The sequence below is a fragment of the Rahnella sp. 1L-D-7-B-C2 genome (assembly GCF_057290995.1).
The window spans coordinates 230,507-345,849 of the sequence record NZ_JBXAVQ010000004.1; the positions used below are offsets into that span (position 1 = coordinate 230,507).

The 115,343-nt window shown below is 53.4% G+C and carries 99 protein-coding genes and 1 pseudogene (1 of these 100 cut by a window edge); 55 read left to right on the top strand and 45 right to left on the bottom strand.

The genetic code is table 11. The annotated features are described in order from the left end of the window. Positions 1-1,417: the 3' portion of a peptide MFS transporter gene (locus AC0Z7K_RS09520; RefSeq protein WP_413530088.1), read on the top strand. The gene continues 137 nt to the left of window position 1, outside the view; the window shows 1,417 of its 1,554 coding nt (coding positions 138-1,554); the start codon falls outside the window, past its left edge; its stop codon occupies positions 1,415-1,417. 91 nt (positions 1,418-1,508) lie between these two features. Here the strand turns inward: AC0Z7K_RS09520 and AC0Z7K_RS09525 are convergent, their stop codons facing one another. Both AC0Z7K_RS09525 and AC0Z7K_RS09530 read right to left on the bottom strand, forming a co-directional pair. Further along, positions 1,509-1,817 (bottom strand): hypothetical protein, encoded by a 309-nt coding sequence (locus AC0Z7K_RS09525; protein ID WP_413530089.1) that lies wholly within the window; start codon positions 1,815-1,817, stop codon positions 1,509-1,511. Positions 1,818-1,853: 36 nt separating this feature from the next. Beyond that, positions 1,854-3,500 (bottom strand): methyl-accepting chemotaxis protein, encoded by a 1,647-nt coding sequence (locus AC0Z7K_RS09530; protein ID WP_485614115.1) that lies wholly within the window; start codon positions 3,498-3,500, stop codon positions 1,854-1,856. A 284-nt stretch (positions 3,501-3,784) separates the two neighbouring features. Between AC0Z7K_RS09530 and AC0Z7K_RS09535 the strand changes: the two are divergent. The 3 genes and pseudogenes from AC0Z7K_RS09535 to AC0Z7K_RS09545 all read left to right on the top strand — a co-directional run. Beyond that, a pseudogene (locus tag AC0Z7K_RS09535) lies at positions 3,785-3,940 on the top strand (cytochrome b/b6 domain-containing protein); the annotation flags it as partial. Positions 3,941-4,122: 182 nt separating this feature from the next. After that, positions 4,123-5,328, top strand: coding sequence for a serine hydrolase domain-containing protein (locus AC0Z7K_RS09540; RefSeq protein ID WP_485614116.1), 1,206 nt, complete (start codon positions 4,123-4,125; stop codon positions 5,326-5,328). Between the two features lie 276 nt (positions 5,329-5,604). Continuing rightward, positions 5,605-6,651, top strand: a complete 1,047-nt coding sequence (locus AC0Z7K_RS09545) for an FKBP-type peptidyl-prolyl cis-trans isomerase N-terminal domain-containing protein (RefSeq protein ID WP_485614118.1) — start codon at positions 5,605-5,607, stop codon at positions 6,649-6,651. A 98-nt stretch (positions 6,652-6,749) separates the two neighbouring features. Here the strand turns inward: AC0Z7K_RS09545 and olsF are convergent, their stop codons facing one another. Continuing rightward, positions 6,750-8,450, bottom strand: a complete 1,701-nt coding sequence (olsF, locus tag AC0Z7K_RS09550) for a bifunctional ornithine lipid synthase OlsF (RefSeq protein WP_485614120.1) — start codon at positions 8,448-8,450, stop codon at positions 6,750-6,752. Positions 8,451-8,600: 150 nt separating this feature from the next. On the opposite strand from olsF, the gene AC0Z7K_RS09555 reads away from it, so the two are divergent. After that, the gene (locus tag AC0Z7K_RS09555) at positions 8,601-9,293 is read left to right on the top strand and encodes a helix-turn-helix domain-containing protein (protein WP_485614122.1); all 693 of its coding nucleotides are present in this window, start codon (positions 8,601-8,603) and stop codon (positions 9,291-9,293) included. A 20-nt stretch (positions 9,294-9,313) separates the two neighbouring features. Here AC0Z7K_RS09555 and AC0Z7K_RS09560 read toward each other — a convergent pair whose 3' ends face one another. The 3 genes from AC0Z7K_RS09560 to AC0Z7K_RS09570 form a co-directional block, all read right to left on the bottom strand. Next, positions 9,314-10,411 (bottom strand): Ig-like domain-containing protein, encoded by a 1,098-nt coding sequence (locus AC0Z7K_RS09560; protein ID WP_485614123.1) that lies wholly within the window; start codon positions 10,409-10,411, stop codon positions 9,314-9,316. A gap of 102 nt (positions 10,412-10,513) precedes the next feature. Then, positions 10,514-11,386 (bottom strand): SinI family autotransporter-associated protein, encoded by an 873-nt coding sequence (locus tag AC0Z7K_RS09565; RefSeq protein ID WP_485614124.1) that lies wholly within the window; start codon positions 11,384-11,386, stop codon positions 10,514-10,516. 57 nt (positions 11,387-11,443) lie between these two features. Then, a complete protein-coding gene (locus tag AC0Z7K_RS09570) occupies positions 11,444-13,690 on the bottom strand; it encodes an inverse autotransporter beta domain-containing protein (protein ID WP_485614125.1) in 2,247 nt (748 codons plus the stop codon). Between the two features lie 251 nt (positions 13,691-13,941). On the opposite strand from AC0Z7K_RS09570, the gene AC0Z7K_RS09575 reads away from it, so the two are divergent. Further along, positions 13,942-14,148, top strand: a complete 207-nt coding sequence (locus tag AC0Z7K_RS09575; RefSeq protein WP_485614126.1) for a hypothetical protein — start codon at positions 13,942-13,944, stop codon at positions 14,146-14,148. A 28-nt stretch (positions 14,149-14,176) separates the two neighbouring features. Here AC0Z7K_RS09575 and AC0Z7K_RS09580 read toward each other — a convergent pair whose 3' ends face one another. Continuing rightward, a complete protein-coding gene (locus AC0Z7K_RS09580; RefSeq protein ID WP_485614127.1) occupies positions 14,177-14,674 on the bottom strand; it encodes a GNAT family N-acetyltransferase in 498 nt (165 codons plus the stop codon). Between the two features lie 451 nt (positions 14,675-15,125). Here AC0Z7K_RS09580 and AC0Z7K_RS09585 point away from each other — a divergent pair, with 451 nt between their 5' ends. Beyond that, positions 15,126-15,821, top strand: coding sequence for a pirin family protein (locus tag AC0Z7K_RS09585; protein WP_413530100.1), 696 nt, complete (start codon positions 15,126-15,128; stop codon positions 15,819-15,821). 48 nt (positions 15,822-15,869) lie between these two features. Here AC0Z7K_RS09585 and AC0Z7K_RS09590 read toward each other — a convergent pair whose 3' ends face one another. Both AC0Z7K_RS09590 and AC0Z7K_RS09595 read right to left on the bottom strand, forming a co-directional pair. Continuing rightward, entirely contained in the window at positions 15,870-16,904 is a 1,035-nt protein-coding gene (locus tag AC0Z7K_RS09590; RefSeq protein WP_485614129.1) for an autotransporter outer membrane beta-barrel domain-containing protein, read from the bottom strand. 97 nt (positions 16,905-17,001) lie between these two features. Further along, on the bottom strand, positions 17,002-17,166 hold the full coding sequence (locus tag AC0Z7K_RS09595; RefSeq protein WP_485614131.1) for a hypothetical protein: 165 nt from the start codon (positions 17,164-17,166) through the stop codon (positions 17,002-17,004). Between the two features lie 141 nt (positions 17,167-17,307). Here AC0Z7K_RS09595 and AC0Z7K_RS09600 point away from each other — a divergent pair, with 141 nt between their 5' ends. From AC0Z7K_RS09600 to gntR, 5 genes are all read left to right on the top strand, one after another. Then, the gene (locus tag AC0Z7K_RS09600; protein WP_112167510.1) at positions 17,308-17,631 is read left to right on the top strand and encodes a PTS sugar transporter subunit IIB; all 324 of its coding nucleotides are present in this window, start codon (positions 17,308-17,310) and stop codon (positions 17,629-17,631) included. Further along, positions 17,628-18,956 carry a PTS sugar transporter subunit IIC gene (locus AC0Z7K_RS09605; RefSeq protein WP_213051777.1) on the top strand — a complete coding sequence of 443 codons (1,329 nt, stop codon included), beginning with the start codon at positions 17,628-17,630 and terminating at the stop codon, positions 18,954-18,956. The genes AC0Z7K_RS09600 and AC0Z7K_RS09605 overlap by 4 nt, the downstream gene beginning before the upstream one ends. A gap of 25 nt (positions 18,957-18,981) precedes the next feature. Beyond that, positions 18,982-20,364: a glycoside hydrolase family 1 protein gene (locus AC0Z7K_RS09610; protein ID WP_485614133.1), complete on the top strand. Its 1,383-nt coding sequence runs from the start codon at positions 18,982-18,984 to the stop codon at positions 20,362-20,364. A gap of 28 nt (positions 20,365-20,392) precedes the next feature. Then, positions 20,393-21,310, top strand: coding sequence for a LacI family DNA-binding transcriptional regulator (locus AC0Z7K_RS09615; RefSeq protein WP_485614135.1), 918 nt, complete (start codon positions 20,393-20,395; stop codon positions 21,308-21,310). Positions 21,311-21,415: 105 nt separating this feature from the next. Next, on the top strand, positions 21,416-22,411 hold the full coding sequence (gene gntR / locus AC0Z7K_RS09620) for a gluconate operon transcriptional repressor GntR (RefSeq protein ID WP_112167513.1): 996 nt from the start codon (positions 21,416-21,418) through the stop codon (positions 22,409-22,411). A gap of 68 nt (positions 22,412-22,479) precedes the next feature. Here gntR and glpD read toward each other — a convergent pair whose 3' ends face one another. The 7 genes from glpD to ulaG form a co-directional block, all read right to left on the bottom strand. Continuing rightward, a complete protein-coding gene (gene glpD / locus AC0Z7K_RS09625; protein ID WP_485614136.1) occupies positions 22,480-23,991 on the bottom strand; it encodes a glycerol-3-phosphate dehydrogenase in 1,512 nt (503 codons plus the stop codon). Positions 23,992-24,267: 276 nt separating this feature from the next. Further along, positions 24,268-25,026 carry a DeoR/GlpR family transcriptional regulator gene (locus tag AC0Z7K_RS09630; RefSeq protein WP_112167515.1) on the bottom strand — a complete coding sequence of 253 codons (759 nt, stop codon included), beginning with the start codon at positions 25,024-25,026 and terminating at the stop codon, positions 24,268-24,270. 9 nt (positions 25,027-25,035) lie between these two features. After that, positions 25,036-25,866, bottom strand: coding sequence for a rhomboid family intramembrane serine protease GlpG (glpG, locus tag AC0Z7K_RS09635; protein ID WP_485614138.1), 831 nt, complete (start codon positions 25,864-25,866; stop codon positions 25,036-25,038). 218 nt (positions 25,867-26,084) lie between these two features. Then, positions 26,085-27,275, bottom strand: coding sequence for a trans-sulfuration enzyme family protein (locus AC0Z7K_RS09640; protein WP_485614140.1), 1,191 nt, complete (start codon positions 27,273-27,275; stop codon positions 26,085-26,087). A 141-nt stretch (positions 27,276-27,416) separates the two neighbouring features. Further along, on the bottom strand, positions 27,417-27,737 hold the full coding sequence (gene glpE, locus AC0Z7K_RS09645; RefSeq protein WP_413530107.1) for a thiosulfate sulfurtransferase GlpE: 321 nt from the start codon (positions 27,735-27,737) through the stop codon (positions 27,417-27,419). A gap of 83 nt (positions 27,738-27,820) precedes the next feature. Then, entirely contained in the window at positions 27,821-28,576 is a 756-nt protein-coding gene (ulaR, locus tag AC0Z7K_RS09650) for an HTH-type transcriptional regulator UlaR (RefSeq protein WP_413530108.1), read from the bottom strand. 144 nt (positions 28,577-28,720) lie between these two features. Beyond that, on the bottom strand, positions 28,721-29,785 hold the full coding sequence (ulaG, locus tag AC0Z7K_RS09655; protein WP_112167520.1) for an L-ascorbate 6-phosphate lactonase: 1,065 nt from the start codon (positions 29,783-29,785) through the stop codon (positions 28,721-28,723). Between the two features lie 403 nt (positions 29,786-30,188). Here ulaG and ulaA point away from each other — a divergent pair, with 403 nt between their 5' ends. The 8 genes from ulaA (at position 30,189) to malQ (ending at position 39,505) form a co-directional block, all read left to right on the top strand. Further along, entirely contained in the window at positions 30,189-31,592 is a 1,404-nt protein-coding gene (gene ulaA / locus AC0Z7K_RS09660; protein ID WP_485614141.1) for a PTS ascorbate transporter subunit IIC, read from the top strand. A 14-nt stretch (positions 31,593-31,606) separates the two neighbouring features. Next, on the top strand, positions 31,607-31,915 hold the full coding sequence (gene ulaB / locus AC0Z7K_RS09665; protein ID WP_195814787.1) for a PTS ascorbate transporter subunit IIB: 309 nt from the start codon (positions 31,607-31,609) through the stop codon (positions 31,913-31,915). Positions 31,916-31,925: 10 nt separating this feature from the next. Continuing rightward, positions 31,926-32,396: a PTS ascorbate transporter subunit IIA gene (gene ulaC, locus AC0Z7K_RS09670; protein WP_485614143.1), complete on the top strand. Its 471-nt coding sequence runs from the start codon at positions 31,926-31,928 to the stop codon at positions 32,394-32,396. A 33-nt stretch (positions 32,397-32,429) separates the two neighbouring features. Further along, a complete protein-coding gene (locus AC0Z7K_RS09675; protein WP_485614145.1) occupies positions 32,430-33,086 on the top strand; it encodes a 3-keto-L-gulonate-6-phosphate decarboxylase UlaD in 657 nt (218 codons plus the stop codon). A gap of 10 nt (positions 33,087-33,096) precedes the next feature. Then, a complete protein-coding gene (locus tag AC0Z7K_RS09680) occupies positions 33,097-33,957 on the top strand; it encodes an L-ribulose-5-phosphate 3-epimerase (RefSeq protein WP_485614147.1) in 861 nt (286 codons plus the stop codon). Next, positions 33,954-34,643 carry an L-ribulose-5-phosphate 4-epimerase gene (locus AC0Z7K_RS09685; protein ID WP_413530113.1) on the top strand — a complete coding sequence of 230 codons (690 nt, stop codon included), beginning with the start codon at positions 33,954-33,956 and terminating at the stop codon, positions 34,641-34,643. Before AC0Z7K_RS09680 ends, AC0Z7K_RS09685 begins: the two co-directional genes overlap by 4 nt. A gap of 306 nt (positions 34,644-34,949) precedes the next feature. Further along, entirely contained in the window at positions 34,950-37,364 is a 2,415-nt protein-coding gene (gene malP / locus AC0Z7K_RS09690) for a maltodextrin phosphorylase (protein WP_413530114.1), read from the top strand. A gap of 8 nt (positions 37,365-37,372) precedes the next feature. Beyond that, entirely contained in the window at positions 37,373-39,505 is a 2,133-nt protein-coding gene (malQ, locus tag AC0Z7K_RS09695) for a 4-alpha-glucanotransferase (protein ID WP_485614149.1), read from the top strand. 137 nt (positions 39,506-39,642) lie between these two features. Here the strand turns inward: malQ and nfuA are convergent, their stop codons facing one another. Both nfuA and gntX read right to left on the bottom strand, forming a co-directional pair. Continuing rightward, positions 39,643-40,218 carry a Fe-S biogenesis protein NfuA gene (gene nfuA, locus AC0Z7K_RS09700; RefSeq protein WP_112167529.1) on the bottom strand — a complete coding sequence of 192 codons (576 nt, stop codon included), beginning with the start codon at positions 40,216-40,218 and terminating at the stop codon, positions 39,643-39,645. A gap of 103 nt (positions 40,219-40,321) precedes the next feature. Next, positions 40,322-41,017 (bottom strand): DNA utilization protein GntX, encoded by a 696-nt coding sequence (gene gntX, locus AC0Z7K_RS09705; RefSeq protein WP_485614150.1) that lies wholly within the window; start codon positions 41,015-41,017, stop codon positions 40,322-40,324. 46 nt (positions 41,018-41,063) lie between these two features. Here gntX and bioH point away from each other — a divergent pair, with 46 nt between their 5' ends. The 11 genes from bioH to AC0Z7K_RS09760 all read left to right on the top strand — a co-directional run bounded on the left by bioH (position 41,064) and on the right by AC0Z7K_RS09760 (position 50,741). Beyond that, positions 41,064-41,834, top strand: coding sequence for a pimeloyl-ACP methyl ester esterase BioH (bioH, locus tag AC0Z7K_RS09710; protein WP_485614151.1), 771 nt, complete (start codon positions 41,064-41,066; stop codon positions 41,832-41,834). 229 nt (positions 41,835-42,063) lie between these two features. Then, on the top strand, positions 42,064-42,333 hold the full coding sequence (locus tag AC0Z7K_RS09715) for a YdgH/BhsA/McbA-like domain containing protein (RefSeq protein WP_413530118.1): 270 nt from the start codon (positions 42,064-42,066) through the stop codon (positions 42,331-42,333). Between the two features lie 308 nt (positions 42,334-42,641). Next, the gene (mdcA, locus tag AC0Z7K_RS09720) at positions 42,642-44,303 is read left to right on the top strand and encodes a malonate decarboxylase subunit alpha (RefSeq protein WP_413530119.1); all 1,662 of its coding nucleotides are present in this window, start codon (positions 42,642-42,644) and stop codon (positions 44,301-44,303) included. A gap of 5 nt (positions 44,304-44,308) precedes the next feature. Continuing rightward, the gene (locus AC0Z7K_RS09725) at positions 44,309-45,184 is read left to right on the top strand and encodes a triphosphoribosyl-dephospho-CoA synthase (RefSeq protein ID WP_485614154.1); all 876 of its coding nucleotides are present in this window, start codon (positions 44,309-44,311) and stop codon (positions 45,182-45,184) included. 20 nt (positions 45,185-45,204) lie between these two features. After that, positions 45,205-45,507, top strand: coding sequence for a malonate decarboxylase subunit delta (locus AC0Z7K_RS09730; protein WP_485614156.1), 303 nt, complete (start codon positions 45,205-45,207; stop codon positions 45,505-45,507). Continuing rightward, complete coding sequence (locus tag AC0Z7K_RS09735; protein WP_485614158.1) at positions 45,497-46,339, top strand: biotin-independent malonate decarboxylase subunit beta; 843 nt, start codon at positions 45,497-45,499, stop codon at positions 46,337-46,339. The genes AC0Z7K_RS09730 and AC0Z7K_RS09735 overlap by 11 nt, the downstream gene beginning before the upstream one ends. Further along, positions 46,336-47,151 (top strand): biotin-independent malonate decarboxylase subunit gamma, encoded by an 816-nt coding sequence (mdcE, locus tag AC0Z7K_RS09740; RefSeq protein WP_485614159.1) that lies wholly within the window; start codon positions 46,336-46,338, stop codon positions 47,149-47,151. The genes AC0Z7K_RS09735 and mdcE overlap by 4 nt, the downstream gene beginning before the upstream one ends. Before the next feature lie 188 nt (positions 47,152-47,339). Further along, positions 47,340-48,302: an AEC family transporter gene (locus tag AC0Z7K_RS09745; RefSeq protein WP_485614161.1), complete on the top strand. Its 963-nt coding sequence runs from the start codon at positions 47,340-47,342 to the stop codon at positions 48,300-48,302. Between the two features lie 19 nt (positions 48,303-48,321). Continuing rightward, positions 48,322-48,948 carry a malonate decarboxylase holo-ACP synthase gene (locus tag AC0Z7K_RS09750; RefSeq protein WP_485614162.1) on the top strand — a complete coding sequence of 209 codons (627 nt, stop codon included), beginning with the start codon at positions 48,322-48,324 and terminating at the stop codon, positions 48,946-48,948. Between the two features lie 24 nt (positions 48,949-48,972). Next, the gene (gene mdcH, locus AC0Z7K_RS09755) at positions 48,973-49,908 is read left to right on the top strand and encodes a malonate decarboxylase subunit epsilon (RefSeq protein WP_485614164.1); all 936 of its coding nucleotides are present in this window, start codon (positions 48,973-48,975) and stop codon (positions 49,906-49,908) included. Between the two features lie 188 nt (positions 49,909-50,096). Continuing rightward, positions 50,097-50,741: a hypothetical protein gene (locus tag AC0Z7K_RS09760; RefSeq protein WP_485614165.1), complete on the top strand. Its 645-nt coding sequence runs from the start codon at positions 50,097-50,099 to the stop codon at positions 50,739-50,741. Here the strand turns inward: AC0Z7K_RS09760 and AC0Z7K_RS09765 are convergent. From AC0Z7K_RS09765 to greB, 6 genes are all read right to left on the bottom strand, one after another. Next, entirely contained in the window at positions 50,721-51,641 is a 921-nt protein-coding gene (locus AC0Z7K_RS09765) for a LysR family transcriptional regulator (protein ID WP_413530128.1), read from the bottom strand. The two genes, AC0Z7K_RS09760 and AC0Z7K_RS09765, sit on opposite strands and share 21 nt — an antisense overlap. Before the next feature lie 70 nt (positions 51,642-51,711). Further along, positions 51,712-51,951, bottom strand: a complete 240-nt coding sequence (locus AC0Z7K_RS09770) for a FeoC-like transcriptional regulator (RefSeq protein ID WP_413530147.1) — start codon at positions 51,949-51,951, stop codon at positions 51,712-51,714. Positions 51,952-51,959: 8 nt separating this feature from the next. Continuing rightward, the gene (feoB, locus tag AC0Z7K_RS09775) at positions 51,960-54,278 is read right to left on the bottom strand and encodes a Fe(2+) transporter permease subunit FeoB (protein WP_413530129.1); all 2,319 of its coding nucleotides are present in this window, start codon (positions 54,276-54,278) and stop codon (positions 51,960-51,962) included. Positions 54,279-54,343: 65 nt separating this feature from the next. Then, positions 54,344-54,568, bottom strand: coding sequence for a ferrous iron transporter A (feoA, locus tag AC0Z7K_RS09780; protein WP_413530130.1), 225 nt, complete (start codon positions 54,566-54,568; stop codon positions 54,344-54,346). A 412-nt stretch (positions 54,569-54,980) separates the two neighbouring features. Then, entirely contained in the window at positions 54,981-57,314 is a 2,334-nt protein-coding gene (locus AC0Z7K_RS09785) for a Tex family protein (protein ID WP_413530131.1), read from the bottom strand. A 122-nt stretch (positions 57,315-57,436) separates the two neighbouring features. Further along, positions 57,437-57,910, bottom strand: coding sequence for a transcription elongation factor GreB (gene greB / locus AC0Z7K_RS09790; protein WP_413530132.1), 474 nt, complete (start codon positions 57,908-57,910; stop codon positions 57,437-57,439). A gap of 275 nt (positions 57,911-58,185) precedes the next feature. On the opposite strand from greB, the gene AC0Z7K_RS09795 reads away from it, so the two are divergent. Beyond that, entirely contained in the window at positions 58,186-64,191 is a 6,006-nt protein-coding gene (locus AC0Z7K_RS09795; RefSeq protein WP_485614166.1) for an alpha-2-macroglobulin family protein, read from the top strand. Positions 64,192-64,266: 75 nt separating this feature from the next. Next, positions 64,267-66,636 carry a penicillin-binding protein 1C gene (gene pbpC / locus AC0Z7K_RS09800; protein ID WP_485614167.1) on the top strand — a complete coding sequence of 790 codons (2,370 nt, stop codon included), beginning with the start codon at positions 64,267-64,269 and terminating at the stop codon, positions 66,634-66,636. A 45-nt stretch (positions 66,637-66,681) separates the two neighbouring features. Here pbpC and AC0Z7K_RS09805 read toward each other — a convergent pair whose 3' ends face one another. The 4 genes from AC0Z7K_RS09805 to AC0Z7K_RS09820 form a co-directional block, all read right to left on the bottom strand. Next, positions 66,682-67,779, bottom strand: a complete 1,098-nt coding sequence (locus tag AC0Z7K_RS09805) for a fimbrial protein (protein WP_485614169.1) — start codon at positions 67,777-67,779, stop codon at positions 66,682-66,684. 8 nt (positions 67,780-67,787) lie between these two features. Beyond that, on the bottom strand, positions 67,788-70,355 hold the full coding sequence (locus tag AC0Z7K_RS09810) for a fimbria/pilus outer membrane usher protein (protein WP_485614171.1): 2,568 nt from the start codon (positions 70,353-70,355) through the stop codon (positions 67,788-67,790). A 33-nt stretch (positions 70,356-70,388) separates the two neighbouring features. Then, positions 70,389-71,075, bottom strand: a complete 687-nt coding sequence (locus tag AC0Z7K_RS09815; RefSeq protein ID WP_485614172.1) for a fimbrial biogenesis chaperone — start codon at positions 71,073-71,075, stop codon at positions 70,389-70,391. Positions 71,076-71,152: 77 nt separating this feature from the next. Further along, the gene (locus tag AC0Z7K_RS09820; RefSeq protein WP_485614173.1) at positions 71,153-71,710 is read right to left on the bottom strand and encodes a fimbrial protein; all 558 of its coding nucleotides are present in this window, start codon (positions 71,708-71,710) and stop codon (positions 71,153-71,155) included. A gap of 657 nt (positions 71,711-72,367) precedes the next feature. On the opposite strand from AC0Z7K_RS09820, the gene ompR reads away from it, so the two are divergent. Continuing rightward, positions 72,368-73,087, top strand: a complete 720-nt coding sequence (gene ompR, locus AC0Z7K_RS09825; RefSeq protein WP_009635740.1) for an osmolarity response regulator transcription factor OmpR — start codon at positions 72,368-72,370, stop codon at positions 73,085-73,087. Then, positions 73,084-74,448 carry a two-component system sensor histidine kinase EnvZ gene (gene envZ / locus AC0Z7K_RS09830; protein ID WP_485614176.1) on the top strand — a complete coding sequence of 455 codons (1,365 nt, stop codon included), beginning with the start codon at positions 73,084-73,086 and terminating at the stop codon, positions 74,446-74,448. Before ompR ends, envZ begins: the two co-directional genes overlap by 4 nt. Positions 74,449-74,668: 220 nt before the next feature. Here envZ and AC0Z7K_RS09835 read toward each other — a convergent pair whose 3' ends face one another. The 7 genes from AC0Z7K_RS09835 to AC0Z7K_RS09865 all read right to left on the bottom strand — a co-directional run bounded on the left by AC0Z7K_RS09835 (position 74,669) and on the right by AC0Z7K_RS09865 (position 81,608). Further along, positions 74,669-75,148: a PIN domain-containing protein gene (locus AC0Z7K_RS09835; RefSeq protein ID WP_485614178.1), complete on the bottom strand. Its 480-nt coding sequence runs from the start codon at positions 75,146-75,148 to the stop codon at positions 74,669-74,671. Further along, complete coding sequence (locus tag AC0Z7K_RS09840) at positions 75,145-75,357, bottom strand: FitA-like ribbon-helix-helix domain-containing protein (RefSeq protein ID WP_485614179.1); 213 nt, start codon at positions 75,355-75,357, stop codon at positions 75,145-75,147. Before AC0Z7K_RS09840 ends, AC0Z7K_RS09835 begins: the two co-directional genes overlap by 4 nt. Before the next feature lie 107 nt (positions 75,358-75,464). Next, the gene (gene pckA, locus AC0Z7K_RS09845; RefSeq protein WP_485614180.1) at positions 75,465-77,087 is read right to left on the bottom strand and encodes a phosphoenolpyruvate carboxykinase (ATP); all 1,623 of its coding nucleotides are present in this window, start codon (positions 77,085-77,087) and stop codon (positions 75,465-75,467) included. A gap of 238 nt (positions 77,088-77,325) precedes the next feature. Beyond that, entirely contained in the window at positions 77,326-78,210 is an 885-nt protein-coding gene (gene hslO, locus AC0Z7K_RS09850; protein WP_413530153.1) for an Hsp33 family molecular chaperone HslO, read from the bottom strand. Between the two features lie 24 nt (positions 78,211-78,234). Further along, positions 78,235-78,639, bottom strand: coding sequence for a ribosome-associated heat shock protein Hsp15 (gene hslR, locus AC0Z7K_RS09855; protein WP_413530154.1), 405 nt, complete (start codon positions 78,637-78,639; stop codon positions 78,235-78,237). A 24-nt stretch (positions 78,640-78,663) separates the two neighbouring features. Further along, positions 78,664-79,353, bottom strand: a complete 690-nt coding sequence (yrfG, locus tag AC0Z7K_RS09860; RefSeq protein ID WP_485614182.1) for a GMP/IMP nucleotidase — start codon at positions 79,351-79,353, stop codon at positions 78,664-78,666. Between the two features lie 110 nt (positions 79,354-79,463). Continuing rightward, complete coding sequence (locus tag AC0Z7K_RS09865) at positions 79,464-81,608, bottom strand: intracellular growth attenuator family protein (protein ID WP_485614183.1); 2,145 nt, start codon at positions 81,606-81,608, stop codon at positions 79,464-79,466. 491 nt (positions 81,609-82,099) lie between these two features. On the opposite strand from AC0Z7K_RS09865, the gene nudE reads away from it, so the two are divergent. Continuing rightward, the gene (gene nudE, locus AC0Z7K_RS09870) at positions 82,100-82,657 is read left to right on the top strand and encodes an ADP compounds hydrolase NudE (RefSeq protein ID WP_413530157.1); all 558 of its coding nucleotides are present in this window, start codon (positions 82,100-82,102) and stop codon (positions 82,655-82,657) included. A 112-nt stretch (positions 82,658-82,769) separates the two neighbouring features. Here the strand turns inward: nudE and mrcA are convergent, their stop codons facing one another. After that, the gene (gene mrcA, locus AC0Z7K_RS09875; RefSeq protein WP_485614184.1) at positions 82,770-85,325 is read right to left on the bottom strand and encodes a peptidoglycan glycosyltransferase/peptidoglycan DD-transpeptidase MrcA; all 2,556 of its coding nucleotides are present in this window, start codon (positions 85,323-85,325) and stop codon (positions 82,770-82,772) included. 121 nt (positions 85,326-85,446) lie between these two features. Here mrcA and pilM point away from each other — a divergent pair, with 121 nt between their 5' ends. From pilM to trpS, 11 genes are all read left to right on the top strand, one after another. Then, positions 85,447-86,286 carry a pilus assembly protein PilM gene (pilM, locus tag AC0Z7K_RS09880; RefSeq protein ID WP_485614185.1) on the top strand — a complete coding sequence of 280 codons (840 nt, stop codon included), beginning with the start codon at positions 85,447-85,449 and terminating at the stop codon, positions 86,284-86,286. Beyond that, the gene (locus AC0Z7K_RS09885) at positions 86,286-86,840 is read left to right on the top strand and encodes a PilN domain-containing protein (protein WP_485614186.1); all 555 of its coding nucleotides are present in this window, start codon (positions 86,286-86,288) and stop codon (positions 86,838-86,840) included. The genes pilM and AC0Z7K_RS09885 overlap by 1 nt, the downstream gene beginning before the upstream one ends. Beyond that, positions 86,837-87,676 (top strand): pilus assembly protein PilO, encoded by an 840-nt coding sequence (locus AC0Z7K_RS09890; protein WP_485614187.1) that lies wholly within the window; start codon positions 86,837-86,839, stop codon positions 87,674-87,676. The genes AC0Z7K_RS09885 and AC0Z7K_RS09890 overlap by 4 nt, the downstream gene beginning before the upstream one ends. Further along, positions 87,673-88,935 (top strand): DNA uptake porin HofQ, encoded by a 1,263-nt coding sequence (gene hofQ / locus AC0Z7K_RS09895; protein WP_485614188.1) that lies wholly within the window; start codon positions 87,673-87,675, stop codon positions 88,933-88,935. Before AC0Z7K_RS09890 ends, hofQ begins: the two co-directional genes overlap by 4 nt. Before the next feature lie 346 nt (positions 88,936-89,281). Further along, positions 89,282-89,803 carry a shikimate kinase AroK gene (aroK, locus tag AC0Z7K_RS09900; protein ID WP_014333540.1) on the top strand — a complete coding sequence of 174 codons (522 nt, stop codon included), beginning with the start codon at positions 89,282-89,284 and terminating at the stop codon, positions 89,801-89,803. Positions 89,804-89,860: 57 nt separating this feature from the next. Beyond that, entirely contained in the window at positions 89,861-90,943 is a 1,083-nt protein-coding gene (gene aroB / locus AC0Z7K_RS09905) for a 3-dehydroquinate synthase (RefSeq protein WP_485614190.1), read from the top strand. Positions 90,944-91,073: 130 nt separating this feature from the next. After that, entirely contained in the window at positions 91,074-92,117 is a 1,044-nt protein-coding gene (locus AC0Z7K_RS09910) for an SPOR domain-containing protein (protein ID WP_485614191.1), read from the top strand. A gap of 80 nt (positions 92,118-92,197) precedes the next feature. Beyond that, positions 92,198-93,010, top strand: coding sequence for an adenine-specific DNA-methyltransferase (dam, locus tag AC0Z7K_RS09915; RefSeq protein WP_112167567.1), 813 nt, complete (start codon positions 92,198-92,200; stop codon positions 93,008-93,010). 51 nt (positions 93,011-93,061) lie between these two features. Then, complete coding sequence (rpe, locus tag AC0Z7K_RS09920; protein WP_112167568.1) at positions 93,062-93,739, top strand: ribulose-phosphate 3-epimerase; 678 nt, start codon at positions 93,062-93,064, stop codon at positions 93,737-93,739. Continuing rightward, positions 93,732-94,430, top strand: a complete 699-nt coding sequence (locus tag AC0Z7K_RS09925; protein ID WP_485614192.1) for a phosphoglycolate phosphatase — start codon at positions 93,732-93,734, stop codon at positions 94,428-94,430. The genes rpe and AC0Z7K_RS09925 overlap by 8 nt, the downstream gene beginning before the upstream one ends. A gap of 1 nt (position 94,431) precedes the next feature. After that, complete coding sequence (gene trpS / locus AC0Z7K_RS09930) at positions 94,432-95,448, top strand: tryptophan--tRNA ligase (RefSeq protein WP_413530167.1); 1,017 nt, start codon at positions 94,432-94,434, stop codon at positions 95,446-95,448. Positions 95,449-95,523: 75 nt separating this feature from the next. On the opposite strand, the gene AC0Z7K_RS09935 is transcribed toward trpS, so the two are convergent. The 5 genes from AC0Z7K_RS09935 to nirB form a co-directional block, all read right to left on the bottom strand. Then, positions 95,524-97,236 (bottom strand): ShlB/FhaC/HecB family hemolysin secretion/activation protein, encoded by a 1,713-nt coding sequence (locus AC0Z7K_RS09935; RefSeq protein ID WP_485614194.1) that lies wholly within the window; start codon positions 97,234-97,236, stop codon positions 95,524-95,526. Between the two features lie 106 nt (positions 97,237-97,342). Further along, positions 97,343-98,515: a collagen-like triple helix repeat-containing protein gene (locus AC0Z7K_RS09940; RefSeq protein ID WP_485614195.1), complete on the bottom strand. Its 1,173-nt coding sequence runs from the start codon at positions 98,513-98,515 to the stop codon at positions 97,343-97,345. Positions 98,516-98,755: 240 nt separating this feature from the next. Continuing rightward, a complete protein-coding gene (gene cysG / locus AC0Z7K_RS09945) occupies positions 98,756-100,138 on the bottom strand; it encodes a siroheme synthase CysG (protein ID WP_485614197.1) in 1,383 nt (460 codons plus the stop codon). 61 nt (positions 100,139-100,199) lie between these two features. Continuing rightward, positions 100,200-100,550: a nitrite reductase small subunit NirD gene (nirD, locus tag AC0Z7K_RS09950; RefSeq protein WP_413530169.1), complete on the bottom strand. Its 351-nt coding sequence runs from the start codon at positions 100,548-100,550 to the stop codon at positions 100,200-100,202. Further along, complete coding sequence (gene nirB, locus AC0Z7K_RS09955; RefSeq protein ID WP_485614198.1) at positions 100,547-103,099, bottom strand: nitrite reductase large subunit NirB; 2,553 nt, start codon at positions 103,097-103,099, stop codon at positions 100,547-100,549. The genes nirD and nirB overlap by 4 nt, the downstream gene beginning before the upstream one ends. Positions 103,100-103,299: 200 nt before the next feature. On the opposite strand from nirB, the gene AC0Z7K_RS09960 reads away from it, so the two are divergent. Both AC0Z7K_RS09960 and ppiA read left to right on the top strand, forming a co-directional pair. Beyond that, positions 103,300-104,595, top strand: coding sequence for a cytosine deaminase (locus tag AC0Z7K_RS09960; RefSeq protein ID WP_485614199.1), 1,296 nt, complete (start codon positions 103,300-103,302; stop codon positions 104,593-104,595). Positions 104,596-104,740: 145 nt separating this feature from the next. Continuing rightward, positions 104,741-105,307 (top strand): peptidylprolyl isomerase A, encoded by a 567-nt coding sequence (gene ppiA, locus AC0Z7K_RS09965; protein ID WP_413530174.1) that lies wholly within the window; start codon positions 104,741-104,743, stop codon positions 105,305-105,307. Between the two features lie 95 nt (positions 105,308-105,402). On the opposite strand, the gene AC0Z7K_RS09970 is transcribed toward ppiA, so the two are convergent. Both AC0Z7K_RS09970 and AC0Z7K_RS09975 read right to left on the bottom strand, forming a co-directional pair. Beyond that, positions 105,403-105,966, bottom strand: coding sequence for a hypothetical protein (locus tag AC0Z7K_RS09970; RefSeq protein WP_485614201.1), 564 nt, complete (start codon positions 105,964-105,966; stop codon positions 105,403-105,405). Between the two features lie 19 nt (positions 105,967-105,985). Further along, positions 105,986-106,156, bottom strand: a complete 171-nt coding sequence (locus tag AC0Z7K_RS09975; protein ID WP_485614202.1) for a hypothetical protein — start codon at positions 106,154-106,156, stop codon at positions 105,986-105,988. 281 nt (positions 106,157-106,437) lie between these two features. Between AC0Z7K_RS09975 and AC0Z7K_RS09980 the strand changes: the two genes are divergently transcribed. Next, complete coding sequence (locus AC0Z7K_RS09980) at positions 106,438-107,451, top strand: LacI family DNA-binding transcriptional regulator (RefSeq protein ID WP_485614204.1); 1,014 nt, start codon at positions 106,438-106,440, stop codon at positions 107,449-107,451. Positions 107,452-107,529: 78 nt separating this feature from the next. Here the strand turns inward: AC0Z7K_RS09980 and AC0Z7K_RS09985 are convergent, their stop codons facing one another. Further along, complete coding sequence (locus AC0Z7K_RS09985; protein WP_485614206.1) at positions 107,530-108,885, bottom strand: NosD domain-containing protein; 1,356 nt, start codon at positions 108,883-108,885, stop codon at positions 107,530-107,532. 45 nt (positions 108,886-108,930) lie between these two features. Then, positions 108,931-110,352 carry a glycoside-pentoside-hexuronide (GPH):cation symporter gene (locus tag AC0Z7K_RS09990; RefSeq protein WP_485614208.1) on the bottom strand — a complete coding sequence of 474 codons (1,422 nt, stop codon included), beginning with the start codon at positions 110,350-110,352 and terminating at the stop codon, positions 108,931-108,933. 362 nt (positions 110,353-110,714) lie between these two features. On the opposite strand from AC0Z7K_RS09990, the gene AC0Z7K_RS09995 reads away from it, so the two are divergent. The 5 genes from AC0Z7K_RS09995 (at position 110,715) to AC0Z7K_RS10015 (ending at position 115,192) form a co-directional block, all read left to right on the top strand. Further along, positions 110,715-112,256, top strand: a complete 1,542-nt coding sequence (locus tag AC0Z7K_RS09995; protein WP_485614209.1) for a helicase HerA-like domain-containing protein — start codon at positions 110,715-110,717, stop codon at positions 112,254-112,256. Between the two features lie 242 nt (positions 112,257-112,498). After that, complete coding sequence (locus AC0Z7K_RS10000) at positions 112,499-113,704, top strand: aldose 1-epimerase family protein (protein ID WP_413530180.1); 1,206 nt, start codon at positions 112,499-112,501, stop codon at positions 113,702-113,704. Between the two features lie 96 nt (positions 113,705-113,800). Further along, positions 113,801-113,971, top strand: a complete 171-nt coding sequence (locus AC0Z7K_RS10005; protein WP_112167580.1) for a YhfG family protein — start codon at positions 113,801-113,803, stop codon at positions 113,969-113,971. Further along, a complete protein-coding gene (locus tag AC0Z7K_RS10010) occupies positions 113,961-114,563 on the top strand; it encodes a putative adenosine monophosphate-protein transferase Fic (RefSeq protein ID WP_413530182.1) in 603 nt (200 codons plus the stop codon). Before AC0Z7K_RS10005 ends, AC0Z7K_RS10010 begins: the two co-directional genes overlap by 11 nt. 53 nt (positions 114,564-114,616) lie before the next feature. Beyond that, complete coding sequence (locus AC0Z7K_RS10015) at positions 114,617-115,192, top strand: aminodeoxychorismate synthase component II (protein WP_485614211.1); 576 nt, start codon at positions 114,617-114,619, stop codon at positions 115,190-115,192. Positions 115,193-115,343 lie beyond the last annotated feature (151 nt).

Here is a 115,343-nt window from a genome sequence, read left to right on the forward strand (position 1 = left end):
GGCGACGGTCTACGAAGGTGGTATGGGGCTCGCGCGTGAAAATGCCTCGGCTATCGTCGGTATCTTCGCCGGTTGTATGTACCTTGCTGCGCTGCCGGGTGGCTGGCTGGCGGATAACTGGCTCGGGCAGCAAAGAGCGGTCTGGTACGGTTCGATCCTGATTGCTCTCGGCCACCTGTCGATTGCGCTCTCCGCTTTTATGGGCGACAGCCTGTTCTTTATCGGCCTGATGTTTATCGTCCTCGGCTCTGGCCTGTTCAAGACCTGTATCTCGGTCATGGTGGGCACGCTGTATAAAAAAGGCGATGCGCGTCGTGACGGCGGTTTCTCGCTGTTCTATATGGGCATCAATATGGGGTCATTTATCGCGCCGCTGATCTCCGGCTGGCTGATAAAAACTCACGGCTGGCACTGGGGCTTTGGTATCGGTGGTATCGGGATGCTGATCGCGCTGGTGATTTTCCGCCTGTTTGCGGTGCCATCGATGCAACGCTACGACAGCGAAGTGGGCTTAGATTCCACCTGGAATAATCCGGTGGCGAAGAAAAAGGGCGTTGGCGCATGGCTGCTGGCGCTGGCGGTGGGTGTGGCAATTGTCGTTGCGCTGATCGCTCAGGGCGTGATTGTGATTAATCCGGTCGCGGTCGCCAGCGTGCTGGTTTACGTGATTGCCGCCTCGGTGGCCCTCTACTTTATTTACCTGTTTGTGTTTGCCGGCCTGAACCGCAAAGAACGGGCCCGGTTGCTGGTTTGCTTTATTTTGCTGGTTTCCGCGGCCTTCTTCTGGTCTGCGTTCGAGCAAAAGCCGACCTCGTTCAACCTGTTCGCCAATGACTACACCAACCGCATGATCGGCGATTTTGAAATCCCGGCCGTATGGTTCCAGTCAATCAATGCGCTGTTTATTATCATTCTTGCGCCAGTATTTAGCTGGGCATGGCCGATGATGGCGCGCAACAACGTGCGTCCAAGCAGTATCACCAAGTTCATCATCGGTATTTTATGTGCGGCTGCGGGCTTTGGCATCATGATGATGGCGGCACAAAATGTGCTGACCAACGGTGGCGCAGGCGTATCCCCAATGTGGCTGGTAGGCAGTATTCTGATGCTGACACTGGGCGAACTTTGCCTCAGCCCGATTGGTCTGGCGACCATGACGCTGCTGGCACCGGAAAGGATGCGCGGGCAAATGATGGGGCTGTGGTTCTGCGCCAGTGCGCTGGGTAATCTGGCGGCGGGTCTGATTGGCGGTCATGTGAAAGCCGATCAACTGGATATGTTGCCGAATCTCTTCGCGCGTTGTTCCATTGCGTTGCTGATCTGCGCAGCGGTGCTGTTTGTGCTGATCATTCCGGTTCGACGTATGCTGCAAAATGCTCAGGCGAGTTCTGAGCAGAAAGCCGCGACCCATGCCTGACAGGGCATAGCATTTTTACATATCGTGAAATGAAGGAGGCCGGTCTGACGATCGGCCTCCTTTTGATCTGACTTCCTTTAATTCCTGCGCATCAGGCCAAAAAACCTTTCAGATTTTCCAGCATATTGGTCATCATGCCGAAGGCCATGTTGAGGCTATGAATGCTGTAATACAACGCAATATCATTGCGCATCAGATAAGTTTCAAATGCCGGATCCGCCAGCATTGACTGCACTTCCAGACTGCGGTCGCGGAAGTGACGGCAGTTGTTGATGTACAGTTCCAGCGAACGGTATTCCCCGACTGAAAGCTGATTCACCAACGCCGCCATCTGCTCAAAGCTCTCAATCAACGCTTTGTGTTTTTCCAAATGCGCTTCGTGCTCCTGAACGTTTTCCATGCTTTTTTTCCCTGTTCTCAGGCGTTAAAAGCCGTATCAGAAACTTTGCCAGTCGGTGTCCTGGGCCATTGTTGCGCCCGCCCGTGGAGCGCTAATCAGTGCGGGAGCGGGTCTCGCTGATGAACGATATGGCTGAGGATCCTGACTGACGCGAAATTCACCCACCAGCCGTGCAAGGCCGTCCGCCTGTTCCTGCAAGGAGCGCGACGCGGAAGAGGCTTCTTCTACCAGTGCGGCGTTCTGCTGAGTGACATCATCCATCTGATTGACAGCCTGATGCACCTGCGCGATCCCCTGGCTTTGTTCGGTGGCTGCGGCGGCAATTTCATTGACCAGATCGGTGACCTGACGGATGGCGTTGCCCATCGAGTTCATGTTCTCGCTGACGTCACCCGCCTGATGTGCGCCCGCTTCAATCAGACTGTAGGAGAGGTCGATCAGCTCCTTTATCTCACGCGCGGCGGTAGTCGAACGCTGCGAAAGATTTCTGACTTCTCCTGCCACGACGGCAAACCCTTTACCGTGCTCCCCGGCGCGTGCGGCTTCCACGGCTGCGTTTAACGCCAGAATGTTGGTCTGGAAAGCGATACCCTCAATCAGCGTAATGATCTCGGTGACTTTACGGGAGCTGCTGCGGATATCGCCCATCGTGCCCAGCATCGTCTCCAGGGATGACGCACTTTTCTCCGACAGCGCATTCATGTTGCCCGCCAGCTGGCTGGCCTGCCGGGTGTTGTCGGCGGTCTGGCGGACGGTCTCGCTCAGTTCGGTCATGCTGGCGGCGGTCTCTTCCAGAGAAGCCGCCTGCTGTTCGGTCCGTGAGGAGAGATCTTCATTACCGGCGGCGATTTGCGCCGAGGCGCTGCTGACGGACTGAGACGCCGCGTTCACGGAGAGCAGCGCGCCGGATACCCGTTGCATCAGGCTGTTGAACGCGCGGGCCATGTTGCCGACTTCATCGTGACGGCTGTCATCGGCGCTGACCGTCAGGTCAAGGCGATCACTGGCGACGGTCATGATATTCCCGATGGCCAGCAGGCTTTGGCGCACGCGGCGGATGGTCACCAGCGCAAAGAAGCCGAGCAGCATGATAGTCGCCGTCACGCCGGTGCCCATTCCCCATAGCGTGGAGGTGAAAATTTTGTGATTGGTTGCACGCAAACTTTCGCTGATGTTGATGTTAACGACCAGCTGCTTCTGATAATCCGCAATGAGCTGACGGATGGCCCCGCCAATCCCACCTTCGCCTTCGATCAGCGCCAGGCTGACGTCATCCTGATGCGCCCGTGAAGAGGCCAGGAACGCCGGGAGTTTTTCCTCCACTTTGCGGATGTTGTCGAAAGCCAGGAGGGTCAGCCTTTCATCTTCATCACTGGAGATATCGTGTTGCCGATAAAAATCCGTCAGGGTTTTCAGCCCGGCAACCTGCTGCTGGATCTGGGTTTCCACCTCCGGCATTTTACTGTTGTCAGTCTGGCTCTGATGTTTGTAGAGCGTGAGAGAAAGCGTGTTGCTCTGGTTGATAAGCTTATTGAGGTCTTTTATCGATGAGATCGCGTTGACCTGTACATATTCAAAACGTGCCTGAAACCCTGAAATCAGCATGATCGCGACGACGCCCAGTGCGATGAGGGCGGCGGAAAGCAGTGAGAACGTCAGTAAAAGACGCTGTGTGATGTTCATATTATCCCCTGATATGTAGTGTCCATTCTTCATGAAAGCGGCAGGACGTGAATCAAGGTTATCGGCAAAGGCAGGGCAAAGGTTAATTAAACCGATCTAATTCAGTTATTTACGTTAAGTCAATGTATGCGATTGTTGTTTTTAAGTGAATTTTTATGCCAATAACTGAATTTTTATGCTTTTGTTTGACTGTTTGAACTCTAAGTAGCAACAAACCGAGAGGATCAATTTTTTACGGCTTCTGACCTGAGGAGAACACAATCTTTAGGGGGTGTTTAAAGCGATATTTTTCGTGGATGAGGTGTGATTTCAGAGGCATTATTGAAGACATCAAAACACTGATGAACCTTCGCCTGCCGGACGCGCACAACGGCGGGATTGCCAGCACCATTCAGGGGCCCGGCGTTCTGGCACTGCTGACCGATGCGCTGCCAGGCGGGTAAGGGTTCCTGCTTAATACGGTAATCAGCGTGCCTGCTACAATTCCGATTGTAAAAATCACCGAAATCACTCAGTGTGCGGCCTGCAGTGCGCCATCCGGCGTGCGTAACTCACTTTCTTAAGGTCGCGTGATGTACACCCGTCATTATTCCCGTACCACTTCGCATGATAAATCAATGCAATGAAAAGAGTGACGGGAAGACTGACCGGTTTTAGCATCCTGCTGCCTTTGCTGCTGACTTCATGCGGCACGCTGTCCGAGATGCAGGTGAAGGAAAGTCCGCAGGCGGTGAAGCAGCTTGCCTGCACGCAAAATATCGACGGACTGGTCGATGGCATCGTTTCGCAGTACATCAAAAAGGAAAAGGCCAGCGGACTGGCGATAGGCATAATCCGCAACGACGGTGCCTCCCGGACGTGGGGTTACGGTTATACCAATGCGGTGAAGGGGCGCAAAATCGACGGGGAAACGTTGTTCGCGCTGGGTTCGATCAGTAAAGGTGTGACTGGCGAAGTAGTGGCAGGGCTGGTGGATAAAGGGCTGCTGAAATGGGACGATAAACTTTCTGATTTGTTGCCGAAAAACACCCCGCTGAGTGACGACGCGAAGAACATTACCTTGTTGCAACTGGCGACCCACACCTCGGGTTTACCACGCCAGAACATGAACAAAGACATGTTGCAGAGCTTCCTCAAATATCTGTATACCGGCGATAACTTTTATAACGAGCTGGACAGCGATGCGGTGTTGAACGATCTCTCCTCGTTTAAACGTCCGCAAACGCCGGAGCCTCAGTATTCCAATTTGGGTTACGCGCTGCTCGGTTACATCCTGAAGTTAAAGACCGGCGAAGATATCCAGCAGTTGTCTTATGACTTTATTTTCAGGACGCTGAAAATGGGCAGCACCAGTTTTCATGGCCCGACGCTGAAAGCCTATCCTTACCGGGCTATCGGCCATGCAGGCGATCAACCGAAGTTTATCCGCCGTGGCAAAGTGGTACCTGACTGGTATTTCACGAACAATATGGTCGCTGCGGCTAACTTATACAGTAATGTAGACGACTTACTGAAATACCTCCGTGCGCATATTACAGATTCAGAACCAAGCGAGCTTAATTCTGCGATAAGAGTTTCTGAAAAAATTTATTTCCCACGGAATATCGAAGCAGCCAATATCGCGTGGGTCACTGATCATAAAGATAATCAGGTGATCACTTATCAGGTTGGCTATATCGGCGGATACTCAAGTTATATTGGTTTCGATAAAAAGCATAAAAATGCGGTAGTTGTCTTACAGAACTCTTTCAACTGGAGCAATTACATCGGCCATGATTTGCTACTGAAGATGGCGATGGCGGACGATTTTCGCGGAACCTGTCACTAAACTCCGGCTGTTTGCTGCGAAAAATCCTAATTACTCATTCATGACAGAAATGAATTGTGTTTTTTTATGCTTGTTTTTTATCGATGTGTGAAGTTTTACACAATAAGAATTTCTTTATCTGAGTGTCTTTGTAAAATGTCTCTCTCTTTATTAATGCGATGAACCTCCATGACATTCCTGCTGGTATAATGCCCGGATTTCATCGTATTTAGCGCTATTTTCCCTGATGAATAACATTCAAAGAAAACTATGTAATTCTTATCCGAAGGTACCTTTATGTCTTTTATTCCTGTGAAAAAAGTGGCATGTGTCTTAAGCCTCCTGATGATGTCCAGCTATACCTTTATGGCTCATGCCGCTGACGCGACCCCTGTTGTGACGGCCAATGCTGCTGAGGTCGCACCTGCCGCGCCAGCGCCGGTCACATCCGACGCGGCCACGGCTGAACCGGTCACACCTGAAAATTCCGTCGTTGCCACCCCCGACTCGGCAACATCCGATAAAGCCGCTGTTGCTGCCCCTGAACCGGCGACACCCGATAATGCCGCTGTTGCCACCTCTGAAACGGTGACACCAGATAAAGCCGTCGTTGCCACACCTGAACCGGTCGCGCCTGAAAAATCCGCCGAAGCCGCCACATTGCCGGTGGCTCATGCCACGTCAGAACCTGCTGCTGCAGAACCGGCGAAAGTCGCGCTGAGCCTGAACAGTGAGGAGCAAAAACGCGCGTACGCCAGCGGTATTGCTCTGGCACAGTACATTGAAGAACAGATTGCCCAGCAGAAAGCGCTGCACATCACGCTCGATAAAAACATCCTGCTGGCGGGTATTACCGATGCCTTTAATCATCAGGAAAAGATGAGTGTTCAGGATGTGCAGGCCACGCTGATGGCGTTTGATGAACAGGTGAAAATCCTGAAGCAGGCGGCGGAAGTGAAAAAGCAGGAGGCAGATAAAGCCTTTATTAATGAGTTCACCAAGCGCCCGGATGTGAAAAAGACCTCCAAGGGCTTGTACTATCTGATCGAAGAGAAAGGTGAGGGCGCAGCCATCAAAGACACTAATCAGGTGGAAGTGTCTTACAAAGGTGAACTGATTGACGGCACCGTGGTAGATGGCCCGCAGATCGAAAATTCAAATCAGATATTCCGCGTCGCAAACATGCCACCGGTTTTGCGCGACAGTGTGAAGCTGATTCGCAAGGGCGGCAGAATCAAGCTCGTCATCCCGCCAGCTGTTCTGGAAAGCAATAATGCGGCAGCGAAAAAAAATAGCGGGGTGATGATTTACACCATCTCCGTGGTGAATGTGAATAATCCGTAGTGATGCCTCTTATACTCCCCTTTGTGGGGGAGTCTGTCTTTCACTGATATGTAAGCTTCCTCAAGTGTTCGGTATTACAGAAAGGGGGGACAAGTAACTTACTGATGCACTGAAATATAGCGTTCGAATTTAGCCGGTTTTAAATGGGTGAGATCGACCAGCACCAGTCCGTCGATACAATTGTTAAATGCCGGGTCGCTGCCGAAATCAATAAACTGCACGCCGCCGGTTTCGCAAAGTTCTGAATACTGTTTATACAGCGCCGGAATGCTGCTCCCCAGATTGGCCAGCAGACGTTTCAGACGCTGTAAATCTTCCTGATAATCGTCACCGCAAAACTGCGCTAACACGTCCGGCAATGAAGCCGGATAGGGGCGGCGGGAAGTCGCCAGCGGCAGAGCAGGGGCGAAATACAGACGATAAAACGCCACCAGTAAATCACGCGCGGGCAGCGGCATTCCGCCGGAAATCGACACCGGTCCGAACAGATAGCGCGTTTGCGGATACTTCGCCAGATACGCGCCGATGCCCAGCCACAGATAATCCAGCCCACGTTTTCCCCAGTACGCAGGCTGAATAAAGCTGCGTCCGAGCTCAATTCCCTGCGCGAGAATCGGATCCATCTGATGCCCGTACTGGAACAGGCTCTGGCTGTAAATACCGTTCAGCCCTTTGCTGGCGACCTGATCGGCGGTCGGAATAAACCGGTACGCACCGACAATTTCCAGCGCCTGCGGATCCCACAACACCAGATGGAAATAATCGTCATCGTAGCCGTCGAGATCCCGACGTCGACCGCTGCCTTCGCCCACGGCGCGGAACGCAATTTCGCGCAGTCGCCCAAGTTCACGCAGGATCGGCACCGTGTCTTCGCCGTGGCGGCGATAAAGGTAAATCATCTTCCCGTCCGGCGTTTTACCCAGCACTTCGCTGGCTTCCAGCGCATGTTTCAGGACGGCGCGGTCTTCGGCGCGGGCAATCGACGATTCAGTATGGAACAGACCCGGTTTGCCACCGCCGAGACGATAAACGTGTTTACGAAAACGTGCCGCCATATCGCCCGCCAGCATTTGTCCGTCGTGCCAGCTGGAATAAGGGATGCGCGCCCCGATTTTTAGCGTCAGGCTGTTGCCGCGCTGGCCGAACATCTCATGCACCAGCAGCAGCGTGCTGAGCGGTCGGTAAATCATCGACGTCAGATAAAATAACGCGCTGTTGCTGCCGCTGATATGTACCGGCACCACCGGCGCACGGGCTTTGGCCGCGAGGCGGATAAAACCGGTGTGCCACTTACCGTCGCGCACCCCTTTCGAGCTCATACGCGAGACCTCACCCGCCGGAAACACAATCAGCACGCCCTGATTCTCCAGATGATCCTGCATCTGCGCCACCTGATTACGCCGCGTGCGGTTGCCCATATTATCCACCGGGATCATCAGGCTGCCGAGCGACGAAACCAGCGACAGCAGCTGATTCGCCACCACTTTGACGTCCCGCCGCACTGAAGCCACCGCGTGCAGCAGCGCCAGCCCGTCCAGCGTACCAATCGGATGGTTGGCGACAATCACCACCGGACCATAGCTCGGGATCTGCTCGCGGTCGCGCTCGGTCAGTTCACAGCGAATGTTGAACTGCTCGAGTACCTGCTCGACCATATCGATGCCTTTGAGATGCTGATACTGGTCGGCAAAGCGATGAAATTCTTTCTCGCGGAACAGGGTTTTTAACAGACGGCGTTGCCAGGAAGGGGTTTTATGCTGCGGGTCGAGATCCTGAAACAGGGTATCCATGCTGAACATAGGATGTCCTCCGGTTGAATTAACCTGACCATAGTCATGGTGCATGACAGCGATGTGTCAGAAAAATGACCAAATGACGAACCTTGCCTGTGCAGCGTTATTTTCACCAGGGTGGTTTCCTTCCTATTTTGTCTCACAGAGCTATAGTCTATGTATTACTTATTGTTTCAGGGAACACACATTGAAATGAACTCCCACTCAGACACTCAAAAGCATCGTCCGATGCTCAAACCAATAGAAGAAATTAAGAAGCTCTTCCGGGTCTTCCAGACGGAATCTTCGCCCGTTGAAGCCGGGAGCGTAGACAGGGTGTTTAGCTTCAAGAAGGAAGGGGGGGAGATGCAGGTTATTCTGGTCACAGAAGGCAGCATTACTGTCTACCGTAAAACCGATAAATTGCGATTTGCAAAGGCCGCAGCGCCCAGCATTTTTGGTATGCAGGGATCACCCTTCCGCTACGACCTTTATGAATTCAAATATGACAAAACGGCCAAACTTGAATCGTTGCCGCTGTCACGTGCGATCGCGCTCATCACAGAACACCATCTGTTGCAGGAAATGTTGACTTATCAGATTTATTTCAATGACCATCAGGCCTATCGGGATAATTCATTGATAGGTAAGTCTGCCTATGAAATGATCTGCTCTTTACTCTTGGAATTACAGGAACTTCCTAAAGAAGAAAGAAATAACCAGAGTGTTTATAATTATATCTATGAGTACACACATCTTGCCCGCAGTGGGGTTATGAAAATCCTGGCTGACCTGCGTCAGGGGGGATATATCAGTATAGAACATGGGAAATTAATTAGCATTCTAAAAAAGTTCCCAAAAGACTATTAAGAAGCATGCCGTTGATGTGTCTATTCCACGCAGATAACACCTTCTTTAGTCGTTTCACTGTTTGAAGTGATATGACCATCAGAGAAATAGAGATAATAGGCATTTTTTGCGGTCGCCCATTCGGTTGAGGACCATACGACACTGCTCCCCATTACGATGCCTTGCTGACTAACATTTCCCCATTCCTGCCATATTGCATCCGAGGGTATTTGACGTAAATTCGTTTCTGTCGATAACTGATTCGAAGGCGGCATAATATAACCTTGCGCTTCACACCAGTCTTTCGCATCCTGCCAGTCCATATTAACGGGGTTGAATATAAAGAATTCTTTCGGATCAAATTTTATACGAGCTATCGCTTTATCATTTCTGGCCTGAATCGTGACCGGACCTTTTTTGAGGAAAGTCACCACGCCGTCCTGTGTCACGGTAGCCACGTTTTGATTGCTACTTGCCCAAATGATCTGCGAATCAGGGTTATCCGTTTGCAGCTGCACTTTTGCACCTGCAAAGCCGGTATGCAATATAACGTTCGCGGCGACGGTTTCACTTTGAGTGGTTCCAGGCGCAACAATATAGTCTGTGAAGTTAATGGAGTGCGGATTTACCGGTCCTTCGATAATATTATCTGTGTCTGCATTGGCACTGATATCGGATACGGACAATAAATCACCCATTTGCGGAATACCCGTGGCTGTCTGAGGTTGCATGGATACGCCTATATTACAGCCGTAATCGGCAGATGAGATGGTATAACTGTTAACTTGTGTCGCTAATACGCGCGTGCCTTTTGTCGGATGGTCACAGGTCCAGACGATGGAAGCTAAAGTGTTGTCCGCATCACCTTCATTATCCTGTAATTGCCACGCTAATGTGACGACGTCGCCTTCGTCGAGTTCATCGCTGTCACTGTGTTCGCTGATTTTAGTGAAATCAACTTTCCCCTTATTTCCTTTTGCATTTTGAATCACCGGGGGGGTGCCTTTGAGAGTACCGGCAGAGGGGGTCGATAAATAGCCGCTGTCCGTCTCTCCCTGATCTGCATGACAAAGCGGATTAAGAGAGATAAAAATCAATAAAGACAATGCTGAACGCTTGAATAATTTTAGTATCATCATTTCATCCTGTTAATAGCAGAGGATGTAAAAACTGGGCACCGGAGTGCCCAATTTTTGAGTTATTAATGGCTGAGAAAAACAGACTGTTTTCTTCAGCGGATTTTATTTTTTCACCGCCTTCAGTTTTGGTGCGTAATCCACTTTCAGGCTGTAGCCCTGAACACCGTCTGCGCCCGCAGTGGCGAAGATGCTTGATGCCTGAGCATTGGTTGCAGGAATAACCAGATCTTTATTATTTGTTGAAGAAACTGCGTAACCACCCGTTGTACCTGTGGTGGCACTGGTGCCTTCAAAGGCCCATTTGTAGGTATAGTTATCCGTTGCTTCAAGCTCGCCAGCATCCCAAATGTGGTTGTTATTGACGTCATACCAGGCTTTGAACTGATAAGTGTGTCCGACCAGCAATTCGCTGTTCGCCTTGCCAATCAGGTTGACGGTTGGCGCTGTTGAATCGGCAATCATTACACCAATAGTGCCGCCGACTACCGGACCGGATGGAATACCATCGGTCGTCGTGTTGGTACTGACGTCTTCAATCATGATTTTCTGACCCAAGGCAGGTGTACCGGTGGACGTTTGTTCCTCAATTTCAGCGCCCAGATAACGGCCCGCATCGGTTTCTTGCAGTGTGTAGGAATCTTTACCGTCGTTAGATATTGCTACTTTATCCGCGCCTTTCCCGTCGCTGGTCGTAAACCATTTAATGGTGGTTTTACTGCCGTCTGTATCACCTTCCGCATCGGTAAAAATATAATTGAGCGTGATTTTATCACCCGGCGACATCGCTTCAGTGGAACCACTTTCATGTCCGTTGCTGAAGGAAACACTGTGTGCGGCGGAACCGGCTTCTGTTCCTTTTAATACCGGTACTGTCCCGATTACTTTACCTGCAGATTCGGTCATATCTGCCATAGCAACATGGGAACAGCCGACAAGTAACAGGCTGGCAAGAAGGGTTTTATTAAATCGTTTCATATAAATATCACTCTGTAAGTTTGTATAAAGTTAATAGATTAAAATCTGTCGCCATATTTATTTGGCAGAGAGTTCTTTCAGTTGTTTTGAACCTGCATCGGAGATATCAAAACTGACTTTTAATTCCAATCCCTGAAGACCGCTACTTCCTGCCGATGCTAATACTTGTGCCGCCTGCGCATTCGTTGCAGGAAGGGTTAAATTATGGTTATCGGTATCACTGTTGGCCTTGCCACCTTTTTCACCTTGTTGGTTAATTCCATCAAATAACCATTGATAGTTAACCAGGGAAATAATAGGTGTAGGGTTTGTATCAGAAATTGTTTCTCTGTCTGACGCATCCCATTTACCATTTCTGTTACTGTCATAAGCCACCTTAAATTGATATTCATGGCCTAATAGCAACTGATTATTCTTTGTTTCGGTCAGGTTTATTGTCGGATTGCTGGTATCAACAATCGCGGTGACAATTTCTTTATTACCGGCATTAAAATCAACGACAACCGCATTGGTTTTATCAGTATCTTTATTGGACGGCGTCGCAATAAAGGAATATGTCCCGGCCATTGTGCTGGCAACGGTAGCTTTGCCTTGATCCTGAGACTTCACATAATAAAGACAACCGGTCGTCTTATTGCAGTCATCTTTTGATGAATGAATAGTAATTTCGTGTTCGTGGTTCTTATCCGTAACATGATAAGCATGAAATTTCATGTCCATATTTTCCGGGGACAGGGTCGTTGTTTCGCCCTGCAAGCCGGAAACTTTTGCGCCGCTGGTGACCAGATCTGCGGTGTCACGGCCATTGGCCATAATCTTCATTGCCTTATCGCTTTCGGCAGAGTTCGCTATCGCAAGACTATAATTAACCGGCGCTTCGGCGACTTTAATTTTGACGATGTTAGACTGTTTAGTATCCCCTTTATCATCGCTGAACGTTACGGCAAGTTGGTATTGATTTGCATTGGCCGCGGTCGAATTTACCCACGCCGGGAATGTCAGCGTCCAGTGATTATTTTGTCCGGTACTGATATTGGACGCCGGCGACAGTGCCGGTAAGCCCAGCGTGTGCTCTGCAGAATATCCGCCAACAGGAACCCAGCTCGCTGAGACGATTTTGCGGTGAGATTTAATGTCCGCATTTAATGTCCAGTGGCATCCTTCATAGGCCTGCGCTTCATCAGGGTCATCCGCGATAATACATTGCGGTGCAGTACCTGACGGTTTGAGGTACACGTCAATATCGAGATCTTTCACTTCACGATATTCCAGAACGATATCGTTATTGCGATCGACAAAATCCATACGGCTGCCAGCCAGAGTACGCATATCTGTGACCGCTGAAGGATCGAGCTGTTTGGCCATCGGGGTTCCGATATGGTAATCCACCGACATATTGGCCGTAATTTCATTTATTCCTGAATTACCCTGCTTATAACTCGCGCCCAGAGTGATTAACGGAACCGGTGTGTAGTCCACGCCTAACTCGACAGAGGAAGGATCCTCTTCGAGATTATCGCTACCGAAAAGTGCAACCTGATCGCCATAATATTGCTCATAAACCAGGGATGTTCCTAATTGCGGATAAGCTGGCAGATAAGTCTGGAGACGGATATCCCAGCCGCTGGCGGGGCGCTCTTCGTAATTATCTAAATCTTTTGAGGCTTTCCAATCTGAGAGCGGAATATAATAGTTACCGCTAAGTTTTAAGTAGTTAGTCCAGACTTCAGAACCAATACTTCCCCGGCGATGACCCCGGCTGATATCGTAGTCATAAAAAGCATTCATGCCCACCAGCCAGTCTTTATTAATGTTATAACGAACACCTGTACCCAGGTTGGCAATATTACGCCTATCTTTGCTGTGTGTTGAAAATTGATTAAAGATTAATGTGCTTTCACCCGCATACCAGGGGAGTAAATAATCGAGTGATGACCCATCAAGGTTTCCATTGTCACTCAGATTCAAAGTGGTTTTTACATGACCGTAAGGCGAAAGAATTTTTTCCACCTGCGACTGTGCTGCCTGCGTCGCCACACCTTTACCGTACTGGTATATTTGATTTTTAGCCCCCTCTACCGTGAGGTTTTGGAAGCCTTGCTGCGCTTCATTCGTTAAAATTTGTGCAGATTTACTTCCCAATATTGCTTGCTCGTTATCTTTATTTCCGGCGGGTGTTTTTTCTGAAAATACATCCTGACTACCCAGCGACGGAAGGATGAGACCTTCATGTGCGCAGACAGGAAAGCTCATCAAAATAAAAAGAATGACTTTTGTATTTTTAAATGGCGTATGTTTTTTCATTCTAGAAATTCATATCATTAAGTTTAAAATGTCATTAGTTAATAAACTAATACAGTAGTGATTTATATTGTCTTTTCGTTTAATTCCTATGTCTGGTGATTTTTTATAAAAACAGATTTTAACTTTTAAATAGGTATTCTCTGGCGCGGAGGTGTCATATAAATAATAAACTTCATTTCCTAATCATCTATTCGACGAATGAATGATACCCTTATTGATTGATATTTTGTATGTCCAAAACAGGACATGCCATGCCTGTTCCCGCGCTGACAGATATGGCTCCTGCCAGCTCATCGAAAATTGCGGTGCGAATTCTCACCATTCTGGTGTTCGCTTTGCCAGCTATCTGGCCATCGGCAGCGCGCTGGCAACCTGTTCGATATTTTGGATTTATCGCCCGGAGTGACCGGGCTGTGGCGGGAATTCTGAGGGTGCAGGCGGGGATTGATGTGATTTAGCTCGGCCCGGCGCTTCTGTCAGATCGGATTAATTGGAACGGATACGGCCCATGTGCAGAGTGTCGACGTATTCGCCGTCACGCAGCGCATAGCATGGGCTGAGCCCTTCAACGCTGAAACCAAACTTCTTATACAGCGCGATCGCCGATTCGTTATCGGCGTATACCGTCAGCTCGACGCGTTTTATATGCAGCCATTTGTCGCACAGGTCCAGTGCGGCTGCGACCAGTTTGCTGCCCACGCCTCTTCCCTGAAAGCCGGTGTCTACGCCGATGCCGAACGTAGCCACGTGGCGACGTCGCCACGGCTCTTCAACAATCAGCGTCAGATTTCCCACCAGTTTGCCGTCGATACAAGCCACCAGCGCGAAGCGGTTTGGTGACGGATTGGCCAGACGCCCTTCCCATAGGGTGGCAGGCGGATAGGGGAGCTGGAGGGTGTCGCTGTACACAGGAACCTGAGCGTATAGGTGTTGAAGCGCTTCTGCGTCCGTGGTTTCTGCGTGGCGGATTACGATTTCGCTCATAGCGGCACTCCTTTTATTGTGGTTACTGTTTGAATATCCTCTAGATTTATCAGGAAATGAAAAAGTGTCAATCCTGCGCGTGATTAAAAATAATGCTTTACAAGTGCGAATGATAATGATTATTATTGCCATGCGTTCCGGGGATGGCCTCACACCAAGGTCAAACGGGTCCCCACGAACGCACGACATTGCTCACATTGCTTCCAGTATTATTTAGCCAGCCGGGTGCTGGCTTTTTTTTATCCTTTTTTCCCCTTGCTTGCCGCCTTCCCACAACTCAAACTATTTTGGGGAACCTGCATTACTCTCTTCTCTATCAAACTTTTCCTTAAATCCTTTGGATTGAGTCACCTGCATTTATTCATATTTTTTGAACAGAGGAGTGAGATTTTTACGCTTTCTTATTCCCGGCCGTTGACTAGACTAGAGAAAACATTGAGGAGAGTTGAACATGATCTACTTACGCAAAGCACAAGAACGCGGTCACGCAAGTCACGGTTGGCTGGAAAGCTGGCACACGTTTTCTTTCGCCGATTACTATGATGCGAACTTCATGGGCTTCTCCGCACTGCGGGTTATCAATGAAGACTTCATCGACGAAGGGCAAGGGTTTGGTAAACATCCGCACAAAGACATGGAAATCCTGACCTACGTGCTCGAAGGCACCGTGGAACATCAGGACAGCATGGGCAACAAAGAGCAGATTCAGGCGGGTGAATTCCAGATAATGAGTGCCGGTACCGGTGTGACCCACTCCGAGTACAACGGCAACAAAGATCGTAAATTGCATCTGTATCAGATCTGGATCATTCCTGACAAAAAAGGTCTGGAACCGCGTTACGAACAGCGTATGTTCGACGCGCCACAAGGCCGCCAGCTGGTACTTTCGCCGGATGCCCGCGAAGGTTCGTTGAAAGTGTTCCAGGATATGGAGCTGTCCCGCTGGGCGCTAAAAAAAGACGAACAGTCTGTGTATACGGTGCAGGCAGAACGTCGCGTGTGGATCCAGGTGGTGAAAGGCACCGTGTCGATCAACGGTCAGAAAGCCGGGCCGAGCGATGCGCTGGCCATCTGGGATGAAACGGCGCTGTCCGTTCATGCCGATGAAGACAGTGAAATACTGCTGTTTGACCTGCCACCGGTCTGAAAATAGAGTAAAAGCGAAAGGCGACTCCGGTCGCCTTTTTTACGTCGGTTATCTGAAGCTGACGTTAATCCCCAGTTGCCCCTCATACCCCATGCCCGGCAAGCTTAAATTGCGGTAATGCGTGATATCGCTGAAAAACGCCACACGCTTTGACAGATTCGCTGTCAGACCGATGCCGTCCTGCATCCAGCGTTCTGTGGCTGGCGGCTCAATTTCCACCGCATTCACTGTCACCGCCGATTTATCACCGATGTTGCTCACCATATCGATATGGAAATAGGGCGTCAGCGTCTTGATATCCTGTTGCGCATGGCGGAAAAGACGCAGACCGCCGCGTACCTGACCATTGTTCTGGCGGATCGTTTTGACGTGACTGTTATCGGTATCGAACGAATTCATATGCAAATGCTGCGCGATAAACTGCGCCTGCGGTTCGATTGCCCAGTTTTCGCCCAGCCTGAAGGGTTTACCGATCTCAGCGGAAAGCGTCGAGCCGTACCCGGTTTGTGCGGCATTCAGACGGGTGGATAAATCCTCGCGATAAAACGTGTTCTGATTAACGATGTTCAGATAAGCACCGTGCGAGGTTGTCGCGCTGTAATACCCTCCGATGCCGAGAGAGGCCGTCGAAATATTCCCCGTGCTGAGCGCCTGCCCGACCAGTCGCAGCGCGCTGTCTTTGGTGTCGGTGGTCTGATTGCCAAGCGTGGCGATCACCCCGGCACGACGATGCCCGCCGCCCGATCGTTCCTCCTGATAGAGATCTTTACCGATCTGCGCGAACCAGATGTTTGAGGCGCGATGGGCTGTATCGTAGGTATCCGCATTATGGCTGCCGCTCAGCAAACCCCAGGTGCCATTTTCGCGGTTTTTCGGGGCATTACTCTCCCGTTCGAGGTAGGTTCCCACCGTTTTGAAGCCGTATTCGCGGTTGAGGTAGGGCGCGGTCACATAGGCATTTTCAGCGGGCGCCGGGTCAGCCGCTGTCGCAGTACTTTCATGCAAAGCGAAGCTGAGCGTTCTGGCCGTTAAGAACAATAACGCGAAAGCTGCGAGGGTTTTGATCCTGCCTGAAATAGCCATGAGTATTTCTGCCTGTGTCCCGGGGTGAGTAAGTAAGGCGGCTAATATAGGTGTTTTTTTGCGCAAGACTAATCACACTGCATCAGAGAGGAAAATGTCAGGCAGCACGGCGCTCACAGGCCAACGTGAGGTTTTTTAGGGCAGCTAAAACAGGCATGATTTCACGCCAGTTTTCATTAAAAAAAACAAAATACACCACGGCGACATAGTCCTTTATCCCAAAAGCTGCTGACAATTTATTCAACTTCGTGACGCTTTTCACAGCCTGATACGAACCAGTCCCGATTTTATGAGCACGCTCTCATTCCGCTATTTCACTCATGGAAACCGGTTTCCAAAGAGACTCAAATACCCTCAGCAAGAGAAAACGGGCAGAACATTTATCATCTGGGAGAAAAGCAAAATGAAAAGAATCATGCTTTGTTGTTCGGCAGGTATGTCGACCAGTTTGTTAGTTCGCAAAATGAAAGAGGTCGCGGCAGAACGCGGTGAGGAAGTGCAGATCGAAGCGTTCGGGGCCAGCGAGTTTGACGAGAAATTCCGTGATTATCAGGTGGTGCTCCTCGGGCCGCAGGTGCGTTACATGCAGGCCGACTTATCCGCCAGGGCGGCTGAATTCAATATTCCGGTCGAAACCATCAACATGATGGATTACGGCATGCAGCGCGGCGATAACGTGCTGGACTTCGCTTACGGGCTGATTGCACAGGAAGGAAGCCGCGTATGAGTGGTCTCTACCAGGCGATGGTCAACGTCATCGAAAAGCACATTACGCCGCTGGCCGGTAGCGTCGGCCAGCAACGGCATGTGATTGCGATCCGCGACGGTTTTATCGCCGCGCTGCCGTTTATGATCATTGGCTCCTTCATGCTGGTGTTTATTTTCCCGCCTTTTTCGCCGGACACCACCAACAGTTTCGCCCGTGGCTGGCTGGATCTGTCGCTAAAATACCGCGAACAGCTGATGCTGCCGTGGTATCTGAGCATGGGCGTGATGACGTTTTTCATCTCGGTCGGTATCGGTGCGAGCCTCGGTAAGCATTATAAACTCGACCCGATCATGACCGGTTTGCTGGCGTTTATGGCCTTTCTGCTGGTCGCAGCGCCGTATCATGACAAACAAATCTCCACCCAGTATTTCTCAGGCGAAGGTATTTTCACCGCCATCCTGACCGCCATTTATGCCGCCGAAGTGTATGCGCTGCTCAAGCGTCGCAACATCACCATTCGCCTGCCGAAAGAAGTCCCGACCGGCGTGGCGCGCTCTTTTGAAATTCTGATCCCGGTGATTGTGATTGTCGCCACGCTGCATCCGCTGAACCTGTTTATTCAGTCCACCACCGGCATGATCATTCCTGAAGCCATCATGCATCTGCTGGCACCGCTGGTTTCCGCATCGGATTCCCTGCCTGCGATTTTGATTTCGGTGTTTATCTGTCAGGTGCTGTGGTTCGCCGGTATTCACGGCGCACTGATCGTCACCGGCATCATGAATCCGTTCTGGATGACCAATCTGGCGCTCAACCAGACCGCCTTACAGGCTGGCGCACCGCTGCCGCACATTTATCTGCAAGGTTTCTGGGATCACTATTTGCTGATTGGTGGCGTCGGCTCGACCCTGCCGCTGGCGATTTTACTGCTGTGCAGCAAGGCCGTGCATCTGCGCACCATCGGTAAAATGGGCGTGGTGCCGAGCTTCTTTAACATTAACGAACCGATTCTTTTCGGTACGCCGATTATCATGAATCCGGTGTTTTTCCTGCCGTTCACGCTGGTACCGATGCTCAACGCCGTCTTCGCCTATACCGCCACCAAACTCGGCTGGGTCGCGCAGGTGGTGTCGCTCACGCCCTGGACGACGCCTGCGCCAATTGGTGCGTCATGGGCCGCAAATTGGGCGTTCAGCCCGGTAATTATGTGTCTTTTCTGTATGGTGTTATCGGCAGTTATGTATTACCCGTTCCTGAAAGCCTACGAACGTACGCTGCTGAAACAGGAAGCGGAAAAGGCCACAACACAAACGGCGGGTAACGCCGTGCCAGCAAACAGCTAAAAGCTAACGGACAGCGAGGATGACGATGAAATATCAATTTCCAAAAGAATTCTGGTGGGGCAGTGCCAGCTCAGCGCCGCAAACTGAAGGGGAAACCCTCAGCCACGGCAAAAGCGCCACGGTCTGGGATCACTGGTATTCGCAGCAACCGACGCGTTTTCACGGCGACGTCGGGCCGCAGGACACATCGACGTTTTACAAAAACTGGCGCGAGGATATCGCGCTGCTCAGGCAGCTGAACCACAACACATTCCGCACCTCGATTTCGTGGGCGCGCCTGATCCCCAACGGGCGGGGCGATGTAAACCCGGAAGCGGTCACTTTCTACAATCAGGTGATCGACGAAATGCTGGCGCAGGGTGTGCAGCCATTCATCAACCTGTTCCATTTCGACATGCCGATGGCGATGCAGGAAATCGGTGGCTGGGAAAACCGCGAGGTGGTTCACGCCTATGAAAAGTATGCCGATACCTGCTTTGAGCTGTTCGGCGACCGTGTAAAACACTGGTTTACCTTCAACGAGCCGGTGGTGCCGGTGGAAGGCGGCTATCTGTATGATTTCCACTATCCGAATGTGGTGGATTTTAAACGTGCAGCGCCCGTGGCTTATCACACTATGCTGGCGCATTCGCTGGCGGTAAAAGCCTATCGCGCCCGTCAGCAGGGCGGCGAAATCGGTATTATCCTTAACCTCACGCCGTCATATCCGCGCTCGCAGAACCCGGCGGATCTCAAAGCCGCGAATATTGCCGATCTGATGTTTAACCGCAGCTTCCTCGATCCGGCGCTGCGCGGTGAATATCCGCAGGAGCTGGTGGAGTTGCTGAAAAAACACGATCAGCTTCCGGCCTGTCAGGAAGGCGACAAAGCGTTGCTGCAACAGGGCGTGGTCGATTTACTCGGCATCAACTATTACCAGCCGCGCCGTATTCAGTGTCGTGACAGTATGGTGAATCCCGAAAGTCCGTTCATGCCGGAATGGTTCTTTGACAACTACGTCATGCCGGGGCGTAAGATGAACCCGCACCGTGGCTGGGAAATCTACGAGCAGGGCATCTACGATATTCTGACCAACCTGCGTGAAAACTACGGCAATCCGCGTTGTTTTATTTCTGAAAACGGCATGGGCGTGGAACACGAGCTGCGTTTTGAGAAGGACGGGCGGATCGATGATGATTATCGCATTGAGTTCGTCAGCGGGCATCTCAAATGGCTGCATCGTGCGTTGCAGGAAGGCAGTGGCTGTCTCGGATATCATATGTGGACGTTTATCGATTGCTGGTCATGGATGAATGCGTACAAAAACCGTTATGGTTTTGTTCAGCTGGATCTCAAGACGCAGAAACGCACGGTGAAAAAAAGCGGCGAGTGGTTTGCGAAAGTCTCTGCCGAACACGGTTTTGACTAACAGATAACGCGGTTAAACAAGGAACGACATGGCAAACATTAACGACGTTTCGCGGCTGGCTAACGTGTCGAAAGCGACGGTTTCCCGTGTCCTGAGTGGCAGCCGCGGAGTGAAAGAGGAGAGCCGCCTGGCCGTGATGCAGGCGGTGGAAGCGCTGCAATACAAACCGAGCATGATCGCGCAGTCGCTGTCGACGCAGTCTACGGGCTGCATCGGCGTGATTTGCGCGGCGGAAAACATCAACCAGAGCACCGGCTACCTGCATGCGCTGGAAAAAGAACTGCGGCTGAATCATAAATATTTGCTGCTCAGATTCGCCACCGACGCCGCCAGCCTCGCGCATTCCGTCGATGAGATTGGGCGCGGTCTGTGCGACGCGATGATTGTGATCGGCGCGCGCTTTACCCTGCCGGCGCTGCCTGACAACGTCATCACCATTGATTGTCTGGATGCAGACTCCGGTCGCAGCATTCATTTTGACCGCAGCTTCGCCACAGAAACCGCCTGCCAGTACGTGTTACAGCAGGGGCGCAGGCAAATTGCGCTGATAAACTACGAAAACAGCGACGCAGCGGGGCAAATCCTTCAGGGTTATCATCTGGCGCTGGAGAAGTTTTTACTGCCTTACGACCGGCGGCTGGTGCACAGCGGCGAACAGGCGCTGGCGCAGTTGCTGTCGCAAAATGTGCCGTTCAACGCGCTGCTGGTGCCGGACGATGCCACCGCGAAGGACGCCCTGCGTCAGCTCGCACTGCTTGGGCGTAACGTGCCGCAGGCGGTGATGGTCTTCAGCCTCGACAGCACGCTGCCGCCGGGCGCGTCTGCGGTTCCGGCGATCGCCTGGCCGCTGGAAACGCTGGCGCAACGGGCGATGGCACTGCTGGCCGGACAATTCTCAGCGAACACCGGCGAACCGGTGCGCGGCCAGCTCTGCTTACCGGCCTGAGCGACCTCGCATGTCGCGCAGCAACGGATACCCGCCTGCGCGAATGTTTGCTAACATGACCGCCAGATCCCTCACACTTTCACCGGCCGCATCTCATTGACTGTTATGAAGAAAAAAAGACCCGTACTCCAGGATGTTGCCGATAAAGTGGGCGTCACCAAAATGACGGTCAGCCGGTATTTGCGCAATCCCGAACAGGTTTCCGGCGCATTGCAGGAAAAGATTTCGGCGGCGCTTGATGAGCTGGGGTACATCCCCAACCGTGCCCCGGACATTCTCTCTAACGCCAAAAGCCGCGCCATCGGCGTGTTGTTGCCGTCGCTGACCAATCAGGTGTTCGCCGAAGTGCTGCGCGGTATTGAAAGCGTCACCGATATTCACGGCTATCAGACCATGCTGGCGCACTACGGCTACAGCCAGGAACGCGAAGAACAGCGGCTGACGTCGCTGCTTTCCTACAATATCGACGGGCTGATTTTGTCCGAACGCCATCACACCGCGCGTACGCTGAAAATGATCGAAGTTGCCGGTATTCCGGTGGTGGAGATGATGGACTGTGTCTCACCGTGTGTCGATCTGGCGGTCGGATTTAATAACTTTGAAGCCGCCCGGCAGATGACGCAGCAAATCATCGCGCGCGGGCATCGTCACGTGGTCTATTTCGGCGCACGTCAGGATGAACGTACGATCATCAAACAGCAGGGCTACGAACAGGCGATGCGCGAATCCGGTCTTGAGCCGTACAGCGTGATGACCAGCCGTTCCTCAAGCTACAGTGCGGGCGCGGAATTATTGCGTCAGGCGCAAAAAGACTGGCCGCAAATCGACAGTATTTTCTGCACCAACGATGACCTTGCGGCAGGCGCATTCTTCGAATGCCAGCGTCAGGGGCTGCGTATTCCGTCACAAATGGCAATTGCCGGTTTCCACGGCCACAACATGGGACAAGCGATGGAACCGCCGCTCGCCAGCGTCCTGACGCCGCGCGAAAGAATGGGGCAGATCTCCGCCGAACGCCTGCTGGCCAGACTGCGCGGCGAAAACGTCGTCCCTCGCATGGTGGACGTCGGGTTTACGATTTCGGCGGGCGGGAGTATTTGAGTTTTAAAGCAGATAAAAAAATCCCCGACGCAATGGCCGGGGATTCAGGATTTCAGACGCGGGCGGAATTACGACGCCAGTGACAAATGTCTCTTCTGCTGTTTGTGCGTTTGCAGCCACTCGGCAACGCGCTGTTGCTGAGATTTATCGAGCCACATGCCGAGTTTAGTGCGACGCCAGATCGCATCATCGAGTTCGCTTACCCACTCTTTTTCCACCAGATAGCGCAGCTCCGCCTCGTAGAATCCGTGACCGAAATCTTCGCCGAGCGATTCAATGCTGGTGGCGTCAGATAAGAACAGCTCCGTCTGGCTGCCGTAGGTGCGGGCGTAGCGGCGTGCCAGTGATTCCGGCAACCATTTGAAGCGGCTGCGCAGATTGGCACTGTAGGTATCGCGATCGCCATTCAGCTTCCCGCCGGGCAGGACGGCCGTTTTGGTCCACGCCGGACCGGCCTTCGGGTAGTACTTGCCGAGTTTTTCCAGCGCATGTTCCGCCAGTTTACGGTAGGTCGTCAGCTTGCCGCCGAACACGGAAAGCAGCGGCGCTTTGCCGTCCAGATCATGAACGTCGAGCGTGTAATCGCGGGTGACCGCCTGCGGTGAATCAGATTCGTCATCGCACAGCGGACGCACGCCGGAGTAAGTCCAGACGATGTCTTCGGTGGTCAGCTGTTTCTTAAAGTGATCGTTATACACCTTCAGCAGATAGCCGATCTCGTTGTCGTCGATCTTCACGTCTTTTGGGTCGCCGTGATATTCCACGTCTGTGGTGCCGATAATGGAGAATTCATCCAGCCATGGGATCACAAACACAATGCGGTGATCTTCGTTTTGCAGAATGTACGCCTGCGGCTGATTGTGCGCGCGCGGCACCACAATGTGACTGCCTTTGATCAGACGAATGCCGTACGGCGATTTCAGCTTCAGGCCGTCGTCGAAGAAATGTTTGACCCACGGGCCGGTGGCGTTCACCAGACCTTTGGCGCGCCAGGTGAACGTTTTACCGGTGTCGATATCTTCGGCTTCTACCATCCACAAACCGTCTTCGCGCCATGCACGGGTTACGCGGGTGCGGGTACGGACTTCGCCGCCGCGTTCTTCCACTTCCTGCGCGTTAACCACGACTAAGCGCGCATCGTCAACCCAACAGTCTGAGTATTCAAAGCCTTTGGTCAGTTCAGGTTTCAGCACCGACTCGTTGCCGAATTTAAGACCTTTACTGGCCGGCAGGCTGGTGCGTTTGCCCAGATGGTCATACAGGAACAAACCGGCGCGGATCATCCAGGCCGGGCGCAGATGCGGCTGATGCGGTAAACGGAAACGCATCGGGAAAGCGATGTGCGGTGCCATTTTCAGCAGTACTTCACGTTCGGCCAGTGCTTCACTGACCAGACGGAATTCGTAATGTTCCAGATAGCGCAGGCCACCGTGGATCAATTTAGAACTGGCCGAAGAGGTCGCGCAGGCCAAGTCTTGCGCTTCAAGCAGCAGTACAGACAGCCCGCGGCCAGCTGCATCTGTTGCGATGCCGGTACCGTTAATACCGCCACCAATTACGATCAAGTCTTTGGTTTCCACGTCATCTTCCTCCAGATGTTCGCAATAGCTCTTTTATGTTCGTTTTCGCTCATGATTGTAATCGAGATTCGACAAACAAGCCAAGCGTTAACCAAATAAAAACAATTATGCGTGATGAAGGTAACATTTTTGTGTCGGTTTCGAGCAAAACGAGGAGAAGGGAAAGAAACCGAACGTGGTCGCGCGTGGAATTTTTCGAAATTGTTCGTTTAGGGCAGGGGATTGGGATGAGGGAAAAGCAGGAGCGCCAGCCTGGCGCTCCAAAGGGCAGGTAAATCAGCAGAGTTCGAGCTGGACGTCGTACTTGTCGATGATTTGCTTCACGCTGTCCGGTGGTTGTTTGTCGGTAAACAGATAGTGGATCAAATCCATTTTACCCAGGTTTACCATGGCGTTACGTCCGAACTTGGAATGGTCAGTGACCAGCATCACGCAGCGTGAGTTTTCGATGATCGCGCGCTTGGTTCGTGCTTCGTGATAATCGAATTCGAGCAGTGAGCCATCCATATCAATGCCGCTGATGCCGAGAATGCCGTAATCAAGGCGGAACTGAGAGATAAAGTCGAGCGTCGCTTCGCCCATGATGCCGCCGTCGCGGGCGCGCACTTCGCCTCCGGCGAGGAACAGACGGCAGTCATCTTTCGCGCTGTACAGCGTCGCCACGTTCAGGTTGTTGGTGACGATGCGCAGATCTTTATGGTTGAGCAGCGCGTGCGCCACGGCTTCCGGCGTGGTGCCGATATCGATAAACAGCGTCGAACCGTCGGGGATCTGGCTGGCGACGCGTTCGGCGATGCGCGCTTTCGCTTCCGACCACATCACTTTACGGTCGTTATACGCAGCGTTCACCGAACTCGACGGCAGCGCAGCGCCGCCGTGATGACGATGGATTTTGTTCTGTTCAGCCAGATCGTTCAGGTCCCGGCGAATAGTTTGCGGGCTGACGGCGAAGTGCTCGACCAGCTCTTCGGTGCTGACATAACCTTGCTGGCGGACTAAATCGATAATCGCATCATGGCGTTGTGTTTGTTTCACCCGAATCCCCTACTTACTTTTTTTGCGCGGTGCGCGCGTATCAACAAATGCCATCACCAGGCCAAGACCCAGACCAAACGCGTGCGCAGCATTGGACACGGCAGCGCCGCCCGTAGCATACCCGATAAACATAAAAATCAGCGAAATCACCAGCAGCCCGCCGGGCACGTATAACTTGCTTTCCGGTTTCAGCTGGCCGGTCAGCCAGGCGTAACCCATCAGCGCGTACACCACGCCGGAGAGGCCACCGAACCAGGCACCGCTGACCATCGACTGACCCCAGCCGCTGATCAGTGCTGAAACGATGGTGACTGTAAACAGTTTGCCGCTACCAAGATGCATCTCAATCTGGCTGGCCAGATACCACCACCACGCCAGATTAATCAGCAGCGCGATAAACGAGAAATTCATCAGCGCCGGGGTGAACCAGCGCCAGATCTGGAAAACGCGCGAACTGTCCGGCCACGCCAGCCAGCTCATCACCAGCGGATCGCCGACCAGCTGTTGCAGGATAAACACCGCAAGGCTGAGCACAATCATGCCAATGGTCAGTGGCCCGGCGCGGCTGCGCAAGCTTTTGAGGAATGGCGTATGGGACATCTTTAAATGCGGCTGGGCCTTGCCGGTTTTCCAGCTGGCTTCCTGATAACGCGGATGCAGCGGATCGCGGACAAACAGCGCAACCTGTTTTTCGGCTTCTTCCAGACGGGATTCGTCATCCAGCCAGATCTGCACTTCCTGGCTTTCGTGTTTCATCGTCAGCGTAAATCCCTGCGTTGCCATGTAATCGACAAACGCCTGAGCGAGACGGGGGTTGTTCAGGTTAAGAATGCGCACCATAGCGTTAAGCGATTTCCCTAATGGATTGTTTTGTTGCCGTCATTTTAGGGCAATACCTTATCTGCCAGCGTGTGGGAAGTCGATTATAACGTCAGTCAGTAAAAGGAGGGGAATTTACGAATGCTGAGAAGCCAGCGGCGGAGAAAAATTAACACGGGTGTGAGATGGATCGGGATTTGATGCAACATCGCGGTTAAACGATGTTGCAATCATTAACCTTACAGGCCTTCCAGCGCCTGTTCCAGATCGGCGATCAGGTCGTCGGTGTCTTCAATACCAATGCTGATGCGAACCAGTCCGTCGGTGATACCGCTTTGACGGCGGATTTCCGGTGCGACGGCGCTGTGGGTGGTAGATGCCGGATGGCAGGCCAGCGAATCGGTATCGCCGAGGGAAACCGCCTGCGTGATGATGCTCAGCTTATCGAGGAACGTCCGTGCGGCGTTCAGCCCGCCTTTCAGTTCAATGGCCATAATCCCGCCGAACAGTTTCATCTGTTGCGAGGCCACCGCATGGCCCGGATGCTGTTGCAGCCCCGGATAAAAGACAGTTCCGACCGCGCTGTGTCCGTCGAGAAATTCCGCCACGGCCTGCGCACTCAGCGAACTGGCTTCGACGCGCAACGGCAGCGTTTTCAATCCACGGATCAGCAAACTGGCTTCGAACGGGCTGAGGCAGCCGCCGAACTGTTTCAGACTGAGTGTGCGGATTGGCGTAATCAGCGCCGCAGAACCGGCCACTACGCCGCCGGTCGCATCACCATGACCGCTGATGTACTTGGTTGCCGAGTGCAGAACGAGATCAATGCCCAGCTCGAGTGGACGCGTCAGGTACGGCGTTGCGAAGGTGTTGTCGGCTACGCTCACTGCCCCGGCGGCTTTCGACAGACGGGCGATTAGCGCCAAATCGGCGATATCCAGCCCCGGATTGGCCGGTGTCTCGACCAGTACCACTTTGGTGTTTTTAGTGAATGCGGCTTCCAGTTCGGCGACGTTTGTGACGTGAACCGGTTTGATACCGTAACGCGGCAGCAGATTGCGCACCACGCCTTCGGTGCCGCCGTACAGCGTACCGATATGAATGATTTCATCGCCCGGCACCAGCAGGGCAAATAAGGTGGCGCTGATCGCCGCCATGCCGCTGGCACAGGCGACAGCAGTTTCTGCGCCTTCCAGCGCTGCGAGTTTTTGTTCGAAAACGGTTACCGTCGGATTGGCAAAACGGCTGTACATGTAGCCTGGTTCTTCACCGCTGAAACGGCGCGCGCCGCTGTCAAAATCGGGGTACGAAAATGCAGAAGACGCCGTGATAGGCGTCGCAATGGCGCCCGTCTGGGCATCGGGTTGCTGGCCGCCATGAACGGCGAGGGTACGCATCCCTAAAGAACGTGAAGTGTTCAGATGTTTCATCTTGAAATCCTGTCGTTGGTAGAAGGAAATTATATCAAGACTGAAGATGTGTAGCTTTTTCCGCTTAAGAACATTTTCGGCGCAGACCGATCGGGCTGGTTATAAAGGAAGTGCATCTGCGCCGGTAAAAACAACGGGAAATCAGGCTTCGATATCCTGAGGGAAGGTTTTAGCCCAGGCTTCAAAACCGCCGTCCACGCTGTAGACCGATTCGAAACCCTGACCGATCAGAAACTGCGCTGCGCCGCGACTGCTGATGCCGTGGTAGCACATCACCAGCACCGGTTTTTTAGCATCGGCCTGATCCATAAAGGCACGCATGCTGTCGTTGCTCAGGTGGAATGCGCCGGGGGCATGACCTGCACCGAACGTCTGCGGATCGCGGATATCGACCATCACCGCTTCGCCTGATGTCAGACGGGTATGCGCTTGTTCCACGCTGATTGCTTCAAATTGTTCCATTTGGCCGGGCCTCATTCGTCAGTTATCCCGGCATTCTACCTAATTATTCACCAATCAAGACCAGACAAACTGCGCGGGTACCCTTAAACCAGCACGACTTTCACGCCTTTCTGACGCAACTGCTCAATGATTTCCGCGTTGGCCTCTTTGCCGGTGATCAGCACGTCGATCTGTTCGGTGCGGCTGAACAACATGCCCGCACGCTGCCCGACCTTACTGCTGTCCACCAGGATCGCCAGATTCCCAACGTAATTCAGCATCTTCTGCTCGGCCATCGCCGTCAGCATATCGGTTTTATACAGGCCATCGGGTGTCAGCCCCGCGCCGCTGGTGAACATCCAGTGGCCGGCATACAGGCTGGCATCGCCGTCCTGCGGGGCGAGGGTAATGGACTGACTTTTATTGTACTGTCCGCCCATGATCACCACGCTGTCGTGCTCCTGCTCAATCAAATAATTGGCCAGCGGCAGATAGTTGGTGATCACCTGAATGTCTTTCCCGCACATTTCACGCCCGAGCAGAAACGCCGTCGAGCCGCAGTTAATCACCACGCTTTCGCCCGGCTGGCACAGTTCGGCCGCCGCTTTGGCGATACGCATTTTTTCATTCAGATTGTGGGTCTGGTGGATGTTCAGCGGTGTCCAGTTCTGACGCGGCTGATTGACGGCTTCGGCACCGTTACGCACTTTGCGTAATTTGCCTAATTCATTGAGTTTGGTGATGTCACGACGCGCTGTCGCCGGAGAAATATCAAAGTGATCAATCACATCAGCGACAGAAATCTGGCCCTGACGCTGCAAAAGATCGAGGATAGCATTGTGGCGTTGTGGCTCAGTCATGGTGGCTCCGCGAGTAAATCGAATCAGAATGATTACCGCGTGATTATAAACGAGCATTTGATGCATTCAATCATCATTTACTGATGAAATACGCGGGGAGTAAATTCCCCGCGATGCGTGCTCTGCACCTTTAAATAATGATTTTTAAAGGAAGGATTTAAACGGCAGATCGGTGTCTGTCGTGAAGCAATCCTCGAATCCGCGCGGATAGTGGTACTCGAAATTGTCTTTGTCATTCGGGTAGGTGAATTTGCCGCCGACCTGCCAGATAAACGGCTTGAAGCCGTATTTCAGGCGGTCTTTTTTCATCTCCCACAGCACGCGGATTTCCTGCGGATCAGCCTGGAAATTCGACCAGATATCGTGATGGAAAGGGATCACCACTTTGGTGTTCAGCGATTCCGCCATGCGCAGCATATCGACGCTGGTCATTTTGTCGGTCACGCCGCGAGGATTTTCGCCGTAGGAGCCGAGTGCCACGTCAATCTGATATTCATTACCGTGTTTGGCGTAATAGTTGGAATAGTGTGAATCGCCGCTGTGATACAGGTTTCCGCCCGGCGTTTTGAACAGGTAGTTCACCGCCCGCTGATCCATCATGTCCGGCAGCACGCCTGCGGCTTTCTGGTCGGCGGGCAGGGTGATAAGCACCGTGCGGTCGAAAGAATCCAGCGCATGAATTTCCACATCTTTGATACGCACGACTTTCCCCGGCGTCATCACGATGCAGCGCTCAGCCGGCACGCCCCAGCTCATCCACAGATCCACGCAGGTTTGCGGGCCGATGAACGGCACGTCGGAGGCGCAGTTTTGCATGACGGCGGCGGCGACGTTAACGTCAATGTGATCGTTGTGATCGTGCGTGGATAACACCGCGTCGATCTCGCGGATCGCAAAGGGATCAAGCACGAACGGCGTGGTGCGCAGGTTGGGTTGCAGCTTCTTCACACCGGCCATGCGTTGCATCTGGTGGCCGGTTTTCATCAGCGGGCTGCTGTGATTTTGCTTGCCGACGCCGCACCACAAATCGACGCAAATATTTGCGCCGCCTTCAGACTTCAGCCAGATCCCGGTACAGCCCAGCCACCACATGGCAAAGGTGCCCGGCGCGACCTTTTCCTGCTCAATTTCTTCGTTTAACCAGGTGCCCCATTCCGGGAAAGTGCTCAGGATCCAGGATTCGCGGCTGATCGTTTCTACTTTGCTCATGGTGTTCCCTCATCGTCATAACAGTGTGAATAAAATGTCACAACAAATCATTATGTGATTATATGTGATTGGTTTATGCGAAAACTATCACCGAAATATCGTCATGACAATGACTTTGAATGAAGATTTACTGATGGAGATGACAACGCATCCTCAAAGGATATTGAGCGGGAAGAACGTTTTTATAGAAACAGGTTTCATTTAATAAGCTGAAATATAAATAAAAAGAGGAGTAAATCTGTTCGGGTGAATATTTCTGACATGACGATAACTTGCGAGACTGCTCACAAATAATCATTGTGAATCTTTACCTGATTCGATGTGAGCATTAGGGTGCATCTGTCCCTCACTTTTAATGCGATATTCAGCGTAAAAGATCAAACCAGGTCAGACGGAGAGTCTTATGGAATTCCTCTACACCCTCTTTACCGTATTTTTTAATCAGGTAATGACCAACGCGCCGCTGCTGCTGGGTATTGTGACCATGCTCGGTTACATCCTGCTCAGAAAGAGCGCGACGGTAGTTATCAAAGGCACCATCAAAACCATTATCGGCTTTATGTTATTGCAGGCCGGATCCGGCATTCTGACCGGCACGTTTAAACCGGTGGTGGCCAAGCTGTCGGAGGTTTACGGCATCAACGGCGCGATCTCTGACACCTACGCCTCCATGATGGCGACGGTCGAACGCATGGGCGATGCCTACAGCTGGGTCGGTTACGCGGTGCTGATTGCCCTCGGCCTGAACATCCTGATGGTCGTTTTCCGCCGTATTACCGGCATTCGCACCATCATGCTCACCGGCCACATCATGTTCCAGCAGGCCGGGCTGATTGCGGTCTTCTTCTTTATCATGGGCTACCCGATGTGGACCACCATCTGGTGCACGGCGATTCTGGTGTCACTGTACTGGGGGATTACGTCCAACATGATGTACAAACCGACGCAGTCCGTAACCGAAAACAGCGGTTTTTCCATCGGCCACCAGCAGCAGTTTGCCTCCTGGATCGCCTATAAAATCGCACCGTATCTCGGCAAGAAAGAAGACAGTGTCGAAGACCTGAAACTGCCGGGCTGGCTGAACATTTTCCACGACAATATCGTTTCCACCGCCATCGTGATGACCGTGTTTTTCGGCATCATTTTGTGTTCGTTTGGCCTGGATACGCTGCAACAAATGGCCGGTAAAACCCACTGGACCATCTACATCCTGCAAACCGGTCTGATGTTTGCCGTGGCGATTTTCATCATCATTCAGGGTGTGCGCATGTTTGTCGCCGAACTGACCGAAGCCTTTAACGGCATCTCACAACGCTTAATTCCCGGTGCCGTTCTGGCGATCGACTGCGCAGCGATTTACAGCTTCGCGCCAAACGCCGTGGTCTGGGGCTTTATGTGGGGCACCATCGGCCAACTGATTGCCGTGGCCATCCTGTTCGGCCTCGGTTCTTCCATCATGATCATCCCCGGCTTTATCCCGATGTTCTTCTCCAACGCCACCATCGGCGTGTTTGCCAACCATTTCGGTGGCTGGCGCGCTGCGCTGAAAATCTGTCTGGTGATGGGGATGGTCGAAATCTTTGGCTGCGTCTGGGCTATCAAACTCACCGGCCTCAGCGCCTGGATGGGGATGGCCGACTGGTCGATTCTCGCACCGCCAATGATGCAGGGCTTCTTCAGCCTCGGCATGGCCTTTATGGGCGTCATTGCGATGATTGCACTGATGTACATGTTCTTCGCGGGCCGCACGTTGCGCGCCGAAGAAGACGCTGAAAAACAAGCGCTTAATCAATCTACTTCTCACTAATCAACGAGGTTCCCATGACAGTACGAATTCTGGCGGTATGCGGTTGCGGGCAAGGCAGTTCGATGATCATGAAGATGAAAATCGGCCAGTTCCTGACGCAGGAAGGTGTGGATCACACCATGAACAGCTGCGCGGTGGGCGAGTACAAATCAGAACTGGGCGGCGCGGACATTATTGTCGCCTCCACGCACGTCGCGGATGAAATCACGGTCAGCGGCAACAAATACGTGGTTGGTGTGCGCAACATGCTGTCCGCGGCAGACTTCGGCCCGAAAGTGATGGAAGTGATTAACGCACACTTCCCCACGTCGCTAAAAAAGTAGGGGGCAAAAGATGAAACTGCGAGATTCGCTGGCTCAGAACGATTCGATCTGCCTGAACGCGGAAGCAGAAACCTGGCAGGAAGCGGTAAAAATTGGCGTCGATATGCTGGTGAAAGCTGACGTGGTGGAGCCGCGTTACTACCAGGCAATTCTGGACGGCGTCAAACGTTTCGGCCCGTACTTTGTGATAGCGCCCGGCCTGGCGATGCCGCATGGCCGTCCGGAAGAGGGCGTGCTCAAAACCGGTTTCGCGCTGGTGACGCTGAAAAAGCCGCTGGTGTTCAACCACGAAGATAACGATCCGGTGGATATTCTCATCACGCTGGCCGCCGTGGATGCCAACGCTCATCAGGAAGTCGGCATCATGCAGGTGGTGAACCTGTTTGACGATGAAGCCAATTTCGATCGCCTGCGAGCCTGTACTACAGCGCAGCAGGTCCTTGATTTGATCGACCAGACGTCCGCCGCCGCGGCGCACTAATTCACATTTTTGCTCTCAGAGAAGGAATTCACTATGTCTCATTCATTACCGATGTTGCAGGTTGCACTGGATAACCAGTCGATGGACGACGCCTACAAAACCACGCGTCTGATTGCCCACGAAGTGGACATCATCGAAGTCGGCACCATTTTGTGCGTCGCCGAAGGCGTGCGTGCGGTGCGTGATTTAAAAGCGTTGTACCCGGAAAAAATCGTGCTGGCCGATGCCAAAATCGCCGATGCCGGAAAAATCCTCTCGCGGATGTGTTTTGAAGCCAATGCCGACTGGGTGACGGTGATTTGTTGCGCCGACATCAACACCACCAAAGGTGCGCTGGACGTGGCGAAAGAGTTTAACGGTGACGTGCAAATCGAACTGACCGGCTACTGGACGTGGGAACAGGCGCAGGAATGGCGCGACGCGGGCATCGGGCAAGTGGTGTATCACCGCAGCCGGGACGCACAGGCAGCAGGCGTGGCGTGGAGCGAAGCCGATATTACCGCCATCAAACGTCTTTCCGATATGGGCTTTAAAGTGACCGTTACCGGCGGGCTGGCGCTGGAAGATTTGCCGCTGTTTAAAGGCATTCCGATCCACGTCTTTATTGCCGGTCGCAGCATCCGCGATGCCAAAGATCCGGTCGAGGCGGCGCGTCAGTTTAAAAAATCCATCAGTCAGCTCTGGGGCTAAGGAATCTCGCATGATGCATAAAGCCGTTCCACTCGGTATCTATGAAAAAGCCCTGCCTGCGGGCGAAGACTGGCTGATGCGCCTGACGCTGGCGAAAGAGCTGGGTTTCGATTTCGTTGAAATGTCGGTGGATGAAACCGATCACCGGCTGGCGCGGCTTGACTGGTCACGAGAGCAGCGTCTGCTGGTGGTCGATGCGATTTCGCGCACCGGTATCCGCATTCCGTCGATGTGCCTGAGCGCACATCGCCGTTTTCCGCTCGGCTCGGAGGACGATGAAACCCGTAATCAGGGGCTGGAAATAATGCGTAAAGCCATCGTGCTGGCGCAGGATTTGGGTGTCCGCGTGATCCAGCTTGCCGGCTACGATGTCTGGTACCAGCAGGCCAACGATCACACCCGCGAACGTTTTCGCGATGGTTTGCAGGAATCGGTGGAAATGGCCAGCCGCGCGCAGGTGACCCTGGCGATGGAAATTATGGATTACCCGCTGATGAATTCGATCAGCAAGGCGCTCGGCTACACCCATTACCTGAACAATCCGTGGTTCCAGCTTTATCCGGATATCGGCAATTTGTCGGCGTGGGATAACGACGTGCAGATGGAGCTGGCAAGCGGCGCGGGGCACATCGTCGCCGTGCATATAAAAGATACGCAGCCGGGCGTATTTAAAAACGTGCCGTTCGGCAGCGGCGTAGTGGAATTCGAGCGCTGTTTCGAAACGCTGCAAAAAAGCGGCTATCGCGGGCCGTACCTGATCGAAATGTGGAGCGAAACCGCCGCCGATCCGATGCAGGAAGTGCGCAACGCGCGCGCCTGGGTGGTGGATAAAATGCAGAAAGCCGGGCTGAACATGGAGGAAATGGCATGACGGAGTCACTGAAGCAGCGGGTGTTTGAGGCCAATATGGCGCTGCCGGCATACGGTCTGGTGACCTTCACCTGGGGCAACGTCAGCGGCATCGATCGCCAGCGCGGCCTGGTGGTGATCAAGCCGAGCGGCGTGGAATACGCAAAAATGCAGGCAGACGACATGGTGGTGCTGAACCTGCAAGGAGACGTTGTTGAAGGGCATTACACACCTTCTTCTGACACCGCCACGCATCTCGAACTGTACGCCCGCTTCCCTGAACTCGGCGGTATCGTGCATACGCATTCCACCCACGCAACCTCATGGGCGCAGGCGGGCGTCGCCATTCCGGCGCTCGGCACCACGCATGCAGATTATTTTTCCGGTGCGATCCCCTGTACGCGGCCATTAACGCGCGAAGAAGTCGCCGGGCAGTACGAACTGGAAACCGGCAGGGTGATCGTCGAAACGCTGGAAGGGATCAATCCGCTGCATATGCCGGGCATTCTGGTCGCCCAGCACGGCCCGTTCTGCTGGGGAACCACGCCGGAGCAGGCGGTACACAATGCCGTGGTACTGGAAGAAGTCGCGAAAATGGCGTGGATCACCGGCACCCTGCAACGCGCGCAACCGCCGATGGACGATTATCTGCTGCATAAGCATTTCAGCAGAAAACATGGGCCGGATGCGTATTACGGGCAAAAGTAGCGAACACTGAATTGCCATTAATATCCCAACTCCCTTCGCAGCGGAGGGAGCCGATTAAGCCGTCTTCAGGTTTTGCTTTTAGCTCCTCCCCATGCGAAGGGGGAGGTTGAGAGGGGGTATTGGCTGGCGATAAAAATCTAAAAATCTCCCTTCGACATGATTTCATGCATTTTTCCTCTGACCTCTTGTGAGCATTTTTTCGACATTGGGTTTATACATAAGTGTATTGGGATCACACTTTTTACCGCAATCAGGCTTTTTCTCACGGAAATATTCCGTCCCCTCTGACAGAAAAGAGACTGCCCTATGTCGAAGATCACGCTCAAGCAGGATGTTTTTTTGGCGGCGTTAACCCGCCAGTGGCAAGCGTTCGGACTCACCAGCGCGAAGGACATGACCCGGCACCAGTGGTGGCATGCGGTCAGCGCCGCCGTTGCAGAACAGCTGCCGCCGCAAAGCGATACCGTCACCAGCAAAAGCAAAAAAGTCACCCGCCACGTTAACTACATTTCGATGGAATTTCTGGTCGGAAGACTGACCGGCAACAACCTGATCAATCTCGGCTGGTATGAGAAAATCGCCAGCGTGCTGGAACAGTTCGATATCAATCTGACCGACCTGCTGGAAGAAGAAATCGATCCGGCACTCGGTAACGGCGGGCTGGGGCGGCTGGCAGCCTGTTATCTGGATGCGATGGCGTCAGTCGGGCAACCGGGCATCGGTTATGGCCTGAATTATCAGTACGGTTTGTTCCGTCAGCGGTTTGTCGATGGCAAGCAAAAAGAGTCGCCGGACGACTGGCACCGCAACGATTACCCGTGGTTTCGCCACAACAGCTCGCTGGCGGTGAGCGTCGGTATCGGCGGGAAAATCGTCAAAAATGAGCAGGGCGTTGCACGCTGGGAACCGGAATTTACCCTGCGCGGCGAAGCCTGGGATCTGCCGGTGATGGGCTATCGCAACGGCGTTACTCAGCCGCTGCGGCTGTGGGAAGCCACCCATCCGCATCCTTTTGATCTCGATAAGTTTAACGACGGTGAGTTTCTGAAAGCGGAACAACAGGGCATAGATGCCGCTAAACTGACCAAAGTGCTTTATCCCAATGACAATCATCAGGCAGGTAAACGCCTGCGCCTGATGCAGCAATATTTCCAGTGCGCCTGCTCGGTGGCAGATATTTTACGGCGGCATCATTTCCTGGGGCGTAAAATCAGCGAACTGCCGGACTACGAAGTTATTCAGCTTAACGATACCCATCCGACCATCGCCATTCCTGAAATGTTGCGTGTGCTGATCGACGAACATCAGATGAACTGGAATGACGCGTGGCACATCACCAGCCGCACCTTTGCTTACACTAACCACACCTTAATGCCTGAAGCGCTGGAAACCTGGGACGAAAGTCTGGTGCGCAGCCTGCTGCCACGCCATTTCCAGATCATTAAGCAAATCAACACCAACTTTAAGAAACTGGTCAGCAAAGAGTGGCCGGGCGATGAGGCTGTCTGGGCGAAACTGGCGGTGCACCACGACAAACAGGTGCGCATGGCGAATTTGTGCGTGGTCGCCGGTTTTGCGGTGAACGGCGTCGCGGCGCTGCATTCGGATCTGGTGGTCAAAGATCTCTTCCCGGAATACCACCAGCTGTGGCCGGAGAAATTCCACAACGTCACCAACGGCATCACGCCGCGCCGCTGGCTGAAACAGTGTAATCCTGAGCTGTCAGCACTGATTGACGACCGTCTGAAAACCGACACTTGGGTCACGAATTTAGATCTGCTAAAAGAGCTGGAAAGCGGCGTTAAAGATAAAAAATTCTGCAAACAGTACCGCAAAATCAAGCACGACAACAAAGTGCGGCTGGCGGAATACGTCTGGCATCGCATGGGCATCCGGCTCAATCCGGAGGCAATTTTCGATGTGCAGATCAAACGTCTGCACGAGTACAAACGTCAGCATCTCAACCTGTTGCATATCCTTTCGCTGTACCGCCAGATCCGCGATAACCCGAAACTCGACATCGTGCCGCGCGTTTTCCTGTTCGGTGCCAAAGCCGCGCCCGGTTATTACCTCGCCAAAAATATTATCTATGCGATCAACCAGGTCGCGGAGAAGATCAACAACGATCCGATCGTCGCGGATCGTCTCAAAGTGGTGTTTATTCCGGATTATTGCGTGTCGGTCGCAGAACTGATGATCCCGGCGGCTGACGTTTCTGAGCAGATCTCTACGGCGGGCAAAGAAGCCTCCGGCACCGGCAATATGAAGCTGGCGCTCAACGGGGCGCTGACCGTCGGCACGCTGGATGGCGCGAACGTCGAAATTGCCGAGCAGGTCGGTGAGGACAATATCTTCATCTTTGGCCTGACGGTGGATGAAGTGAAGGCGCAGCTGAAAAAAGGCTACAAGCCGAAAGCGGTGGTGAAAAAAGATAAACACCTGAAAGCGATTCTCGACGAGCTGGCCAGCGGTTTTTACGCCAATGGCGATAAGAAAGCCTTCGATCTGATGCTTAACAGCCTGCTCGACGGCGGCGATCCGTATCTGGTGCTGGCCGATTTCGCTGAATATTGCCAAGCGCAAAAACAGGTGGATGCACTTTACCGCAACGCCGATGAATGGACGCGCCGCGCGCTGCTCAACACCGCACGCGTTGGGATGTTCAGCGCCGACCGTTCCATCCGCGATTACCAGCAGCGCATCTGGCAGGCCAAACGTTAGGAGCAGGCATGGAGGATAAGCAACTCGTTGAAGCCGCTCGCCGGGCGGGGATTATAGACAGTTTTATCAATATGGCCGATGAGGTTGAAACGGTTTCCGATGATACCCGTATCGCCCTGCTGGCAGCGATGGGGCGTGACCCGCAGGACGTGGAAGACGTTACACCGATTCCGCCGGTGAAAGTGGTTACTGAAGGCAAAAACGTGCTGCTGACGCCGGAAGGCAGCGGTGAATTTGCGTGGCAGCTGATGTTTGAGAACGGTGACCAGACGCAGGGTGAGATTCAGGGCGGCAACGTGCTGAATCTCAGCGCAGGTCTGCCTGCGGGCTATCATCAGCTGACGTTATCGCAAAACGGTCAGGTCTGGCCGTGCCGGATTATTGTGGTGCCCCCGCGCTGTTTCGAACCGCAGGCATTGTGCAAGGGCAAAAAACTGTGGGGCGCGACTATCCAGCTCTACACGCTGCGTTCAGAGAATAACTGGGGCGTCGGCGATTTCGGCGATCTGAAAAAAATGGTCGAAGAAGTCGGGCAGCGCGGCGGCGCGTTTGTCGGGCTTAATCCTATTCATGCGCTCTATCCGGCGAATCCGCTGAGCGCCAGCCCGTACAGCCCATCGTCCCGCCGCTGGCTGAATCTGACGTATATCGACGTAAACGCCGTGGAGGAATTTGCCGAAAGCCCGGAGGCGCAAAGCTGGTGGCACTCCATCGATACGCACGACGCCCTGTTACAGGCGCGCAGCACAGAATACGTCGATTATCCGCTGGTAATGAAGCTCAAATCCGCCGCGCTGAAACTGGCGTGGCCACTGTTTGATGAGCTGGCGGAAGCCAGCCCGCGTAAGCGTGACTTCCGGCGTTTTGTGCAAACCGGCGGCGAAAGTTTACGCCAGCAGGCGCTGTTCGACGCCCTGCATACTCACCTGCGGGATCTGGATTTAGGCCAGTGGGGCTGGCCGGTCTGGCCCGATGCGTATCGTAATGCGAAAGGCGCAGACGTGGCGGAATTCAGCGAACGTTACGCCAGTGAAATTGAGTTCTTCATGTGGCAGCAGTGGCTGGCACACACGCAGTTTTCGGCGTGTTATCAGCGCAGCGTTGAGCTGGAAATGCCTGTCGGGTTGTACCGGGACTTAGCGGTCGGCGTCGCAGAAGGCGGGGCAGAAACCTGGTCGGATCCGGCGCTGTATTGCCTGAACGCTACTATTGGCGCACCGCCGGATATCCTCGGGCCGCAGGGGCAAAACTGGGGGCTGCCGCCCATCGATCCGCATGAAATGAAAGCCCGTGCCTATCAGCCGTTTATCGATTTGCTGCGCGCGAATATGGCGGAGTGTGGCGCGCTGCGTATCGATCACGTGATGGGGCTGCTGCGGTTGTGGTGGATACCGGCCGATCAGGAGGCGGGCAACGGTGCGTATGTGCGTTATCCGCTGGAAGATTTGCTCGGCGTGCTGGCGCTGGAAAGCCAGCGGCATCAGTGCATGGTGATTGGCGAAGATCTTGGCACTGTGCCGAAAGAGATTGTTGCCAGCCTGCGCGACAGCGGCGTCTATTCCTACAAAGTGCTGTATTTCGAGCATGACAAAACCTTCACCTATCGCCCGCCGCAGGATTATGTGGTGCAGGCAATGGCCACGGTCACCACGCATGATTTACCGACGCTGCGCGGATACTGGGAGGGCGGGGATTTAACGCTCGGTGAGTCGCTGGGTGTGTATCCGGATCCGCAGGTGCTGGAGAAGCTGCGTGGCGAACGGGAACACAGCAAGCAGGGGCTGCTTAACGCGCTGCATCTGCAACACTGCGTACCGGAAGGAACTTCGCGCCATGCCGAAAATATGCCGATGTCGCCTGAGCTAAACCGGGCTTTGCAATATTATCTGGCAGGCAGCGCCAGCGCGTTGCTCGGCCTGCAACCGGAAGACTGGCTGGAAATGTCCACGCCGGTCAACGTCCCCGGCACCAATACGGAGTACCCCAACTGGCGGCGCAAGCTGACGCATTCGCTTGAAGATATGTTTGCCGACGAACACGTCACTACGTTGCTGGCGGATGTAAACCGGCTAAGAAGGGCGGCTTCTGAGTCGTCTGCTAAACCCCCTTCCAATCTCCCCCTTCGCAGGAGCAGGAGCTAAATCAAGGACGGATTCGGGCAACTCCCTTCCCTGCGAAGGGGAGGGTTGGGGTATTCATGGAGATACCTGTATTCAAGACATAAAAAAAGCACCCAATTCACCGGGTGCTTTTTGCATTCTGGCCGATCAACGGTTGATCAGTAGAATGAGTGTTCGCCGCGCTGGTGTTCGGTCAGATCGCGAACGCCTTTCAGCTCTGGGAAGTTTTGCAGCAGTTCTTTCTCGATGCCGTCTTTCAGGGTGACATCAATCATTGAACAGCCGTTACAGCCGCCGCCGAATTGCAGGATAGCAATGCCGTCGTCGGTGATTTCCATCAGGGAAACACGGCCGCCGTGGCTGGCTAACTGCGGGTTAATCTGCGATTGCAGCTGATATTCAACACGTTCCATCAGCGGCGCATCGTCAGACACTTTGCGCATTTTCGCGTTTGGCGCTTTCAGCGTCAGCTGGGAACCTAGCTGATCGGTCACGAAATCGATCACCGCGTCTTGCAGATAAGGCGCGCTGAGTTCATCGACGAAAGCAGACAGCTTCTCGAACTTCAGTTCGGTATCCGTCGCTTCAACCGCGTCGGGTGGGCAATAGGAGACACCGCACTCTGCGGTTGGCGTACCCGGGTTGATCACGAATACGCGGATTTGGGTGCCTTCTTCCTGGTTTGCCAGCAGTTTGGCAAAGTGCTCTTGGGCAGCATCGGTAACAAGGATCATAACATTAGCTCAATAGTTGACTATTCCAGTTGGTTATAATACGCCCTTTGCATTTACCCGTCATCCCTCGTGTTGCCGCAGTGTTAGCAGCACGTGCTCAAGCTTACAGTGTCCGGCAAATACAGCCAATTTGCAGCGAAGCAACTCCCTGTTTACGCAGGATTTTACTGATTTCCCGCACGGTGCTGCCAGTGGTGACCACGTCGTCCACCAGCATCACATGCTGATTGTGCAGATTTTCATGACAGGTGAATGCCTTACGCAAATTCCACTTTCTTTCCCGCTCGGTCAGGCTTTGCTGCGGCGGTGTGCGCCGGTCGCGGCGGATGGCATAAGGCCGAAAATCGCAATGCAACCATCGCGCAAGCGGGCGGGCGAGCAGTTCACTTTGATTATAGCCGCGTGAGAAATAGCGCTTCTGGTGTAGCGGAACGCTTAAGATAACGTCCGGCCGTGGCAATGACCTTTCGCGCCAGCGCGCCTGCCAGCGCGCCTGCCAGCGCAGGAGCAGCAGGCGGGCGAGCGCAGTATCCAGCTCCGGCTGTTTCGAGAATTTCAGGCGCAGCACCAGTCCGCTGACCGGCATTTCGTAAGGGAAGGCGAAGGTCATGGCATCCCACGGCGGTGGTTTTTGCAAGCAGCGGCCACACTCGAGATGTGTTGCGGCACTTGGCAATCCGCAGCGCGGGCAGCAGGGAGGTATGGCGGGCAGATTTTTCAGGCACAAACTGCAAATCCCCTGAACTGCAAGATGCAGCGGACACTGGCATAGCCAACAGCGGCTGGCAATTGTTAGCATAGTGGCGGATTCCTTTTGCCATTCAGACAGACACGGACAATACGCTATGAACACGCTTTACCGGGAGACAATCGGCGAAGGAGATCGCCATCTTGTGCTGCTTCACGGATGGGGGCTGAATGCGCAAGTGTGGCGTTACACCGCCGGGCGACTTGCGCCGCATTTTCGTCTGCATCTGATCGACCTGCCGGGCTATGGCCGCAGCGAAGGATTTGGCGCGATGACGCTCGAAGAGATGGCGGAAACCGTGCTGGCCGCCGCGCCCGAAAAAGCCTCATGGCTGGGCTGGTCGCTGGGCGGGCTGGTCGCCAGTCAGATTGCGCTGACAGCACCGCAGCGGGTGGAAAAACTTATTACTGTCGCCTCCTCACCCTGTTTCGCTGCACAGGACGACTGGCCGGGTATCCGCCCCGAAGTGTTGCACGGGTTTCAGCATCAATTGAGTGAAGATTTCCAGCGCACCGTCGAGCGTTTTCTGGCGCTGCAAACGCTGGGAAGCGACAGCGCGCGGCAGGATGCGCGTCTGCTGAAATCCGTCGTGCTCGGTTTGCCGATGCCGGGCGTTGAGGTGCTCAATGGGGGCCTGGAGATCTTGCGCAGCGTCGATCTGCGCCAGCCAATGACTGCGCTGACCGTGCCGTTGCTGCGAATTTATGGCGCGCTGGACGGTCTGGTGCCACGCAAAGTGGTGCCGTTGCTGGATGAACTGTGGCCGCAGTCACGCTCTGAAATCATGGCCAAGGCTTCACACGCGCCGTTTATCTCGCATCCGGACGCCTTCTGTTCGATGGTTGAGTCCTTCCTGATTGCAAAATGAAAGGCAATGTAAATATTTTTTTCAAATTTCTGGATAATTTCCAAAGGTGACCAATACTTAAGTCGATGTGACGGAGTGAATGGCAAGCGTAAGTTGTTACGCCTGTCTGTTTGCGTCTCTGGGGAGTTTACTGGCGTTTAACCATGAAGGTCATGCCAGCGCAACGATACCTTACGTTCATATCCTGACGGCTTTTTGAAAACTATTCATTCTATTTAAAGGTAATGTCATGAAAACCAATAAAATTATCATTGCTGCAATGCTGACCGGGTTATTTTCTATCAACGCCATGGCGGCGGATATGATCACCAAAGAAGAAGCCAAAGAGAAAGGCTACACCAGCCTGGGCGTGGTCACGACCAGCAATCAATACACCGCGCCAATGGATGCTAAAGATGAGCTGTCCAAACTGGCTGATGAAAAAGGCGGCAAATACTACGTTGTGATTGCAGCCCAAGAGAAAAAGAAAATCTCTGCAACGGCTGAAGTCTTCAAATAAGGCTTTGGTTCTGAACCACACTGAGGGATGCCGCTGCGCATCCCTTTTTATTTCCACTCGTTTTGTGCGCCGCCTCCCTTTCTGAATCCTCCATTTTACTGATTTATAGACGTTAATTTTAATCGTTACTCTTAGAGTAACGAAGTGTCAGAGCGCTTAATTGATGGGTTCCCTTTAGATTCCTACACTTAACCCGTTACCTAAACAGGTCCAATGTGATGCAACCGCCACTTGCCTGAACTTCCCCCGTTCTTTCTGTTTCGTCACGTCGGGAAGGCTTCAGCAAGCTCAACCCAGGGAGGTTTGGCATGCCGCAACATCCGCAGACCACGAAAGTGTGGGACACCCGCCGCAATGAAAAACAACGGCGTATCGACAGTGTCCGTTCCGTGGCCGAGGGTAAAGTGCTACCCACCGATAAAATCATTCCTATTCTTGAAGCGTTGATTGCCTCCGGCGACCGCGTGGTGATGGAAGGGAATAACCAGAAACAAGCCGATTTTCTTTCCCGCTCGCTGGCCAAAGTGAACCCTGAAAAGCTGCATGATTTGCATATGATCATGCCAAGCGTCAGCCGCGCCGAACATCTGGATCTCTTCGAACGCGGCATTGCCCGCAAACTCGATTTCGCCTTCTCCGGCCCGCAAAGTCTGCGTATCGCGCAGCTGCTGGAAGACGGTCAGATGGAAATCGGGGCTATTCATACTTACATCGAACTCTATTCCCGCCTGTACGTCGATCTGGTGCCGAACATTGCGCTGATCGCCGGTTTCAAAGCGGACCGCAAAGGCAATCTCTACACCGGCGCGAGCACCGAAGACACCCCGGCGCTGGTCGAAGCCGCCGCCTTTAAAAACGGCATCGTGATTGCGCAGGTCAACGAACTGGTCGAAGACGATTGCGATCTGCCACGCGTCGATATTCCCGGCGACTGGATTGATTTCGTGGTGGTGGCTGATAAGCCGTTCTTCATCGAACCGTTGTTCACCCGCGATCCGCGTCTGATTAAACCGGTTCACGTGCTGATGGCGATGATGGCCATCAAAGGCATCTACGCCAAACACAACGTGCAGTCGCTGAACCACGGCATTGGCTTTAACACCGCAGCTATCGAACTGCTGCTGCCGACCTACGGCGAACAGCTCGGCCTGCGCGGCAAAATCTGTAAACACTGGACACTGAACCCGCACCCGACGCTGATCCCTGCTATCGAAAGTGGCTGGGTAGATACCGTTCATTGTTTCGGCGGCGAACTGGGGATGGAAGAGTATATCCGCGCCCGTCCGGACGTGTTCTTCACCGGTTCGGACGGCTCGATGCGCTCTAACCGCGCGTTCTGCCAGATGGCCGGTCAGTACGCGGTGGACATGTTCATCGGTTCTACCTTGCAGGTTGATGGCCTCGCGAACTCCTCCACCGTGACCCGTGGACGTCTGGCCGGTTTCGGCGGTGCGCCAAACATGGGACATGACCCGCATGGTCGCCGACACGCCACGCCTGCCTGGCTGGATATGATCGAAGAGCCGGACCCGATGGCGCGCGGTAAAAAGCTGGTGGTGCAGATGGTGGAAACCTTCCAGGCCGGTGGCAAACCGACGTTCGTGGAAAAACTCGAAGCGGTCGACGTGGGTAAAGAATCCGGTATGCCGCTGGCGCCGGTGATGATTTACGGCGACGACGTCACCCATGTGCTGACCGAGGAAGGGATTGCCTATCTGTATCGCGCCCGCTCTCTGGAAGAACGCCGTGCGATGGTCGCCGCCGTGGCCGGGATCACTGACATCGGTCTGGGCGTTGATGCTAAACGCGTTGCTGACCTGCGCCGTCAGGAACTGGTGGTCTTCCCGGAAGACATGGGCATTCGCCGCACCGACGCCACCCGTTCATTACTGGCGGCTGGCAGCGTGAGCGATCTGGTTGACTGGTCCGGCGGCTTGTATAACCCGCCCGCAAAATTCCGTAGCTGGTAATGACGATGCCGCAGACTTTAACGATTGGCGCTGTGCTGACAGCGGAAGAACTGGCCGAAAGGCTGGCAGATACGGCGACGCAGGCGCTGATCGACGAAGCGCGGCTTAGCCCGAAACCGGGGCTGGTGGACAGCCGGAGTTCTGGTGCACATCAGGATTTGAATCTGGATCTGATGGAGCGTTCGGCGCACAGCCTGACCCCGACGTTCTATGCGCTGGCGTTACACAGCTGGCAGCGCCCGGCGGATATTGCCCTGCGTCAGGACATCGGACGTTTAGGCCGTGCAGGTGAGGCGCAGATGATGGCGGAAACTGGCGGCGTCAACACGCACCGGGGCGCTATCTGGGCGATGGGGTTGCTGGTCAGCGCCGTCGCCATGCAGCCTGAAAGCCTGCTGCCGCAACACATTGCGCGGCGCGCTGCAAAAATCGCTGCGCTGCCCGACGCATTCAGCCCGAAAAAATTCAGTAAAGGCTCGCACGCGGTGCAGCGTTATCAGGTACCCGGCGCGCGCGAAGAGGCTCAGGGCGGATTCCCGCACATTATCGACTGCGCGCTGCCGCAGCTCCATCGTAGCCGTTCACTCGGTGCCAGCGAAAGCGAAGCGCAGGTCGATGCCTTACTGGCGGTCATGGCCCGGCTTTTCGATACCTGCGTACTGTCACGCGGCGGATTACCGGCGCTGAACGCCATGCATCAGGGCGCGCAGGCGGTGCTCGCTGCCGGCGGGATGCACTCCATGGCAGGCAGACAGCAGTTACGGCGTCTGGAGCGCCGGATGCTGGCGGATAACGTCTCGCCCGGCGGTGCCGCCGATTTACTGGCCGCAACCCTGTTTCTTGACCGCGTCAGCCAACCGCACACGATACAAATTAACTAACATCAGTAAAAAGAGGTGTTATGGAACGTTTTGAATTTAGTTATCCGGCGGCCCAATCGCTGGCAGTTCACGCCCAGGCCGGCGTGGTGGGTTCCGGCGACTTAGAAGCGCTGTATGAACCCCACGCCACGCAGGCGCTGAAGATTTCAGTAACCACTTCCGTCGATGGCAGCCACAGCCTGTGGCAGCACTTTTTCGACCGTCTAAGTACCCTGCGCGAATTACCGGCAGGTCGCCTCGACATCCATGATTTTGGCGCCACACCAGGGGTTGCCCGTCTGCGTATCGAACAGGTTTTTGAGGAGGCTGAACATGCAAACTGATGCCGATCAGAGCTTTATCGAGCTGAATGCCCGTCAGCGCGCCCGCAAGTTGCTGGACGCCGGGACTTTCCGCGAACTGCTGGGGCCGTTCGATCGCATCATGTCGCCGTGGCTGGAACCGCAGGGCATCGTCCCGCAGGCCGATGACGGTATGGTCGTCGCCAAAGGCCAGATTAACGGCCAGCCTGCGGTGGTTGTCGCGATTGAAGGCAGCTTCCAGGGGGGCAGCATGGGCGAAGTGTCCGGAGCCAAAATGGCCGCTGCGCTGGAAATGGCGGCGGAAGATAACCGCAACGGTATCCCGACGCAGGCGGTTCTGCTGCTGGAAACCGGTGGTGTACGTTTGCAGGAAGCCAATCTGGGGCTGGCGGCCATCGCCGACATTCACGCAGCGATTGTGGATTTACGCCGCTATACGCCGGTGATTGGCGTCGTCGCCGGAACCGTCGGCTGCTTCGGCGGGATGTCGATTGCCGCCGCGTTGTGCAGCTATCTGATTGTCACCCGCGAAGCGCGCCTCGGCCTGAACGGCCCGCAGGTGATCGAACAGGAAGCCGGTATCGATGAATACGATTCCCGCGACCGTCCGTTTATCTGGAGCATGACCGGCGGCGAAGTGCGTTATCACAGCGGTTTTGTTGATGCGCTGGTCAAAGATTCCCTTATTGAAGTGAAAGACAACGTACTGGCCTTCATCAAAAAGGGCGTCCCTGCGACACACCGCTCTGATAATTATGATTATTACCTGCCAAAACTGAACGGTTTTGACACCGCGCAGCAGGCCAGCCGTGACGTGACGGAAGCCTTGTTTAACCGGGAGGATCGCGCATGAGCACTTTTGATAGCCACACTGTGAGCCGGGGTGATTACTGGTTCGCCGAACTGACCAAAGACGCCACGCCGGTGGCCGGGCTGTGCCCCTCCGTTAAAGCGGCAGACGGCAAAATTAACGATCAGGCCGTGCGTTTCATCGCCGTGGTGCCGGATAAAAACAATCATTATCCGCGCGCCGCGGGCGGTGAAGTCGGTCTGCTGGAAGGCTGGACGCTGGCGAAAATCGTCAACGATGTGATTGCCGCCGATGCCAACGCAGCCACCAAGCGCGCTATCGTGGCGGTAATTGATGTGCCAAGTCAGGCGTATGGACGTCGCGAAGAAGCGTTCGGTATTCATCAGGCGCTGGCCGGTGCCGCAGGGGCTTACGCCAATGCGCGTCTGGCCGGGCATCCGGTTGTCGGGCTGATTGTCGGCAAAGCGATGTCCGGTGCGTTTCTGGGGCACGGCTATCAGGCCAACAAGCTGATCGCTTTCAAAAATAACGGCGTGATGATCCACGCGATGGGGAAAGAATCCGCCGCTCGTATCACATTGCGCTCTGTCGATGCGCTGGAAAAACTGGCGGCGACCATTCCGCCGATGGCCTACGACATCGAAAACTACGCCACGCTGGGGCTGCTGTCGCAACTGCTCGACATCGCCGATCCCGACAGCGCCACGCCTGACGATATCGCCCGTGTCGAAAACACGGTCTGGCAAAACATCCAGGACGCACGCAAAGAAGGCGTAAGCCTCAGCAACCGTCTGGGTGCCGAAAACCGCGCCAGCTCGCAGCGCGTTCGCCAGCAGATGCACCAGGAATGGTAATTCGTTAACTACTTTCAGTCTCAACCGGTAACGCACCTGCAAACAGCGTGACGCAGCCGCATTGCGGGTTCCGCCCTGATGATTGGTCAGGGTGCGAGCCTGCTGTTGTCTGCAACTGGACTGTCATACTAAAAAAACCATCGCACCGGCGCTGACTGAGCATTCATTTTTGTCTCAGGAAACTCGCTATGACTTACGTAATTTTGCACGCGCTTGCCCCTATTTTCGTCATCATGATCCTCGGTTTTTATGCCGGGAAAGCGAAAATGGTGGATAACCAGAATGTCTCTTTACTGAATATTTTTGTGATGGATTTCGCTCTACCCGCTGCGCTGTTTGCAGCGACCGTACAAACGCCGTGGTCGGGCATTGTCGAACAGTCACCGCTGATTCTGGTGCTGGTGCTGGCGATGTGGATAACCTACGCGGCCATCTATTTTATCTGCACCAAAGTGTTTAAGAAGTCTGCACAGGATGCTGCCGTCCTGACGCTGACTGTTGCGCTGCCAAACTATGCCGCGCTCGGTCTGCCTATTCTGAGCAGCGTGATGGGTGATGCGCCTTCAACGTCGCTGTCCGTGGCGGTTTCTATCGCCTGCGGTTCGGTGCTGATGACGCCGTTCTGCCTGCTGATTCTGGAACGTGAAAAAGCACGTCTGAGCGGCGAAAATCAGGGCTCATCACTGGCGTTGCTGCCGGTGCTGATGTGGCGTTCGGTGAAAAAACCGATCGTCTGGGCGCCGCTGCTGGGTGTGATTCTGGCGGCGATTGGCATTAAAATGCCGGAAATCTTCCTGGCGTCGATCAAGCCTCTGGGTCTGTCAGCGACCGCTTCTGCGCTGTTCCTGACCGGTGTGATCCTCTCCGCCCGTAAGCTGAAAATTAACGCTCCGGTGCTGTTATCCTGTGTGGCGAAAAACCTGATCCAGCCGTTTATCGCCTGGGGTCTGGTGCTGGCGTTTGGCCTGAGCGGGCAGGTGGCGGTGACGGCGATCCTGATGATTGCGCTGTCCGCCGGTTTCTTCGGCATCGTATTCGGTAACCGTTTTGGTGTGCAGTCGCCGGATGCCGAAGCGTCTCTGCTGATAAGCTCGGTGCTGTGCATTGTGACGCTGCCGCTGTTTATCACGATGACCGCTTCACTTCACTGATAAGAAAGGATCGAAAACGATGTCTCAACCGCGTGCCCATGATTTTATCTGGACAGATGACCGCTCTGCGCTCGACAGTAACGATGCTTTACCTGCTTGGGTAAACAGCAGCTGGCGCACCGCGTTGCCGCTGGTAGTGCGTCGCGATGCGCGTGCTGACGGCGCTGTTCCGGTGGGCATTCGCGGGCTGACCCGCATTCAGCGTGCCGCCGCCTGGCTTAGCCCGGCGGCGATCGTGCGGGTGGTGACGCCGGAATCACTGGTCAGCGACCTCAATGTGCTTCTGCACTCACCGTTTGTATCGCAACAACCGGTGCAGGCGCTGATCACGTTGTGCAGAATGCAGCTGCCTTTTATATGGGGCGTGACGGGCAGCTGTGCCTATGCGCTGGCCAGTGACCTTCCGGTGATGCATGCCGATAGCGATTTGGATTTGCTGGTGCGCTGCGACACACCGGTCAGCCGCGCGCAGTTCACCGAATTTTATGATCAGCTTCAGCGGCTCGTGTGCCGCGCCGATGTCCAGATCAATACACCACAGGGCGGTTTTGCCCTCAGCGAATGGCTGCGTGGTGGTGACGTGATGCTGAAAACTGACACCGGCCCGTTGCGGGTGCGTGACCCGTGGCAATCGCCGGCAGGCTGAGGTCTGCCACCAGCAAGGAGCACGATGAAAATCCTCTTTACTTTTCCCGGTCAGGGGCCGCAGGTGCCGCAGATGCTGCACCGTTTACCGGACAACGCCCTGACGCATTCCCTGATTGAGCAGGCCAGCCGCGCGCTCGGCGAAGACGTCCTGCTCTTAGACACCGCCGACGCCTTGCGCGATACCCGTGCGGTTCAGCTCTGTTTACTCATTGCCGGTGTGGTCTGGGCAAAACAATGTCTGGCCGAGGGTATCGAGGCCGATTTTTGCAGCGGCCTGTCGATCGGAGCGTTTCCCGCCGCGGTGATCGCCGGTGCGCTCGATTTCTCACAGGCAGTAAAACTGGTCGCGTTGCGCGGCGAACTGATGCAGCAGGCGTATCCGCAGGGGTTTGGCCTTTCGGCGATCACCGGCCTGCGTCAGCATCAAGTCGAAGCATTAGTGGCGCAGGCCAACACGTCTGAATCACCGGTTTATCTGGCGAATATCAACGCCGAAGACCAGTTGGTGATCGCCGGCAGTGACGCCGCGATGCAGGAAGTGATGGCGCTTGCCAAAGTGCAGGGCGCGCAGAAAACCCACCGGCTGGCAGTCAGCGTGCCATCGCATTGTGCGTTGCTCGATGAACCTGCCGCAAAACTGGTGGATGCATTCAAAGAGGTGACGATTTGCCGCCCGACCTGTGGCTATCTCAGCGGCACCACCGGACGTGTTTACTGGCAGCCGGAGAAAATCGCCGACGATCTGGCGATGAATATGGCGCGCACCGTGAACTGGCGTGACGCAATGGTCGCGGCGTATGAGCGCGATGTGCGTCTGGCACTCGAAATGCCCCCCGGCGCGGTGCTCAGCGGCCTCACCCGACGGGCGATGGAACAGGGCGAAGCGCTGTCCTTATGCCAGTCCGGCATGCAGGTTGCGAGACGTCTCGCAGCGCGGTTACGGGAAAATGAGCGGTAGAAATTGTTGTGATAGGTTGGGCATGAACTGATGTTTTTGGTGTGTTACGTTTTTCAGTAACACGCTGAATTACAAAAGTAATTTGTATATTCCGCGTTCCTTTTTGTTGGAATATTGCGCAATATGCTATTGTCCAATGACTCTTCAATTGCTGATTGAAGGGTTGCCTCTTTACATGAAGGGATATCATGCCAGTTTTAATTCGCGGGGATTCAAAAATGATAGTGCTCGACAGATCGTACAGCACAGCTACCCTGGCCCGACGGTTTGAGATCATTGATGAGATACATTTCAACAATGTCGACATGTTGGTCATTTATGATGAAAAAATTCCGTTTATCGCCATTGCAGAAGCGCAAACCAGAACAGATAACCGTGGCGAAAAGCGACACCACGTGATTGCCACGCTGGAACATTCCCGCCGGAAAAATGATGACGAAATTCTCGACGTACGCGAGTTTTGGGAAGACGAGAAGGCATTTCAAATCGAAGGCGTTGTCGTCAATTCAGGAATGCGAGATTACCGTTTAGCGACCTTGTTATATGAAACGCTGGTCACTAAAAAAAATCTCACACTGATGAGTGATAATGAGCAATACACCGGCGGACGGGCATTGTGGAAACGGCTTGCGCAGGACTCTGCCGGATTAGTGGTTTTCGTGCTGGATACTGAGAAAGGCCAATTTTACCCTTACGATGGCACCAGAATGCGGTACGACGGTGTGAGTATTCCGGAATCTGCCATATGGAGTGATCATCCGGACAAAACGCATTGGCCGGTGGTGTTAATTGCGCAAAACAGCGAGCGCCTTTCAGCGCTTGCGGCTCGCTAGCGCATACATCCGGCTTTCGGCTGCGAGGGCGAGCAGGTTGGGATCGTGCTCGCGGCTGTGCGGGAACACCAGCGCGATGGTCTGGCGCATCTGGTAGGCTTCGGCCAGCGGCAGTAACCGCACCGTATTTTCATACACTCCCTTCATTCTGCCCGGGATCAGCGTATACCCGACGCCCGCCTGCACCAGACTCAGCATCGAGAAAATGTCATTTACCCGCGTTACAATATCCGGCTCGAATCCGGCAATCTGAAACGCTTCCTGAAACCCGTGGTAAGTCGCGAATCCTTCGGCCAGTGAGACAAATTTTTCCTGTTTAAAATCCCGCAAATCCGCCGTGCCCTCGGTTGCCATTTCTGAACTGGCGGGGGCGGCGAGGAAGATATCATCCTGAAAAAGTGGCAGCTGATCGTAACGCTGAGCGTCGATGCTGGAGTCACTGGTGGAAATCAGGATGGCATCGAGCTGGCCGTCTTCCAGCTTGTGCAGCAAATCATTATTCGAGCCCATGACCAGTTCCAGCTCAAGTTCCGGACGGCGCAGTTTCAGCCCCATGATGAGGCGCGGAATGGTTTCCAGCGTCAGGGAATACAGCGTGCCGAGCTTCAGGCGTTTGTCGCCAAATCCGGCGGCGCGCTGGGTGGCCTGAATGCCGTGCTCCATCTGTTCGATGACCTGCGTGGCGTGTTCAAGCAACGCTTCGGCGGCAGGCAGTGGCAACAGATTGCGGCCTTTGTGGATGAACAGCGGACAGCGCAAACCTTCTTCCAGAGAATGTAGCGCGCGATGCACGCTGACGCTGCTCAGCCCGAGCTGCTCGGCGGCGCGGCTGATGTTCTGTTTTTCCATATAGGCGAGGAAAATTTCGAGTTTGCGGAAAGTGATTTCACTGTCGATCATACGGGTTCCTGCGGCGCGTTTGCGGCCTGAGGATAATAGCCGCAGTGCGGCTATTGAGAAAGGATTCGAATCAATGCGAAATGAGCTGATAGCTGACCGTCAGGCATTTTTTACCTTCGGCGCAGCTTTTGCAGCCGCCGGAGAGGCAGCTGTCGTCGGCTTCGATGGCCTCGGCTTTACGCATGGCGACCAGCCTTTCAAGCATCGCCTGCACCAGCGGCTGCGGGATATTGAGCTGGAGACTGAGCTGGCGGGCATCCGCCCGGCCAGCCAGTGCGAGACTGTCGCGTACCTCAATCAGACTGGCCATCATGTCTCCTAGTGGCAATCGCCGTCGGTAGTGGACGCACAGCAGGCTGACGCTTTACGCGGTTGCAAATTTACGCTGACGCGGCTGCGGGCTTTGCGCAGGGCGATAAGCACCAGCGCGTTGAAGGCAAGGACGATAAGAATGAGAGTGGTACTGTGTCCAGGATGATCGCTGAAGGTGGCTGCCTGATAGAACAACGTTGCCAGAGAATAGGCGACGTTCAGCCCCCAGAAGATCGAGAAGGTCATCCAGCTGCGGCTGGTTTCACGGGCAATCGCCCCCATCACCGACACGCAAGGCACGTACAGCAGCACGAAGATCAGATAGCTGTAGGCTGAAATCGCTGAGCCAAATTTGCTGCTCATTACGCCCATCGAGCTGACACCCATTTCGCCATCGCCTTTACTGGCTTCAATTGGGTTAGACAGCACGCTGATGCTGAACGTATCTTTCAGCCCCTGCCAGGTCTCTTTTACCGCGCCACCCAGTTCGTCCATCAGGTTGAAATTCGCAGCATCAAATTCTTCATTAGTGATGTGTTCGGCCGTGTAAAGGGTGTTCAGCGTACCGACCACCACTTCTTTGGCCATCGCACCGGTCACCAGCCCGACCGTCGCCTGCCAGTTGTCATTATGCACACCCATCGGCGCGAGCACCGGCGTCAGCACCTTACTGACCGAGGCCAGCGCTGAATCATTGATGTTATTCACCGCGTTGCCGCTGAACGAGAAACTGTTGAGTGCGCCGATGAAAATACTGGCGATGACGATAACTTTACCGGCGCGCAGCACGAATCCTTTCAGACGCTGCCAGGTTTGCAGCAGCAGGCTTTTCAGATGCGGAACGTGATACACCGGCAGTTCCATTACGAACGGGGAGGCTTCGCCGCGCATGATGGTGTATTTGAGCAGCAGGCCAGTGAGGATGGCGACCACAATGCCTAACAAATACAGTGAGAAGACGACGGAGGCGCCGTCCTGCCCGAAGAACGCTGCGGAGAAAACGGCGAAGATAGCCAGACGCGCGCCGCAGGACATAAACGGTGCCATCATCACGGTGATCAGGCGTTCGCGCGGGGCGTCCAGCGTTCGGGCACCCATAATCGACGGAACGTTACAGCCGAACCCGACAATCAGCGGCACGAAGGACTTGCCGGGCAGACCAAGCGCCTGCATCAGCCTGTCCATCACGAACGCGGCGCGCGCCATGTAACCGGAATCTTCAAGAAAGGAGAGGAACAGGTACATCATGCCGATTTGCGGTACCAGCGGCAGAACGGTGTTGATCCCGCCGCCCACACCCTGCGCGAGGAAAATGGTCAGCCACTGCGGGAAGTGCAGGGTATAACCAATCCACTGCATGCCCTGAATGAAAATCGCCGCGGAACCAATATCGAAAATCGGTTGCAGCGCCCCGCCGATATTAATCGCCAGAACGAACATCAGGTACATCACCAGCAGGAAAATCGGTACGCCGAGGAAACGGTTAAGGATCACGCGGTCCAGCACCTGCGTCAGTTTATTCGGCGCGGTGAGGTGCGAGTTGCTGATTTCAGCACTCAGCTGGGCGATGGACTGATAGCGCGCATCGGCAATCAGCAGCGCCGGATCGTCGAGCTCCTGCGCGGCCAGTCGGGCTTTCACTTCCGGCAGCAGCTGTTGCGCGTTACCGGCGTGGGTCTGGCTGTAGATATCGCCTTCAAGAATTTGCAAAGCCAGCCAGCGGCGTTGTTGCAGCGCCATCTCTGACGGCATGGCGGCGGCCAGCACGTCCACTTCCTTTTGCAGCAGCGGAGGGTAGGTCACGCGCGCAAGCATCGTGGCCGGTGGCAGCTGGTCGATGGCGGATTTCAGTTCTTTAATGCCGGAGGCACGGGTAGACACCAGCGCGATAACCGGGCAGCCCAGACGCGCAGACAGCGCCGGGATATCGATATGAATGTTCTGGATTTTAGCGATGTCGAGCATGTTCAGCGCGACGATGCACGGAATCCCGAGTTCGAGCAGTTGCAGGGTCAGATACAAATTTCGCTCAAGGTTGGAGGCATCCACGACGTTAATCATCAGATCGGCGTCGCCGCTGAGAATGTAGTGGCAGGCGATTTGTTCGTCGAGCGAGGTTTGTTCGGAGATGGTGGTCAGGGAGTAAGTGCCCGGTAAATCCACCAGCGTGATTTTATGATCTTCGGTGGAGAATTGGCCTTCTTTACGTTCGACGGTCACCCCCGCCCAGTTGCCTACGCGCTGACGTGAACCGGTCAACTGATTGAAAAGGGTGGTTTTACCTGAATTGGGATTACCAATCAGGCCAATGGTCAGTGCTTTCATACGTTCAGGTCTGCGTGTGAGAAAGGGGAAAGCGCGCAGGGATTAATGTGACCTGCGCAAAGAAGTCAGGCCAGCATTTCGAGTTTAAGCAGATCAAGATCTTTCTTGCGAACCACCAGACTGGTGCGGCGGGTTTCGATCTGTATCGGGTCGCCCATTGGTGCGACGCGGATGATGTTGAAGAATGATCCCGGCAGCATGCCGAGTGACAGCAGTTTCTGGCGATACGCCGGGCTAATCTCATGAGAAAAGCCGGTAATTTTGTAAGCACGTTGTGATTGAAGTTGCATAAGTTCCTCGCGAAGCGATCGGGTTTGTGGGGGCCGCGTTGCAAAAGCTACGCCGCGCTTCCGTGCCCGGATATTCCACTTAAATGCGATTTATGTTGCAAAAAAACTGCTCAGAAATTGTCCCTGGTGCGCAATTATCGACCTTACGTTAACTGTAGTTTGAATACGCAAGGAAGTACAAACGAGAATAGTTATCATAATTAGTACGTGTAAAAAGACAAAAAGAAAAGAGGCGTGCCTCTTCACGGATGTCCCTACCGCGTTGCATATCCTATGCCTGTGGAATCTCTGTTTTATTGATTTACCGCAGTGATTGATTCATTAGGAGAGACTTTAAAAAGTGTCGAAAAAAGGTACATAAAAAAGCCGCTAAAATTCAGCGGCTTTCGTTTAATGGCTTAAAACGTAAAAGCTAGCGTTTTTTACCCAACGCGGCGGCCAGTGCATCGGCCATCGCATTATTGCCTGCCGGAGCCGCATTGCGACCCGCCGGTTTGTTTTGTGTTGGACGTTTCTGCCCATCGCGATTGTCCCCTGCGGAGGGCGCGGAAGAGCGACGCCCCGGGGCTTCGCCCGGTTGCTCATCCAGACGCATGGTCAGCGCGATACGTTTGCGTTGCAGGTCAACTTCCATCACTTTGACTTTAACAATATCGCCGGCTTTCACCACGGTATGCGGATCTTCGACGAATTTGTTAGCCAGAGACGAAATGTGTACCAGCCCGTCCTGATGAACGCCGATATCGACGAACGCGCCGAAGTTAGTCACGTTGGTGACCGAACCTTCAAGGATCATGCCCGGCATCAGATCATTCATGGTTTCCACGCCATCGGCAAAGGTCGCGGTTTTGAACTCAGGGCGCGGATCGTGCCCCGGTTTTTCCAGCTCTTTGATGATGTCGGTCACCGTCGGCATACCAAATTTCTCGTCGGTAAACTCACTGGCTTTCAGGCCGCGCAGCGCATTGGAATCGCCCATCAGATCTTTCAACGCCAGTTGCGTCGCCGCCAGAATGCGCTCCACCACCGGATACGTTTCCGGGTGAACCGTTGAGGCATCGAGCGGATTGTCGCCGTGGTTGATACGCAGGAAGCCCGCACACTGTTCGAAGGCTTTCGGCCCCAGACGGCTGACTTTCAGCAGTTGCTCACGGTTGCGGAACTGACCGTTCTCATCGCGCCAGTTGACGATATTCTGCGCCATCATGCGGGTCAGACCGGCAACGCGGGTCAGCAGCGGCACGGACGCGGTGTTGAGATCCACACCCACGGCATTCACGCAGTCTTCCACCACGGTATCGAGCTTTTTCGCCAGCTGTGACTGGCTGACGTCGTGCTGATACTGGCCGACACCGATGGATTTCGGATCGATTTTCACCAGTTCGGCCAGCGGGTCCTGCAAACGACGGGCGATTGAAACCGCACCGCGAATGGACACGTCGAGATCCGGGAATTCCAGCGCCGCCAGTTCGGAGGCGGAATAGACAGATGCCCCGGCTTCGCTGACGATCACTTTCTGCGCTTTTACCGCCGGGAACTGTTTTTGCAGCTCGATAAAGAAGCGTTCGGTTTCGCGGGAAGCCGTCCCGTTGCCGATCGCCACCAGTTCGACGTTATGTTTGATGCACAGCGCCGCAACTTGTTGCGCGGCTTTAGCAGCCTGACCGGTGTGTGGATAAACGGTATCGATACCCACCAGTTTTCCGGTGTTATCCACAACAGCAACTTTCACACCGGTACGCAAACCCGGATCGAGACCCATCGTCGCGCGCATACCGGCCGGGGCGGCCATCAGCAGATCGTGCATGTTGCGGGCGAAAACGTTTATCGCCTCATCTTCAGCGCGTTCGCGAACGGTGCCCATCAGCTCGGTTTCGAGGTGCAGCAGCACTTTAATGCGCCACGTCCAGTTCACCACCGCACGGCGCCAGACGTCGGCAGGGGCGTTATTAAGGCGCAAACCCAGATGATCGATGATCAGCTGTTCGGCATAGCTCTCTTTTGGCGGTTCGTCGTGCTGGGGATCGGCATTCAGCGCCAGCTGTAAGACGCCTTCGTTACGGCCACGGAACATCGCCAGCGCACGGTGCGACGGGACTTTGGCAATTGGTTCATGATGATCGAAATAGTCGCTAAACTTCGCGCCTTCCTGCGCTTTGCCTTCGACCAGACGCGAAGTCAGATGCGCATTTTTCCACAGATAGTCGCGGACTTTCGCCAGCAGCGCGGCGTCTTCGGCGAAACGTTCCATCAGGATGTAGCGCGCGCCGTCCAGCGCGGCTTTGGTGTCGGCGACGCCTTTATCGGCATCGACAAATTGGGCCGCCGTCGCGTCAGGTTCGTTTTTCGGATCGTTCCACAGCAATTCTGCCAGCGGTTCAAGACCTGCTTCGATAGCGATTTGCCCGCGCGTGCGGCGCTTCGGTTTGAACGGCAGATAAAGGTCTTCCAGTTCGGTTTTGCTCAGCGTGGTGTTAATCGCTTTGGCCAGATCGTCGCTCAGTTTGCCCTGTTCCTCGATGGATTTGAGGATGGTCTGACGGCGGTCTTCCAGCTCACGCAGATAACCCAGACGGGTGTCCAACTGACGCAGCTGGGTATCATCCAACCCACCGGTGACTTCCTTACGATACCGCGCAATAAATGGCACGGTATTACCTTCATCCAGCAGACGCACCACGGAAGCAACCTGCTCCGGGCGAACCTGCAATTCACTTGCGATAATGCGGCTCAGTTGATCATTCATAAGTCTGGTATCAGTTTTTTCGTTAGTGAGTGACGTAAAAAGCAGGGGCACAGTTATACGGTTTGAAGGCTGAAAATGCCAGCCGTCAGGACGATGTGCCTCACGTTTTGAGAGTTAGCTGATCATTTGACGTATTCAATGTTATTGACGTACCAGGTCGCGTCACCGACCGGCGTGGTGACCACCAGACTGTCACCGACTTCCTTTTTCAGCAGCGCGCGCGCCATCGGGGAGTCGATAGAAATGTAGTCGCGGCGGCCAAAGATTTCATCGTAGCCGACAATGCGAAAACGTTTGATGTCGCCATCGTCGTTTTCCACTTCCACCCAGGCGCCAAAGAACACTTTGCCGTCCTGCTGCGGCGAGTAATCGACGATGCGTAACTGCTCCAGACATTTGGTCAGATAGCGCACGCGACGGTCGATCTCGCGCAGGCGCTTTTTGTTGTACTGGTAATCGGCATTTTCGCTGCGATCGCCAAGGCTGGCGGCCCAGGTCACCTTTTTAGTGACTTCCGGACGTTCTTCGCGCCACAAGAAATCCAGCTCAGTTTTGAGTTTGTCATAGCCTTCGCGGGTAATGAGTTTGGTCTTCATGCTACCTGTCGCCTTCCACACGTGTGTATTCCAAAATTCCTGCGCCCATTGTTTCACACAATCGCGTGACTGACAGCGCAGAAATTGGCCGAAAAAACTGACGGGATGCTACGCTTTATCTGATGGCTATTTAGTCGGATAGTTATTATCCTTCGCCGTACTTATTGCAGCTTTTTTACCGTTTGATATTTTTCGCAATATTCTGAATACATAATAGTTTTATCAAAAAAATCACTTCTGGAAACGGGTCACAGGGATTAGGGGTACAGCTACAAATGGATTTACTCAAATTTTTACTTCGTTTGCCTTTTACATTGATAAAAGGCGTCCTGCGCGCATTGGCCTTTATTTTCGGTCTGCTCGGTCGCGTCATCAAACCTGTTGTCGGCAACATCGACTGGCGTGCGCCGGTCTGGTGGACGGCAATGTCCGGCGGACTGAAGCGCAGTTTTGCGCGCATGGAAGGCGGGGTAGATAAACACCCGAAAGCCATCAGCCTGACAATTTTGGTGTTGCTGTGCGCCGCGGGCGCGGCCGTTTACGGCTATCACTGGTGGTTAAACCGTCCGCAGCCGATCGAACCGGCACCGATGGTGTATCAGGAAACCAGCGTACGGGTCAGTGGCCCGGAAGCGGTGAACTACGCCGCGCAAAAGCTGGCACCGCAGCCGGTGACGTTTTACTTTAAAAATTCCGCCGCGCCGCTGACTGAGGTCGGCAAAGTGGTGGAAAAAGGGATTTCCCTGAAACCTGCCGCCGAAGGCGAGTGGAAATGGCTGAGCGGCTATACGTTAGCCTTTGTGCCGAAAAATCCGCTGCCGATGGGTACCAAATATGAAGTGAATTTTACCCCTGACGTGCTGCTTGCGCCGCAAATCAAACTGGCGGTGACCAGGTATGAATTTACCGCGCCTGCGTTTGATTATCAGCTGGGCGAGGCCGAGTACTATCAGGACCCGCAGGATCCACAGAAACGCAGCGCGATTTTTAACGTCAAATTCAATGCACCGGTAGACGTTGCCAGCTTTGAGAAACAGGTTTCTCTCGGCCTGACTGAAGGCAACGCTAAAACCGAGTCCGCGCTGAATTACTCCGTGGTCTACGACCAGAAAAAACTCAATGCCTGGGTGCATTCCGAACCGCTGAAATCTCTCGATCACGGCGGTGCCGTGCATGTGACGATAGGCGAGGGTGTGAAAGCCTCGGTAGCCTCGAATACCACCACACAGGCGCGTAACGGCTGGGTTTCCGTGCCCACGCTTTACAGCCTGACCGTCAACGAAGCCAGCGCGCAGGTTGTGGATGCCGAAGGTTCGAAAGGTCAGCGTGCGCTGATCCTAGGCTTCAGTGATGCGGTGAAAGACAAAGATATCCGCCGCGCGGTGAAAGTCTGGCTGCTGCCGCAGCATGATCCGAATGATTCAGAGTCCGCGACCGGCCCGGATGATTACGCCAACTGGGATGTGCAAAGCGTTGAAAACAACGTGCTCGCGCAGTCCACGCCGTTAAACATTCAGCTTAATGAGGCCGAAAGCGATTATCAGCCGCAGTTCAGTTTCCGCTTCGATGCGCCTGCGCACCGTTCGATGCTGGTGGAAATCGACAACGTGCTGACCTCCTCCGGCGGCTACAAAATGCCGGAAAAAGTCTACCGCATCGTAGCGGTACCGGATTATCCGAAATCGCTGCAATTTATGTCACAGGGTTCGCTGCTGTCGGTGAACGGTGATAAGCAAATCAGCGTCGCGGCGCGCAACGTGCCGGGCATGCGTCTGGACATCAAGCGCGTGATCCCAAGCCAGCTGCAACACATTGTCTCCTTCAAAAGCCGTCAGTATTCTTCGGCGGAATTTAACCGTCTGAATGACGAGTACTTTACTGAGCACTTCAAATATCAGACGGCGGTGAATAACGACAAGCCGGGTGAAGTGAATTATCAGGGCGTCGATCTGTCCCGTTATCTTTCGACCGATCCGGCCTCCCATCGTGGCGTATTCCTGCTGACGCTGTCGGAGTGGGATCCGAAGAAGAAAGAAGAAAAACCGGCCACCGATGACGATGGCAATCAGTATCAGGACGACGACCAGAGCGGGGACGAAGCGCCGGTCGGTGATTCGCGCTTTGTGGTAGTCACCGATTTGGGGATTATTGCCAAGCGTTCGCAGGATAAAACCCGCGATGTATTTGTGCAGTCGATTCACAGCGGTACGCCGGTCAGTAACGCCAAAGTATCAGTGATTGCGAAAAATGGCGTCACGCTGCTGACTCAAAACACCGGTGCCGACGGCCATGTGCGTTTCCCTGCGCTGGATGTTTACACCAGTGAACGCCAGCCGGTGATGTTCCTGGTAGAAAAAGAGGGCGATGTTTCCTTCCTGCCTGCCGATCGCGATAACGATCGCGGCCTCGACTTCTCACGTTTTGACGTCGACGGCGAAATCACTCCGAATGACCCGCGCACGCTGAGCAGTTATCTGTTCTCCGATCGCGGCGTTTATCGTCCGGGCGATACATTCAATATCGGTCTGATCACTCGTGCCGCCGAGTGGAGCAATGGTCTGGCGGGTGTGCCGGTGCGTGCAGAAATTCACGATCCGCGCGATAAGCTGATGAGTACCCTTCCGCTGACGCTCGGTGCCAGTGGTTTCAACGAACTGAGTTACACCACCGACGAAAATTCGCCGACCGGTGAATGGAACGTCTATCTGTATCTGATCGGTAAAGATAATGAGTCTTCGACGTTCCTCGGCCACACCTCGGTGAACGTCAAGGAATTTGAGCCGGACCAGCTGAAAGTGAAACTCCAGCTGACGCCGGAACGTAAGCAAGGCTGGGTCAAACCTTCTGAATTACAAGCCAATATTGACGTACAAAACCTGTTCGGTACGCCTGCGCAGGATCGTCGCGTGACCTCGAAACTGACGCTGCGCCCGATGTATCCGAGCTTCGATCAGTTCCCGGAATATGCGTTCTACGAAAATCGCCAGAACAGTGACGGTTTCGAAACGGAGCTGGAAGACCGCACTACCGATGAAAAAGGTGCCGCGACGATTCCGCTGGATCTGAAATCGTACGCTGATGCGACCTATCAGCTGCAACTGCTGTCGGAAGCCTTTGTGGCCGGTGGCGGACGCTCAGTGTCAGCTACCGCGCGGGTGCTGGTGTCACCGTATGATTATCTGGTCGGTGTAAAACCGGACGGCGATCTGGGTTATATCAATCACGGCGCGGTGCGTCATCTGAATGTGATTGCCGTTGACCCGACGCTAAAACAAATCGCCCTGCCTGCGCTGAAGGTAGCGCTGATCGAACAGAAATACATTTCTGTACTGACCAAACAGGATTCTGGCGTTTACAAATACCAGTCGAAAATGAAGGAAGTGCAGCTTTCAGAACAGCCTTTATCGCTGACGGCGCAGGGCAATGACCTGACGCTGGCAACCGACAAACCGGGTGATTTCGTGCTGGTGGTCGAAGATGCGCAGGGTAACGTGCTGAACCGCATCGGTTATAGCGTCGCCGGGAACGCCAACCTCAGCCGCTCGCTGGACCGCAACGCCGAGCTGAAGCTGAAACTCAATCAGGGCGAATATCTGCCGGGCGATGAAATCGAAGTGTCGATCAATGCGCCTTACACCGGCAGCGGCCTTATCACCATCGAGAAAGACAAAGTCTACAGCTGGCAGTGGTTCCACACTGATACCACCAGTTCGGTGCAGAAAATCACCGTTCCGGCGGGCATGGAAGGCAATGGTTACATCAACGTGCAGTTTGTGCGTGATGTGAATTCAGATGAAATCTTCATGAGCCCGCTGAGTTATGGCGTAATGCCGTTTAAAATCAGCACCAAAGCGCGTCAAAACTATCTGGAAGTCGATGCGCCGGACGTGATCAAACCGGGTGAAAACCTGGCGATGACGGTCATGACGGACGGCCCGCAGCAGGTGGCGCTGTTTGCCGTCGATGAAGGCATCCTGCAGGTGGCGCGTTATCGTCTGAAAGATCCGCTGGAGTACTTCTTCCGCAAGCGTGAGCTGGGCGTGGAAAGCTCGCAAATCCTCGACCTGATCCTGCCGGAATTTAGCAAGCTGATGCAGCTGGCGGCGGCACCGGGCGGTGACGGCGGCGAAGGGTTGGATCTGAACGTCAATCCGTTCAAACGTAAACGTGATAAGCCGGTGGCCTACTGGTCTGGCATTACCGAAGTGAATGGTGAAAAGCAGTTCGATTATCAGGTGCCGGATTACTTCAACGGCAAAATCCGCGTGATGGCCATTTCCGTTACGCCGGACAAAATCGGCAAAGCGCAAACTTCTGCCACCGTGCGTGACAACTTCATCATGACGCCGAACGTGCCGTCGATGGTGGCGCCGGGCGATGAGTTTGACGTCAGCGTGGGCGTAAGCAATAACCTTGAAGGGCTGAACGGTAAGAGCGTGGCGATCGCCGTGCATCTTAGCGTGCCGCCGCAGCTGGCAGTGGTCGGCAAAGCGGATCAGAACCTGTCGCTGGCGGAAAAACGCGAGGGCGTGATTAACTTCCGTCTGCGTGCCAACGCCGTTCCAGGCGATGCGCCGCTGGTATTTGAAGCGACCTATGCCGATAAAACCAGCCGCCGCACGATCAGTACGTCGGTGCGTCCGGCGATGCCATTCCGTACGCAGTCTGTTATGGGGCGCATGAGCGGCAGCAGTCAGAACGTCGGTAATCTGCGTCAGATGTTTGATGCCTACGCGGTGCGCAAGGCGGCGGTGTCAAATTCGCCACTGGTGCTGACCAGCGGGTTGTCTCAATATCTGGCGGATTATCCTTACTACTGTTCGGAGCAGATCGTCAGCCGTTCGATTCCGATGATCCTTGAAGGTCTGCATCCGGAAATGAAAGGCAATCTGAGTCAGGCCGGAACCAGCAAAAAGCTGAAAGACATGCTGGCTATTCTGCGCTCGCGTCAGAACGACAGCGGCGCGATTGGCCTGTGGCGCTCGTCGCCGGAAACTGATCCGTTCGTGACGCCTTACGTGGTGCAATATCTGCTGGAAGCTAAAGCCGCGGGCGTGGCGTTACCGGCCGGAATGCTGGAAGAAGCCAACGCGGCACTGCGCGTGCTGGCGGCAAATCAGAATGACGATTTATACAACCTGCGTCTGCGCGCGTGGGCGGTATATCTGCTGACACGTCAGGGCGAAATCACCACCAGTTCGCTGGCCTCGGTGCAGGATACGCTGCAACAACGCTACCCTGACACGTGGAAAACCGATCTCAGCGCGTTATATCTGGCCTCGTCCTACCGCATGCTGAAAATGGATGATGAAGCCAATACACTGTTGCAACCGACGTGGAAGCAGCTGAGCAAGGCTTACGACAAAGGCTGGTGGACGCAGAGTTACTTCGACCCGCTGGTACAGGACGCGACGCGGCTGTATCTGATCACCCGCCACTTCCCGGAAAAAGTGTCTGCTATTCCGCCGCAGGTGCTGGAAAACATGGTCAAATCGCTGAAAGAAGAGCGTTACACCACGTATTCCTCCGCGATGAGTATTCTGGCGCTGGAGAGTTATTCCGCACAGGTCGCGGCGCAGGCAACGGCGCCGGATGCGCTAAAAATCACCCAGATCAGCAAAACCAAAAATGTTGAACCGCAGTTGATTTCCAGCATTCAGGGGCTGTTTGCCAAAGCCAATTTCACCGCCGATGCGAAAGCGCTGCGGGTCGAAAACGGCAATGATGCGCCCGCCTGGTATGTGGTCACTCAGGCCGGTTACGATCTGGCGGCTCCGAAAAAAGCCATTTCGCGCGGTCTGGAAATTACCCGTGATTACACCGATGAAAAAGGCAATGCGGTCACGCAGGTGACGCTGGGGCAGAAGATCAATGTGCATCTGAAAGTCCGCGCCAATTCGAAAGAAGGGCAGAGCAATCTGGCGATTGTCGATTTGCTGCCGGGTGGATTTGAAGTGGTACAGCAGACGCCACCGGAACCGGAAGCGGACAGCAGTGACGAAACCAGTGAGGCCGATGCGTCGGCATCCTGGCAGTCGCCGCTGGCCGCATCGGGCTCGACGTGGGCGCCGGATTACAGCGATATTCGCGAAGATCGCGTGGTCATTTACGGCAGCGCCAGTACCGACGTGCAGGAGTTTGTGTATCAGATCAAAGCCACCAACACCGGCAGCTTTGTGATCCCGCCAGCGTATGGCGAGGCGATGTATGACCGCGAAGTTCAGGCATTGTCCGTCAGTGATAAAAAACTGATTGTCGTGCCTGCGGCTGACAATAAATAACAGCGGGTGCAACACACTCACTGAAGACTGCGCCCCGCCTCTGAACGCGGGGCGCAACTTTTCCAGAGTAGCCAGATGATTACCTTTCCCGCATTTTTCAAAGCAGCGAAACGCCTGCTGCAAAACATTGCCATGGGCGTCTTTTTACTGGCGCTGATTGTGCTGGCCTGCCGTTTGTGGCCGCATCCGCCGCTTTCGCAGGGGCAACCTTTCTCCACAGTCTATTATGACCGCCAGGGCACGCTGATGCGTATCACGCTGGCCAACGATGACCGCTACCGTTTATGGACGCCGCTGGAGCAGGTTTCTCCGCTGGCGATCAACGGTTTGCTGCTGCACGAAGACCGCTGGTTTTACGTTAATCCTGGTTTCAATCCGTTCAGCCTGATACGCGGTTTCTGGCGCAGCTACGTCGCGGGCGGCAAAATGCAGGGCGGTTCCACCATCACCATGCAGCTGGCGCGTATGCGCTGGCATCTCAATACCCGCACGCCGTCGGGCAAAATCATGCAAGTTTTGCGCGCGGTGCAGCTGGAATTGAGTTATTCCAAGCATGACATTCTCGAAGCCTATCTGAACTACGCGCCTTATGGTCGAAATATCGAGAGCATCGGCGCGGCCAGCCTGATCTATTTCGATAAAGTACCGAAAGACCTGACGCTGCCGGAAGCGCTGACGCTGGCGGTGCTGCCTCAATCGCCGAGCTTTCGTATTGATGCTAAAACCGGCGTGCTCGGCACGGCGCTGACGCAGGCGCGCAACCGTCTGTTCGTCCGCTGGCAGGCGCAGTACACCACCGATAGCAGCCAGCTTTCGCTGTTTAAACTGCCACTGGCGCTGCGTCAGCCCGAGCGAATGCCGTATATCGCACCGCACTTTATCGAGCAGCTGCGCCAGCAAAATCAGCAGTTAATCCAGACGAATAACCGCGTCGATACCACGCTGGACGCCGGTTTGCAGCGGCTTATAGAACGGCAGGTGAACGCGTTTATTACCCGCAATCAAAGCCGTGGAATCCGGAACGCGGCGGTGCTGCTGGTCGATACAAGGGATATGGGCGTGCGGGCGCTGATGGGATCGGCGGATTATTACAACCGCAGTATTCAGGGGCAGGTCAACGGCACCAACGCCAAACGCTCGCCGGGTTCCGCGCTCAAGCCATTCATCTATGCACTCGGAATGGAGCAGGGCGTGCTGCACCCGATGACCATCCTGAAAGATGTGCCTTCTGCGTTTGGCGCTTACGCGCCGGAGAACTTCGACCGGCGCTTTCTCGGGCCGGTGACCGCAACCGATGCCCTGAATTTCAGCCGCAACATTCCGGCGGTGTACGTCGCGTCGCAGCTTCGCCAGCCATCGTTCTATCAGTTTCTGCGGCTTTCCGGCGTCGCCAACATGTCCAGTGAGAATCACTATGGCCTCTCGCTGGTACTGGGTGGTGGCGAAGTGACGATGCAGGAGCTGGGAAAACTGTACGCGCTGCTGGCTAATCGTGGCGTATTGCAACCATTACGTATGCAGCAAAGCGATCCTCGTCCGACTACGCCGGTCCGGCTGCTGAGCGAAGAAGCCAGCTTTATGACGCTGGACATGCTGCGTCAGCACCGCCGCCCCGGCGATACGCTGGCGCAGCAGCCGTCCTCGCTGCCGGTCTACTGGAAAACCGGCACTTCGTGGGGATTTCGCGATGCGTGGAGCGTCGGGATTTTCGGCCCTTACGTACTGGTGGTGTGGGAGGGGAATTTCGACAGTAAGGGCAACAACGTGTTTGTCGGTGCTGAGGCGGCCGCGCCACTTTTCTTCAACATTATTGACAGTATCAGTGCCAGCTATCCGGCGTTACAGGAACCCAGACGCCCGTTCCCTAAACAGCTAAAACGAGTGGATATCTGCCTCGCCAGCGGTGATTTACCCACACCGTGGTGTCAGCAAAAAGGCAAAACCTGGTTCATTCCTGGCAAGTCGCCGATCAAAGTCGACACAGTTTATCGCCCGGTGCGGCTGGATAAACTGACCGGCGACGTGGCGTGCCCGCCTTTTGATGAAGACGAAACCCGCATCGAAGTGTTCGAGTTCTGGCCATCGGATTTGGCGAACGTGTTTGCGCAGGCCGGACTGCCGAAGCGTAAACCGCCGGTGAACCGTTGCAAAGATAACGGCGTTGATGTCGGCGGCAATCCTCCGCGCATTACCTCGCCGCTGAAAAATACCACTTATACGCTGCGACAATCCCAGCAGGGTCGTGACCGGATTTCTTTCAATGCGGTGACCGACGCTGACAGCAAAACGGTGTACTGGTTTGTCGATGACATCTACCTCGGCAGCTCGGCCAGCAAAACCGCCATCGACTGGCGGCCGATCAACAACGGCCAGTACCGCATTCGCGCCGTTGACGATCGCGGACGAGCGGACAGCCGGTTAATCAGTATTGAGATTGTGAATTAGGGAAATGAATATTCACCGGCAGCGAGGGGGCGCTGCCGGTCGAACTTATCTGATGTCTATTTTAAGCGTCGCTATGGCGTCGAATTCACCGGTGTCCAGAACTCCACCTACCAGATTCACCGGATAGGCCGTTAGGGTTATTTGCCCTTCACCGTTTTGGTTCATGGGTAAGATACCTTCTCTGAAAGATATGGACGTCCCGGTGGCGTTCAATACGGTAATACCGATATCAGCAACATTATCGACAGCGCGGCGCCGGCCAACCAAATAATATTGATCAACCACGTCATCACCTTCGAGCATCATGGTTAATTTGTTGCCTGAGGGAATGACCGGAAGGCCGTTTTGCGTACAGTCATACACAATATCGAAAGTATTGGGTCTGAAATTATCAGGCGGTTGCTTTAGCTTGGTAAACCTTCCTGCTGCGATATAGCCAAAATCTACAGAGATCGTTTCACCTTTATTGATTTCGCAGCTTTGTGGAACGGTGATGGTGCCACTGATGTAAATAATAGCGACAGGAGACGTTGATTTTGCGCTGTTTGAAGAAGAGGTCGCGGATGTTGCATACACTTCGGCCACTGCGGTGCGCGGAATATCTAACTGGCCCACAAAAGGTTTCGTCACGTAGAAAGTGAGATTCCCCTGCGAGCCGGTCGTCAGGCTGTCCTGAGTGGTTTGTTGCTTGCATATCCCGGTTCCACTGCTGTCCAAATGACGTGTTGCGTCACTGATTTTCTCTGTCGGGACCACAACCGGTGATGATGTTTTGGGGATAGCAATTTGAGTCATGACATCAAGATGATCGTTTATTTTGTAATAGTTGCTGGTATGTCCGGCGGCCAGTGGCGATTTTAATGTGTACAAAATCAACAATGAGTCAGAGCTTGCTTCAGTATTGGTGCAATCACAGAGTATTTTATAGCTTTGCTGACTCGCATTAAATGCGCGTTCATACGTCTTCCCTACGGCATTTTCTTCAGCCTTCATGTCTTCAATAAGAGTGTTATCATAGGATTCGGCACTGCCAGTGAGGGGCGCGCAAGTGGACGAACTCGCAAAGGATGAGGGAATATATGCCCCGCATAATCCCATCCACAGTGGCAGCAATAGAGATATTAACTTCCTGTTATTAATCATTTTCATCCTTAAATGCATTGAGCCTTAACCGACTGTATTGATTTATGTGCATATTTAACCTGAATGTTTGCCCAACACTGCTGGTTGGCGGCTACGCCCCATTTCACATGCAGTTTCATGAGCTCATCGGGCCTGATACCGGTCAGATAAACGATGCCGCCATCATCAACAATATTTTCTAGTGTTTGATCTTCGCTCACCGCAGTAGCTCCAAACGGAACGGGTATATTCCCCGGACGTACCAGCTTAATAATTGCTCTGACGCCAATATGTGCATCAAAATGCGCCGTCACCATTGCACCTTTATTAGGGATGACTAATTCTGAATTATTTTTAACATCGACGTTTTCTGGCAGCGTGGTGGTATCGAGTGAAATACGATTTTCTGTATAGGGTGTGAGATACGGAACCACAGCGTAACCGCGCCAGTCAGTTTTTAGACCAGGGATATTTTTAATTCTCGCGCCACTGGCTCCATTGGTATCGATCAAGGCGAAAGAGGTGCTGAGGGGTTGAGATAACGTAATGCCATGAGAATGGGCAACAATACCTCCCGAAATGCCGTAGCTGGTTTGCCGGGTGTCATCATCATAGTTATAACCCGCGTTCAGTGTTCCGAAAGCGGAACGATAAGACGAATACAAGCTGCTGCTGTTACCGCCACCGTGATCGGTATGGCTCTGCTGCAGATTGTAACTCAGGCGGTTGTCATCCAGCGCGGTGCCGCTCAAACCGGCCTGCTGACGGGTATCGCCGCCTTTTTCCTGCATGACGTTGTAGGATGCCCAGCTATTTGGCAGCCAGCGGCTTAAAGGCACGCGGATATTCAGGGCAATTTGCTGATCGTTTTCCTGACCTTCGAGCTGGCTGTAAGTGTATGACACGTTGTAATTAATGCCGTAGAAGCTGGTGTTTAACCCTACAGCGAGATTTTTTTCTTTTTCACTGCCGCGCCAATAGTCCTGCTGATAGGCCGACACATACATGCTGGTCCCGTCCCACAAACCCTGATTGATGCTGATCTGGAATTTACTGCGCTTATGCCCGTTCAATGAGTTATTTTCGCTATCATCCTGATGCTCATTTGCCTCATCAAAATCGTAATAGCCAGCAGTCGAATAGCGATAACCCGCCAGGGTCATATTCGTCTCAGTGGATTCAATATTTTTCGAATACTGAACCCGATAAGACTGACCTGCATCGCTTTCATCATTATCAAGGGTTGTTTTTGCGTAAGTCATGTCAACGGAAATAGAGCCATAGGCATGCAGACTAAAGCCCACTCCGGCGATGCCGGCGAGATAATCAGAAGAGAGTAATGTCCCGGAATAGGCGGTGAGATCGTTGGACAGGCCATAAATAGCTGTTGCCTGGACAAATTCAGGCTCACGATCCTCATTGTTTGATGCACGATAGCGGGCAAGGGTTGCGCTGTACTTAAGGCGACCTGGACGTTGCATAACCGGCACGGCTGAGAAGGGTTGATTGAAACGCCGTTCGGTGCCATCGGCTTCTTTAACTGTGACCTCTAAATCGCCGCTGTAAGAGGTCGGATATAAGTCATTTATTTCAAATGCGCCGGGCGCGACATAGCTTTGATAGATAGTGTAGCCATTCTGACGAATGGTAACTTCAGCGTTAGAGTTTGCGATCCCCCTGATGGTCGGCGCGAACCCTTTCATACTGTTTGGCAGCATGTTGTCATCAGATGAAATTTGAATCCCGGTGAATTGCTGACTAGGAAATATGTCCCCTGACGTTGAGCTTTCACCCATTATTATTTTGGATTTTAGGAATTTGACATCACGTTCAACATTGGTAGAGATCACGTCCCAGGCATTGTGATCCTCATTGCTGGTGTACGTGGTGTAGTTGCGTAATCGCCATGGACCGAGGTTAAAGCCATTTTGGAGATTCAGATACTGACTGGTCTCGTTACTACCATTGTTGTTTTTCCGCTGAGCGCCGGAAAAGGTGTAGTTTGAAAACAGTACCGGAATACCGTCATCCCATTTTTCAGGATCGATAAAATCTCGCGCCCGGTTGTTCATTGCTGCTTGTGGAATACTGACATCAAGCCTCATCGCATTGAAATCGAGTTTGGTAAAGGCAGCCGGAATGTAAAGTGTCAGATCTTTTAATGGTGCGTCAGGTGTACGGGCGACCAATGCAGGAAATGCATCAACGTTAACGTTTAGCACCCTGAGTAAGTCAGGCGTGATTTGAGGCACCAGCGAACCATCTGCCGCCTGGTCGTAGTTTATATTTTGTTGCAGCGCGAATTTTTGATTCACGTAGATAGCCGTGTCATAAACCCCGGCTAATTGCGCTTTATCACTGCGGTTAAAAATTGACAAATCGACATCATTGTCTCCCGGAACCGCGTGCTCGATCAGCCTTGGATCAAAATAGACTTCATCTTGAGCGTTTGCTTTGGAAGACAAATGGATGTGTAAAAGTGTACAGGTAATACAGATTTTTAAAAAAAAATGCTGTCTGCCAGAAGAGAGAATTTTTTTATTCCAGCTGGTGGCATGGTGACTTTTTCCCATCAACATAGTCATCTGCTCTCTCATAAAATTCCATTGAAATCGCACGCATGCTGTTGTTTATAAGGTACGTTCTTCAAGAGCAGAATTACCGCCATAGTCATTAATTGCACCCCATCGGAGAAGATTTCCTGTAGTGGTTGAAGGAAGTTCCACAGTCATCTGGCTTTCGGGTGCGATCATGTCAGTGTCTTTTAGGGAGCTATTTCCTACTCTAAGAGAGCTGAAAACAACGTAATAAGGTGAAGGATTGGTAATATGCAATGTATTACCAGCGCGGGAAAATATGAGTGATTTGTAAGCATCAGCTGCGCGGCCTGGTAATTGCGTCGGGCGATAAAATAGCTTGATGCGGCTTTTAATCACCAGCTTTAACTCATTCTTATTATTCGGTGGCGCAGAAGGAATTGCCCGGATGTTTATATAAAAAATAGATTCTTTATTTGTAGGTAATTCATCCCCTGTATAGGTTATGCGCAGGCTACTTTCCTGACTGGCATTTAATCTGAATAAAGGGGGCGTTATTACGAAAGGCCCACGGGTTTTTCCATCGCCTGTATCTACCCAAGACTGGATCAGGAAGGGTTTACTTTCGGCATTATTGGTCAGGGGAAGAGCGGCCTCTCTTTTATCGGCTTCGTATATGACACGAGTCCTGCCAACAACGATCCCTCCTGCATAACTGAGCTGAAGGGAGAGGATCAATAACAGCGAGACCTTCATTAAAAAATGTAGCATTCCACTCATGGGTTGCATCCTGCAGTGAATGAGAGACATCAGTGTCAGGCAGGCTCATCATTTTAGCCTGCCTGACATTTGGGACCTTACCGGTAATCTAAAGTGACATTAACAACAGCATCGGCTATACCGGCGGTGATCGCCGTCGCCTGAGCAAATGATTCGTAATAGGCCAGAAGATTCACATTCATGACTTCGCCTGTGATGTTGTACACAAGGTCTGGCAACGTATTGATGGCGAGCGGGGTATCCGGGTTATTCGCATCGACGATTCTGATGCCGACGCCCGTCGCTGAGGACCCATCTCTAAATTCATCTGCGACCTGTATTAAATTTGGTTTACCAGGAACGGTTGCCGCTTCGAGCCATATACGGAAATGATCCGTTTCTGCTGACCCATCTTCACTGTATGGGCAGTTTGTCAAAGGGATGGTGAAAGGGATTTTTGGTGAAGGGTCACCGACACTGACAAATTGAGCTGCTGCATATGTCCCTAGAGGCACATCAATTTCGTCACCACCATTTATTACACATGTCTGAGTAATTATGGCTCCATGAAAGTTAATTGCACCGTCTATGGCATAACTGTTCATTGTAAATACCATAAAGATTCCGCTTACTAAGACTTTAAGTTTAGTTTTCATTTTCGCATCCATTCTGAAAGAAAAAATTAAGAGTTTAGTCACAGATACGCTTGATTAATATATTTGTTATACTAATCAAATTCCTGTTAACGCGGATTCTATCAACTGTTTTACACATTGAATAGTGTGTATCGATCATTATCGCGTTAGCTTTGTAAAGCCAGGGTTTTTTATATTCATTTAAATGATCATTCGATCTTTCTTAATTCACCCCGATGATTGTTTGGTGTTTTTATTAAATAATTTAATCAGGGTGGACGTTATAAATTTCCTTTTATTAAACCCTTTAATTTAATGGTTATGGTAAGTGAGCGTCTTAAAAAATCAGCGACTTCAGTAAAGAGTTATATTTATTCGTTTATTTTAAATTATTCTTGTTTCTGAAAGTTCTTTATATTATGAACTATTGAAATGTAATGGTTGAGTGTTGAGCCGTTGAGGTCAGGGGATGTGTAACAAACGTCCAACTGGGATCGCGACAAACCGTAACAAACCAATCCTAGATGACGGTAGATTCCTCTGATATTGTTGATAAATTAGGAAATCCGTATTCATTGTTACAATTTCGACTAGAATATATACCATTAAACGCTGTCTGTTTTGGCTCATATTTCTAACAATAGAAGCTTCAGGCATTCACGCCTTTGGGAGAGTTACATGCAAGAAAATCACAAGATTCTGGTTGTCGATGACGACATGCGTCTGCGCGCACTTTTAGAACGTTATCTGACAGAGCAGGGCTTCCAGGTGCGCAGCGTCGCGAATGCCGAGCAGATGGATCGCCTGCTGACCCGTGAATCCTTCCATCTGATGGTGCTGGATTTGATGTTGCCGGGTGAAGACGGTTTATCTATCTGCCGCCGCCTGCGCAGCCAGAGCAACCCGATGCCGATCATTATGGTGACGGCGAAAGGTGAAGAAGTTGACCGTATCGTCGGCCTGGAAATTGGCGCCGACGACTACATCCCTAAGCCATTCAACCCACGGGAACTGCTGGCGCGTATCCGTGCCGTGTTGCGCCGCCAGGCCAACGAGTTGCCGGGCGCCCCTTCTCAGGAAGAAGCGGTGATTTCGTTCGGTAAGTTCAAACTGAACCTTGGTACCCGCGAGATGTTCCGCGAAGACGAGCCTATGCCGCTGACCAGTGGCGAGTTCGCCGTCCTGAAAGCGCTGGTGAGCCATCCGCGTGAACCGCTGTCCCGTGACAAGCTGATGAATCTGGCTCGTGGCCGTGAATACAGTGCAATGGAGCGTTCTATCGACGTGCAGATTTCCCGTCTGCGCCGCATGGTAGAAGAAGATCCGGCGCATCCGCGTTATATCCAGACCGTCTGGGGTCTGGGCTACGTCTTCGTCCCGGACGGCAGTAAGGCATGAGACGAATACGCTTTTCACCGCGTAGCTCGTTTGCCCGAACACTGTTATTAATCGTCACCTTGCTGTTCGTCAGCCTGGTGACGACCTATCTGGTGGTGCTGAACTTCGCCATCTTACCGAGCCTGCAGCAGTTCAATAAGGTGCTGGCATACGAAGTCCGTATGCTGATGACCGACCGTTTGCAGCTGGAAGATGGCACATTGCTGGCAGTTCCACCGGCGTTTCGTCGCGAGATTTATCGCGAACTGGGCATCTCTCTCTATACCAACTCTGCGGCTGAGGAGAGTGGTCTGCGCTGGGCGCAGCACTACGAATTTCTGAGTCAGCAGATGGCCCAGCAGCTCGGCGGGCCGACTGACGTGCGTGTGGAAGTAAACAAAAACACGCCGGTGGTATGGCTGAAAACCTGGCTATCGCCTGACATCTGGGTACGCGTTCCTCTTACTGAAATCCATCAGGGTGATTTTTCTCCGCTGTTCCGCTATACGCTCGCGATTATGTTGCTGGCGATCGGCGGCGCATGGCTATTTATTCGTATTCAGAACCGACCCCTTGTGGAACTTGAGCACGCTGCGTTGCAGGTGGGTAAAGGGATTATCCCTCCGCCGCTGCGTGAATACGGCGCGTCTGAAGTCCGTTCGGTAACGCGAGCCTTCAACCAGATGGCTGCCGGTGTAAAACTGCTGGCCGATGACCGCACTTTACTGATGGCAGGTGTCAGCCATGATTTACGCACCCCGCTGACGCGCATCCGTTTAGCCACAGAAATGATGAGCGACGGCGATGGATATCTTGCAGAGTCGATCAATAAAGACATTGAAGAGTGCAATGCCATCATTGAGCAGTTTATCGATTATCTGCGCACCGGTCAGGAGATGCCTACCGAAATCACCGATCTTAACGGTATTTTGGGTGAAGTGATTGCGACGGAAAGTGGCTATGAGCGTGAGATTGACTCCGGTCTGGCGGACGGTGAATTGCTGGTGAATGCGCACCCGTTGTCCATAAAGCGTGCTGTGGTGAACATGGTAGTGAATGCTGCCCGCTACGGTGACGGCTGGATCAAAGTCAGCAGTGGCCGCGAGCTTCAGCGCGCATGGTTCCAGGTCGAAGACGATGGCCCGGGCATTGCTCCGGATCAGCTCAAGCATCTGTTCCAGCCATTTGTGCGTGGTGAAAGCGCCCGAACCACCAGCGGCACCGGGCTTGGACTGGCTATCGTCCAGCGTATTATTGATGCGCACTCGGGGACGTTAGATATCGGAAAAAGTGACCGGGGTGGGTTGAGGATAAGAGCTTATTTACCGTTACCGGTAGAGATGCTTAAAGCGGTGGCGGTACAACAGAAACCGGTTGGTTAAGGATGATATCCTTTTACATTGGTGTCACCGATCATTAGGCCAGAACATTAACACAGCCATCGCCAGCTATACCCTCTCCCGTCCTCCCCCTTCGCAGGGGGAGGAGCAAAGCAAACCTGCTCATCCTTCTTTAAAATAGTGGAATGGCGGGATTTTGCGGCAATAGCTGGCGTTGCTGAAACATAGCCGGAGTGCGGCACCTGAGTACGTGAGCCGCGTTTTAAGTCTTTCGACTCATAACATAATATTCCGCCGCTTCCTCCCGCCATCTCGGCGCCTCCACCACATCCCACGGATTCACCACGACCACACCCGTGTGCGAAAACACCGCGACATCATCTGTTACCAGCGACGCCTGATGGCTCAGGCATATCGCAGCAAGCTGCATATCGCGCTCTTTCATCGTCACGCCTGCCTGCTTTGATAAGGTCATCACGCGCGGATAGTGCAGGGCGCTGGCGGCGTCGAAGGGCAGCAGCCGTCCGGCGAAATCGTGATTGAGCATCTCCAGTAAGGCTTCATTAAGCGGAAACCTGGGCTGTTCATCGGGCAGGCCGTCGACCCAGGAGAAAAGTTCGGCGACGCCAAGGCTGGTAAGATACAGCTGGCTGGCATCCTGCGCGTCGAGCCACTGCAGAACGGTTTTATGCGGCTTGGGATTGATCATCGCAAGGATGATGGAGGTATTGAGGATGATCATTTTGGCGGAAGTTCCAGAGGATTGAGGCTCAGCATGGAGAAACGCTGGCGGAGCTGGCTGCCAAGGCCGAAATTGGGCGGGGTGCTGGTTAACGCCTGTTTCAGAATCAAACGCGCCTCTTCTTCCATCGAATGCCCTTTTTTGGCGGCGGCGATGCGCAGCAGATCTTTAATCTCGTCATCCAGATTGCGAACCGTGATAGTGGCCATAATCAGCTCCTGTGAAATCAATGCAAGCAGTGCTGTCATAGTGCGACGTGCAGAAATTTTTGCAATAAAAAAGGCGCGGGATCCGCGCCTGATAAGTGTGGGTAAGATTAACGCTGAGGGCCTGCGCTAACCAACGCCGCGCCGGCGGGCGTGTCCGTATATTTATCGAAGTTATCAATAAACAGCTGTGCCAGATGCTGCGCTTTTTCCTGCCACTGTTCGCGGCTGGCGTAGGTATTGCGCGGGTCAAGGATCTGCGGATCCACGCCGGGTAACGCGGTCGGTACAGCGAGATTAAACAGCGGCAGAGTGAAAGTCTCTGCGTCATCGATGGTGTCGTTGAGGATAGCATCAATGATAGCGCGGGTATTTTTGAGCGAAATGCGTTTGCCGGTGCCGTTCCAGCCGGTATTTACCAGATATGCCTGCGCGCCGACGGCTTCCATGCGCCTGACCAGCACTTCGGAGTATTGTGTTGGGTGCAGCATCAGGAACGCTGCGCCGAAACAGGCGGAGAAGGTCGGGGTCGGCTCGTTGACACCGCGCTCGGTGCCGGCCAGTTTGGCGGTAAAACCTGACAGGAAATGATACTGCGTCTGGGCAGCCGTCAGGCGGGAAACCGGTGGCAGAACGCCAAAGGCGTCGGCAGTCAGGAAGATCACTTTGCTGGCGTGACCCGCTTTCGAGACGGGCTTTACGATATTCTGAATGTGATAAATCGGATACGACACGCGGGTGTTTTCGGTTTTGCTGTTGTCATCGAAATCGATTTTGCCGTCTGCGCTGACCACGACGTTTTCCAGTAATGCATCCCGCTTAATCGCGCCAAAGATTTCTGGCTCGGCTTCTTGGCTGAGCTTGATGGTTTTAGCGTAGCAGCCGCCTTCGAAGTTGAAGACGCCGTCATCGTCCCAGCCATGCTCATCATCACCGATCAGCTGACGCTTTGGATCGGTTGAGAGCGTGGTTTTACCGGTGCCGGAAAGGCCAAAGAAGACCGCCACATCGCCTTTTTCACCGACGTTGGCTGAGCAGTGCATGGAGGCAATGCCCTGCAGCGGCAACAGGTAGTTCATCACGGCGAACATGCCTTTCTTCATTTCGCCGCCGTACCAAGAGCCGCCGATCAGCTGGATGCGCTCGGTCAGATTGAAGGCGATGAAGTTTTCTGAGTTTAGCCCCTGCTTCTGCCAGTCCGGATTGGTGCATTTCGCGCCGTTCATCACGATAAAGTCCGGCTCGAAATTCTCCAGTTCCTCGTTGGTCGGGCGGATAAACATGTTTTTCACGAAGTGCGCCTGCCAGGCCACTTCAGTAATAAAACGGACTTTCAGGCGGGAGTCTGCGTTTGCACCGCAAAATGCATCAATGATAAACAGCCGTTTGCCCGAAAGCTGTTTACCCACCAGCGCCTTCAGCGATGACCAGATTTCCTGTGACAGCGGTTTGTTATCATTTTTGCCTTTGCCCTGATCGGCCCACCAGACGGTGTCACGGGTGACGTCGTCGCGAACAATGTACTTATCTTTCGGCGAACGGCCGGTGAAAATGCCGGTGTCGACGTTCACTGCGCCCAGTTCTGTCACCTGCCCGCGCTCAAAACCTTCCAGACCCGGTGCGGTTTCCTCTTTGAAAAGGGTATCGTAATCAGGGTTATAGACGATTTGACTGCTTTGATGAATCCCGTAACGGGCGAGTGTTTCGGCGGTGATCCCGAGAGTGGTTGGCATTTCCCTGCTCCTTTCCTGCACATAGAACCCCAAAGGACGTAGGCCTTTAGGGATAAATTAGTTGTAATTGTAGGTATTTATCGCGCACGAACAGCGATAGCTATCAAAGATTAACGGGAGATGTGAATTTTTTTCTGGAAATGTGATGGAATACCAACAAATTGTGCAAGGACGTTATAAACAAGCAACAAAAAAGGGACTTTCAGCAGAAAGTCCCTTCGATTTAGTGAGTTAACGATCAGTGAACGTTATCATTTCCGGAGACAACGTTGCCGCTGGCTTTCAGTGTCGCCATATCCATCGCGTCAAATGCATAATCTGAACCGCAATAATCACAGTGCATCTCGATTTTGCCATCTTCTTCCAGCATTTCGAGAATTTCGTCATCAGGCAACGTCAGCAGTGCACCGGCGCAGCGTTCACGCGAACAGGTACAGCGGAAACACACGTCCTGCGGTTCGTACAGAGTGACTTCTTCCTGATGATACAGGCGATAAAGCACTTCATTGGCGGGCAGATTCAACAGCTCTTCGGCTTTGATGGTTGCGGTCAGTTGCGCCAGATGGCTGAATTCTTCCGGATCGGTCTCTTCAGCAGGCAGAACCTGTAACAGCATACCGCCGGTCGCTGGCTTGCCTTCCACTTCACCACTGCGGATGAAAATACGGGTTGGCAGCTGCTCGGACTGCATGAAATAGTTTTCCAGACACTCAGCCAGGTTCTCTCCTTCCAGACCGACAACGCCCTGATAACGTTCGCCAGCGGTCGGGGAAATGGTGATCACCATGTAGCCGTTGCCAATCATCTCTTTCAGCGAACTGCCTTCTTTGATTTCGCCTTGCAGACGCGCGAGGCCGCGCAGTTCCTGAAGGTTGTTACCGTTAATCACCGCCAGCTTCAGCGGGCCATCACCCTGCAATTGTACGGTGATGTCACCGTCGAATTTGAGCGTGGCGGTCAGCAGGCTGGTCGCGACCAGCATTTCGCCCAGCAGGTTACGGACATCTGCCGGATAGTCATGCCCGGCAACGATCTGCTGGAAAGTTTCGTGGAGTGAAACCAGTTCGCCGCGCACAGCGTGATGGTTGAACAGGTAACGGTGTAACTGGTCGTGATTAGACATAACGTTCTCTCTGTTTGGCGACGTTTATTCTGCGTCGCCATATTTAAATTTGATCAGGTTGCGGCGTTCCTTTTTATCCGGACGTCGGTCCGGATGGGGCATCGCATTCATTTTCCGTGCCTGAGAGATTTTCTCCCGGCTGGCAATGCTGGCCTCGGTTTCCTGATAAAGCGTTTGTGCTTCTTCCGCACTGCGGCGCTGAGTTGTCAGCCCTAGTACAATAATCGTTTTTGCCTCGGTTCCCTGACGCAGGGTAATTTCGGCATTCAGTTCCATCAGCTTGCTCGGTTTCCCGCGCTGGCCGTTGTAATGCACTTTACCGCCGTCAATCATCTCGCGCGCCAGCGCACGGGTCTTATAAAAACGAGCCGCCCATAGCCATTTATCGAGACGCACTGCGTTGTCGTCTTCTTCCTTTTTACCTTTCATCTTTCCCCCTGAAACGTGCCGGAACTACTGAGCCGGGCCTGTTATCGGGTGAATCGAAGGCAACAGGTCGCGGTAGTCATTGATCGAAGGATGTCCCTGAAATGACTTGTTCGCACCGCTTGAATCCGGATTCTCTATACCCAGACAATAGCGGATACCAAAGGTTTTTGCCGCATTCAGAATCGGCTCCCCGTCATCGACAAACAGCGTTCTCTCGGGCTGAAAGCCCGTTTGCTGCTGCACGGCAGCCCACAAACGTTGATCTTCCTTTGGATAACCAAATGTGTGGGTGGAAAGTAATAAATCAAGGTGCTTATCCAAACCCGTGTGCGCAATCTTCACTGACAGGCTGTGAGGATGCGCATTAGTCAGCAAGATTGTTTCGCGGCCACTTGCCCGCAGATGCTGTAAAAATGGCACCGTATCATCACGAAGTTTAGCATTTTTGCCGATGTTGGTGGTCATCTGGTAGATGTCCAGATCCAGCCGCTCGCTCCAGTAGTCAAAGCAATACCAGTTCATGGTGTGCTCGACGGCCAGGTATTCGTCATGAATTATCTGGCGGGCATTTTCCAGCGGGATAGCGCGTTGCAGGCTCAGCGCCTGAGGCACGTCCTGCAACCAGAACTGGCTATCGAAGGCCAGATCAAGCAGCGTACCGTCCATATCCAGCAAAACGGTATCGATATTGTTCCAGTCGAGATCAAGGGGCATGAAAACTCCATATCCTGCGAGTCTGTGCATGGCAGGAGAGAATAAACCTAAGCAGGGAAGGGCGTCAGAATAGCATAATCTCTCAGGGGGGCGCAGAGCCACCCTGAGTTTCAGCTCAGGGTATGCGTCGGTACGGGCATCATTGTGGGGTGAAAGCAGGCGTTATAATGCTGCTCAATGTCGTCGATACGGCGCTTATCTTTGATAAAACGGCGGATAAAGAGAACGGTATTGACCAGCAGAACCCCAAGCAGCAAAAACAGCAGCAGGCTGGTGCCCAGATAGCGCCAGAGTGTCGAAATATCTGGTTCACTGTGCAGCGATATATGGCGTGTGCCGTTGGCATCGATGCTGATACTGGTGATCACGCCCTGAGCGCTGAACGGCGTATGCAGCAGTTGGGTCGACAGGTGCTGCAACTGTTTCCACTGATCCTGCGGCGGATTACCGTACAATCCGACCGGCGGTACTGGCTGTTCCACCAGCTGACGGCCTTCATCATTACTGATAAGGAAGCCACCCGGAGGAGGGCTATTCAGGCTTTCTGCGGCGCGGCGGGTTTCCTGTATGAAGAAGGAAGACGTCGCGTTATTTACCAGCTCACTCAGCGATTGCGCGCTGACCGGTCGCAGCAGGACGTTGATCCCTTGTAACGAGCCCGCTTTCGCGCGTTTCACCAGCGAACTCCAGTTATTGGAATTCCCCAGATTCACCAGCGCATTTTTCAGGCGTACACATTCGTTGGTTTTGCTGCCGCACAGCGTGTCGGTTTTCAGCACGATATCGGCGAAATCATCGAGTAAAATCATGCCGGATTTCTCTATCGCGGTCGCCAGCTGCGGGTTGATGTTTTGCTCGAGATTTTCACCCGGATGCATCTGATTGTTCACGGTAGTTTGCAGCGCGGTGGCGGCATCAATAATTTCAGACTGCGGAACCGGCAGCGGTGCGGCGTTGTTCCAGTAAATCCCTGAACAGTCGAACGGCAGAAAACCCGAGGCGCTGCGGTTGGCCGCCGGTGGCACGTAGCACATGCCAGTACCCTGGACTTTTAACGTATCGCCGACGCGCAGTGCTGTTTTTTCCAGATCCTGCACACTGTTGACCTGTGCACTTTGCGCCCCCTGCAGCCACGCTATGCTAAGTTTCAGCGGCAAACCGAGAGGTACATACACCAACAGCATAAGCAGCAACAGGAAGGCGCTGGTCGCCAGCACCAGATTCTTTCCCCAAAGCTGGAGCGGGAATTTTTTGACTTCATCATGCAACGACAGATAGCTGCCCTGACGGACGACGTGGCTGTTCATATACAGCTCAATATCCGTAGGCTGGCCGAGGTCGCGGCCGATAAACGGTTGCCAGTGAGGTGGATAAATCAGGTCGACGGTGCCGAGCGAAATATTGCTGATATCCCCCTGCTTAGATTCGCCAAACAGTCCCCAGCGTTTAGGTAAGCCCCGCAGACAATGGATTTCTTTGCGGTTTTTACCTAAACGTTCGGAAATCACCCGCCAGCTGACCCATCCTGCGAGCACTGCTGCAAGAGTGAGTAACCACGGCAAAAATACTACCGGGCTGAGCAACGTAATAAACAGCAAAAGCAAAATACCGGAAACTGCCAGCGCCTCTTTTACACCGCTCGAGCGGGTAAGTGCGTGCTCTTCGCGTGTTTCACGGCGCACCTTTACCATCTCGATATGTTCGCTTTCTTCATGACGAATCGAGGCATTTTGCGGCTGGGAGGGAAGAACAGTTGAAACCGGTGCCGGACCTTCGTAAACGTGGTCCGCCAGCGTATGACCATTGAGGGAGATCACCAGAGGCATCGATTGCGTTTTAATCAGCTCAACCTGATTTTCCTGCGCTATGAATTGCTCCCAAAAGGGTGGCAGGTGAATTTCAGTCGCATCGAGAAAATAGCGTCCGCTGTTGGTGTCTTCGCTAGCCACGCCGTAGCGAGTGATGGCGCGCTTAAGGCTGTAAACGTGTTCACTTTTGGTGGTCAGGATGAGTTTATCGCGCAGGATAATCAGATTATTGCGGTGAGTGATCGGCGTTTGTCCCAGCCCTTCACTTTGTCGCAGATACCGTTCTACGGCGTCGCGCTCTTGTTGCGACAGTTTTCGCTGGCTGGGGGTAGGGAAATGTACAACGGACTCGTCGCGTTGGCGGCGTCGCAAGGCAAACCAAAAGAAACTTCCAGTGGCAATGATTGCGATACACAACAACACCAGTGTCACGACTACTGTGCTCATCCGATCCCCGTTCTGACGTGGGCGACTTACGTCAACTCTGTGAAAGTATTATACATAAATTGAAAAGACATAAACCTCATGCATGTTTTGCACGAACCTCATGCATGTTTTGCACGCTACCCTATTTTCTACAGGGTTTTCATTATTTGACTGATATTTATGCACTCGTGTTTTAATTATAAAAACACCACGTTAGAGAGTATCCGTAATTGTACTTTAATGGGTATCGGTATAATCCTATTTTGAATCGGTCTGGTTTTTGTTACAGCAAAAGTGTGACGTGAACATGGCAACGCGTTCTTTTTGCTCGATATCAGAGACAAAAATCCGGCGATTTGCACTGAACAGGCTGTTCTCAGGGTAACTTATACGCAGTAAAGATTGCGGTTCAGGCTCGCCTTAACGCACAATGTTTTCTGATAGCAATGTTCAATAATCCATATGAACCCATTACGACACCCGCAGTCAGGTGAATAAAAGTTGGGGATGAAATGACACAACACCTGCAAAAACCAAAAATTCTGAAGGTGGAAACCGTAGCGCGCTCGCGTTTATTCACCATCGAATCTGTAGATTTGGCGTTCAGTAATGGCGCGGAACGCGTCTACGAACGCATGCGTCCATCCGATCGCGAAGCGGTGATGATCGTGCCAGTCATTGGTGACGATCTGCTGCTGATCCACGAATATGCCGTTGGGATCGAAAGCTATGAACTGGGTTTTCCGAAGGGGCTGATCGACGCGGGCGAGAGTGTACTGGAGGCCGCTAACCGTGAGTTGATGGAAGAAGTTGGCTACGGCGCCGGGCATTTTGACGTGCTGGCAAAGCTGACGATGGCGCCCTCATATTTCTCCAGCCGCATGAACATTGTGATTGCGAAAGGGCTGTACCCGAAGAGTCTGGAAGGCGATGAGCCCGAGCCTTTACCACAAACCCGCTGGCCTATTGCGCGGATGATGGAATTGCTGCAACAGCCTGACTTCTGCGAAGCCCGTAACGTCAGCGCATTATTCCTGGCTCATGATTTCCTGACACGCAACACCCGCTGAACCCTGCGTTATCCTGGAAAAAATTGCCAATAAAAAAGCCGGTCATGCATTACGCAGACCGGCTTTTTTTATCGGGTTGAGTCAGGCGCTAAACGCCTGGCTCAAACTCTCATCAGAACAACTCATGTTCCTGACCGTTGTCCATGATAGTCGTTCCGACTTCATGCACCGCATGTTCCGTCGGCTGAGTCCCGTCAATGAAGTATTCCGGACGACTGCCACCGCCGCCGTCGGACAACTTCCCGGTGCTCTTATCGATAATCACGGTTACGATGCCCGGAGGCGGGGTCTGTTTCTCTTCAGGCACGCCTTCCAGCACGGCTTTCATGTAGTCATCCCACGCCGGTTGTGCGCTCTTCGCGCCGCCTTCTGCCCCGGAGATTTGATCTGGGATCACGCCGGAAGCGGTCGAACGACCGAGGTCACGGCGGTGATCGTCAAAACCAATCCAGACCGAGGTGACGACGTTCGGGCCATACCCGGAGAACCAGGCGTCTTTCGAACTGTTGGTTGTCCCGGTTTTGCCACCGATGTCGTGGCGCTTCAGATCACGACCCGCGCGCCAGCCTGTTCCCATCCAGCCAGGTTCGCCGAAGATGTTGGAGTTAAGCGCGTCACTGATCAGGAACGACAGCGGCGTGCTGATAACGTGAGGCGCGTACTGTTGCTCTGCATCCACCTGTGGAGAATTGGCCGGAACCTGTTCCAGCTGCGGCGTTGGAACGGCGTTATTGTTGTTGTTCACCGAGGTGGCAACGTTTTCCACGTTGTCATCAGACAACACTGCCGATTTTTGCGTATCGCCATAAATCACCGGAATATTACAGGTGCGGCAGGCGATTTTCGGTTTGGCTTCAAACAGAACCTCGCCGGATTCCGCCACAATTTTGGTGATGAAATACGGGTCAACCAGATAACCGCCGTTAGTCAGCGTCGCGTAACCGCGCACCACCTGTAACGGAGTGAACGATGCGGAACCCAGCGCCAGTGACTCGGAATGGACAATGTTGGCAGCCGGGAAGCCGAAGCGCTGCAGATACTCTGCCGCGTAATCCACGCCCATCGCACGCATCGCACGCACCATCACCACGTTCTTCGACTCACCCAGCCCCTGACGCAGGCGGATTGGGCCCGCATAGGTCGGTGGTGAGTTCTTCGGACGCCAGTCCTGGCCTGCACCCGGATCCCATCGGGTAATCGGCATGTCATTGAGGATAGTGGCCAGGGTCAGCCCTTTATCCATCGCGGCGGTGTACAGGAACGGTTTGATGTTCGAACCGAGTTGACGCACAGCCTGATTTGCACGGTTAAATTTGCTCTGATTGAAATCAAAACCACCGACCAGCGCTTCAATCGCGCCGTCGTTTTGATTCAGGGAGACGATGGCGGAGTTCACGTCAGGAACCTGTGCCAGCCACCAGACATCGCCCACTTTACGCACCCACACCTGTTGACCTGGCTGAACCACGTCAGAGACTTTCTTCGGTGTCGGGCCTTGTGCGTTGTCATTACGGTAAGGACGCGCCCAACGCATACCGCTGAACGGCAGGCTGATTACGGCGCGGTTAGACATCGTCGCCGTGGCCTGCGCGTCGTCAATCGAGGTAATGACCGCCGGGAACAGTGGCCCGTAGACCGGCAGCGTTTTCAGCGACTGGACGATTTTATTCTCATCCCACGCCGGTTCGCCCACTTTCCACATCTGATTCGACGGGCCGCGGTAACCGTGGCGCATATCGTAATTCAGCACGTTGGTACGCAGGGCTTCCTGCGCGGCCAGCTGGGTTTTCTTGGTGATAGTGGTGTGAACCATATAGCCGTCGTTATAGGCGTTATCACCATAACGTTTCACCATTTCCTGACGCACCATTTCTGTCAGGTACGGCGCGGAAAACTCAATGCGCGGGGCGTGATAATTCGCGACAACCGGCTCAGCACGCGCCTGATCGTACTGCTCCTGCGTGATGTATTTCTCATCCAGCATACGGGCCAGCACGGTATTGCGACGGGCAACAGAGCGGTCATGGGAATAAAGCGGGTTGAAAGTTGACGGTGCCTTAGGCAGACCCGCAATCACCGCCATTTCGCTGAGCGTCAGCTGACTCACGTCTTTTCCGAAGTAAACCTGCGCTGCGGCACCCACGCCATAGGCGCGATAACCGAGATAGATTTTATTCAGATAAAGCTCAAGGATTTCATCTTTGGTCATCATCTGCTCAATGCGGATGGCCAAAAATGCTTCCTTGATTTTACGGGTCAGCGTGCGCTCAGGACTTAAGAAGAAGTTACGCGCCAGCTGCTGAGTGATGGTGCTCGCACCCTGTGAGGCGTGGCCTGACATCAGCGCAACGGATGCCGCACGGAAGATACCGATCGGATCCACACCGTGATGCTCATAAAAACGGCTGTCTTCTGTCGCGATAAACGCATGCACCATTTCCGGAGGGATCTGGTCGAGTTTCAGCGGGATACGGCGCTTCTCACCGTACTGGGCGATAAGATCGCCTTCGGCACTGAAGACCTGCATGGGTGTTTGCAAGCGCACGTCTTTGAGCGTGGCAACATCGGGTAGCTGTGGCTCGATATATTTATACAAACCGAAGATCGAGGCCGCTCCCAGCAAAATGCAACACACTGCAAGAATCAATAAATACTTTACGAACTTCACCTGAGATTTCCCATTTAGTGTCAATTGGGCAGTTTATAAACAACCGCGCGGTAGTATAAAGGCAAGCCTGCAACATGGATACGTACTTTTATTTACTTGACGATATGGAGATTGGGCGAAAATGCGACTACAAGCATGGCAGGTAGGTCTGGATATTCAAGCCGGTTTTGCCCGTGCGATCGCCGTACAAAGGCGGCGTCATGGCTGGCAATTACGTCACTGGTGGCAGCATCCGCTGCCTGACTTCACGTTGCGGGAGGGGATATTACATGAGACCGCGCCGCTGATCGCCATTTTATCATTCTGGCGCAAAACCTTACCGGCCACGTTGTCACTGAGAATCAGCCTGCCTGCACAGCGCATCATGCAGCAACGCATGGTGGCACCAGATGCGCGGCTGCAGGATCCCGCCCGCAGTGCCTTTATCTTTAGTCATGCGGCGAAACAATTTCCTCTGGGCGTTGAACATCTGGTGATGGATTACCGTGCAGACCCGTGCGGAGATAATCAGGTCGTGGTCACTGCCGCACGGCAGCAGGAGATAGCGCAGTGGATGGGGTGCCTTGCGCAGGCGCAGCTTTTTCCTGAGGTTATCGAACTGGCGCCTTGCGCACTTCAGGTTGCGGCTCACGCGGCCCGGCTTCCCGGCGATGCGCTGCTGATTCATCCGCTCGACGATGCCATTCTTTGGGCTTCGCCGCATAGCCTGCCGTTCCAGTTCGGTCTGTTAGAAAGCACGCAAGCACTGGCGGATGCATCTCTTCCTGATGTCATCCGTTCGCAGTATCGTGCCGGAGCGCTGTGTGCCAGAGCAGGTTATTACAGCGGCGAAAATCCTCCTTCCGGAATGCAATGCTGGTCGCCGCTCAGTGCGATCAGTCAGTTATCCGCCCCTTTACCTGCCAACCCCGGCGACTTCGCCCCTGCCGTTGGGCTGGCGCTAAGACCTATGGATTGCTGATGCTACAGGTCAACTTATTGCCCTGGCGCAAGGTACATCGGCAGCAACGGCTGCGTTTCTGGCTGACCGTTTCAGTGTGTTTTCCGGCGTTGCTGCTGGTGAGTTTACTGGGTTGTGCTGTTTTTCTGGCTCAGCAACGGACCCTTTTACAACAGCACCTTGCTGCACTGAAACTCGCTTCTCAGGCACTTTCTATGCAACAAAAGCGGGTGGAGACGGCGTCGGCACAGGTAAAAATACTCCTGGCGCAGCGTTTGATTAGCCAGCAGCGGGCGCAGCGGAGCAGGAACTTCCTGCAAATACTGACGTTACTGGCAGAAAAAATTCCAGAGGAGGTCCGGCTGAACGAACTGGTTGAACTTCAGAACCAGCTGACGCTCAACGGCGAAGGGCGGTTTTATCACGACATTCTGGCTTTTCGCGACACCCTGGCGGCAAGTGACTTACTCGGGGATGTCACTCTGAACGATGTACGTCAGCAATCCGGTGTGATGCTGAGTTTTGTGCTGAAGATGCAGTTGCGTCAGCCACCTGAACAGGGAGCGTTGCCATGAATAATCCATTTTTGCAGCGGCTTGAGCCGCTGATGCAAAAACCGGGCTGGCAGCTGGCTACTATGCTGGCGGGCGTGATGACGCTTATCGCGCTGGTAATATATCAATGGCTTTTCCGGAGTATCTGGCTGCAACAGACAGAGCTGGAGCAGCAGATAAATGAGATCCGCCAGGTAGTGACTCATGCGCAGGTGGCCTTACTGCGCGGAGCGCCGCTGTCGCGTTTACAGCATCTGCTGAAAGAAAATGCAGTGGTCGAAAATGACATTCTGCCGCTGGACAAGCTATTTGCGCCGCCGCTGAAGGCTTCGCAGGCCGCGCTGGTTCGCTGGTCGCCCGCACCTGACCGGCAAGGCGAACTTCAGCTGCTGGGTTCTTTTGGCGCACTGATGCATTTTCTCCAGGCATTGCAGCAGCGCCAGTGGCATCCGGCGTTCAGCGAGCTCAATTTTCATGTCACTGAAAACGGCCTCGCGGTTTCTCTTTTGCTGACCCAAACAAACGAAGCTGCTGACGGCAATGAAGTCACTATCCCGGTGCGTGATCCTTTTGCTCCCCTGCAATCCCAATCCTGCAGCGGTGAAACCCTGGCTCCCGCGTGGAGTCTGGGCGGCATTACGCAGGCCGAAGGCCAACAGTTTGGCTGGTTGCTGTTGCCAGATGGCCGTTGGAACAAAGTCGAAACAGGCACGCAGATTGGCACGCCGCTGTGGACGGTCGCAATACTGGATGCCTCACAGGTAGAACTCAGCATCAACGATGCCCGCTGCGGCGAACAACGCCAGACCCTCCGGTTTGGTCACCCGAGCACTTCTCCAGGGAAAGGAAAACAATGAAACACGTTTATCTGGCCGCTCTGTGGCTGCCGTTTTTCTTATATTTCAGCGCCAGCAAGGCGGCCGCGCTTTCGTCGGTGTCTCTGGAATTTCAAACCGCGCCGATCGAAATGGTCTTGCAGGCCCTGGCCGATGCGCGGCAGCTTAATCTGATTACCGCGCCCGGTGTGGAAGGGCAAATCAGCGTAAAACTTAAAGAAGTGCCGTGGCAGCAGGCGCTCGACATTATCCTGCGCATGAATCATCTCACCAGCGAGCTTGAAGGAAATGTTCTGCTGGTCTCACCGGCATTGGACCCGCTTGCTCGCCAGCAGCAGATCAAAGAGGCTGAAGAACAGCAGGCTGACCAGCGGCCGATCGTCAGCCTGACCTTTCCGCTTCAATATGCCGATGCCAAAGAAACGGCGCTGAGCCTGAATGCACAAAAAGGCACGCTGTTATCTGTTAAAGGCAATGCGTCCGCGGATAGCCGCACCAATACTCTTTTATTGCGCGACACGCAGGAGGCGCTGGATATCGTCACACCGTGGATAAAAGAGTTAGATCTGCCGCTGCAACAGGTACAGCTGGCTGCACACATCGTGACAATGAACAGCGAAAGCCTGCGGGAATTAGGCGTGCGCTGGGGTTTCACCGGCGATGAACCTATTACTAAAGCCGTGCGCATGAACAATTTCAGTATGGGAATGCCGGTGGAAAACCCGATATTAACTGCGGGGTTTAATCTGGCACATATCAGCGGACGGATTTTAGATCTGGAGCTGACCGCGCTGGAGCAGGAAGACAAAGTCGATATTATCGCCAGCCCGCGCCTGCTGACGGCGCACATGCAAACCGCCAGCATCAAGCAGGGCACCGAGATTCCCTATCAGGTGTCCAGCGGGGCGAGCGGCAGCACGTCCATCGAATTTAAAGAAGCGGTGCTCGGAATGGAAGTGACGCCAAAGATTCAGCGCGACGGGCGCATTCAGATGGCCTTGCAAATAAGCCAGAATATGCCGGGGCGCAGTATCAAACAGTCCGAGGGCGAAGCGCTGGCGATCGACAAACAGGAAATCAAAACGCAGGTCACGGTCAAAGATGGCGAAACTATCGTGCTGGGCGGAATTTTCCAGCGCAAAAACCAGAAGACCGACACTAAAGTCCCGGTAATCGGCGATATTCCGGTGGTCGGTTCCTTGTTCAAACACCAGTATATGAATGAACAGCGACGCGAGTTGGTGATTTTCATCACTCCGACCTTAATCCGCGCCCAATAAACGGGGATTTAGTGCTAACCTAAATCGCACGATCACGTTGAGCACATGCAACTTTTTGTGTCGTGAGAGGCTTCTGAGTTTGACGCTGCGGTCGATTTAGCTTACAAGGGTTACCGAATTGAGCACCGTGATCTTTTTTTACTGCAGACACGCCGATAAAAACGTACGTTTTCCCTCCTGCGGCGTGCAATGTGATTTATTCGGTTGCCAAACTACCAAGAGTGTTGAGATAATTTTTTTCTGATCTCGCACTATCGCTCATGAGGTTTCAGTTTAGGTCCCGCCGCTAATTTGATTGGCGGGGCGGGTTATCATCAACGAAATAGTCTTAGTAATACCGAAAAACATGGCAGAGAAACGCAATATCTTTCTGGTTGGGCCTATGGGTGCCGGCAAAAGCACTATTGGTCGACAGTTAGCTCAGCAACTCAATATGGAGTTTTTCGACTCCGATCACGAAATTGAGCGACGTACCGGAGCTGATGTGGGCTGGGTATTTGATTTAGAAGGCGAAGACGGATTCCGCGACCGCGAAGAAAAAGTGATCAACGAACTGACCGAAAAACAAGGCATCGTTCTGGCAACTGGCGGGGGTTCCGTTAAATCACGTGAAACCCGTAACCGTTTGTCAGCGCGTGGCGTTGTCGTCTATCTTGAAACTACCATCGAAAAACAACTGGCGCGTACACAACGCGACAAAAAACGTCCATTATTACAAGTGAGTGCTCCGCCGCGTGAAGTGCTTGAAGCACTGGCGAGAGAACGCAATCCTTTGTATGAAGAGATTGCCGACGTCACTATTCGTACCGATGATCAAAGTGCCAAAGTCGTTGCCAACCAGATTATCAACATGCTGGAAAGTAACTGATTATTGGTTTCTATCATTGCCTGAGGGTGTCAGTTAAAGAAGGTCACAGAGCACGACATGGAGAGGATTACCGTAACGTTAGGGGAACGTAGCTACCCCATTACGATTGCTGCCGGATTGTTCCACGATCCGGCTTCTTTTATGCCGGTAAAGGCAGGCGATCAGGTCATGATAGTGACCAACGAAACCCTCGCTCCTCTCTATCTGGACGCAATCCGTTCAGTGCTGGAGCAGGCAGGCGTTCGTGTTGATCAGGTGATTCTGCCTGATGGTGAACAATACAAATCCCTGACTGTTCTAAATGACGTGTTCTCCGCGCTGCTTCAAAAGCCGCACGGACGTGATACCACGCTTGTCGCCCTTGGCGGCGGCGTCGTCGGTGATTTAACCGGCTTCGCTGCGGCCAGTTATCAACGCGGTGTGCGCTTTGTACAGGTGCCTACCACGTTGCTCTCTCAGGTCGATTCCTCCGTTGGCGGTAAAACGGCGGTGAACCATCCCCTCGGAAAAAACATGATCGGCGCGTTCTATCAGCCTGCGTCGGTGGTGGTTGATCTCGACTGTCTGCGCACTTTACCTGCCCGTGAAATGTCATCGGGACTGGCGGAAGTGATCAAATACGGCATTATTTTGGATGCCGACTTCTTTGTATGGCTTGAAGACAACATGGATGCCCTGCTGGCGCTGGATATGAATGCGCTGGCTTATTGCATCCGTCGTTGCTGCGAGCTGAAAGCGGAGGTGGTAGCAGCCGATGAACGTGAAAACGGCATGCGCGCCTTACTGAATCTGGGCCATACTTATGGCCATGCTATTGAAGCAGAAATGGGTTATGGCAACTGGCTGCACGGTGAAGCCGTGTCCGCCGGGATGATGATGGCGTGTTATACCGCCCATCGCCTTGGTCAGTTCGGTCTGGGTGATATCGCCCGGGTGAAAACTTTACTCGCGCGCGCGGGCTTGCCGGTGACGGGGCCGCAGGTCATGAAAGCCGAAGCCTATTTGCCGCACATGATGCGTGATAAGAAAGTACTGGCTGGCGAACTGCGTCTGGTTTTACCCAAAGCAATTGGACAGTCCGAAGTACGCTCCGGCGTATCGCATGAAATGGTGCTGGCTTCGATTGAAGATTGCCGTTAAAACTGTGGCCACTTTTTTGGCCAGATAACGACCGATTTCACCCATGCCAGCAAAGCGTTATATTTTTTAGTCAGGATAGTTGCTCCGCGTGAAGCCTGTTACGGGCTTTTAGCCGGGTTGGAGGTTTTAGATGGATGATTTAACACCGGAAGACGATCTCAAGCCAGATACCAGCGATCGCCGCCCACCGCGCGCGCGCAAACCGTCTCCTTCCCTACCCAAGGTTCCTGTTAACCGTCAGTACGTGATGATTGGCATCGGGATTGTGGTGTTGGTTCTGCTGATTGTCGGCATCGGCTCCGCCATGAAGTCCCCGACATCGAATCAGGCCACTCAGCAAAACAACGGTCCAAAAGATATCAGTCTTGCGGGTAATGACGCTGCTGCACCGGCTCAGCCTTCTGCACAAGCGCAGGCCAATACCGCACAGGCCGTCAATGGACAGCAGCCACAAAGCATTGGTTTACCGCCCGTGTCTTCAACGCCTACCGAAGCGCAGCCTTTGCCAGACAATGGCCAGAAAGAACGCGTGGATCTGCCTGGTGACATGAGCGACGCTTTATCTTCCCAGCAGAATCAGGTGGATGGCGTAGCGCAAGGCAATATGGATCAGGGTGCTGCGACCAGTGGTGCTGCACAATCTCTGACTTCATTACCGACCGCTGCGGCGACTGTCAACGGTTCAGCGCGCACGCAGACGCCTGGCGTTTCCCAGCCGCAAGCCACGCATACCCGTCCGGCGCAAACGGCACGTAATCAGCAGTCAGCCCATACGGCGAAGCCGGTTGAGCACAAACCTGCGGCGACCGCCTCGCAAACGGCGAAAACTCAGGCGACCAAATCTCAGGCAGCCTCTGTACCTGCCGTTTCTGCGCCGGTAGCCTCAGGCAGCGCATTAGCCATTAAGTCTGCGCCTGGGTCACACTTCACCCTGCAATTAAGCGGTGCTTCGCAGTCCAACACACTGAACGCATTTGCCAAACAGTCCGGCCTGAAAAACTATCTGGTTTATCAGACCGCACGCGACGGGAAGCCGTGGTTTGTGTTGGTGAGCGGTAACTACGCGTCTTCTGCGGAAGCCAAACGTGCTATTGCCAGCCTGCCTGCGGAAGTTCAGGCGAAAAAACCGTGGGTTAAACCTGTACATCAGGTACAGCAAGACCTGAAAAAATGAATCTGATCTCAACGCGATTTGCTGTCTAAAAACAGGATACAATCCGCGGCTGTGAATTGTATAAGTAGCTAACTGACGGCATGAAGAAGAACCGCGCGTTTTTGAAGTGGGCTGGCGGCAAATACCCGCTGATTGATGACATTAAACGTCATCTTCCGGCGGGAGATTGTTTGATCGAGCCTTTTGTTGGCGCGGGCTCAGTGTTTTTGAATACTGAGTATGACGCTTACATTCTGGCGGATATCAACAACGACCTGATTAATCTCTACGATATCGTGAAAACACGCACCGATGAATTTGTGCGTGATGCCCGTGTGCTTTTCACGCCAGAGTTTAATGATGCAGATCGTTTTTACGTCCTGAGGGCTGAGTTTAATGCCAGCAGCGATCCTTATCGTCGTTCGGTACTTTTCCTCTATCTGAACCGCCATTGTTACAACGGCCTGTGTCGTTATAATCTCAGTGGGGCGTTTAACGTGCCTTTTGGCCGTTATAAAAAACCGTATTTCCCGGAAGAAGAACTCTACTGGTTTGCTGAAAAAGCCAAAAATGCTCTGTTTGTTTGTGAGCATTATGAGGAAACGTTGCTCAAAGCGAAGGCCGGTTCGGTGGTGTATTGCGACCCACCTTATGCGCCCCTCTCTGCAACCGCGAATTTTACGGCGTACCACACCAACAGCTTTAGCATGGACGATCAGCGCAAACTGGCGCGTCTGGCGCACCAGCTCTCCAGTGAGAATGCGGTGCCGGTGCTGATCTCCAATCATGAAACACCCCTGACGCTGGAATGGTATGCAGAGGCGGAACTGCATCGCGTATCCGCCCGGCGTACTATCAGCAGCAATATTGCCCTGCGCAGCAAGGTGAATGAACTTTTAGCGCTCTATCGCTGATTGCCGGTTTGCGCCGCAGTCAACAGGTAACCTTATCGTTTGGAGAAGCGGATGAAACAGTTTTTGATTGCCCCGTCCATTCTGTCGGCTGACTTTGCCCGTCTGGGTGAAGATACGGCGAAAGCACTGGCCGCTGGCGGCGACGTGGTTCATTACGATGTGATGGATAACCACTACGTCCCGAATTTAACGATGGGGCCTGCCATCCTCAAAGCGTTGCGCGATTACGGCATTACCGCGCCGATCGATGTTCATCTGATGGCCAAACCGGTGGATCGCCTGATACCTGATTTTGCCGAGGCGGGCGCGACCTATATCTCTTTCCATCCTGAAGCCTCCGAACACGTTGACCGAACGCTGCAACTGATTAAAAGCCACGGTTGTAAAGCCGGGCTGGTTTTCAATCCGGCCACGTCGCTGAGCTATCTCGATTACGTGATGGATAAGCTGGATGTGATCCTGTTGATGTCGGTGAACCCCGGCTTTGGCGGACAATCGTTTATTCCGGGCACGTACGATAAGCTGCGTCAGGTGCGCAAACTGATCGACGACAGCGGCTATGATATTCGTCTGGAAGTCGACGGCGGCGTGAAAGCTGAAAACATCCGTGAGATCGCAGCCGCAGGCGCAGACATGTTTGTCGCCGGTTCTGCCATCTTCAACCAGCCGGATTACCGCACCGTGATCGACCATATGCGCAGCGAACTGGCGCAGGTGTCACATGACTGAGACTCTGACCGCGCGTGGTGTGGCATTTGATTTAGACGGCACGCTGGTCGACAGCGCGCCAGGTCTGGCGGACGCCGTGGACATGGCGCTGCGTGATTTTGATTTACCTCCTGCTGGCGTTGAACGCATCAGCACCTGGATTGGCAACGGCGCAGACATTATGGTCGAACGCGCCGTACGCTGGGCCGAAGGTGATACGTCACCTGCGTTTTTGAAAAAAATTCGCGACAAGTTCGATCACTACTATGCCGTGACGGCCGCTTCCGGCAGCCGTCTCTATCCGCAGGTAAAAGAAACGCTGGCTGCCCTTGCCGCGCAGGGCTTACCTTTGGGTCTGGTGACCAATAAACCGACGCCGTTTATCGCGCCTCTGTTGGAGTCACTGGGCATCGGCAACTATTTCACACTGGTGTTGGGCGGTGATGATGTCGTGGCGAAGAAACCGCATCCGGCGCCGCTGTATCTGATGCTGGGTACGCTGGGCTTACGCGCCAGCGAGTTGGTGTTTGTTGGCGATTCCCGCAATGACATTCAGGCGGCGCAGGCGGCGGGTTGCCCTTGTGTCGGTATGACTTACGGATATAACTACGGTGAAACCATCGCGCTGAGTAAACCCGATCGCGTTCTGGAACATTTTGCCGACCTTTTGCCCGCTTTGGGGCTGTCATCTTTACAAGATCAGGAAGCATAAAATGAGTAAACCCATCGTATTTAGTGGCGCACAGCCCTCCGGCGAATTGACCATTGGCAACTACATGGGTGCGCTGCGTCAGTGGGTCAAAATGCAGGATGATTACGAATGCATTTACTGCATCGTCGATTTGCACGCGATCACCGTACGTCAGGATCCGGTGAAACTGCGCAAAGCAACGCTCGACACACTGGCGCTGTATCTGGCTATCGGCATCGATCCGAAGAAAAGTACTATCTTCGTGCAGTCTCATGTTCCTGAACATACACAGCTGAGCTGGGCGCTGAACTGCTACACCTATTTCGGCGAGCTGGGCCGCATGACGCAGTTCAAAGACAAGTCAGCGCGCTACGAAACCTCTAACAGCGAAAGCATTACTGCGGGTCTGTTTGATTATCCGGTGCTGATGGCGGCGGATATCCTGCTGTACCAAACTAACCAGGTGCCGGTCGGTGAAGATCAGAAGCAGCATCTGGAGCTGAGCCGCGATATCGCCAGCCGCTTCAATGCGCTGTACGGTGATGTATTCACCGTGCCTGAACCGTTCATTCCAAAATCCGGTGCGCGCGTGATGTCGTTGCAGGAACCGACCAAGAAGATGTCTAAGTCGGATGACAACCGCAAAAACGTGATAGGGCTGTTGGAAGATCCGAAAGCGGTGACCAAAAAAATCAAAAGCGCGATGACCGACTCCGAAGAGCCGCCAGTCATTCGTTACGATGTGAAGAATAAACCGGGTGTATCGAACCTGCTGGATATTCTGTCCGGCGTGACCGGCCAGACCATCGCCGAACTGGAAGCGCAGTTCGAAGGCCAGATGTATGGTCACCTGAAAGGGGCAGTTGCCGAAGCCGTATCCGGCATGCTGACTGAAGTGCAGGAACGTTATAACCGTTTCCGCAGCGACGAAGTATTGCTGCAACAGATCATGCAAGAGGGCGCAGAAAAAGCCCGCGCACGTGCCAGCGTCACGCTGAAAAAAGCCTATGAAGCGATTGGTTTTGTGACGCTGCCGTAATTTGTCATTTTGTTATGAATCTGAAAACCACGTCTCCGGACGTGGTTTTTTGCTTTCTGACCTGCAAACGCCAGGTTACGAACCGGCGCTGAAGTTATAGGTAAACGTGGCGTTATAGCGCCAGTCGCGTGAGTTGCTATCGACCGGCAGATCGCCAATTGGACGTGCCACTTCTACCGACAACGTATAGTGACGGTTATCGCCAAACATCACGCCGATGGCATACGACGACAGATTTTGCTTCGGTAATCCCTGCTGATTAAATTCGGTATGTGCCGCATCAACTACCGTGTAAGGCTGAATGGTTTTGAGCCATTCGCCCTGATCCAGACTGTGGATGTAGCGCATTTCGACCTGTCCGCCAACGCCATAATCGCCCTGGGCATCGCTGTCCGGGTACCCCCGCCCGTAATGCAGTGCGCCGAAATTCACCCGTTCAGGTTCCGGTAAATCATTATCTGACCAGTCACCTTCCACGGATGTACTGAGGCGCCATTTCTTGTCGAACAGGTAGGCAGCATCGCCGTTAAATTTCCAGCGGGTAAACGTCAGATCGGCATTGGGCGTGCTGTTGGTCGCGCCGAGTCCGTCCATCCCTTGGCGTACATTAAATTTGGTATTCCAGTAAGCCTGATCGTATTCGTGATACCCAGTCAGAGACACTTCTGCCGCCGGATAGCGTATCCGCTGATTGATGCCCGGCAATTGCACCTGGCGGTCGCCGCGTCGCGCCACTAAATCGTAATCATATTTTTTATCGAGATAATCCAGTTCGCCGCTGACCGTCCACTGCTGTTTGCGCGTCAGCTTGAGTGGATAACTGAACACCACGCCGCCGTTGTACTGCGTCTGTGTATTCTGCGACCCGACGGTAATGCCATCGGGCAACGAAAGTATAGTGTTGTAATCCTTATCTTTCTGTTTGTAATAGCTGCCTTTGAGCTGCATCAGCAGGCCGTCGTCGCCGAGATATTGTTGATAGTTCAGCCCGGCATAGGTTTTGCGGGTATCGCCTTCCAGTGGGATGAGTGTCGCGATGCCGAGCTGTTCGCCATAGGCGCTCAGGCCGCTCAGTGTAGCGTTGACCACCGCAGAGCTGTCGCCTTTGCGGGTATCGACAGCGGTGGCGATGTTCCAGTTACGCGGCCGCAGTGCCTGCACGTTCAGCGTCGTTGCGCCGTAAATATTATTGGGATTGTTGGCCGACGCCGTGACTTTTGTGTCCGGCGTGCGACTCATCAGAATGGTATAGCGCTCGAACGTATTCTGCGTCAGCGGCTTTTCCGCCATGATGTGCTGCGATAATTTACTTAGCCAGCGGCCGACCTGCTGATTGTCACTGTGGATCTGCGTGCCGGAAATATACCCTTCGACCAGCCCGATTTTCACCACGCCGTCCTGAAAATTGTCCGCCGGTAAATAGGCGTAAGAGAGCACAAACCCGTCGCGGTGATAACGCTGGGTGATCGTATCCGTCGCCGCCAGCAGGGAAGATAAGGGCACTTTCTTGCCGAAATATTGGCTAAAAGGTGCGGCCAGTGAATCCAGCGGATATTCGGTACCGCCAACAAACTGAATATGCTTCACGTCGATAAGCGTCTGCGGCGTCAGGTCAGAAAACGTTTTTTGCGCCGGTAAATTGATTTTTTGCGATTTAGCCGGTGGCTGGGAAATCGGCGAAGCCAGTTTGGCCGGATTATTCGGGTCGATTAAAGTGGGGAACATGTCTGCCGAACTGTAACCAATGGCAGAACCCAATAAAGCCACTATGCAGGATTTTATTCTCATAAACATTCCTTTGAGCGCACAGGCAAATGTGGGAATTCAGCGATCGTTGGCCCGCTCCCGAATGCGCCGGAAGCGGGCTTTTACTGCTTCTTTTAATGCTAAATAACTACTGCGGTTTGTTCAGCTTCAGCCCCAGACCGCTGGTCAGCCCGCCAACGGTGGTGCCGACACCGGCGATGAGACCGCCTGACTGAGAGACAGATGCGCCCGCACCCGCCGAGATACCGCCGGAATTGCTGGCGGTGGTTGTCGTCGTGCTGCTGGCCGGAACCAGAATCGTGCCAGTTTTAGACACGGCTTGTCCGGTGTCGGTGACTGCAGTGCCCAGCCCGGCAAGCGCCGGTGTGCTGGTTGAAAGCTGCGTACCGGCTGAGCTGACGGTGCCGCCAACTTGATTTAGCAAGCCATTAACTGGCGCGCCCAGCCCCGTCGCGCCTCCGACAGTTTGGGTGGTGTTCTGTACCTGTGCGACAACAGGCGTGACAATCCCCGTCGCCCCTGTGGTTACGCCCGAAAGCGCACCACTTTGCACATTCTGCGCCAGCCCGTTACCGGTGTTAGTCACCAGCGTACCGACATTATTCACCAGGCCACCGGTTGCACCGGTCACGCCGCTGAGCGGAGTTCCGGCAGTATTCGTCGCCAGTGACGTGCCAAGACCTGACACGCCGGTGCCTAAATCAGCCACGGCTTTCGGTACGCCCGCTACGGTGGTGCCGATAGCATTCGGATTGGTACCCAGCTGGCCGATGCCGTTTTGTACGCCACTGCCGACGTCAGTGACAGCTTTGCCGGTGCTATCGATAATGGTGACAACGCCGGTGCCCGCGACCGGAATATTACCGATCGGCGTCTGGCTGGCGATGCTGCTGACCTGGGTGCCAAGGCCGCTGACCGCGCCGCCCGCGTTACTCAGGATGGTGCCAGTGGCGAGCGTGGTGGATGGCGTTCCACCCGTTCCGCTGCCCGTCCCTGTTCCTGTTCCCGTTCCATTTCCCGTCCCTGTGCCACCACCGGTTCCATTTCCTGCGGTAGTGTCACCGCCGGTTGTGGTTGTTCCTGTGCCTGTTCCTGTTCCGGTCGTTCCGTTGCCCGCCGTCGTCGTTCCGTCACTGCCTGAAGTGGTTCCATCGCCGGACGTCGCAGAACCGGTGGTGGACGTTTTTGCCGTATGAGAAGAACCGCCGCCACCGCTGCCACTACAGGCAGCCAGAGACAGGGCGATCAAGATTGCGAGCGCAACCTTGTTAACATGACCAACATGAATGGTATGGCGCATGATTTGACCCTCCACGGGGGTATACGCCACAGTTGGCGTAAATAAAGCTTAAGACGAAGATTCTTAATATTCCATTTGTGTGGGGTGATTATTTTGCAATCAGATCGTAACGTTCGCAAAATCAGGAATTATATTCTGTTATAAGAATTTTCTGATAAAGGAGGGTATGGAAGTGAGATGAATTTCACTTCCATGAATTGATTAGAAAAATAACTCGAGTTTTGCAGAGATATCCAGGGATTACTGCGGCGTTTTACTGGCAAACCAGTTCAGTTTTTCCCGCAGACTGACCACACTGCCGACGATGATCAGGCTCGGGCTTTGCACCTGTGTTGCCAGATGGCTCAGCTCAGTCAGCACGCCGGTGACGACCCGCTGCGCCTGGCTGGTGCCGTTTTCCACCAGTGCGACAGGCGTTTCTGCTGGCAGACCGTTTTCCAGCAAGCGGTGCTGAATCTCTCCCGCCTGCGTCAGTCCCATATAAAACACCAGTGTCTGCTGGCCTTGCGCCAGACAAGCCCAGTCGAGAGCACCGTCCTGCTTAGCATGACCGGTGATCAGCCGGACGCTCTGTGCGTGAGCGCGATGGGTCAGCGGAATGCCGCTGTAGGCGGAACAGCCCGACGCTGCCGTAATGCCCGGCACGACGGAAAACGCGATACCGGCTGCTTTCAGCGCTTCCAGCTCTTCGCCGCCACGGCCAAAAATAAACGGATCGCCACCTTTCAGCCTGACCACGCGTTTACCCATCTGCGCCTGTTCCAGCAAGATTTCGTTAATACGTTCCTGCGCAACGCAATGATGCCCGGCGCGTTTTCCAACGAAAATCCGTTCGGCGTCGCGACGTACCAGATTCAGCACGGCATCGGAGACCAGCCGGTCATACACCACCACGTCGGCCAGCTGCATCTGCTGCAAACCTTTCAGCGTCAGCAAACCGGCATCGCCCGGCCCGGCGCCGACCAGAACCACTTCGCCGTGTTTATCCACCGGTTCGCTGAACAGTTCTTCGAGATATTGCTCGCTCTGTGCGTCGTCATTATTCGCCAGCGACTGCGCCAGACGATGATGATTAAACAGCTTTTCCCACCAGCGGCGGCGTTCCGACATGTCGCTGAAATGCGTTTTGACCCGCGCCCGCAATCCGCCTGCTACCTGCGCCAGTTTGCCCAGATGTTGCGGCAAAATGGACTCCAGACGCTCGCGCAACAGACGTGCCAGCACCGGTGCATTGCCGCCGGAGGAGACGGCGATCATCAGCGGCGAACGGTCGATGATCGACGGCATGATCACGCTGGCGCTTTCCGGTGCATCCACCACATTACAAAATACGCGGCGATGCTCGGCGGCTTCGCTGACTTCCAGATTGACTAAATCGGAATCGGTAGCGGCCACCACCAGCCATTTCTCATCCACCAGCAGCGGAGAGAATTCGCCTTTCAGCAGGCGGACTTTGCCTTCATCTGCCCATATCTGAAACTGCGGCGTGAAGCTGAGGGCGTTGACCGTCAGTTTTGCGCCTGCGTCGAGCAGCAAACGCGCTTTACGTTCAGCAACGTCACCGGCACCGACCAGCAGACAGGCTCTGTTTTTTAACTGACAAAAAAGGGGCAAATAATCCATGAGCGATGATCTCAGAAGCAGATGAAAACGCCGCCCGGAGGCGGCGTGGAGGGCACGAAGATTAGCCGATTTCAGCCTGAAGACTGGCGCTAGAAATTTCGACATGGCCGTCGCGCACGCGAACGTCATAGGCCGGAATCGAATACTGATCGTCTTCCATGCAGAAACCGTCGGTCAGGCGGAAATGTTGTTTTTTCAGCGGACTGGCGACCCACAACTCGCCCTGATGCTCGCCGATAAGCCCGCGCGATAATACGCTGGCCTGCGCAAAAGGATCGATGTTGGAAATGGCAAAAATCTGCTCATCGGCATACGGGCGGAACAGCGCGACCTGCTCATCACCGGCCAGCGCGCAGACACCGCAGCCCGGCAAAATGTCTTCAACAGAACAAAGCGTTAACCACTGGCTCATAATACTTCCTCCCCGTCGGCGATGACTGTCACCGGAATGCGTTCGTCAGGGCGCGCCGGACGATGCTGTTGGCGTTCAGAAACGAACTGCACGTTCGGGTCGCGCTGCGCGCTGTTGATAAAGTGTGTGAAGCGGGTTTGCGCGGCCGGATCGTTCAGCGTTTCCTGCCATTCGCAAACGGCGGACTCACGCAGGCGTGTCAGCTCGGCTTCCAGCTGTTCGTTCAGACCCAGTTTGTTATCGATGATGACTTTACGCAGATAGTCGATGCCACCTTCGAGGTTGTCCATCCAGACCGAGGTGCGTTGCAGCTTATCGGCGGTGCGGATGTAGAACATCATGAAGCGGTCGAGATAGCGCAGCAGCGTCTCATTATCCAGATCGGCTGCCAGCAAATCGCCGTGGCGCGGTTTCATGCCGCCGTTACCGCAGACGTAAAGGTTCCAGCCGTTTTCCGTCGCGATAATCCCGACATCTTTGCCCTGTGCTTCGGAGCACTCGCGGGTACAACCCGATACGCCGAATTTCATTTTGTGCGGCGTGCGGATGCCTTTGTAACGGTTTTCCAGACTGATGCCGAAACCGAGGCTGTCGCCGACGCCGTAACGGCACCAGGTGCTGCCGACGCAGGTTTTCGCCATGCGCAGCGCTTTGGCGTAAGCCTGACCGGTTTCGAATCCGGCATTAATCAGTTTTTGCCAGATCGCCGGTAAATCATCTTTTTGCGCGCCGAACATGCCGATGCGCTGGGAGCCAGTGATCTTGGTGTAGAGATTGTATTCGGCGGCAATAGCGCCAATCGCTACCAACCCCTGCGGCGTGATTTCGCCGCCCGGTGAACGTGGGATCACCGAATAGGTGCCGTCTTTTTGCATGTTGGCAAGGAAGACGTCGTTGGTGTCCTGCAGCGGCGTGTGCTGTGCCTTCAGCACGTAGTCATTCCAGCAGGAGGCCAATAGAGAACCGACGGTCGGTTTACAGACTTCACAGCCGTAACCTTTGCCGTATTTATTCAGCAGGTCGTCGAACGAGCGGATACCTTCAACGCGGATCAGGTGATACAGCTCCTGACGGGAATAGGCGAAATGCTCGCACAGATGATGATTGACTTCGATGCCTTGCTTACTCAGCTCAGCATTCAGCACCTGCGTGACCAGCGGAATACAGCCGCCACAGCCGGTACCGGCTTTGGTCGCGGATTTCAACGCCGCTACCGTATGGCAGCCGCCTTGCACCGCTTTGATGATGTCGCCTTTGGTGACGTCGAAGCACGAACAGATTTGCGCGCTTTCCGGCAGGGCGTCAGTGCCAATCACCGCACCGCCACTGCCCGCATGAGCCGGCAGGATCAGCGCGTCCGGGTTTTCCGGCAGTTGAATACTGTTCAGCACTAACTGGAGCAGATTGCCGTAATCGCTGGTGTCGCCAACCAGTACCGCGCCGAGCAGCGTTTTGTTGTCTTCGCTGACCACCAGACGCTTATACAACGCTTTATTCTCATCGAGATACACGTAGCTGCGTGCGCCCGGCGTGCGGGCGTGAGCGTCGCCGATCCCCGCCACGTCAACGCCCAGCAGCTTCAGCTTGGCGCTCATGTCTGCACCGGTGAAACTGTTTTCACGGCCAAGAAGGTGATCGGCGGTGACCTGTGCCATTTTATAGCCCGGTGCAACCAGACCGAAAGTACGTTGATTCCACGACGCACATTCGCCGATGGCGTACACGTCCGGATCGCTGGTCTGGCACTGATCGTTGATAACGATACCGCCGCGCGGAGCGATGTCCAGATCGCACTGACGCGCCAGCTTATCCTGCGGACGAATACCGGTGGAGAAGACGATGAAATCGACTTCAAGCGACGTGCCGTCGGCGAATTCCATGGTTTTACGCGCCGTACTGCCGCCCTGAACGATCTCTTTGGTATTTTTGGCCGTATGAACCTGTACGCCCATGCTTTCAATTTTCTGGCGCAGCTGGCTGCCGCCCATCACGTCGAGCTGTTCGGCCATCAGGCCGGGGGCAAATTCCACGACGTGTGTTTCTACGCCGAGGTTTTTCAGCGCGCCTGCGGCTTCCAGACCGAGCAGGCCGCCGCCGACCACCGCACCCCGTTTACTGCGCCGGGCACAGGCTTCGATAGCATGCAAATCTTCGATAGTGCGGTAAACGAAGCAGTCCTGACCATCGGAACCGAGGATCGGCGGAACCCACGGGTAGGAACCAGTGGCGATGATCAGTTTGTCGTACACCACCGTGCGGCCGCTGCTGGAGTGGATGACTTTTTCTTTGCGGTTCAGCGTGATGGCGCGTTCACCGATCAGCACGTTGACATTGTGCTTCTCGTAGAACCCTTCGCGCACCAGCGAAAGCTCTTCGGCGGTATGGTGGGAAAAATAGGAGGAAAGATGGACGCGGTCATAGGCGACGCGCGGCTCTTCACACAGTACCGTGATATCGAACTGACCCGGCTCGGCTTTATCCAGTAAGTCTTCGATAAAGCGATGGCCGACCATGCCGTTACCAATAATCGCGAGTCTGACTTTGCTCATAATTGCCTCAATTTTGATTTTCTGAGGCTAAACATAACGCGCGCGTAACAGGGGGTATTGATGCAAATCAAGCCGTTCCCAATATACTCCCTAGGTGGTACTCAACTGATTTTATTGGGTTTTTATGTAACCTTTCGATTTATAAACAGTTTCAGGCTATTGTTCTGTTATTGCATTCTTTCAACCGCCTTTCTGAAACCATGAGGTCGCGCGTGCCGAAAACCCTTTTGCGTACCATTAAAAATGTCCGGATGCCTGACCGTGAGGGGCTGTGGCAGATCGACATCGAAGACGGCATTGTCCGCCAGATCATTTCCCAGCCGCAAAATGATGAGCAGGGCGAGCATATTCTGGACGGCGAGGGCGGGCTGGCCATCCCGCCGTTTATCGAGCCGCATATCCATCTCGACACCACGCAAACCGCCGGTCAGCCAGCCTGGAATCAGTCCGGTACGCTGTTCGAAGGCATCGAGCGATGGGCAGAACGCAAGGCGCTGCTGTCCCAGGAGGACGTCAGACAACGCGCATGGAAAACGCTGAAATGGCAAATCGCCAACGGTATTCAGCATGTGCGCACGCACGTTGACGTGTCTGACCCGACGCTCACGGCGCTGAAAGCGATGCTGGAAGTGAAAGCGGAAGTCGCGCCGTGGGTAACGCTGCAAATCGTGGCCTTCCCGCAGGAGGGAATTATGTCGTACCCCAACGGCGAAGCCCTGCTGGAAGAGGCACTGAAGCTGGGGGCTGACGTGGTGGGCGCGATCCCGCATTTTGAATTCACCCGCGAATACGGCGTGGAATCTCTGCATAAAACCTTCGCGCTGGCGAAGAAATACTACAAGCTGATTGACGTGCATTGCGATGAGATTGATGACGAGCAGTCGCGCTTCGTCGAAACCGTCGCCGCACTGGCTCTGCGCGAAAACATGGGCGAGCGCGTGACCGCCAGCCACACCACCGCGATGCATTCCTACAATGGTGCGTACACCTCGCGGCTGTTCCGTCTGCTGAAAATGTCGGGCATTAACTTCGTTGCTAATCCACTGGTGAATATTCATTTGCAGGGGCGCTTCGATACTTATCCGAAACGTCGCGGCATCACCCGGGTGAAAGAGATGCTCGACGCCGGGATCAACGTTTGCTTCGGCCACGATGATGTTTTCGATCCGTGGTATCCGCTTGGCACCGCCAACATGCTACAGGTGCTGCACATGGGCCTGCACGTCTGCCAGCTGATGGGCTATCAGCAAATTGACGACGGCCTGAAACTCATCACGACGTACAGCGCCCGTACCATGAACTTGCAGGGGTACGGTCTGGGCGTGGGCAACGCCGCCAGTCTGGTGATTCTGGCGGCAGAAAGTGGTTTTGATGCAGTTCGCCGTCAGGCGCCGGTGCGGTATTCTGTTCGTGAGGGCGTGGTGATTGCACAAACCCAGCCAGCACAAACTGTCATTCATCTTGATAAAGATTATCCGGTGGATTTCAACAGCTAAATGCCTGAGAAATCTGATGTAATATTTTGAAATATCTGGATAAATTTTTCGAAAGCGTAAATATAGGTAAAGGTCTGGCGCTGAGCGTAAAGGCTCTTTAGAATCAGTGAGATCTGTTGTTTGTATTCACGAGAAAGGAACCGTCATGTTTAAACGTACTTTAGTGGCCTTCACTGCGCTGCTATCCCTGACTGCAATGTCGCCGGTTTTTGCTGCCGGTGAAACTCACGTAATGCTGACCACTTCAGCAGGGAATATCGAATTGGAACTCGACAGTGCGAAAGCACCGGTTTCTGTGAAAAATTTCATCGATTACGCCCAGAGCGGTTACTACAACAACACCGTATTCCATCGCGTGATCCCAGGCTTTATGGTGCAGGGCGGCGGTTTCTCAGCTGACATGCAACAGAAAGCGACCAAAGCGCCAATTAAGAACGAAGCTGACAACGGCCTGCGTAACCTGCGCGGCACCGTGGCCATGGCACGTACTGCCGATAAAGACAGCGCGACCAGCCAGTTCTTCATCAACGTGGCAGACAACGCCTTCCTTGATCACGGCCAGCGTGATTTCGGCTATGCCGTCTTCGGTAAAGTGATTAAAGGGATGGACGTGGTAGACAAAATGTCTGCGGTTAAAACCGACAACGTCGGGCCATACCAGAACGTTCCCACTACGCCGATTGTGATCTTATCTGCGAAAGTACTGCCTTAATTATTATCTAAATTTTGTTTTTTCGGTTCCTAAGAAAACGGCTTCCAGTAATGGAGGCCGTTTTTTTGTCCGCTCGTTGGCGTCAACTGATCGGATTACTCAATGGAAGGGGTTGGCCTGAATGCGTTTTGCGTTGTGTCCATAGAGACCTGCGTCGAGGTACCGGAGTCCAGAACCGTATTGCCCTGAATACTCACAATTCCAAACTGATCGTCCAACCCATTATTGTAGGGTTGCATCGGTGGCCATGATTCGTTTACACGATAGAAGTGGTTAGCGGAAATAAGATTGTTTTCGCAGGCGAGCTGATTAGGATCCGTCTGGCTCTGTTCTTCCAATATAACCATGCCCGGATAAAAAGCGTGTAAACGGTTGCTGGTAATTTGAGAGTTGGCAACGTTGACGAAATGCACGCTGCTACCGCCGCGCGGAAACATATTATTCGTCGAAACAATGAGCCCCCAGAAGTTGCTGGCATAGAGTGAGTAGCCGTTGTATCCCGCGCCCAGTAAGTTATCGGTCACCTTACTTGCCTGCCCCTGAGAGCTGGTATTGCGCAGTTCGATGCAGCTACCACATTCGGCAATAAAGTTATCATGCACGCTCAGCGCATCGGAACCATAGGCCACCAGCCCATGTTCAAGATAGACCATACCCATATGATTAATCCGGAAAGAGTCATGCGGGTGGAAAATAAATGACCGCGCCGGGTTTTCCGCCCTGATCAATATCTTTATCTGTTTGTCTGGATTTTATATCTGCAATGATGCTGTTAATTACGCTACCAATATCATCTTTTGCACCGGAGTTATTCCATACCGTCACGTCATAATAGTTTTCATCGCTCATGATTAAGCCTTATTTATCTTGTTAATGAAAGTTTGTATCGCCACCATTGTTAGTGGCTAAAAGGATTATTCTCTTTAATTTAATTTTCGAATACTTTTTATAACTGTGCCGTCGCTGATACAACGCTGAAAAAGATATAATAAATTCAGACGAGAGTTAAATTAACAATGTGATCTTGAAGCCATTTTCATGTAATCATGCGACATGTGATCGGGGTTGCATCTCTGGTCATCCGCAAATTTTATAGTACCGGTAATAATGTAACCGGTGACATTAAATACATGGCTTCTATCAAAGATGTTGCGACAAAAGCGGGTGTTTCTACCGCAACGGTATCCAGGGTGATCAATAATCATCCCAGCGTTTCGCCGGAAACTCGCCGCGAAGTTCACAGCGCAATGGATTTCCTTTGCTATGCGCCTAACCGGAGTGCGATTCAGCTCAACGGGAAATGTTCGGGATTAATCGGCGTGGTGGTGCCAAACCTGATTAACCCGCATTTTTGTGAACTGGTAGCGTCGCTGGAAGAGGAGGCCCGCTATGTCGGAAAGTCACTTTTGGTTAAAACGCATCAGAACCAGCCCTTTCAGGATAAGCAGCTGGTAAGAGCGCTGGCAGGGATGGGTATTGAGGCGCTGATTTGGGTGCCCACCGAGGCAGAATCTTCTTTATCGGAATGGTTGCTCAACACCGGTATGAATATTGCCATCGTGACACAAACTTCCCGTTTTTTTAATTCCGTTTCCATCAATCAGGAGCGTGGGGCGGAGACCATTGCCGAGCACTTTATCGATATTGGTCGCACCCGCTTTGGTTTTATCGGTCAGGAGGGCGTCGATAATCGCAAAATGTCGGCTTTCTGCAAAAAAACGGTCAGCTACGGCTACTGCGTGGAAAAACATCATCGCTACTGGATACCCAAAGGTGAGGGTGAAAATAACCGAGGACATATTAATTCTCTGGATAATATCGTTGATGAGATAATGGCTCAGGAAGATAAAATTAACTGCCTGTTTATTTATAACGACGTTGCCGCGAGCTATGTTATCGAAAGGCTTAAACGCAAAGGCGGGAATATCCCGCTGGATTTTGCCGTCGCCAGTTTCGATAATACGATTATTGCGCAGATGATGAATATCACCAGTATTGCACAGCCAGTTAATGAAATGGGAAAGCTGGCATTTGAGTTAATCAATCGTACTGAGAAGAAAGATCATATTGATTCCATTGCGTTAACCACCAGGCTTGTTGTGCGTGAGAGCAGCCTGGGAATGACAGTAACAAAGGTTTCCTAAATTAAGTTGGAATTGTATAAGAACGGGGGCCTTGCGGCTCCCGTTTATCTTTAGCCATCACTCGGAATTACCCAGTGGTTATGCTCCCGGAACCGGCGTTGCTCTGAATGCATTGAGCGTCCTGTCCAGAATTACCTGCGCCTCGGTGGCGGAATCGAGCACAGTATTTTCTCGCGATGCATTTTCTACCTGCACAGCAATGACGTCGAGCGGCCTGAGGGCATCGACCGTCAGTAATGCACCCACTTGCGCATCGAAACAAGAGGCCGTGGTTTTATCTCGTGCCTCCGACGTTTCGGTGGTGGCAACAATATGGTTGTCAGAAATATAATTCCCCTTACCTGAAACAATCCGAATAATGACAGGTTTTATACCTGATGGCCTGATGTACTGAGTTTCAATGGTTTCGGAAATATGATTGGCAATAACAGAGTTATTATTACCGCTGACAGACAAAAGACCATATAAATCATCCAGGCCGTTATCGTATCCCTGCATCGGCGCCCAGGGTTCATGGTCACGTAAAAAATGATTGGAAGAAACCAGGACTTCCGAGCAGTTATCACTAAGTATCAACATGCCCGGATAAAAAGAATGAAATCGGTTACTGGTCACAGAAGACCGCACCACGCCGGAAAAATGGACGCTGCTGCTTCCGCGGGGAAAGACATTATTTGCCGTGACCAAAAGACCGCCAAAGTTCTGCGCATAAATGGAATAGCCTTTGTAACCCGCGCCGATCAGGTTATCGGTTATTTTTGACGCCTGTCCGGCACCCCGCAGTTCTATACAATTACCACATTCTGCGATGAAATTATCATGTATGGAGAGTGCATCGGCGTAATAGCTGGTAATTCCATGTTCTAAATAGAGTAATCCCATGCCCGTAATGCGAAATGAGTCCTGAGCACTTGCAATGTAAATACCGGTTTTCCCATTGGTGTAGGTGTTTTCCGGATCGTTCTTGCCAGAACCATCGTCAACGAAATGTAGGCCATCAATACAGAAGTCAGCAAACTCCACCGAGCTTATTCGGGGCTCTCCTTCCCGCTTAACATAAAACGCAGCCCCTGCGGACTCTTCCTCTCCAACTTTTGGGGATATATCCACCAATATGCGACTTCCTCCCGGCCATACGTCGTGCCAGTTTGCCACTTCGCTTTTCGGGGTGTTAAAGCGAATGCTTGAAGACGTAAATCCGTGGCCGGAACCCATGATTTTCAAATAACTGATATCAATCACAACCTGAGTCATCAGATGATAATCGCCAGGCGGAATATAAATCGCAGCTCCTGGTTTTCCGCCTTCATTATTATCAGTATTTGTTTGTCTGCTTTTTATATCAGCGATAATGCTGTTGATGACCTCGCCAATATCCTCACAGGGATTACCTGTATTCCACTTTGTGACATCGTAATAGTGATTACTCAACATGAATCAAACCTTCTGTAAAATAAATAAGGAATCAATGCGCAGGCATCAAAGGACAGGGGCTTCGTGATATTCCTGTGATGAGTGTTTATCCTTTTCCAGTTCGCGTTTTGCGAGATCGACTTTAATCTTTTCGAGGAACGTATTGTTCAGTTTGAAGTAGCGGACTACATACGCGCTGATGAAATAGCTCACCATGGGTAATAGTGAGAACATCATGATAATACCCTGAATCGTCTGCGTATTTTGTTCGGGCTTATTGGCGATATAACTGGTAAAAGACAGTATCCAGGCGACAATCGCACCCGCCACCGCCAGTCCCATTTTCAGCATAAACAGATTACCGGCGAAAGAGATGCCGGTAAGGCGTTTGCCGAATTTCCAGTCGCCGTAATCATCAACGTCTGACATCATCGCCCAGAGAATAGGGCCGGACTGAATTAAATGCAGAATATTGATGACGATAAACAACGCTAACAGCGGTGTCAGCGATGCCGGGTCGATAAACCACAAGGCGAAGGACAAGATGCCGAGAATAATATTGATGATGCGAAATAGCTTAATTTTATCGAAGCGGTCGGTGAGCGGTTTAGCGACCACGCTTCCCACCATATTGCAGGCAACACCAAGCGCCATGAAAAACGTGATAAATCCAACTGACGCATGCATCACATAGGTGGCGTAATAAATGGTCACCGCACCGCGAATAAAGGCCGGAAATACGTTCAGAAAAGTCATCGAAATCATCAGCAGCCATTGATCGTTTTTGGCGATATCTTTCAGATCCCGCATTAACGAATCATTGGCTTTAATTGAAACGACGCGCTCCTTAATGCTGGAGAAGCAGAACAGGAACATCAGGGTCGCCGCACCCCCCATGATCATCATTGTCATCTGGAAACCGGAGGCCCGATCGCCATTGCCCAGCCAGTCAGTCAGCGGCAGGATAGAACAGGAGACGATAAGCGTCGCAAGACCGTTGAGAAAGAAACGCCATGACAGGCAGGCCATGCGCTCTTTCTGATTGAGCGTAATCACACCTGCGACCGAGCAATACGGAATATTTATCGCGGTGTAGATCAATGACATGATCAGATAAGTGACCCAGGCATAAATGATTTTTCCGCTCACGCTGAGATCTGGCGTTGTGAACATCACGACGGCGCACAGACCAAACGGCAGGGCCATCCACAAAAGCCAGGGCCGGAATTTACCCCATCGGGTTTTGGTGCGGTCGCAAATAGCGCCCATAACGGGATCGCTAAAGGCGTCAAAAATACGGATGACCAGAAATAACGTGCCCACGATTGCAGGGTCTAAGCCATACACATCGGTATAAAACCATGTCAGGTACAGCGCCAGCACACTCCAGATCATGCATGAGCCTGCGTCACCCATGCCGTAGCCAATCTTTTCTTTACGACTCAGTTTTTCGTAAGCGCTTTTATTTCCTGTTGTGGTTACAGACATATACACCTCTTTAATGCGCAGCCATGAATACAAAGCAAGGGCATAACAACCCGAGCTAACGGTGTGAAATAAGCTAAAATTATTGATTCCCTGCAAACCGGGATTATTAAGTTCTCGCACTACTGTGCCGCCAGAGACCCGATTTTATTTGCTGCGCTTTTTATGAATACCATAATGAATAAATACGTCATGCTGACAGAGGTATTCACTATAATTTAGGAGAGATGTAAAAAGTGTAAGCCAGGCCACATGTCGTTTTGTTACATAAAACGATGGGTAATGCTCTCACCTTTATTTGGCAATGCCTGTTTTGCGGATGAAATTAATAAACGCCTCTGCGTTCCACTTCCAAGGAAAATGAAATGAGTGAAGCCCGTCTGATTGCGAAAGCCATGAGTGAAGGTAAACCGGTACAGGATCTGGTGATCCTGCCCGCCCTGGCGAACCGGCATGGTCTGATAACCGGCGCGACAGGTACCGGTAAAACCGTCACGCTGCAACGCATGGCCGAACAGTTTTCCCGCATCGGGATCCCGGTATTTCTGGCGGACGTGAAAGGGGATTTATCAGGGATTGGCGCAGCTGGTGTGCCTTCGGAGAAACTCAGCACGCGACTGAACAACATCGGCGTGACCGACTGGCAGCCGCAGGCGTGCAGCATTATTCCGTGGGATATTTTCGGCGAGAAAGGCCATCCGATCCGTGCGACGATTTCTGACCTTGGCCCGCTGCTGCTGGGGCGATTGCTCAGTCTTAACGACGTACAAAGCGGCGTGTTACAACTGGTGTTTAAGATTGCCGACGACAACGGCCTGTTGTTGCTCGACATGAAAGATTTGCGTGCGATGGTGCAATTCACCGGCGACAACGCCAGACAGTTTCAGACGCAGTACGGCAATATTTATGCGGCCTCGATCGGCGCTATCCAGCGCGGTCTGTTAACGCTGGAAGGCCAGGGGGCAAATCAGTTCTTCGGCGAACCGATGCTGGACATTAATGACCTGATGAAGACCGATAAAAACGGTCACGGCATCATCAATCTGCTGGCGGCGGATAAACTTATCAATCAACCAAAACTCTACTCTGTATTCCTGCTGTGGCTGCTGGCGGAGTTGTTTGAGCATTTACCGGAAGTCGGCGATCCGCAACAGCCTAAGCTGGTGTTCTTCTTCGACGAAGCGCATCTGCTGTTTACTGACGCCCCGCAGGCGCTGCTAACTAAAATCGAGCAGGTGGTGCGCCTTATCCGCTCGAAAGGTGTCGGAATTTACTTCGTCACTCAGAACCCGCTGGATATTCCCGACAGCGTGTTGGGGCAGCTCGGTAACCGCGTCCAGCATGCGCTGCGTGCTTTCACGCCGCGTGACCAGAAAGCGGTGAAGGCGGCGGCGCAAACGCTGCGCGCCAATCCGGCGTTCGACGCAGAAACGGCGATCACCGAGCTTGGCGTCGGTGAAGCGCTGGTCTCTTTTCTCGATGAAAAGGGGCGTCCCGAAGTCGTTCAGCGGGCAATGGTCATCGCGCCGGAATCCAAAATGGGCATGCTGGGCGATGATGAACGTAATCAGGCGATTAACCAGTCACCGCTGTATGGCCGCTACGAGGACAGCGTAGACCGTGAGTCGGCCTACGAGAAAATCGTCGATCAGGGATTCGGTACGGTGGAAACGCCGCAGTCTGCGGGCGCTGCAAAAACCGGGGACAAAAACAAGCCTGCAGCCCAGGCCTCTTCCGGCGGCGGGCTGATGGGCGGCCTGAATGATATCCTGTTCGGCAGCACCGGTCCGCGCGGCGGCAAACGCGATGGCGTGGTGCAGTCTGTCACCAAAAGTATCGCGCGCGACCTGGGGCGTCAGATCCTGCGCGGCGTATTGGGCTCAATCATGGGCGGCCGTAAAAAGTAATCCTTTGTGTTAAAAGGGAGGAGCTGAACCGCGTCAGCTTCTCCCGGTAAATTCTTGTCTGACTTCGCACTCTTCTCTGCAAAATAACCTGATCTACATCCATAAACGCCATACAAAGCACGTCCCTGTGGCTATTTTTGATGGAAAACTCCGCTAAGTGAAGGCTGTCACGTTTTTCACTTAGCAGGGTTTGTAGGCTGAATTGCTTTTGGGCTAAATCAATTCAGCAAAAAGGAGTGGATGTGAAAAAATTACTCGTAACCGGGATCGTGATGGGGCTTTTTTCGTGGCAGGCTGCCGCACAAACTATCGTGCTGACGGATGCTGAAGCCGGTACTGAACTGGGAAACTGGAAGACTGACAGCAAAAAGCTGAACCTCGCCGGCGCTGATTTCAGCATTGAACAAAAAGTTCTGCACGGGGGCAAACAGGAAGGCTCCAAAGTCATTACAATTACCAGTAAAGGGCTGACTATTGCTCTCAGCCCGACGCGCGGGATGGATTTACTGCACGTCACGGGTAATAACATCCGACTGGGCTGGGATTCACCTGTTCAGGAAGTGGTGAATCCGGCGTACATTAATCTGGAAAGCCGCAATGGCGTGGGCTGGCTGGAAGGTTTCAACGAAATGATGGTGCGCTGCGGCTTCGAATGGACCGGCCATCCGGTCACCGCTGACGGCATGATTTACACACTTCACGGCCGTGCAGGCAATACGCCAGCCTCCAAAGTGGAAGTGGAAATTGCCGACAAAGCACCGTTTGAAATCACCGTGCGCGGCCTGCTGAAAGAAGACACCTTCAAAAAAGCCAAACTCCAGACCTGGACGGAACTGCGCTACGTGCCGGGAAGCCAGTCGTGGACCATTCACGATACGCTGACAAACGCCTCTGACTATCCGCACGATTACCAGATTATCTATCACAGCAACTTTGGTCAGCCGATCCTTGAACAGGGCGCGCGATTTATCGCCCCGCTTAAATCCATCTCTCCGTTTAACGATTACGCCAAAAAAGGTCTGACCGACTGGCAGACCTACGCCGGGCCGACCAAAGGCTTCGATGAAATGGTCTTCAACATGGTGCCACTGGCCGATGCGCAGGGCAAAACCGTGGCGGGCGTAGTCAACAAGGCCGGAGATAAGGGCGCGTCGATTGAGTTTGATACTCATCAGTTGCCGTTGCTGACGCTGTGGAAAAATACCGACACACTGAAACAGGGTTACGTGACCGGTATCGAACCGGGCACCAACTATGCATATCCGGTGACCATCGAACGTAAGCAGGGCCGCGTGAAACAGTTGCAGCCTGGTCAGAGCACGGTATTTGAACTGAAATACTCGCTGCTGCCGGACGCCAAAGCGGTTCAACAGCTTGAGCAACGTGTCAAAACCTTGCAGGGCGATAACAAAACAGAGGTCAGCGATCAACCGATCGCTGTTGAATAATCTGAGTTTAGGGCGCCGGACGTGGCGCCCTTTTTTCTCTGTCTATACTTAACTCCACAAGGTATGCGCCCTAATGGCTGTGCCAGGGAGGAAATGATGGCGAAGAAAACGACGCTCAGGCAGCAGGAAAAACTCTTTCGTGAACGGCAACGGCAAAACTTTCAGGCCAGCAGCGCACTGGATGGTTTGCAGGTTGAGGTAGTGACGCTGGACAACGAGCAAATCGCACAGCGGCTGGCTGAACTCAGGGGGCACTATGAACGATAAACTCGTGGCCGGTGCCGATCCTTACTATTATCGCGGCATCAACGTATTGAAAAACCGGCTGGAAATCCGTGAGGCGCATCGTCTGCGCGAAGCTGAGCTGGCCTTCACGGCGCTACGTGCGGCGGTCATGCCCCTCGGCCCGTCGGTGATGGGGTTACCGCATCTGTGTGCTATCCATCTGGCGCTGTTCCAGGATATCTACCCGTGGGCGGGCGAGTTCCGCGAAATCGACATCTATAAAGACGATACACAGTTTTGCCATTTCGGTTACATCGAAAAGGAAGGCAATGCGCTGATGCAGGAGCTGGAGGATGAAGAGTTTCTGGTCGGGCAGCCGCTGGATCAGTTCGCAGAACGGCTTGCGCATTACTACACCGGCCTTAATCTGCTGCATCCGTTCCGCGAAGGCAACGGCCGCGCCCTGAGGATTTTCACCGAGCAGCTGGTTATTCATGCCGGTTATGACATTCAGTGGGCAAGCGTTGGTCGCGAACGGTGGCTGGATGCCAATAAAACGGCGGTGTTTGGCGATGAGTCTCAGTTGGTGGCGATCTTCCAAGACGTCATTAGCGAAATTGCTGATGAACATTGATCAACAATATGCGTAGAATTGCCCGGTAAATTTTCGTCTTTACCGGGAACATTATGCTGCTGCTGATCGACAACTACGACTCCTTCACCTACAACCTCTATCAGTATTTTTGCGAGCTGGGCGCAGAGGTCAAAGTGATGCGTAACGATCGGCTGACGCTGGCGGATATCGAGAATCTTTCACCGTCACATCTGGTGATTTCTCCCGGCCCCTGTACCCCCGATCAGGCCGGGATTTCCTTGCAGGCCATCACCCATTTTTCTGACCGTTTGCCGATCCTCGGTGTATGCCTTGGGCATCAGGCGATGGCGCAGGCATTTGGCGCGAAAATCGTGCGCGCCCGTCAGGCTATTCACGGCAAAACGTCACCGATCCGCCACACCGGCAGCAGCGTTTTTACCGGGCTGAACAACCCGCTGACCGTGACGCGCTACCATTCTCTGGTGATTGCGCCCGATACGCTGCCGGACTGCTTTGAGGTCACCGCCTGGACTGAACGTGAAGGAATGCGCGACGAAATTATGGGCATCATGCACAAGACCTTGCCGCTGCATGGCGTTCAGTTCCATCCTGAAAGTATTCTCAGCGAACAGGGGCATCAGCTTCTGGATAATTTCCTTAAGATCTAAACGCTTACGCTCATCGAAAAAATTACTTACCTGACAGGTGCGATTTCTGTTTGCCTGTGAGTGATTTATTATGCATATTTTATGATTATATTTTCATATCCATCATGGTTATGAATTCCAGCGCATCGTCACCACTCACTGGCGAAAACAA

Excerpts from the sequence above, each read along its gene's own strand:
- AC0Z7K_RS09525 (WP_413530089.1), bottom strand. The coding sequence starts at position 1,817 with ATGGAAAACGTTCAGGAGCACGAAGCGCATTTGGAAAAACACAAAGCG.
- AC0Z7K_RS09530 (WP_485614115.1), bottom strand. The coding sequence starts at position 3,500 with ATGAACATCACACAGCGTCTTTTACTGACGTTCTCACTGCTTTCCGCC.
- AC0Z7K_RS09540 (WP_485614116.1), top strand. The coding sequence starts at position 4,123 with ATGAAAAGAGTGACGGGAAGACTGACCGGTTTTAGCATCCTGCTGCCT.
- AC0Z7K_RS09545 (WP_485614118.1), top strand. The coding sequence starts at position 5,605 with ATGTCTTTTATTCCTGTGAAAAAAGTGGCATGTGTCTTAAGCCTCCTG.
- olsF (WP_485614120.1), bottom strand. The coding sequence starts at position 8,450 with ATGTTCAGCATGGATACCCTGTTTCAGGATCTCGACCCGCAGCATAAA.
- AC0Z7K_RS09555 (WP_485614122.1), top strand. The coding sequence starts at position 8,601 with ATGTATTACTTATTGTTTCAGGGAACACACATTGAAATGAACTCCCAC.
- AC0Z7K_RS09560 (WP_485614123.1), bottom strand. The coding sequence starts at position 10,411 with ATGATGATACTAAAATTATTCAAGCGTTCAGCATTGTCTTTATTGATT.
- AC0Z7K_RS09565 (WP_485614124.1), bottom strand. The coding sequence starts at position 11,386 with ATGAAACGATTTAATAAAACCCTTCTTGCCAGCCTGTTACTTGTCGGC.
- AC0Z7K_RS09570 (WP_485614125.1), bottom strand. The coding sequence starts at position 13,690 with ATGAAAAAACATACGCCATTTAAAAATACAAAAGTCATTCTTTTTATT.
- AC0Z7K_RS09575 (WP_485614126.1), top strand. The coding sequence starts at position 13,942 with ATGCCTGTTCCCGCGCTGACAGATATGGCTCCTGCCAGCTCATCGAAA.
- AC0Z7K_RS09580 (WP_485614127.1), bottom strand. The coding sequence starts at position 14,674 with ATGAGCGAAATCGTAATCCGCCACGCAGAAACCACGGACGCAGAAGCG.
- AC0Z7K_RS09585 (WP_413530100.1), top strand. The coding sequence starts at position 15,126 with ATGATCTACTTACGCAAAGCACAAGAACGCGGTCACGCAAGTCACGGT.
- AC0Z7K_RS09590 (WP_485614129.1), bottom strand. The coding sequence starts at position 16,904 with ATGGCTATTTCAGGCAGGATCAAAACCCTCGCAGCTTTCGCGTTATTG.
- AC0Z7K_RS09600 (WP_112167510.1), top strand. The coding sequence starts at position 17,308 with ATGAAAAGAATCATGCTTTGTTGTTCGGCAGGTATGTCGACCAGTTTG.
- AC0Z7K_RS09605 (WP_213051777.1), top strand. The coding sequence starts at position 17,628 with ATGAGTGGTCTCTACCAGGCGATGGTCAACGTCATCGAAAAGCACATT.
- AC0Z7K_RS09610 (WP_485614133.1), top strand. The coding sequence starts at position 18,982 with ATGAAATATCAATTTCCAAAAGAATTCTGGTGGGGCAGTGCCAGCTCA.
- AC0Z7K_RS09615 (WP_485614135.1), top strand. The coding sequence starts at position 20,393 with ATGGCAAACATTAACGACGTTTCGCGGCTGGCTAACGTGTCGAAAGCG.
- gntR (WP_112167513.1), top strand. The coding sequence starts at position 21,416 with ATGAAGAAAAAAAGACCCGTACTCCAGGATGTTGCCGATAAAGTGGGC.
- glpG (WP_485614138.1), bottom strand. The coding sequence starts at position 25,866 with ATGGTGCGCATTCTTAACCTGAACAACCCCCGTCTCGCTCAGGCGTTT.
- AC0Z7K_RS09640 (WP_485614140.1), bottom strand. The coding sequence starts at position 27,275 with ATGAAACATCTGAACACTTCACGTTCTTTAGGGATGCGTACCCTCGCC.
- glpE (WP_413530107.1), bottom strand. The coding sequence starts at position 27,737 with ATGGAACAATTTGAAGCAATCAGCGTGGAACAAGCGCATACCCGTCTG.
- ulaR (WP_413530108.1), bottom strand. The coding sequence starts at position 28,576 with ATGACTGAGCCACAACGCCACAATGCTATCCTCGATCTTTTGCAGCGT.
- ulaG (WP_112167520.1), bottom strand. The coding sequence starts at position 29,785 with ATGAGCAAAGTAGAAACGATCAGCCGCGAATCCTGGATCCTGAGCACT.
- ulaA (WP_485614141.1), top strand. The coding sequence starts at position 30,189 with ATGGAATTCCTCTACACCCTCTTTACCGTATTTTTTAATCAGGTAATG.
- ulaB (WP_195814787.1), top strand. The coding sequence starts at position 31,607 with ATGACAGTACGAATTCTGGCGGTATGCGGTTGCGGGCAAGGCAGTTCG.
- ulaC (WP_485614143.1), top strand. The coding sequence starts at position 31,926 with ATGAAACTGCGAGATTCGCTGGCTCAGAACGATTCGATCTGCCTGAAC.
- AC0Z7K_RS09675 (WP_485614145.1), top strand. The coding sequence starts at position 32,430 with ATGTCTCATTCATTACCGATGTTGCAGGTTGCACTGGATAACCAGTCG.
- AC0Z7K_RS09680 (WP_485614147.1), top strand. The coding sequence starts at position 33,097 with ATGATGCATAAAGCCGTTCCACTCGGTATCTATGAAAAAGCCCTGCCT.
- AC0Z7K_RS09685 (WP_413530113.1), top strand. The coding sequence starts at position 33,954 with ATGACGGAGTCACTGAAGCAGCGGGTGTTTGAGGCCAATATGGCGCTG.
- malP (WP_413530114.1), top strand. The coding sequence starts at position 34,950 with ATGTCGAAGATCACGCTCAAGCAGGATGTTTTTTTGGCGGCGTTAACC.
- malQ (WP_485614149.1), top strand. The coding sequence starts at position 37,373 with ATGGAGGATAAGCAACTCGTTGAAGCCGCTCGCCGGGCGGGGATTATA.
- nfuA (WP_112167529.1), bottom strand. The coding sequence starts at position 40,218 with ATGATCCTTGTTACCGATGCTGCCCAAGAGCACTTTGCCAAACTGCTG.
- gntX (WP_485614150.1), bottom strand. The coding sequence starts at position 41,017 with ATGCTAACAATTGCCAGCCGCTGTTGGCTATGCCAGTGTCCGCTGCAT.
- bioH (WP_485614151.1), top strand. The coding sequence starts at position 41,064 with ATGAACACGCTTTACCGGGAGACAATCGGCGAAGGAGATCGCCATCTT.
- AC0Z7K_RS09715 (WP_413530118.1), top strand. The coding sequence starts at position 42,064 with ATGAAAACCAATAAAATTATCATTGCTGCAATGCTGACCGGGTTATTT.
- mdcA (WP_413530119.1), top strand. The coding sequence starts at position 42,642 with ATGCCGCAACATCCGCAGACCACGAAAGTGTGGGACACCCGCCGCAAT.
- AC0Z7K_RS09725 (WP_485614154.1), top strand. The coding sequence starts at position 44,309 with ATGCCGCAGACTTTAACGATTGGCGCTGTGCTGACAGCGGAAGAACTG.
- AC0Z7K_RS09730 (WP_485614156.1), top strand. The coding sequence starts at position 45,205 with ATGGAACGTTTTGAATTTAGTTATCCGGCGGCCCAATCGCTGGCAGTT.
- AC0Z7K_RS09735 (WP_485614158.1), top strand. The coding sequence starts at position 45,497 with ATGCAAACTGATGCCGATCAGAGCTTTATCGAGCTGAATGCCCGTCAG.
- mdcE (WP_485614159.1), top strand. The coding sequence starts at position 46,336 with ATGAGCACTTTTGATAGCCACACTGTGAGCCGGGGTGATTACTGGTTC.
- AC0Z7K_RS09745 (WP_485614161.1), top strand. The coding sequence starts at position 47,340 with ATGACTTACGTAATTTTGCACGCGCTTGCCCCTATTTTCGTCATCATG.
- AC0Z7K_RS09750 (WP_485614162.1), top strand. The coding sequence starts at position 48,322 with ATGTCTCAACCGCGTGCCCATGATTTTATCTGGACAGATGACCGCTCT.
- mdcH (WP_485614164.1), top strand. The coding sequence starts at position 48,973 with ATGAAAATCCTCTTTACTTTTCCCGGTCAGGGGCCGCAGGTGCCGCAG.
- AC0Z7K_RS09760 (WP_485614165.1), top strand. The coding sequence starts at position 50,097 with ATGCCAGTTTTAATTCGCGGGGATTCAAAAATGATAGTGCTCGACAGA.
- AC0Z7K_RS09765 (WP_413530128.1), bottom strand. The coding sequence starts at position 51,641 with ATGATCGACAGTGAAATCACTTTCCGCAAACTCGAAATTTTCCTCGCC.
- AC0Z7K_RS09770 (WP_413530147.1), bottom strand. The coding sequence starts at position 51,951 with ATGGCCAGTCTGATTGAGGTACGCGACAGTCTCGCACTGGCTGGCCGG.
- feoB (WP_413530129.1), bottom strand. The coding sequence starts at position 54,278 with ATGAAAGCACTGACCATTGGCCTGATTGGTAATCCCAATTCAGGTAAA.
- feoA (WP_413530130.1), bottom strand. The coding sequence starts at position 54,568 with ATGCAACTTCAATCACAACGTGCTTACAAAATTACCGGCTTTTCTCAT.
- AC0Z7K_RS09785 (WP_413530131.1), bottom strand. The coding sequence starts at position 57,314 with ATGAATGATCAACTGAGCCGCATTATCGCAAGTGAATTGCAGGTTCGC.
- greB (WP_413530132.1), bottom strand. The coding sequence starts at position 57,910 with ATGAAGACCAAACTCATTACCCGCGAAGGCTATGACAAACTCAAAACT.
- AC0Z7K_RS09795 (WP_485614166.1), top strand. The coding sequence starts at position 58,186 with ATGGATTTACTCAAATTTTTACTTCGTTTGCCTTTTACATTGATAAAA.
- pbpC (WP_485614167.1), top strand. The coding sequence starts at position 64,267 with ATGATTACCTTTCCCGCATTTTTCAAAGCAGCGAAACGCCTGCTGCAA.
- AC0Z7K_RS09805 (WP_485614169.1), bottom strand. The coding sequence starts at position 67,779 with ATGATTAATAACAGGAAGTTAATATCTCTATTGCTGCCACTGTGGATG.
- AC0Z7K_RS09810 (WP_485614171.1), bottom strand. The coding sequence starts at position 70,355 with ATGAGAGAGCAGATGACTATGTTGATGGGAAAAAGTCACCATGCCACC.
- AC0Z7K_RS09815 (WP_485614172.1), bottom strand. The coding sequence starts at position 71,075 with ATGAGTGGAATGCTACATTTTTTAATGAAGGTCTCGCTGTTATTGATC.
- AC0Z7K_RS09820 (WP_485614173.1), bottom strand. The coding sequence starts at position 71,710 with ATGAAAACTAAACTTAAAGTCTTAGTAAGCGGAATCTTTATGGTATTT.
- ompR (WP_009635740.1), top strand. The coding sequence starts at position 72,368 with ATGCAAGAAAATCACAAGATTCTGGTTGTCGATGACGACATGCGTCTG.
- envZ (WP_485614176.1), top strand. The coding sequence starts at position 73,084 with ATGAGACGAATACGCTTTTCACCGCGTAGCTCGTTTGCCCGAACACTG.
- AC0Z7K_RS09835 (WP_485614178.1), bottom strand. The coding sequence starts at position 75,148 with ATGATCATCCTCAATACCTCCATCATCCTTGCGATGATCAATCCCAAG.
- AC0Z7K_RS09840 (WP_485614179.1), bottom strand. The coding sequence starts at position 75,357 with ATGGCCACTATCACGGTTCGCAATCTGGATGACGAGATTAAAGATCTG.
- pckA (WP_485614180.1), bottom strand. The coding sequence starts at position 77,087 with ATGCCAACCACTCTCGGGATCACCGCCGAAACACTCGCCCGTTACGGG.
- hslO (WP_413530153.1), bottom strand. The coding sequence starts at position 78,210 with ATGTCTAATCACGACCAGTTACACCGTTACCTGTTCAACCATCACGCT.
- hslR (WP_413530154.1), bottom strand. The coding sequence starts at position 78,639 with ATGAAAGGTAAAAAGGAAGAAGACGACAACGCAGTGCGTCTCGATAAA.
- yrfG (WP_485614182.1), bottom strand. The coding sequence starts at position 79,353 with ATGCCCCTTGATCTCGACTGGAACAATATCGATACCGTTTTGCTGGAT.
- AC0Z7K_RS09865 (WP_485614183.1), bottom strand. The coding sequence starts at position 81,608 with ATGAGCACAGTAGTCGTGACACTGGTGTTGTTGTGTATCGCAATCATT.
- nudE (WP_413530157.1), top strand. The coding sequence starts at position 82,100 with ATGACACAACACCTGCAAAAACCAAAAATTCTGAAGGTGGAAACCGTA.
- pilM (WP_485614185.1), top strand. The coding sequence starts at position 85,447 with ATGCGACTACAAGCATGGCAGGTAGGTCTGGATATTCAAGCCGGTTTT.
- AC0Z7K_RS09885 (WP_485614186.1), top strand. The coding sequence starts at position 86,286 with ATGCTACAGGTCAACTTATTGCCCTGGCGCAAGGTACATCGGCAGCAA.
- AC0Z7K_RS09890 (WP_485614187.1), top strand. The coding sequence starts at position 86,837 with ATGAATAATCCATTTTTGCAGCGGCTTGAGCCGCTGATGCAAAAACCG.
- hofQ (WP_485614188.1), top strand. The coding sequence starts at position 87,673 with ATGAAACACGTTTATCTGGCCGCTCTGTGGCTGCCGTTTTTCTTATAT.
- aroK (WP_014333540.1), top strand. The coding sequence starts at position 89,282 with ATGGCAGAGAAACGCAATATCTTTCTGGTTGGGCCTATGGGTGCCGGC.
- aroB (WP_485614190.1), top strand. The coding sequence starts at position 89,861 with ATGGAGAGGATTACCGTAACGTTAGGGGAACGTAGCTACCCCATTACG.
- AC0Z7K_RS09910 (WP_485614191.1), top strand. The coding sequence starts at position 91,074 with ATGGATGATTTAACACCGGAAGACGATCTCAAGCCAGATACCAGCGAT.
- dam (WP_112167567.1), top strand. The coding sequence starts at position 92,198 with ATGAAGAAGAACCGCGCGTTTTTGAAGTGGGCTGGCGGCAAATACCCG.
- rpe (WP_112167568.1), top strand. The coding sequence starts at position 93,062 with ATGAAACAGTTTTTGATTGCCCCGTCCATTCTGTCGGCTGACTTTGCC.
- AC0Z7K_RS09925 (WP_485614192.1), top strand. The coding sequence starts at position 93,732 with ATGACTGAGACTCTGACCGCGCGTGGTGTGGCATTTGATTTAGACGGC.
- trpS (WP_413530167.1), top strand. The coding sequence starts at position 94,432 with ATGAGTAAACCCATCGTATTTAGTGGCGCACAGCCCTCCGGCGAATTG.
- AC0Z7K_RS09935 (WP_485614194.1), bottom strand. The coding sequence starts at position 97,236 with ATGAGAATAAAATCCTGCATAGTGGCTTTATTGGGTTCTGCCATTGGT.
- AC0Z7K_RS09940 (WP_485614195.1), bottom strand. The coding sequence starts at position 98,515 with ATGCGCCATACCATTCATGTTGGTCATGTTAACAAGGTTGCGCTCGCA.
- cysG (WP_485614197.1), bottom strand. The coding sequence starts at position 100,138 with ATGGATTATTTGCCCCTTTTTTGTCAGTTAAAAAACAGAGCCTGTCTG.
- nirD (WP_413530169.1), bottom strand. The coding sequence starts at position 100,550 with ATGAGCCAGTGGTTAACGCTTTGTTCTGTTGAAGACATTTTGCCGGGC.
- nirB (WP_485614198.1), bottom strand. The coding sequence starts at position 103,099 with ATGAGCAAAGTCAGACTCGCGATTATTGGTAACGGCATGGTCGGCCAT.
- AC0Z7K_RS09960 (WP_485614199.1), top strand. The coding sequence starts at position 103,300 with ATGAGGTCGCGCGTGCCGAAAACCCTTTTGCGTACCATTAAAAATGTC.
- ppiA (WP_413530174.1), top strand. The coding sequence starts at position 104,741 with ATGTTTAAACGTACTTTAGTGGCCTTCACTGCGCTGCTATCCCTGACT.
- AC0Z7K_RS09970 (WP_485614201.1), bottom strand. The coding sequence starts at position 105,966 with ATGGGTATGGTCTATCTTGAACATGGGCTGGTGGCCTATGGTTCCGAT.
- AC0Z7K_RS09975 (WP_485614202.1), bottom strand. The coding sequence starts at position 106,156 with ATGAGCGATGAAAACTATTATGACGTGACGGTATGGAATAACTCCGGT.
- AC0Z7K_RS09980 (WP_485614204.1), top strand. The coding sequence starts at position 106,438 with ATGGCTTCTATCAAAGATGTTGCGACAAAAGCGGGTGTTTCTACCGCA.
- AC0Z7K_RS09985 (WP_485614206.1), bottom strand. The coding sequence starts at position 108,885 with ATGTTGAGTAATCACTATTACGATGTCACAAAGTGGAATACAGGTAAT.
- AC0Z7K_RS09990 (WP_485614208.1), bottom strand. The coding sequence starts at position 110,352 with ATGTCTGTAACCACAACAGGAAATAAAAGCGCTTACGAAAAACTGAGT.
- AC0Z7K_RS09995 (WP_485614209.1), top strand. The coding sequence starts at position 110,715 with ATGAGTGAAGCCCGTCTGATTGCGAAAGCCATGAGTGAAGGTAAACCG.
- AC0Z7K_RS10005 (WP_112167580.1), top strand. The coding sequence starts at position 113,801 with ATGGCGAAGAAAACGACGCTCAGGCAGCAGGAAAAACTCTTTCGTGAA.
- AC0Z7K_RS10010 (WP_413530182.1), top strand. The coding sequence starts at position 113,961 with ATGAACGATAAACTCGTGGCCGGTGCCGATCCTTACTATTATCGCGGC.
- AC0Z7K_RS10015 (WP_485614211.1), top strand. The coding sequence starts at position 114,617 with ATGCTGCTGCTGATCGACAACTACGACTCCTTCACCTACAACCTCTAT.